Origin of the sequence: Micromonospora sp. NPDC004551, from assembly GCF_040609975.1 — a bacterium.
Lineage (GTDB): Bacteria > Actinomycetota > Actinomycetes > Mycobacteriales > Micromonosporaceae > Micromonospora.
In genome coordinates this window covers 1-115,343 of sequence record NZ_JBEXLM010000021.1, presented here as the reverse complement: position 1 = coordinate 115,343, position 115,343 = coordinate 1, and the positions used below count along the sequence as shown (strand labels likewise).

85 protein-coding genes (1 of these 85 running past the window's edge) are annotated in these 115,343 nt (G+C 74.3%); 59 read left to right on the top strand and 26 right to left on the bottom strand.

The window, feature by feature from the left end:
* From ABZW14_RS23390 to ABZW14_RS23375, 4 genes are all read left to right on the top strand, one after another.
* A protein-coding gene (locus tag ABZW14_RS23390) for a hypothetical protein (protein ID WP_355350213.1) crosses the window boundary here: on the top strand, nucleotides 1–1,039 show its 3' portion. Its footprint begins 65 nt before the window's first position; the window shows 1,039 of its 1,104 coding nt (coding positions 66–1,104); its start codon lies beyond the left edge, outside the window; the stop codon is at nucleotides 1,037–1,039.
* A gap of 103 nt (nucleotides 1,040–1,142) precedes the next feature.
* Nucleotides 1,143–1,970, top strand: coding sequence for an MEDS domain-containing protein (locus tag ABZW14_RS23385; protein WP_355350210.1), 828 nt, complete (start codon nucleotides 1,143–1,145; stop codon nucleotides 1,968–1,970).
* Entirely contained in the window at nucleotides 1,967–2,929 is a 963-nt protein-coding gene (locus tag ABZW14_RS23380) for a sensor histidine kinase (protein WP_355350207.1), read from the top strand. Before ABZW14_RS23385 ends, ABZW14_RS23380 begins: the two co-directional genes overlap by 4 nt.
* A 156-nt stretch (nucleotides 2,930–3,085) precedes the next feature.
* On the top strand, nucleotides 3,086–4,612 hold the full coding sequence (locus ABZW14_RS23375) for a hypothetical protein (protein ID WP_355350204.1): 1,527 nt from the start codon (nucleotides 3,086–3,088) through the stop codon (nucleotides 4,610–4,612).
* Between the two features lie 165 nt (nucleotides 4,613–4,777).
* Here ABZW14_RS23375 and ABZW14_RS23370 read toward each other — a convergent pair whose 3' ends face one another.
* The gene (locus tag ABZW14_RS23370; protein ID WP_355350201.1) at nucleotides 4,778–8,092 is read right to left on the bottom strand and encodes a BTAD domain-containing putative transcriptional regulator; all 3,315 of its coding nucleotides are present in this window, start codon (nucleotides 8,090–8,092) and stop codon (nucleotides 4,778–4,780) included.
* Between the two features lie 133 nt (nucleotides 8,093–8,225).
* Between ABZW14_RS23370 and ABZW14_RS23365 the strand changes: the two genes are divergently transcribed.
* From ABZW14_RS23365 to pip, 3 genes are all read left to right on the top strand, one after another.
* Nucleotides 8,226–9,095 (top strand): alpha/beta hydrolase, encoded by an 870-nt coding sequence (locus tag ABZW14_RS23365; RefSeq protein ID WP_355350198.1) that lies wholly within the window; start codon nucleotides 8,226–8,228, stop codon nucleotides 9,093–9,095.
* Between the two features lie 96 nt (nucleotides 9,096–9,191).
* Complete coding sequence (locus tag ABZW14_RS23360) at nucleotides 9,192–9,566, top strand: hypothetical protein (RefSeq protein ID WP_355350195.1); 375 nt, start codon at nucleotides 9,192–9,194, stop codon at nucleotides 9,564–9,566.
* Between the two features lie 43 nt (nucleotides 9,567–9,609).
* A complete protein-coding gene (gene pip / locus ABZW14_RS23355) occupies nucleotides 9,610–10,566 on the top strand; it encodes a prolyl aminopeptidase (protein ID WP_355350192.1) in 957 nt (318 codons plus the stop codon).
* Here pip and ABZW14_RS23350 read toward each other — a convergent pair.
* Nucleotides 10,559–11,332 carry a hypothetical protein gene (locus tag ABZW14_RS23350; protein ID WP_355350189.1) on the bottom strand — a complete coding sequence of 258 codons (774 nt, stop codon included), beginning with the start codon at nucleotides 11,330–11,332 and terminating at the stop codon, nucleotides 10,559–10,561. The genes pip and ABZW14_RS23350 overlap by 8 nt on opposite strands.
* Before the next feature lie 157 nt (nucleotides 11,333–11,489).
* Here ABZW14_RS23350 and ABZW14_RS23345 point away from each other — a divergent pair, with 157 nt between their 5' ends.
* The 6 genes from ABZW14_RS23345 to ABZW14_RS23320 all read left to right on the top strand — a co-directional run bounded on the left by ABZW14_RS23345 (nucleotide 11,490) and on the right by ABZW14_RS23320 (nucleotide 20,534).
* Nucleotides 11,490–12,323 carry a metallophosphoesterase gene (locus tag ABZW14_RS23345; protein WP_355350186.1) on the top strand — a complete coding sequence of 278 codons (834 nt, stop codon included), beginning with the start codon at nucleotides 11,490–11,492 and terminating at the stop codon, nucleotides 12,321–12,323.
* Nucleotides 12,320–12,979: a 4'-phosphopantetheinyl transferase superfamily protein gene (locus tag ABZW14_RS23340; protein ID WP_355350183.1), complete on the top strand. Its 660-nt coding sequence runs from the start codon at nucleotides 12,320–12,322 to the stop codon at nucleotides 12,977–12,979. The genes ABZW14_RS23345 and ABZW14_RS23340 overlap by 4 nt, the downstream gene beginning before the upstream one ends.
* Before the next feature lie 75 nt (nucleotides 12,980–13,054).
* Nucleotides 13,055–15,316, top strand: a complete 2,262-nt coding sequence (locus tag ABZW14_RS23335; RefSeq protein WP_355350180.1) for a catalase — start codon at nucleotides 13,055–13,057, stop codon at nucleotides 15,314–15,316.
* Nucleotides 15,317–15,424: 108 nt separating this feature from the next.
* Nucleotides 15,425–16,525 (top strand): L-dopachrome tautomerase-related protein, encoded by a 1,101-nt coding sequence (locus ABZW14_RS23330; protein WP_355350177.1) that lies wholly within the window; start codon nucleotides 15,425–15,427, stop codon nucleotides 16,523–16,525.
* 91 nt (nucleotides 16,526–16,616) lie between these two features.
* Nucleotides 16,617–18,995, top strand: a complete 2,379-nt coding sequence (locus tag ABZW14_RS23325; RefSeq protein ID WP_355350174.1) for a discoidin domain-containing protein — start codon at nucleotides 16,617–16,619, stop codon at nucleotides 18,993–18,995.
* 159 nt (nucleotides 18,996–19,154) lie between these two features.
* On the top strand, nucleotides 19,155–20,534 hold the full coding sequence (locus ABZW14_RS23320; protein ID WP_355350171.1) for a glycosyl hydrolase family 18 protein: 1,380 nt from the start codon (nucleotides 19,155–19,157) through the stop codon (nucleotides 20,532–20,534).
* Nucleotides 20,535–20,586: 52 nt separating this feature from the next.
* On the opposite strand, the gene ABZW14_RS23315 is transcribed toward ABZW14_RS23320, so the two are convergent.
* Together ABZW14_RS23315 and ABZW14_RS23310 are read right to left on the bottom strand one after the other, a co-directional pair.
* Nucleotides 20,587–21,564 carry a DUF2804 domain-containing protein gene (locus tag ABZW14_RS23315; RefSeq protein WP_355350168.1) on the bottom strand — a complete coding sequence of 326 codons (978 nt, stop codon included), beginning with the start codon at nucleotides 21,562–21,564 and terminating at the stop codon, nucleotides 20,587–20,589.
* A 53-nt stretch (nucleotides 21,565–21,617) separates the two neighbouring features.
* A complete protein-coding gene (locus tag ABZW14_RS23310) occupies nucleotides 21,618–22,031 on the bottom strand; it encodes a hypothetical protein (RefSeq protein WP_355350165.1) in 414 nt (137 codons plus the stop codon).
* Between the two features lie 109 nt (nucleotides 22,032–22,140).
* Here ABZW14_RS23310 and ABZW14_RS23305 point away from each other — a divergent pair, with 109 nt between their 5' ends.
* The 5 genes from ABZW14_RS23305 to ABZW14_RS23285 all read left to right on the top strand — a co-directional run bounded on the left by ABZW14_RS23305 (nucleotide 22,141) and on the right by ABZW14_RS23285 (nucleotide 25,138).
* A complete protein-coding gene (locus tag ABZW14_RS23305; protein ID WP_355350162.1) occupies nucleotides 22,141–22,590 on the top strand; it encodes a hypothetical protein in 450 nt (149 codons plus the stop codon).
* Nucleotides 22,587–23,819: a divalent metal cation transporter gene (locus ABZW14_RS23300; protein ID WP_355350159.1), complete on the top strand. Its 1,233-nt coding sequence runs from the start codon at nucleotides 22,587–22,589 to the stop codon at nucleotides 23,817–23,819. Before ABZW14_RS23305 ends, ABZW14_RS23300 begins: the two co-directional genes overlap by 4 nt.
* Before the next feature lies 1 nt (nucleotide 23,820).
* Nucleotides 23,821–24,192: a hypothetical protein gene (locus tag ABZW14_RS23295; RefSeq protein ID WP_355350156.1), complete on the top strand. Its 372-nt coding sequence runs from the start codon at nucleotides 23,821–23,823 to the stop codon at nucleotides 24,190–24,192.
* Entirely contained in the window at nucleotides 24,182–24,463 is a 282-nt protein-coding gene (locus ABZW14_RS23290) for a PRC-barrel domain-containing protein (RefSeq protein ID WP_355350153.1), read from the top strand. Before ABZW14_RS23295 ends, ABZW14_RS23290 begins: the two co-directional genes overlap by 11 nt.
* Nucleotides 24,464–24,571: 108 nt before the next feature.
* Nucleotides 24,572–25,138 (top strand): snapalysin family zinc-dependent metalloprotease, encoded by a 567-nt coding sequence (locus ABZW14_RS23285; RefSeq protein ID WP_355350150.1) that lies wholly within the window; start codon nucleotides 24,572–24,574, stop codon nucleotides 25,136–25,138.
* A 63-nt stretch (nucleotides 25,139–25,201) separates the two neighbouring features.
* On the opposite strand, the gene ABZW14_RS23280 is transcribed toward ABZW14_RS23285, so the two are convergent.
* Both ABZW14_RS23280 and ABZW14_RS23275 read right to left on the bottom strand, forming a co-directional pair.
* Nucleotides 25,202–26,047, bottom strand: a complete 846-nt coding sequence (locus ABZW14_RS23280) for a hypothetical protein (RefSeq protein ID WP_355350147.1) — start codon at nucleotides 26,045–26,047, stop codon at nucleotides 25,202–25,204.
* Nucleotides 26,048–26,396: 349 nt separating this feature from the next.
* A complete protein-coding gene (locus ABZW14_RS23275; protein WP_355350144.1) occupies nucleotides 26,397–27,152 on the bottom strand; it encodes a peptidylprolyl isomerase in 756 nt (251 codons plus the stop codon).
* A 122-nt stretch (nucleotides 27,153–27,274) separates the two neighbouring features.
* Between ABZW14_RS23275 and ABZW14_RS23270 the strand changes: the two genes are divergently transcribed.
* Nucleotides 27,275–27,643, top strand: a complete 369-nt coding sequence (locus ABZW14_RS23270) for an STAS domain-containing protein (protein WP_355350141.1) — start codon at nucleotides 27,275–27,277, stop codon at nucleotides 27,641–27,643.
* A gap of 21 nt (nucleotides 27,644–27,664) precedes the next feature.
* On the opposite strand, the gene ABZW14_RS23265 is transcribed toward ABZW14_RS23270, so the two are convergent.
* Complete coding sequence (locus tag ABZW14_RS23265) at nucleotides 27,665–29,248, bottom strand: SpoIIE family protein phosphatase (RefSeq protein WP_355350138.1); 1,584 nt, start codon at nucleotides 29,246–29,248, stop codon at nucleotides 27,665–27,667.
* 50 nt (nucleotides 29,249–29,298) lie between these two features.
* Nucleotides 29,299–30,510 (bottom strand): low temperature requirement protein A, encoded by a 1,212-nt coding sequence (locus ABZW14_RS23260; protein WP_355350135.1) that lies wholly within the window; start codon nucleotides 30,508–30,510, stop codon nucleotides 29,299–29,301.
* A 226-nt stretch (nucleotides 30,511–30,736) separates the two neighbouring features.
* Here ABZW14_RS23260 and ABZW14_RS23255 point away from each other — a divergent pair, with 226 nt between their 5' ends.
* Nucleotides 30,737–31,921 (top strand): erythromycin esterase family protein, encoded by a 1,185-nt coding sequence (locus tag ABZW14_RS23255; protein ID WP_355350270.1) that lies wholly within the window; start codon nucleotides 30,737–30,739, stop codon nucleotides 31,919–31,921.
* A 26-nt stretch (nucleotides 31,922–31,947) separates the two neighbouring features.
* Here the strand turns inward: ABZW14_RS23255 and ABZW14_RS23250 are convergent, their stop codons facing one another.
* Nucleotides 31,948–32,964 carry a DMT family transporter gene (locus ABZW14_RS23250; RefSeq protein WP_355350132.1) on the bottom strand — a complete coding sequence of 339 codons (1,017 nt, stop codon included), beginning with the start codon at nucleotides 32,962–32,964 and terminating at the stop codon, nucleotides 31,948–31,950.
* Nucleotides 32,965–33,036: 72 nt separating this feature from the next.
* Between ABZW14_RS23250 and ABZW14_RS23245 the strand changes: the two genes are divergently transcribed.
* Together ABZW14_RS23245 and ABZW14_RS23240 are read left to right on the top strand one after the other, a co-directional pair.
* Nucleotides 33,037–33,999, top strand: coding sequence for a LysR family transcriptional regulator (locus ABZW14_RS23245; RefSeq protein WP_355350129.1), 963 nt, complete (start codon nucleotides 33,037–33,039; stop codon nucleotides 33,997–33,999).
* Between the two features lie 186 nt (nucleotides 34,000–34,185).
* Entirely contained in the window at nucleotides 34,186–35,178 is a 993-nt protein-coding gene (locus tag ABZW14_RS23240; RefSeq protein WP_355350126.1) for a GGDEF domain-containing protein, read from the top strand.
* 29 nt (nucleotides 35,179–35,207) lie between these two features.
* On the opposite strand, the gene ABZW14_RS23235 is transcribed toward ABZW14_RS23240, so the two are convergent.
* Nucleotides 35,208–35,645: a VOC family protein gene (locus ABZW14_RS23235; protein WP_355350123.1), complete on the bottom strand. Its 438-nt coding sequence runs from the start codon at nucleotides 35,643–35,645 to the stop codon at nucleotides 35,208–35,210.
* 143 nt (nucleotides 35,646–35,788) lie between these two features.
* Here ABZW14_RS23235 and ABZW14_RS23230 point away from each other — a divergent pair, with 143 nt between their 5' ends.
* Entirely contained in the window at nucleotides 35,789–36,616 is an 828-nt protein-coding gene (locus tag ABZW14_RS23230) for a DUF72 domain-containing protein (protein ID WP_355350267.1), read from the top strand.
* Nucleotides 36,617–36,625: 9 nt separating this feature from the next.
* Here the strand turns inward: ABZW14_RS23230 and ABZW14_RS23225 are convergent, their stop codons facing one another.
* Genes ABZW14_RS23225 through ABZW14_RS23215 form a run of 3 tightly spaced genes read right to left on the bottom strand, consistent with a single transcriptional unit; the run spans nucleotide 36,626 to nucleotide 40,599 of the window.
* Nucleotides 36,626–38,050 (bottom strand): ATP-binding protein, encoded by a 1,425-nt coding sequence (locus ABZW14_RS23225; RefSeq protein ID WP_355350120.1) that lies wholly within the window; start codon nucleotides 38,048–38,050, stop codon nucleotides 36,626–36,628.
* 55 nt (nucleotides 38,051–38,105) lie between these two features.
* On the bottom strand, nucleotides 38,106–39,764 hold the full coding sequence (locus tag ABZW14_RS23220; RefSeq protein ID WP_355350117.1) for an FAD-dependent oxidoreductase: 1,659 nt from the start codon (nucleotides 39,762–39,764) through the stop codon (nucleotides 38,106–38,108).
* A 58-nt stretch (nucleotides 39,765–39,822) separates the two neighbouring features.
* Entirely contained in the window at nucleotides 39,823–40,599 is a 777-nt protein-coding gene (locus ABZW14_RS23215; protein ID WP_355350114.1) for a DUF3152 domain-containing protein, read from the bottom strand.
* Between the two features lie 139 nt (nucleotides 40,600–40,738).
* Between ABZW14_RS23215 and ABZW14_RS23210 the strand changes: the two genes are divergently transcribed.
* The 3 genes from ABZW14_RS23210 (at nucleotide 40,739) to ABZW14_RS23200 (ending at nucleotide 42,526) form a co-directional block, all read left to right on the top strand.
* Nucleotides 40,739–41,242: a SigE family RNA polymerase sigma factor gene (locus ABZW14_RS23210; protein ID WP_355350111.1), complete on the top strand. Its 504-nt coding sequence runs from the start codon at nucleotides 40,739–40,741 to the stop codon at nucleotides 41,240–41,242.
* Nucleotides 41,239–41,979: a hypothetical protein gene (locus ABZW14_RS23205; RefSeq protein ID WP_355350108.1), complete on the top strand. Its 741-nt coding sequence runs from the start codon at nucleotides 41,239–41,241 to the stop codon at nucleotides 41,977–41,979. The genes ABZW14_RS23210 and ABZW14_RS23205 overlap by 4 nt, the downstream gene beginning before the upstream one ends.
* 85 nt (nucleotides 41,980–42,064) lie before the next feature.
* Complete coding sequence (locus ABZW14_RS23200; RefSeq protein WP_355350105.1) at nucleotides 42,065–42,526, top strand: DUF5709 domain-containing protein; 462 nt, start codon at nucleotides 42,065–42,067, stop codon at nucleotides 42,524–42,526.
* A gap of 39 nt (nucleotides 42,527–42,565) precedes the next feature.
* Here the strand turns inward: ABZW14_RS23200 and ABZW14_RS23195 are convergent, their stop codons facing one another.
* Complete coding sequence (locus tag ABZW14_RS23195; RefSeq protein ID WP_355350102.1) at nucleotides 42,566–43,273, bottom strand: hypothetical protein; 708 nt, start codon at nucleotides 43,271–43,273, stop codon at nucleotides 42,566–42,568.
* A gap of 182 nt (nucleotides 43,274–43,455) precedes the next feature.
* Between ABZW14_RS23195 and ABZW14_RS23190 the strand changes: the two genes are divergently transcribed.
* Nucleotides 43,456–45,528 (top strand): phosphocholine-specific phospholipase C, encoded by a 2,073-nt coding sequence (locus tag ABZW14_RS23190; protein ID WP_355350099.1) that lies wholly within the window; start codon nucleotides 43,456–43,458, stop codon nucleotides 45,526–45,528.
* Nucleotides 45,529–45,680: 152 nt separating this feature from the next.
* Entirely contained in the window at nucleotides 45,681–46,436 is a 756-nt protein-coding gene (locus tag ABZW14_RS23185) for an alpha/beta hydrolase (RefSeq protein WP_355350096.1), read from the top strand.
* Here the strand turns inward: ABZW14_RS23185 and ABZW14_RS23180 are convergent.
* Nucleotides 46,405–47,367, bottom strand: a complete 963-nt coding sequence (locus tag ABZW14_RS23180) for an arginase family protein (RefSeq protein WP_355350093.1) — start codon at nucleotides 47,365–47,367, stop codon at nucleotides 46,405–46,407. The genes ABZW14_RS23185 and ABZW14_RS23180 overlap by 32 nt on opposite strands.
* 91 nt (nucleotides 47,368–47,458) lie before the next feature.
* Here ABZW14_RS23180 and ABZW14_RS23175 point away from each other — a divergent pair, with 91 nt between their 5' ends.
* The gene (locus tag ABZW14_RS23175) at nucleotides 47,459–48,508 is read left to right on the top strand and encodes a zinc-dependent alcohol dehydrogenase family protein (protein ID WP_355350090.1); all 1,050 of its coding nucleotides are present in this window, start codon (nucleotides 47,459–47,461) and stop codon (nucleotides 48,506–48,508) included.
* Between the two features lie 52 nt (nucleotides 48,509–48,560).
* Here ABZW14_RS23175 and ABZW14_RS23170 read toward each other — a convergent pair whose 3' ends face one another.
* Entirely contained in the window at nucleotides 48,561–51,800 is a 3,240-nt protein-coding gene (locus ABZW14_RS23170) for a hypothetical protein (RefSeq protein WP_355350087.1), read from the bottom strand.
* 555 nt (nucleotides 51,801–52,355) lie between these two features.
* Between ABZW14_RS23170 and ABZW14_RS23165 the strand changes: the two genes are divergently transcribed.
* The 14 genes from ABZW14_RS23165 to ABZW14_RS23100 all read left to right on the top strand — a co-directional run bounded on the left by ABZW14_RS23165 (nucleotide 52,356) and on the right by ABZW14_RS23100 (nucleotide 85,129).
* Entirely contained in the window at nucleotides 52,356–64,385 is a 12,030-nt protein-coding gene (locus tag ABZW14_RS23165; RefSeq protein ID WP_355350084.1) for an amino acid adenylation domain-containing protein, read from the top strand.
* Nucleotides 64,382–67,567 carry an amino acid adenylation domain-containing protein gene (locus ABZW14_RS23160; RefSeq protein ID WP_355350081.1) on the top strand — a complete coding sequence of 1,062 codons (3,186 nt, stop codon included), beginning with the start codon at nucleotides 64,382–64,384 and terminating at the stop codon, nucleotides 67,565–67,567. Before ABZW14_RS23165 ends, ABZW14_RS23160 begins: the two co-directional genes overlap by 4 nt.
* A 3-nt stretch (nucleotides 67,568–67,570) precedes the next feature.
* A complete protein-coding gene (locus ABZW14_RS23155) occupies nucleotides 67,571–68,638 on the top strand; it encodes a TauD/TfdA family dioxygenase (RefSeq protein WP_355350078.1) in 1,068 nt (355 codons plus the stop codon).
* Nucleotides 68,635–69,651 (top strand): TauD/TfdA family dioxygenase, encoded by a 1,017-nt coding sequence (locus ABZW14_RS23150; RefSeq protein WP_355350075.1) that lies wholly within the window; start codon nucleotides 68,635–68,637, stop codon nucleotides 69,649–69,651. Before ABZW14_RS23155 ends, ABZW14_RS23150 begins: the two co-directional genes overlap by 4 nt.
* Complete coding sequence (locus ABZW14_RS23145) at nucleotides 69,648–74,933, top strand: amino acid adenylation domain-containing protein (RefSeq protein WP_355350072.1); 5,286 nt, start codon at nucleotides 69,648–69,650, stop codon at nucleotides 74,931–74,933. Before ABZW14_RS23150 ends, ABZW14_RS23145 begins: the two co-directional genes overlap by 4 nt.
* The gene (locus ABZW14_RS23140; RefSeq protein ID WP_355350069.1) at nucleotides 74,930–76,102 is read left to right on the top strand and encodes an aminotransferase class I/II-fold pyridoxal phosphate-dependent enzyme; all 1,173 of its coding nucleotides are present in this window, start codon (nucleotides 74,930–74,932) and stop codon (nucleotides 76,100–76,102) included. The genes ABZW14_RS23145 and ABZW14_RS23140 overlap by 4 nt, the downstream gene beginning before the upstream one ends.
* A gap of 86 nt (nucleotides 76,103–76,188) precedes the next feature.
* Complete coding sequence (locus tag ABZW14_RS23135) at nucleotides 76,189–76,905, top strand: DUF1223 domain-containing protein (RefSeq protein ID WP_355350066.1); 717 nt, start codon at nucleotides 76,189–76,191, stop codon at nucleotides 76,903–76,905.
* A gap of 35 nt (nucleotides 76,906–76,940) precedes the next feature.
* Complete coding sequence (locus tag ABZW14_RS23130) at nucleotides 76,941–78,140, top strand: MFS transporter (RefSeq protein WP_355350063.1); 1,200 nt, start codon at nucleotides 76,941–76,943, stop codon at nucleotides 78,138–78,140.
* Nucleotides 78,141–78,150: 10 nt separating this feature from the next.
* Nucleotides 78,151–79,092, top strand: a complete 942-nt coding sequence (locus ABZW14_RS23125; protein WP_355350061.1) for a DUF817 domain-containing protein — start codon at nucleotides 78,151–78,153, stop codon at nucleotides 79,090–79,092.
* Nucleotides 79,093–79,131: 39 nt separating this feature from the next.
* Entirely contained in the window at nucleotides 79,132–80,469 is a 1,338-nt protein-coding gene (locus ABZW14_RS23120; RefSeq protein ID WP_355350058.1) for a toll/interleukin-1 receptor domain-containing protein, read from the top strand.
* Nucleotides 80,459–81,496 (top strand): AAA family ATPase, encoded by a 1,038-nt coding sequence (locus ABZW14_RS23115; protein WP_355350056.1) that lies wholly within the window; start codon nucleotides 80,459–80,461, stop codon nucleotides 81,494–81,496. Before ABZW14_RS23120 ends, ABZW14_RS23115 begins: the two co-directional genes overlap by 11 nt.
* Nucleotides 81,493–82,488: a hypothetical protein gene (locus tag ABZW14_RS23110; RefSeq protein WP_355350053.1), complete on the top strand. Its 996-nt coding sequence runs from the start codon at nucleotides 81,493–81,495 to the stop codon at nucleotides 82,486–82,488. Before ABZW14_RS23115 ends, ABZW14_RS23110 begins: the two co-directional genes overlap by 4 nt.
* 83 nt (nucleotides 82,489–82,571) lie before the next feature.
* Nucleotides 82,572–84,506 carry a S1 RNA-binding domain-containing protein gene (locus ABZW14_RS23105; RefSeq protein WP_355350050.1) on the top strand — a complete coding sequence of 645 codons (1,935 nt, stop codon included), beginning with the start codon at nucleotides 82,572–82,574 and terminating at the stop codon, nucleotides 84,504–84,506.
* A 68-nt stretch (nucleotides 84,507–84,574) separates the two neighbouring features.
* A complete protein-coding gene (locus tag ABZW14_RS23100) occupies nucleotides 84,575–85,129 on the top strand; it encodes a hypothetical protein (RefSeq protein WP_355350047.1) in 555 nt (184 codons plus the stop codon).
* A 4-nt stretch (nucleotides 85,130–85,133) separates the two neighbouring features.
* On the opposite strand, the gene ABZW14_RS23095 is transcribed toward ABZW14_RS23100, so the two are convergent.
* A complete protein-coding gene (locus ABZW14_RS23095) occupies nucleotides 85,134–86,789 on the bottom strand; it encodes a family 10 glycosylhydrolase (protein WP_355350044.1) in 1,656 nt (551 codons plus the stop codon).
* Between the two features lie 337 nt (nucleotides 86,790–87,126).
* Here ABZW14_RS23095 and ABZW14_RS23090 point away from each other — a divergent pair, with 337 nt between their 5' ends.
* Both ABZW14_RS23090 and ABZW14_RS23085 read left to right on the top strand, forming a co-directional pair.
* Entirely contained in the window at nucleotides 87,127–88,809 is a 1,683-nt protein-coding gene (locus tag ABZW14_RS23090) for a PP2C family protein-serine/threonine phosphatase (protein ID WP_355350041.1), read from the top strand.
* A gap of 9 nt (nucleotides 88,810–88,818) precedes the next feature.
* A complete protein-coding gene (locus tag ABZW14_RS23085; protein ID WP_355350038.1) occupies nucleotides 88,819–89,259 on the top strand; it encodes an ATP-binding protein in 441 nt (146 codons plus the stop codon).
* Nucleotides 89,260–89,287: 28 nt separating this feature from the next.
* On the opposite strand, the gene glpK is transcribed toward ABZW14_RS23085, so the two are convergent.
* The 8 genes from glpK to iolC form a co-directional block, all read right to left on the bottom strand.
* Nucleotides 89,288–90,805, bottom strand: coding sequence for a glycerol kinase GlpK (gene glpK, locus ABZW14_RS23080; RefSeq protein WP_355350035.1), 1,518 nt, complete (start codon nucleotides 90,803–90,805; stop codon nucleotides 89,288–89,290).
* 157 nt (nucleotides 90,806–90,962) lie between these two features.
* Nucleotides 90,963–92,042: a hypothetical protein gene (locus tag ABZW14_RS23075; protein WP_355350032.1), complete on the bottom strand. Its 1,080-nt coding sequence runs from the start codon at nucleotides 92,040–92,042 to the stop codon at nucleotides 90,963–90,965.
* Complete coding sequence (locus ABZW14_RS23070) at nucleotides 92,039–92,605, bottom strand: RNA polymerase sigma factor (RefSeq protein WP_355350029.1); 567 nt, start codon at nucleotides 92,603–92,605, stop codon at nucleotides 92,039–92,041. The genes ABZW14_RS23075 and ABZW14_RS23070 overlap by 4 nt, the downstream gene beginning before the upstream one ends.
* 57 nt (nucleotides 92,606–92,662) lie before the next feature.
* Nucleotides 92,663–92,962 (bottom strand): hypothetical protein, encoded by a 300-nt coding sequence (locus ABZW14_RS23065; RefSeq protein ID WP_355350026.1) that lies wholly within the window; start codon nucleotides 92,960–92,962, stop codon nucleotides 92,663–92,665.
* Nucleotides 92,963–92,994: 32 nt separating this feature from the next.
* Nucleotides 92,995–94,839 carry a 3D-(3,5/4)-trihydroxycyclohexane-1,2-dione acylhydrolase (decyclizing) gene (iolD, locus tag ABZW14_RS23060; RefSeq protein WP_355350023.1) on the bottom strand — a complete coding sequence of 615 codons (1,845 nt, stop codon included), beginning with the start codon at nucleotides 94,837–94,839 and terminating at the stop codon, nucleotides 92,995–92,997.
* A complete protein-coding gene (gene iolB, locus ABZW14_RS23055) occupies nucleotides 94,839–95,735 on the bottom strand; it encodes a 5-deoxy-glucuronate isomerase (protein WP_355350020.1) in 897 nt (298 codons plus the stop codon). Before iolB ends, iolD begins: the two co-directional genes overlap by 1 nt.
* Entirely contained in the window at nucleotides 95,732–96,619 is an 888-nt protein-coding gene (locus ABZW14_RS23050; protein WP_355350017.1) for an aldolase, read from the bottom strand. The genes iolB and ABZW14_RS23050 overlap by 4 nt, the downstream gene beginning before the upstream one ends.
* A complete protein-coding gene (gene iolC, locus ABZW14_RS23045) occupies nucleotides 96,616–97,599 on the bottom strand; it encodes a 5-dehydro-2-deoxygluconokinase (RefSeq protein ID WP_355350014.1) in 984 nt (327 codons plus the stop codon). Before iolC ends, ABZW14_RS23050 begins: the two co-directional genes overlap by 4 nt.
* Nucleotides 97,600–97,788: 189 nt before the next feature.
* Between iolC and ABZW14_RS23040 the strand changes: the two genes are divergently transcribed.
* From ABZW14_RS23040 to ABZW14_RS22990, 11 genes are all read left to right on the top strand, one after another.
* The gene (locus ABZW14_RS23040; RefSeq protein ID WP_355350011.1) at nucleotides 97,789–98,526 is read left to right on the top strand and encodes a GntR family transcriptional regulator; all 738 of its coding nucleotides are present in this window, start codon (nucleotides 97,789–97,791) and stop codon (nucleotides 98,524–98,526) included.
* Nucleotides 98,527–98,678: 152 nt separating this feature from the next.
* Nucleotides 98,679–100,076 (top strand): extracellular solute-binding protein, encoded by a 1,398-nt coding sequence (locus ABZW14_RS23035; RefSeq protein ID WP_355350008.1) that lies wholly within the window; start codon nucleotides 98,679–98,681, stop codon nucleotides 100,074–100,076.
* A 4-nt stretch (nucleotides 100,077–100,080) separates the two neighbouring features.
* Complete coding sequence (locus tag ABZW14_RS23030; protein WP_355350005.1) at nucleotides 100,081–100,998, top strand: sugar ABC transporter permease; 918 nt, start codon at nucleotides 100,081–100,083, stop codon at nucleotides 100,996–100,998.
* On the top strand, nucleotides 100,995–101,867 hold the full coding sequence (locus ABZW14_RS23025) for a carbohydrate ABC transporter permease (protein ID WP_355350002.1): 873 nt from the start codon (nucleotides 100,995–100,997) through the stop codon (nucleotides 101,865–101,867). The genes ABZW14_RS23030 and ABZW14_RS23025 overlap by 4 nt, the downstream gene beginning before the upstream one ends.
* A complete protein-coding gene (locus tag ABZW14_RS23020; RefSeq protein ID WP_355349999.1) occupies nucleotides 101,867–103,021 on the top strand; it encodes an ABC transporter ATP-binding protein in 1,155 nt (384 codons plus the stop codon). Before ABZW14_RS23025 ends, ABZW14_RS23020 begins: the two co-directional genes overlap by 1 nt.
* Before the next feature lie 2 nt (nucleotides 103,022–103,023).
* Complete coding sequence (locus ABZW14_RS23015) at nucleotides 103,024–104,232, top strand: CehA/McbA family metallohydrolase (RefSeq protein WP_355349996.1); 1,209 nt, start codon at nucleotides 103,024–103,026, stop codon at nucleotides 104,230–104,232.
* A complete protein-coding gene (locus ABZW14_RS23010; protein WP_355349994.1) occupies nucleotides 104,223–105,134 on the top strand; it encodes a sugar phosphate isomerase/epimerase in 912 nt (303 codons plus the stop codon). The genes ABZW14_RS23015 and ABZW14_RS23010 overlap by 10 nt, the downstream gene beginning before the upstream one ends.
* Nucleotides 105,131–106,276 (top strand): Gfo/Idh/MocA family oxidoreductase, encoded by a 1,146-nt coding sequence (locus ABZW14_RS23005; protein WP_355349991.1) that lies wholly within the window; start codon nucleotides 105,131–105,133, stop codon nucleotides 106,274–106,276. Before ABZW14_RS23010 ends, ABZW14_RS23005 begins: the two co-directional genes overlap by 4 nt.
* The gene (locus ABZW14_RS23000) at nucleotides 106,276–109,023 is read left to right on the top strand and encodes a hypothetical protein (RefSeq protein ID WP_355349988.1); all 2,748 of its coding nucleotides are present in this window, start codon (nucleotides 106,276–106,278) and stop codon (nucleotides 109,021–109,023) included. The genes ABZW14_RS23005 and ABZW14_RS23000 overlap by 1 nt, the downstream gene beginning before the upstream one ends.
* Before the next feature lie 144 nt (nucleotides 109,024–109,167).
* Nucleotides 109,168–110,130, top strand: a complete 963-nt coding sequence (locus tag ABZW14_RS22995) for a zinc metalloprotease (protein ID WP_355349986.1) — start codon at nucleotides 109,168–109,170, stop codon at nucleotides 110,128–110,130.
* A 384-nt stretch (nucleotides 110,131–110,514) separates the two neighbouring features.
* Nucleotides 110,515–110,715, top strand: coding sequence for a hypothetical protein (locus tag ABZW14_RS22990; RefSeq protein WP_355349983.1), 201 nt, complete (start codon nucleotides 110,515–110,517; stop codon nucleotides 110,713–110,715).
* A gap of 5 nt (nucleotides 110,716–110,720) precedes the next feature.
* On the opposite strand, the gene ABZW14_RS22985 is transcribed toward ABZW14_RS22990, so the two are convergent.
* On the bottom strand, nucleotides 110,721–111,023 hold the full coding sequence (locus tag ABZW14_RS22985; RefSeq protein ID WP_355349980.1) for a GNAT family N-acetyltransferase: 303 nt from the start codon (nucleotides 111,021–111,023) through the stop codon (nucleotides 110,721–110,723).
* 144 nt (nucleotides 111,024–111,167) lie between these two features.
* On the opposite strand from ABZW14_RS22985, the gene ABZW14_RS22980 reads away from it, so the two are divergent.
* From ABZW14_RS22980 to ABZW14_RS22970, 3 genes are all read left to right on the top strand, one after another.
* Entirely contained in the window at nucleotides 111,168–112,715 is a 1,548-nt protein-coding gene (locus ABZW14_RS22980; protein WP_355349978.1) for a cellulose binding domain-containing protein, read from the top strand.
* Nucleotides 112,716–112,960: 245 nt separating this feature from the next.
* The gene (helR, locus tag ABZW14_RS22975) at nucleotides 112,961–115,102 is read left to right on the top strand and encodes an RNA polymerase recycling motor ATPase HelR (protein WP_355349976.1); all 2,142 of its coding nucleotides are present in this window, start codon (nucleotides 112,961–112,963) and stop codon (nucleotides 115,100–115,102) included.
* A gap of 93 nt (nucleotides 115,103–115,195) precedes the next feature.
* Nucleotides 115,196–115,343, top strand: a 148-nt coding sequence (locus ABZW14_RS22970; RefSeq protein WP_355350264.1) for a glutamine synthetase, incomplete at its 3' end; no start/stop codon positions are given.

Sequence of the window (115,343 nt, the reverse complement as noted above, 5' to 3'; positions counted from 1 at the left end):
GACCGTCCGGGTGGACGCCTACCATCCCGACTCGCGGCTGCTGACCCTCTCCGGCCGGGTCAGCGACCCCACCGGCGCGGCCTGGGACGGCCCCGTCCGGGTGGATCTCAGCGTGCCGATGACCGTGCAGCTCGGCAGCGCCTCGCCCGGCGTGACCGTCACGCCGTACCCCGGCGATCCGGCCCGCTTCACGGTGACCGTGCTGGCCGGCCGGGGCACGGTCACGCTGACCGCCACGGCCGGGGACGCCGCGGGCCGGACCGGCACCGCCGCCACCACCCTGACCGTGCCGCTGCTGCTCGGGATGAGCACCGAGAAGGGTGCGCGGACGCAGCGGGTGGTGGCCGAGTACCCGGGCATCCGCTACATGCGCGACTTCGGCACGGACGGCGGCGACGCGGACGCCCTGCCGGAGCTGCCCCCGCTGAACGCCGGCAAGTTCGTCGACGCCCCGTCGGCCGTCATGCACGTGTCCTGGAAGGACGACGTCGAGCAGCTGACCGGCTGGCTGGACGGCCTGAACCGGCCGGTCTACCTCACCTGGTACCACGAGCCGATGGGCGACGTGACGCCGACGACGTACCGGACCACCGCGACGCGGGTGGCGCAGATCGTCGCCGCCCACCGGAACCGGCGCTGGGTCCTCGGGCACGGCCCGATCGTCACCCGCTACTGGCTCGACGAGGGGCGGGGCGACCCGGCCGACTGGGGCTACCCGGGCATGACCCACTACGGCGTGGACTGCTACTCGCGGGACACCGCGACGTACTGGCCGGCGTCGCGGATGTTCGGGGTGGCGTTCGGCAAGGTGCGGGCCGCGTACCCGGGGATCCGGCTGCTGGTGCCCGAGTACGGCCTGGTCCGCACCACGGCCGACGCCACCGGGGCGGGCCGGGCGCAGGCCATGCGGGACCACGTGACCTGGCTGCGGCAGCAGAACGACGTGGACGCGGTCGCCTACTGGAACAACTGGGCCGAGTACGAGCTGGGCGATCCGCCGCTGGAGTCGACCGCCTGGCGGAACCTCCAGTTCGCCTGACGCCCGCCCCGGCCCGGTGCCGGCCCACGGGGCCGGGGCGCCAGGCGGCCGGAAGGCCCCCGGCGCCGGGTGGGCCTAGACTGACGCCCGTGAGGCAGCCGGAGTGACCAGCGCGAGCGCGCCGTCGACGACGTATGGTCACGTCTGCCTGGCCTACGGCGACCCGGCGGCGCTGAACGCCCGGGCGGTCGCCCACCTGGCCGCGGGCCTCGCGGCCGGCGAGCAGGTCTGGCTGGTCGGTCCCGGCGACCCCGACTCCCTGGCCGACCGGCTGGCGCGCCTCCCCGGTCTCGACGACGCGCTGAGCCGGCGCGCGCTCCGGCTGGTCCCGGTCGAGCAGGCCTACCGCCACGATGAGATCGTCGACCCGGAGAAGCAGGTCCGGGCCTACGCGGCGGCCACCCGCGAGGCGCTGGCCGCCGGCTACACCGGCCTGCGGGTGGTGGCCGAGGCGACCACCCTGGTGCGCTCCGCCGCGCAGCGGGCGGCGTTCGCCCGCTACGAGCACCTCATCGACCGCTGGATGCGCCGGCAGCCGATGTCGGCCGTCTGCGCCTACGACCGCCGGGAGCTGACCGACGCGGCGATCGCCGAGCTGGCCTGCATGCACCCCGAGACCAACGCCGGGGTGCTGTTCCGGCTGCACGCCGGTGGCGGGGACGCGGTCGTCGAGCTCGGCGGCGAGCTGGACCCGTCCAACCACCTGCTCTTCGCCGCCGCGCTGGACCGGGCCGACCCGCGACCGGTCGGCGGCCGGCTCGTGCTCGAGGCGACCGGGCTGCGCTTCGTCGACCACCGCTGCCTGCTGCACCTGCGCGACCACGCGCGCCGGCACGACGCCACCGCCGTGGTGCGCACCTCGCGCTCGGCCGCGGCGCGACTCGTCGAGCTGCTCGACCTGGCCGAGGTGCGGGTGGAGGTGGTCCGATGAGGACGGGAGCCGGCGCCGGTCACGTGGGCTACTACCACGAGGCGGTCCTCTACGACTCCGACGAGCACCTCCTGGCCGTCGTGCTGCCCTTCCTGCTCGGCGGGATCGAGGCCGGGGAGCCGACGGTCGTGGGCGTCGGCGGGCGCAACGCCGAACTGGTCCGCCGGGCCCTGCCCACCGGCGCCGCGGTCACCTTCCTGCCCGGCGGCGACCTCTACGCCCGCCCGACCGCCGCCATCCGCGCCTACCGGAAGCTGCTGGGCTCGTACGTCGCCGACGGCGCCCGGCAGATCCGGATAATCGGCGAGCTGCCACCGGCCGTGCTCGGCGCCACCTGGGACTGGTGGGCGCGCTACGAGTCGGCCATCAACCACGCCTACGACGACTTCCCGCTCTGGAGCATGTGCGCGTACGACACCCGGACCGCCGCGCCCAGGGTGCTGGCGGACGTGTTGCGGACCCATCCCCGGGTGGCGATGCCGGACGGCAGCCACGTGCCGACCGACGGCTACACCGAGCCGGCGACCTACCTGGCCGAGCAGCGCCTGATCCTGCCCGACCCGGTGCAGCGGACGGCACCGGCGGTCGAGCTGGTCGACCCGAGCCCGGCCGGGGCACGCGACGCGGTACGCGCCGCACACCGGGGCCAGCTCCCGGCCGACCATCTCGACGACCTGGTCGTGTCGGTCAGCGAGGTGGTGAGCAACGCGCTGCGGCACGGCGTGCCGCCGGTGCGGATGCGGCTGTGGTGCGCGCCGGACCGGATGGTGGTGACCGTGCACGACGGGGGCAGCGGCCCCACCGACCCCTACGCCGGGCTGCTGCCCGCGGGCAACGGCGCCGCCGGCGGCCTCGGCCTGTGGATCAGCCACCAGTCGTGCAACCACGTGACGCTGCACCGGGACGCCGACGGCTTCACCGTCCGCCTGACCGCCGGAAACCCGTACTTCCCGGTCTGAGTCGGACCGTCCACCGGCCCGGGTGGACCCGCGGCCGCGCTCGGGGGCGGGGCGGGGCGGAACCCGCGCGCCGACGGCGGTACCGTTGCGCCTCATCATGCCCTGCGGGGCGGTCATCCGCCGGCCTGGCGCTGGCGAACCGACGGAGGATGGCGCATGTCCAACGGCGAGGAACCGTTCGCACCCCACGACGACGTGTCCGCGCGGCCGAGGTTCGACCCGGCGCTGCGCGGCTACGACAAACGCCAGGTGGACCGGTACGTCGAGCAGATGGACGGCGAGCTGACCGCCGTGACGGCCGACCGGGACCGCGCGTACGCCCAGGTGCGGGAGCTGACCGCGCAGGCGCAGCGGGCGCAGGCCGAGGCCGCCGAGCTGCGGCAGCGCCCGACGCAGGTGGACCGGGCGTCCTTCCGGGACCTCGGCCCGATGGTCGACCAGATCCTCGACCTGGCCGAGAAGCAGTCCGGGCAGATCACCGAGACGGCCACCAAGCGCGCCGCCGAGCTCCAGGCGCAGGCGGAGAAGGTGCTGGCCGCCGCGCGCGACGAGGCGGACCGGGAGCGGCGCGAGCTGGCCGAGGAGCTGTCCAACCGCCGGGCCGAGCAGGAGAAGGCGGACGAGGAGCGGCACACCGCCGCGCAGGCGGAGCTGACCGCGATCCGGGAGCTGACGGAGAAGCTGCGCGTCGAGGGCCAGGCCGCCCACGACCGGGCCCAGCAGGAGGCGAAGCGGATCGCCGAGCAGAGCGCCCAGCAGGTCGAGCAGGCACGCTCCGCGTCCGAGGCGCTGGTGAAGGCGGCGCGCACCCAGATCCAGCAGGAGGTGCAGGCCAACCGGAGCAAGGCCCAGCAGGAACTGGCCCAGTGGCAGGCCACGATGGCCCGCGAGCTGGACGAGCAGCGGGCCGCGGCCGAGCAGGAGCTGGCCGACCGGGCCGCCGCCGCCGAACGCGACATCGCCGCCCTGGTCGCCGAGGCCCAGCAGTACGCCACCGAGGTGCGGGAGCGGGCCGACGACGAGACCGCGGCGCACCAGGAGCAGCTCGCCACGGTGCAGCAGGAGATCCAGCAGCGGCAGGAGGCGCTCACGCAGCTCCAGGCCGAGTTGGCGACGGTCGGTCAGCAGCTGGAGCAGACCCGCCGGGACATCGCCACGGTCGAGCAGGAGGGCGCGGCGCTGGAGGAGCGGCTGATCGGCGTACGCCGGGACCTGACCGCGGAGACCAAGCGGCTGGAGGACGCGCGCCGGGCGGCGGATCTCGCCGAGCAGCACGCGAAGGAGACCCGGGCCCGGGTGCAGCGGGAGGCCAAGCGGGTCGCCGACCTGGCCGCGGCGGCGGTGATGGCGGCCGCCGCCGGCGGTGTGGAGACGGCCGAGTACCCCATGGTGGCGCCGCGTCCCGCCGGAACGCCCGCGGAGCCCACCCCCGTGGTGGTGCCCGCCCCGGCCGCGGTGCCGGCCGCGGTGGCCGCCCCGGCCGTGCCGGTGGACGCGGAGCCCGACGAGCGGGCCGACGGCGAGCGGCCCACCGCCGAGCCGTTCCTGGAGCGGGCCTCCCTGGACCGGCCGAGCTTCGACGCGTTCGCGGTGCGCACCCCGGCGCAGCGGCCCGCCCCCGAGGCGGAGGTCACCGGCGAGCCGGCGCCCGGCCCCGACGGCGATGTCCCCGCCAACGCCTGACCCGTCCTCGCCGCCGGCCCCGCCTCCGCGGCGGCCGGCGGCGGGCATCAGCCGGTCACCTCCCCGCCGTCCACCCCTGGTGGACGGTGAGATACCGCCTGGGCGCGCGGCGCCGGCGGCGCATGAGCGGGTCGCCGGGGGCGCGGCCCGAGCCGGCGGGTCCGGTCAGTCGGCCGCGAGGGCGGCGGCGAGGTCGGCGAGGTAGCGGGCCACCGGACCCGCGGTGAGCACGCCGCTGCCGGCACCGGCCAGCTCCTCGGCGGCGGGGCGCAGGGCGGCGTGCAGCCGGGCCATGGCCGGGCGGTCGTCGAGGTCGAGGGCGGCCCGGGCGGCGACGCAGAGCCGGGCCTCCCGCAGCAGGTCGTGCGGCGACTCGGGCAGCGCACGCAGCGCGGCGGCGGCCTCGTCCCGGCTCCCGGCGGCGAGCAGGGCCAGCGGCCGGACCCACGGGGCGTACGGGCCGGTGGAGTCAGCCTCGGTCAGCGCCGGGCCGGGATCGTCGCCCGTGGACAGCCGCAGGCAGAGCAGGGCGAACGGCAGCAGCCCGGCGGCCATGCCCGGCATCTGCCCGGCGTCGAGCCGCACGGCCGCCGCCCGGTACGCCGCCTCGGCCTCGGCACGGCGTCCCGCGACGGCCAGCCGGAGAGCGGCGTACCAGGCGGTGAAGACGCCGACGAGGGGCAGTTCGTAGCGGGCGGCGAGGCGGTCGGCGGCGGCCGCGTGGGCGTCGGCGGCGGCCAGGTCGGCGCGAGCGCAGTGCGCCTGGAGCGCGATGAGATGCCCCAGCACCTCGAAGGTGACGAGCCCGTGCCGGTCGGCCAGGTCGACCAGTTCGGCGCCGATGCGGGCGCGTTCCGGGGCCCGGCCGGCCCGGTCGAAGGCGTGCATGAAGCGGGCGTTGAGCGCGAAGGCCAGCAGGGCCGGGTCGCCGAGGCCGCGCGCGATCTCCTCGGCCTCACCCGCCGCCCGCCGGCCCCGGTCGCCGGTGTCGCCGCGCAGCTCCAGGGCGAGGGTGCAGAGCAGCCGGCCCCGCCGGGCCCCCCGGTCGGCGGGGAGCGCGGCGAGGGCGGCCTCGGCGGCGGCGACGATCCGCCGGGACAGCGCCTCGTCGTCATTGCGGGGCCAGACGGCCGGCACGTCGAACGCGGCCAGCACGTCGGCGGTAAGGCCGGGGTCGGCGAGCCGTTCGACGGCGGCGACCGCCTCGGCCCGCAGCCGGCGGGTCCGGTCGAGGTGCCCGGTGACGGCGAGGGCGCGCCCCCAGCCGATGAGCGCGGCCAGCCGCCCGCGTACGTCGGCACCGCCGGCCCGGTCGTGGGCGGCGACGGCCTGCTGCCACAGCCGGGCCGCCTCGTGCGGGTGGCAGCGCCGCTCGGCGCGAACGGCTCCGGCCGCGGCGTACCGGGCGGCCCGGGTCGCGGCGTCCGGACCGGAGGCCTGTCCGAAGTGGTGGGCGAGGGCGGTGACGTCGCCGGGCCGGAGCCGTTCGAGCGTGGCGCCGGCGGCGGCGTGCCAGCGGGCCCGGCGCGGCGCCGACAGGTCGGTGTAGAGGGTGTCGCGGACGAGGATGTGGGCGAAGCGGGCGCCGTCGGGGGTGAGGAACCCCGCCTGCGCGGCCCGGTCCACGGCGTCCAGCATGGCCTCCTCGCCGACCAGCGCGGCCAGCACCTCCGGGTCGAGGTCCCGGCCGAGCACCGCGGCCTGCCGCAGCACCGCCCCGGTCTCCTCGGGCAGCTGCGCGAGGCGGTGCCGGATGACGTCCCGTACCCCGGCCGGTACGCGCTCCAGCGCGGTGGCGCCCTCGGCGGCGAGCAGCCGGGCCAGCTCCCGGACGAAGAACGGGTTGCCGCCGCTGCGCCGGTGCAACGCTCGCACGGTGTCCGGGTCGGCCGCACCGGCCACCGTCCGGACCAGCTCGGCGGTCTCCGCCTCGGCGAGCCCGCCCAGGTAGACCCGGACCGGTTCGGTGCGCGCCAGCCGGGCCAGGGCCCCGGTCAGCGCCGGGGTGATCCCGGTGGCCCGGTATGTGCCGACCGCCAGCACCGGCCCGGTCACCGGCTCCGGGCCGGTGAACAGCGCGGTCAGCAGGTCGAGGGTGTCCTCGTCGGCCCGGTGCAGGTCGTCGAGGACGAGCAGCACGGGCCGGCGCCGCGCCGCCGCGCCCACCCGGGCGACCGCCGTCCGGTGCAGCCGGTAGCGGGCCACGGCCGGTTCCGCGGCGCCCGTGACGTCCGCGGTGGTGTCGCCGGACACGCCACCGGGAACCGGCGCGCCGGACAGCCCACCGCCCACCGGCCCACCGGTCGTCGTTCCGCCGGTGGTCGCCCCGCCGGTCGTCGCCCCGCCGCCGGGCCCGCCGGTGGCCACGGGCGGCGGTTCCCCGGGCGGCTCGGGCAGGGCGGCGGCGAGCTGGGTCCACGGCCAGGCGGCCGGTGCGCCCTCGTACTCCGGGACCCGGCCGACGGCGCAGGTCCAGCCGGCGGCGGCGAGCCGGTCGGCCAGCGCCTCGACGAACGCGGTCTTGCCCGCGCCCGCGTCGCCGGAGACCAGGGCGAGGGCGGGCCGGCCGCGCCGGGCCACCTGGTCGGCCAGTCCCGTGAGGCTGGCCAGCTCGGCGTCGCGCCCCACGAACGGGCGCCGTTCCTCCCTCGCTCCCCCGGCCGGTGGCGCGGCCGGGACGGCGACCGGCGCCTGGTCGAGGTGCGGGGCCTGGGCGAGGATGTCGGCCTCCAGCCGGCGCAGCCGGGGCCCGGGATCCACCCCCAGCTCCCCGACCAGCACGGCGCGGGCCTCCCGGAGCGCGGCGAGCGCGTCGCCCTGCCGGCCCGCCCGGTAGAGGGCGGCCGCGAGCAGCCGCCAGGTCTCCTCCCGGAGCGGCTGGGCGGCGGCCTGGGCGCGCAGGTCGCCGACGGCTTCGGCGGCCCGGCCCAGGGCCAGCAGCGCCTCGGCGCGCCGCTCCACGGCGAGCATCCGCAGCTCGTCCAGCCGGTCGATCTCCGCCCGCGCCCACGGCTCGGCGGCGAACTCGGCGTATGCGGGGCCACGCCAGAGGGCCAGCGCGTCGTCCAGGGCCGCCAGCGCCGGTCCGGCGCGTCCGGCCCCCAGCGACTCTCCCGCCGCCCCGACGGCCGCCTCGAACCGGCCCGCGTCGACCGCCTCCGGGGCGGCCGGCAGCGCGTACCCGGGCGGGGCGGTGACCAGCAGCCGGGCCGGCCGGCGCGGCGGCCGGTCGGGCTCCAGCGCCCGGCGCAGGTCGGCCACGAAGGTGCGCACCGCGCCGACCGCGCCCTCCGGCGGCTCCGCCCAGAGGTCGCCCACGAGCCGGTCGACCGGCACCACGCGCCCCCAGGCGACCAGCAGGCGGGCCAGCACCGCACGCTGCCGGGCGCCCTTCAGCGCCACCGGGCCCCGCTCGCCGGCCGCCACGAGCGGCCCGAGCACCCCGAAGGTCACCGGGGGCACGGGCGGCGGGCTGGTCACCCCGCCCACTCTAGGCAGCCCGGTACCCGCGCACCGGCGGCCCGGCCGGGGCACTCATCCGATACTGATCGGCCGCTGATCGGCACCGGGGAGGCTCGACGCGGACCCGAACACACCCCGGAGAGGACACCTCATGATCAACGGATTCGAGTCGCGCCGCGTCACCGTCGCCGACGGCGTCGCCCTGCACGCCGCGGTGGGCGGCACCGGCCGCCCGGTCGTGCTGCTGCACGGCTTCCCGCAGACCCACCTCATGTGGCGGCACGTCGCGGCGGACCTGGCCGCCGACCACACGGTCATCTGCCCCGACCTGCGCGGCTACGGCGAGAGCGACAAGCCCGCGGACACCGACGGCACCGCGTACGCCAAGCGGACCATGGCCGCCGACGTGGTGGCGCTGGCCCGGGCGCTGGGGCACGACCGGTTCGCCCTGGCCGGGCACGACCGGGGCGCCCTGGTGGCGATCCGCGCCGGCCTGGACCACCCGGAGACGGTCACCCATCTGGCCGCGCTGGACGTGCTGCCCACCCTCGACACCTGGGAGGTGATGCACGGCGTCACCGCCGCGGTCGGTTTCCACCTCTACCTGATGGCCCAGCCGCCGGGGCTGCCCGAGCGGCTGATCGGCGCCGCGCCGGACGAGTTCTTCGGGCACTTCCTCGACCTCTGGTCCGGCGACCCGGACGCGATCCCCGCCGACGTGCGGGCCGCGTACCTGCGGGCCTGCCGGGCGGCGGTCCCCTCGATCGTGGCGGACTACCGGGCGTCGGCCGGCGTCGACCTCGCGCACGACGAGGCGGACCGCGGGGCGGGCCGGGTGCTCCGGATGCCGGTGACCGTGCTCCAGCAGGACTGGGGGGCCGCGCTCGGCTTCGACGCGGCGGCGCGCTGGCGGGCCTGGGCGCCGGACCTGCGGCACGTGCCGGTGTCGTACGGGCACTTCATGGCCGAGGAGGCCCCGGCCGAGGTGGTGAAGGAGCTGCGCGCGCTGCTGGCCCGATGAGGTGAGCGCGTGCGCACTCTTGCCCGAGACCGTGGAAGATGCAAATATTCTGATCACTTTACGTGTGGGAGTTCTCACGTTCGGGGGTTGATCGGCATGCGGAAGTTCTCCTCGGTCGCGGCGGCGGTCACACTGACGGTCGGCTGCACCGGTGTCGCGGTGGTGACCGCCGCCGTTCCGGCGAGCGCGACGTGCAGCCACGCGCACTCCAACATCGACACCAAGCTCGGCACGCTCTTCAACGCCAGCAACGTCAACATCCGCACCGGCCCGCACACCACCTGCGGTTCCCTCGGCTACGGCCAGCTCAGCCACAGCGTCGACTTCCACTGCTACACCAACGGCGACCGGGTCAGCGCGAACGGGCACACCACCTACACCTGGACCTATCTGCGGGACAGCACGACCGGGGTGTCCGGCTGGGTCGCCGACGCCCTGCTCGACAACCTCGGCAGCAGCGTCGCCTGCTGACCGTCCCCGCACGACCGGCCGGGAGCGGGCAGGATGGTGCGGCATGACCGAGCCACGCCTGTACCCGCCCGTCGAGCCGTACGCCACCCACCGCATCGCCGTCGGCGACGGCCACGAGCTTTACGTGGAGGAGGTGGGGCGGCCGGACGGCGTACCCGTGGTCTTCCTGCACGGCGGGCCGGGCGGCGGCCTCGTGCCGGCGGCGCGACGGTTCTTCGACCCGCTGCGCTACCGCGCCGTGCTGTTCGACCAGCGCGGCGCGGGGCGCAGCACCCCGTTCGGTGAGCTGCGGGGCAACACCACCTGGGACCTCGTGGCCGACCTGGAGACGATCCGCGAGCGGCTCGGCGTCGACCGGTGGCTGGTGTTCGGCGGGTCGTGGGGGGTCACCCTCGGTCTGGCGTACGCCCAGACCCACCCGGACCGGGTCACCGGGCTGATCCTGCGCGGTGTGCTGCTGCTGCGGCGCAGCGAGCGGGACTGGTTCTACCAGGGCGGCCTGCGCCACCTCCAGCCCGACGAGTGGGAGCGGTTCCTCGCGCCGATCCCCGCCGCCGAGCGCGGCGACGTGCTGGCGGCGTACCACCGGCGGCTGCACGGGCCGGACGAGGCGCAGGCCCAGGCGTGCGCGGTCGCCTGGGGGCGCTGGGAGGCGGTCAACTCCTCGCTGCGCCCCGACCCGGGGGTGCTCGCCCACTTCACCGCCGAGGAGCAGGCGCTGCCGATCGCCCGGATCCTCTCCCACTACGCCGTGCACGGCGGCTTCCTCACCGAGACGCAACTGCTCGACGGCGTGGACCGGATCCGGCACCTGCCCGCCGTGATCATCAACGGCCGCTACGACCTGTGCTGCCCGCCGGTGTCCGCGTACGACCTGGCCCGCCGCTGGCCGGAGGCCGAGCTGCGGATCGTGCCCGACGCCGGCCACTCGGCCGCGGAGCCGGGCATCGCCCGGGAACTGCTCCGCGCCACCGACCGGTTCGCCGACCTGCTCAGCTGACCCGCCCCGCCTCCGCGAGCAGCGCCCGGACCGGCTCGCCGACGGCCGGATCGACCGGGAACCGGGCCGCCAGCCAGTCGAGCGTGGCCCGGGCGGCCGCCGCGTTGTGCCGGTAGCCGGGGACCATGGCGGCCAGGGGCAGCACCTCCGGTGGGTACGCCTGCTCGACCCGGCGGCTCGGGTCGAACGGGTCCCGCCGGTGTGCCGCCGACGGCTCGGTGAGCCGCAGCAGGGCGAGCACCCGGTCCACCGCGTACGACTGGATGAACCGCGCCGCGGTGAGCCGTTCCCCGCGCAGCTCCCGGTGCAGGCCGACGTAGAGGTTGGTGAGCGCCTCGTTGAGGTGGAACTCGACCGTGTCGTACGGCGTGGCGGGGCGCGGCGCCGCACCGCTGTCGGCCAGCCCGGCGGGGGCGTCGGGGCGCTGCCAGACCACCCGGGCGCCGGTGAACGGCAACCGGGCCAGTTCGGCCACCGTGAAGACGGCGTACTCGACGAAGATCCCGTCGGCGTAGCGCGCCTTGCGGCCGTTGCGCTCGTTGGCGAAGCTGTACGCCACCGGGCAGGGCGCCGCCAGCCAGTCGGTCGAGTCGACGTAGCGGCTCACCGCGCCGTCCGCGACGACGAGGAAGAAGTCCAGGTCGGAGTGATCGTCGAGCCGGTCCCGGTCGGCGCCGGCCGAGCCGAGGCCGAGCAGCGCCACGGTGTCCGGCCGGGTGGCGAGATGAGCGGCGAGGTCGTCGAGCCGACGCAGCATCGGGTGCATCCGTCGCCCCTTCCGTGAAGAGTCGACGTTTCAGCCCGTGCGGCCCTGCGTCGCCGCCGGGGTCGCGACACCGATGCCCGCCATTGTGCGTCGGACCCCCGACACCGCTCAAGCCCGCGCCTACCGATCCGGCGGCGGCGCTGGCAAGATCGATCGGGTGACGGGTGCGCTGTTCGCGGTCAGTGACCTCCATGTGTCGTACGCCGAGAACCGCACGGTCGTGGACGGCCTGCGGCCGGAGTCGCCGGACGACTGGCTGATCGTGGCGGGCGACGTCGGCGAGGTGTTCGCGGACGTCGAGCGGACGTTGCGGCAGCTCCGCGACCGGTTCGCCCGGGTCGTCTGGGTGCCCGGCAACCACGAGCTGTGGACCCACCCGGCGGACCCGGTGACCCTGCGCGGCCGGGCCCGTTACGACGCGCTGGTGGGGATGTGCCGCGACCTGGACGTGCTCACCCCGGAGGACGACTATCCGGTGTGGCGCGGCGAGGGCGGGCCGGTCACCGTGGCGCCGCTGTTCCTCCTCTACGACTACTCGTTCCGCGCCCCGGGCACGACCTCGAAGGAGGAGTCGCTGCGGGCGGCGTACGCGGCGGGGGTGGTGTGCACCGACGAGATGCTGCTGCACCCCGACCCCCACCCGGATCGGGAGTCCTGGTGCTGGGAGCGGGTCGCCGAGACCGAGCGGCGGCTGGCCGCCGCCGACCCGGCGCTGCCGACCGTGCTGGTCAACCACTGGCCGCTGGTCCGCCAGCCCACCGACGTGCTCTGGTACCCGGAGTTCGCCCAGTGGTGCGGCACCGATCGCACGGCCGACTGGCACCTGCGGCACCGCGCGGCCGTGGCGGTGTACGGGCACCTGCACATCCCCCGCACCACCCACTACGACGGGGTGCGCTTCGAGGAGGTGTCGCTGGGCTACCCGCGCGAGTGGGGCCGGCGGGGCGGCGAGCCGCGGCCGATGCGGCGCATCCTCGGCGGCGCGGCGTGATCGAGACCCTGCTCCCGGCGGGGGCGGTCGCCGTCGAGGCGTTCTCCGACATCCCCGGCGAGGCGCCGTGGCCCGGCGAGGAGGACCTGCTCGCCCGGGCCGTGGAAGCCCGCCGCCGCGAGTTCGTCACCGCCCGCCGCTGCGCCCGGGAGGCGCTGGCCCGCCTCGGGTACGCCCCGGCGCCGATCCGCCCCGGCCCGAAGCGGGAGCCGCGGTGGCCGGCGGGCGTGGTCGGCAGCATCACCCACTGCGCCGGCTACCGGGCCGCGGCGGTCGCCCGGGACACCGCGCTGGCCGGGCTCGGCATCGACGCCGAGCCGCACGAACCGATGCCCGGCGGCGTGGCCGAGGTGGTCACCACGGCCGGCGAGCCGGCGGCGCTGGCCCGGCTGCGCGCCGCCCACCCGGCCGTGCACTGGGACCGGCTGCTGTTCAGCGCCAAGGAGTCGGTCTACAAGGCGTGGTACCCGCTGACCGGGCGCTGGCTCGGTTTCGAGGACGCCGAACTGTCCGTCGACCCGGCCGCCGGGAGCTTCACGGCCCGGGTGCTGGTCGACGCCACCCGCGCCGACGGCGGCCCGCCGCTGGCCGCGCTGGACGGCCGGTGGCTGGTCGCCGACGGACTGGTTCTCACGGCGGTGGCCGTGCCCCGTTGATCCGGGTTTGCCCCCTACGGCTGAGGGTAGGGCCCTGAGGACCTGGTCATTTCGCCGCTTGGAGGACAGGTCCTGATGGATTCCAGCAAGCCCGCCAAGGTCGTCAAGGATGTCGTGGAGGCCGCCGCGGGAAAGGTCACCGACGTCCTCACCCCGGACGTGCCGGGCGCGCCGGGCAGCGCCCCGCCCCCGTTCGACGAGCCGACCACGCCGCACGGCCCGCTGCCGCCGAAGGAGGAGCAGGGCGCCCCGGACACGCGCACCCCGACCGGCGCGGAGACCGGCGTGCCGAAGACCGCGAAGGGGCAGCAGGGCGCCTTCCTCACCACCGCCAACGGGGCCCGGCTGCGCGACACGGACCACTCGCTGAAGGCCGGCCCGCGGGGCCCGGTGCTGCTCCAGGACCACCACCTGCGTGAAAAGATCACCCACTTCGACCACGAGCGCATCCCGGAGCGGGTCGTGCACGCGCGCGGCGCCGGCGCGCACGGCGTCTTCGTCGCCTACGGCACCGCCGAGGAGGTCACCCGGGCGGGCTTCCTGAAGAAGGGCCGGGAGACGCCGGTCTTCGTCCGGTTCTCCACGGTGCTCGGCTCGCGCGGGTCGGCGGACACGGTCCGCGACACCCGTGGCTTCGCGACCAAGTTCTACACCGACGAGGGCACCTTCGACCTGGTCGGCAACAACATGCCGGTGTTCTTCATCCAGGACGCGATCAAGTTCCCGGACATCATCCACGCCGGCAAGCCCCACCCGGACCGGGAGATCCCGCAGGCGCAGAGCGCCCACGACACCTTCTGGGACTTCGTCTCCCTGCACACCGAGGCGCAGCACCACACCATGTGGAACATGTCCGACCGCGGGATCCCCCGCTCCTACCGGACCATGGAGGGCTTCGGCGTCCACACGTTCCGGCTGGTCGACGAGGCCGGGGCGACGGTGCTGGCCAAGTTCCACTGGAAGCCGAAGCTGGGTGTGCACTCCCTGACCTGGGAGGAGGCGCAACTGATCAGCGGCGTCGACCCGGACTTCCACCGCCGCGACCTCTACGACGCCATCGAGTCCGGCGCGTACCCGGAGTGGGAGCTGGGCATCCAGGTCTTCCCGGACACGCCCGAGGAGACCTTCGCCGGGATCGACCTGCTCGACCCCACGAAGATCGTGCCGGAGGAGCTGGCACCGGTGCAGCCGGTCGGCCGGCTCACCCTCAACCGGACGCCGCGGAACTTCTTCGCCGAGACCGAGCAGGTCGCCTTCCATCTCGGACACCTGCCGCCGGGCATCGACGTCACCAACGACCCGCTGTTGCAGGGCCGGCTCTTCTCGTACGTCGACACGCAGCTCACCCGGCTCGGCGGGCCGAACTTCACCCAGATCCCGATCAACCGGCCGCACGCCGAGGTCAACGACATGCTCCGGGACGGTTTCCACCAGCACGCGGTGCACGCGGGCGTGGCGCCCTACCGGCCGAACTCGCTCGACGGCGGCAACCCCTTCCCGGCCGGCGACCGCGAGAACGCGTTCGTCGACACGCCGGTAACGGTCGCGGAGGCACCGAAGGTACGGGCGGCCCCGGCCTCGTTCGACGACCACTACAGCCAGGCACGGCTGTTCTGGCTGAGCATGTCGCCGGTGGAGAAGGAGCACATCATCCGGACGTACACGTTCGAGCTCGGCAAGTGCTACCACCAGGCGATCAAGGAACGCCAGCTCCAGTGCCTGGCCAACATCGACCCGGTGCTGTGCGAGCAGGTCGCCACCGGCCTGGGCCTGCCCGCGCCGAAGCCGACCGTGCCGCTGGCCGAGGTGCAGCCGAGCCCGGCGCTGTCGCAGGTCGGCCGGGAGTGGCCGGCCGACGGCCGGACGGTGGGCATCGTCGTGGACCCGGGCAACGACCTCGACGGGGTGAGCGAGGTCCGGCGGGCGGTGTTCGCCGCCGGCATGGTGCCGCTGCTGGTCGCCGCGCACGGCGGCACGGTCGGCGACCTGCCGGTTCAGCGCACCTTCGCCACCGGCCGGTCGGTGGAGTTCGACGCGGTCCTGCTGGCCGGGGCGCCGGCGCCGGCGCCCGACGCGCTTCCCGCCCGAGACGCCAAGGCGGGCGCGGCCGGCTCCGCCACCGTCGACCCCCGGGTGCTGCTGCTGGTCGAGGAGGCCTGGCGGCACGCCAAGGCGATCGGCGCCTGGGGCGCCGGGGCCGAGGTGCTGCGGCAGGCCGGGGTGTCCGGCACGCCCGGCGTCGCCACCGGCGACTCCGGCGCCGAGGTCTTCGGCGCGGTGCAACAGCTCATGGGGGCACACCGGGTCTGGGAGCGGTTCCCCGCCCCGGTCTCCTGAGCCGGCGCCGGAGGGGCGGCCCCGTCCGGGGCCGCCCCTCCGGCGTGCCGCCACGTTTGTGCCCGGTTCCGGCGGGAAGGACGGGGGCCTCACAGTCAGGAGCGGCGGATGAACGGGCCCATGGGCGGCGAGCCGGTCGGCGACCTCGAACTCGTGCACACCTTCACCGGGCCGATGCCGACCGGCGTGAGCGTGTCGCACACCGGCCGGATCTTCGTGAACTTCCCGCACTGGGGGGACGAGGTGCCGGCCACCGTGGTGGAACTGCGCGACGGCCGGGAGGTGCCCTACCCGGACCAGGCCCGGAACAGCCCGTCCGGGGACGACGACGCGAACGCCTTCGTCTCGGTGCAGAGCATCGTGGTGGACCCGGCCGACCGGTTGTGGGTGGTCGACACCGGCAGCCCGATGTTCCGGCCGACGAAGCCGGGCGGACCGAAGCTCGTCCGGGTCGACCTGGACACCGACGCCGTCGGGCAGGTGATCACCTTTCCGGCCGACGTGGCGCTGCCCACCACGTACCTCAACGACGTGCGTTTCGACCTGCGCCGGGGCGACGCGGGCCTCGCCTACCTCACCGACTCCTCCGACTCGGGGCCGAACGGCATCGTCGTGGTGGACCTGGCCACCGGGGCGTCGTGGCGGCGGCTGCACGACCACCCGTCCACCAAGGCCGAGCCGCCGGCCTCCTTCCGGCCGGTCGTGGAGGGGCGGCCGCTCCTGGAACGCCCGGCCGACGGGCCGACGAAGCCGGTCGGGATGGGCTCGGACGGCATCGCCATCTCGGCCGACGGCTCCCGGCTGCACTACTGCCCGCTGGCCTCGCGCCGCTGGTACAGCGTGTCGACCGACGCCCTCGCCGACCGGACGCTGAGCGAGGAGCAGGTGGCGGCCACGGTGGTGGACGAGGGTGACAAGGGCGGTGGCTCCGACGGCCTGGAGACCGACGACTCCGGCGCGTTCTACCTCACCTCCTACGAGCACAACGCGGTGCTGCGCCGCCGGCCGGACGGCGAGTTCGAGACCGTGGTGCACGACCCGCGGCTGCTCTGGCCCGACACGATGTCCGTGGCCGCCGACGGCCACCTCTACGTCACGGCCAACCAGTTGCACCGGCAGGCGAAGTACCAGGGCGGCAGGGACCTGCGGCGCCGGCCGTACGCCCTGTTCCGGGTCCGCATCGATGCCGGGCCGGTCCGGCTGCGCTGATTTTTCATCGACGAGTCTGAGTATTGCAATCCCATGTCCAACACTGCCATGATGACCGTCAATTTCTTCCTTCCCCGAAGGAGCGGTCGTCATGGCGCTCACCCGCCGTACCCTGATCCGGTCCGTGGCGGCCGGGTCCGCGCTCGCCGCACTCCCCGACCTGGTGCCCACCCTCACCCGGCCCGCCGCCGCGGCCAGTCCCCCCGGGGACGTGGTCGGCAAGGTCTCCGTCGGCTACCAGGGCTGGTTCAGCTGCCCGGGTGACGGCGCGCCGATCGGCGGCTGGTGGCACTGGAGCCGGGACCGGTTCCAGTCCCCCTCACCCACCAACACCACGATCGTGTCCTGGCCGGACATGCGGGAGTACGCCCGCGGCTACGCCACCGCCTACCCGAACCTGGGCGGCGGCCAGCCCGCCACCCTCTTCTCCTCCTACGACCAGCAGACCGTGGACACCCACTTCCGCTGGATGCAGGAGCACGGCTGCGACACCGCCGCGCTGCAACGGTTCAACCCGTTCGGCGACGAGGGGCCGACCCGCGACGCGATGGCGGCGAAGGTCCGCTCCGCCGCCGAGCGCTTCGGCCGCAAGTTCTACGTCATGTACGACGTCACCGGCTGGGCGGCCATGCAGTCGCAGCTCAAGGAGGACTGGACCACCCGGATGTCGGCGCACACGGCCTCACCGGCGTACGCGCGGCAGAACGGGAAGCCGGTGGTCTGCGTCTGGGGTTTCGGGTTCAACGACGACGGCCGCCCGTTCACCCCGGCCGCCTGCCTGGACGTCGTGCAGTGGCTCAGGGCGCAGGGCTGCTACGTCATCGGCGGGGTGCCCACCTACTGGCGGCAGGGCATCAACGACTCCCGGCCCGGCTTCGCCGACGTCTATCACGCCTTCCACATGCTCTCGCCGTGGATGGTCGGGCGCGCCGGCACCCTCGACGGGCTGGACTGGTTCCACACCAACGTCAACGTCCCCGACCTGGCCGACTGCCAGGCGCACGGCATCGACTACCAGCCCTGCGTGATGCCCGGCGACCTGTCCGCCGGCCACCGCCGGCACGGCGACTTCTACTGGCGGCACCTCTACAACATGGTGCGGCTCGGCGCGCAGGGCCTCTACGTCTCGATGTTCGACGAGTTCAACGAGGGCAACCAGATCGCCAAGACCAGCGAGACGGCGGCGACCACCCCGGCCGGCGCCGGCATCCGGGCGCTCGACGAGGACGGCACCTTCTGCTCGGCCGACTACTACCTGCGGATCACCGCCGACGGCGGCCGGATGCTCAAGGGCCAGCTCGCGCTGACCGCGGTGCGCCCGACCCCGCCGGTCGCCGGCGGCGGGCAGCCGCCGGCCGGCAACCTGGCCGCCGGCCGGCCGGCGTCGGCGAGCAGCCAGAACGGGCCGTTCGCCGCCGGCAACGCCGTCGACGCCGACCGCGGCAGCTACTGGGAGGCCACCAACAACGCCTTCCCGCAGTGGTGGCAGGTCGACCTCGGCGCCGCGTACCCGGTGGCCCGGCTGGTCCTCGCCGTGCCACCCGGCTGGGAGGCGCGGACCCAGACGCTGTCGGTGCAGGGCAGCACCGACGGCGGCACCTTCACCACCCTGGCCGCCCCGGCCGGCGTCCGGTTCGACCCCGGCTCCGGCAACACCGCCACCGTCGCCGTGGCGACCACCACGGCCCGGCACGTCCGGGTCACCGTCACCGGCAACACGGCCTGGCCCGCGGCCCAACTCGCGCAGGTCGAGGTGTACGCGGCCACCGGCACCGCCACCCCGCCGACCGCCCCGGGCGGCCTGACGACGACCGGGCGGACCGCCACCAGCGTGTCACTTGCCTGGACCGCGGCCACCGACGCCGACGGGGTGGCCGGCTACGAGGTGCGCCAGGGCGGCACCACGGTCGCCTCGGTCACCGGCACCTCGGCCACCGTCGGCGGCCTCAGCCCCGCCACCGCGTACACCTTCACGGTCGTCGCCCGGGACACCACCGGCGCCGTCTCGGCGCCCTCGAACGCCGTCACGGTGACCACCGACCCGGCGGCGCAGACCGACCTGGCCCGGGGCCGGCCGACGACCGAGAGCAGCCACACCCAGAGCTACGGCAGCGGGAACGTGGTCGACGGCAACCCCGACACCTACTGGGAGAGCGTCAACAACGCCTTCCCGCAGTGGGTCCAGGTGGACCTCGGCGCGGCCGGGCCGGTCGGGCGGGTCGTGCTCCGGGTGCCGCCGTCGCCGGCCTGGTCGGCGCGGACCCAGACCCTCTCGGTGCTGGGCAGCACCGACGGCGGAAGCTGGCGCACCCTGGTCGCCTCCGCCGGCCGGGTGTTCGATCCGGCGACGGGCAACCAGGTGACGCTGACCTTCGCGGCCACCCCGGCCCGGTACGTGCGGGTCCAGGTCACCGGCAACACCGGCTGGCCGGCGGGCCAGCTCGCCCAGTTGGAGGTCCACGCCGGGTGATCCATCGAAAGGCATCATTGACGGCTTAGTTAATACTCTTTAATATTTGGCCTACCTCGAGGAAGACCGTCCCCCTGTCCGACCCGTACGCCCCGCCCGGCCCGGCCCGACCGGCGCCGGGTGGGGGGCACGGCGCCCCCTGCACCGGGAAGGCCCTCGATGTCCGCACCGCGCCCCCGCCGCCGCTCCCCCGTGGCCGCCGGCCTGCTCGCGCTCGCCACCACCGCCGCGACGCTCGCGCTGGCCCCGGCCGCCGCCGAGGCCGTCGTCCTGCCGAACAACTTCAAGAGCGTCGGCTACATGCCGTCGTGGAGCGGCAGCGTCAACAGCATCCAGTACGGCAAGCTCACCCACATCAACTACGCGTTCGCGCTGCCCAACAACGACGGCAGCCTGCGCCCGGTGGAGAACCCCAGCAAGCTCTCCTCGCTGGTGTCGCTCGGGCACGCCAACAACGTCAAGGTGTCCATCGCGATCGGCGGCTGGAACGACGGAAACGACTCCGCGTTCGAGGCGCTCGCCGCGAACTCCGGCGCCCGCGGCGCGTTCGTCACCAGCGTGGTCAACTTCGTCAACCAGTACAACCTCGACGGCGTCGACATCGACTGGGAATACCCCGATCCGGGCGCCTCGGCCAGCAACTACACGCTGCTCATGCAGCAGCTCGGCAGCGCGCTGCACAGCCGTGGCAAGCTGCTCACCGCGGCGGTGGTCTCCGAGGGCTACTACGTCGACGGCGTGCCACCGGCGGTCTTCGGCTCCGTGGACTGGCTGAACATCATGGCGTACGACGGCGGCAGCCCGCACGCCAACTACGACTGGTCGATCAACAGCGTCAACGTGTGGAAGTCACGCGGCCTGCCGGCCGCCAAGGCGGTGCTCGGCGTGCCCTTCTACAGCCGGCCCGGCTACTACACCTACTCGGCGCTGGTCGGCATGGACCCGGCCAACGCCAACCGCGACTGCACGACGGTGAGCGGGACGCAGCAGTGCTACAACGGCGTGCCGACCGTGAAGCGCAAGACCCAGTGGGCGCTGGCCAACGCCGGCGGGATGATGAACTGGGAGCTGTCCCAGGACACCACGGGCTCGACCTCGCTGGTCAGCGCGATCTACGACACCGTCATGGGTGGCGGCACCCCGCCGCCGAGCGGGCGTACCGGCCCGATCACCGGCATCGGCGGCAAGTGCGTCGACGTCGCCGCGGCCGGCACCGCCAACGGCACCGCGATCCAGCTCTACACCTGCAACGGGACCGCCGCACAGAGCTGGACGGTGGCCGGCGACGGCACGCTGCGGGCGCTGGGCAAGTGCGCCGACGTGGCCAGCGGCTCCACCGCCAACGGGGCCAAGGTGCAGCTCTGGGACTGCAACGGCACCGGCGCCCAGGTCTGGCAGGCCCAGTCCAACGGCACGCTGCGCAACCCGCAGTCCAACAAGTGCCTGGACGCCACCGACAACAGCTCCGCCAACGGCACCCGGCTCCAGATCTGGGACTGCTTCGGCGGCGCCAACCAGGTCTGGCGGCTGCCGGCCTGAGCACAGCCGGGGATCCCCGCCGCGCCGGCTCGGGCGCGGCGGGGATCCGCCGTCACCAGCGGTTGCGGGCCTCCTCCGCCCAGCCGACCAGGCCGTCGAGGTCCACCCGCTCGCCGTCGTCCGTGGCGGCCCACCCGGAGAAGTGCCCGAAGCACTGGTGGGTCTCCCCGGCCAGCACACCGAGGTTGGTGCGCGCCACGCGCTCGTGGAACGGGTGGAACGTGACATCCACCCGATCGCCGGTGATGCGCCACGGTCGCAGCCAGTCGGTGCGGTCGTAGCTCCAGGTCAGGTCGGCGCCGATCTTGTGCAGGCGACCGTCGAGGAAGACCGCGTTCTCGGTCGCGCCCGTCCCGTCGGTCCACTTGCCACCGAGCTGGATCGCCCGTCCCGGCCCGCTGCCGGCGGCCCAGTTCCAGCTCACCGCGTACCGCCACTTGCCGCGCCCGTGGTCGAGCGCCGCGAACGACCCCGCACCGACCGGGTACGCCGTGCCGTCCACCCGGAGCGTGCCGCGCACCGGCCGGCCGATGTCCTTGTGGGTGTACTGGAACCGGCGGGTGCTCCACGGCACCACCACGCCCAGCGACTCGTGCCCTGGCGGCAGGGGCGCCACCAGGTCCACCTCGACGCCGGGCGCGCCGGCCCGGATGGCGGTGCCGTCGGGGCGCTGGTCGATCTCGACGACCAGGTCGCCGGCGCGGGCCCGCACCGCGCCCGCCCCGCTGACCGGCGGGAGCACCGCGCCACGGGCGAACGGGACGACGGCCTCGGTGGCCCGGTCGATCCCGGTGCTGCGGTCGAGCAGGTAGAGGCTGTGCACGCCGGCGTAGTCCAGCGACGACGCGACCAGGCCGACGATGTGCGTCGGTGTGACGATGCCCCAGTGCTCCCAGCGCTTGGCCCGGCCCCAGCCGCGCAGGTTCGCCCGGTGCAGCGGCCGGCGGCTCCAGCCCACCGCCGCCGGGTTCAACCGGCCGTCCGGCCGGCACAGGTCGACCGGCTCGGTGATCTCCCGCTCGTGCGTCATCGACGCAGGCTACCGGCTCGCGCCGGGCCCGCCACCACGCCGCCGGACGCGGTTCAGCCGACCCGGTTCAGGTTCGGCCGCCCGGGGCGGGCCCGCTGCCGGTCGGCGGCCACCCGTGGGCCGTCCGCCGCCAGCATCCGGTCGGCCGCCGCCAGTCCGGTCAGCGCGGCGCCGTAGGCGGCCAGCTCGCGCTGGAAGTGCTCCACCTTCGCGTACCAGAACTTCAGCTCCGGGTTCAGGGCCTTGGCGTTGAGGTAGCCGACGATGTCGGTGTCGGGGGTGATGCCCCGGCGCGCGTACCGGCGGTCGAAACCGGCCTTGGTGCGCTCGTACCGCTGGCTCATCGCCGTGAGGCCGGCTTCGGCCTCCAGCAGCCGGTCGCGCAGGTACCGCACGTACATGGGCGGGACGCCGGCCGGGGGCGGGGTCGCCCTCCGGTGTCCGTCAGATCCATCGGGGAACGGCATGACCGCACTCCTTCCCGCGGTCGGGATACAGAGACGTAGCTCTACCCGTGAATCGAGCGGATCATGCCGGGAGGTTGACCGGAGCAACGGTCTGGGTAGAGACCCACACGTGAAGCTCGTGCACCGGCTGGTGCTCTCGGCGGCGGCGCTGCTCGCGCTCTGGGCCGCGGTGGCGTACCACCTCTCCCGGCCCCCGGACGCCGGCGACTACCTGCGCACCGTGACCCAGGTGGCCACGTCGGCGCACGACGCGGCGGCCACCGGCGTCCTGGTCGGCCGGCAACAGCTCCGGGACCGGGTCACCGACACCTACGCCGCCACGTCCTACGACGACGGGCTCCGCGCGGTGGCGGGCGCACATCGGAAACTGGCCGCCGCGGTCCCACCCGACGACGATTCCGCCGCGCTGCGGGACCGCCTGCTGCCGCTGGTGCAGGCGACCGCCCGGGACCTGACCGACGCCGCCCGGGCCACCGACGATCCCGCGCTGCGGGCGGCGGTCGAGGCCCTCGACGAGAACTCGGGGCGGCTGGCGGAGCTCATCGAGGAGCAGCGGTGAAGCGCCTCCTGGCGGTCGCCCTCGGGATCCTCACCGCGATCGGCGGCTTCGTGGACATCGGCGACATCGTCGCCAACGCCGAGGCGGGCGCCCGGTTCGGCCTGGCCCACGCCTGGGTGCTCGTCGTGGGCGTGGTGGGCATCTGCGCGTACGCCGAGATGAGCGGCCGGGTGACCGCGGTGAGCGGCCGGCCGGTCTTCGACCTGGTCCGGGAACGGCTCGGCCCCCGCATGGCGCTGGCCAACCTGGCCGGGTCGCTGCTCGTCACGGTGCTGACCCTCGGCGCCGAACTGGGCGGCGTGGGCCTGGCGCTGCAACTCGCGACCAGCGTCGACTACCTGCTCTGGGTGCCGGTGGTGGGCGTGGTGTTGTGGGTCGCGCTGTGGCGGGCGAAGTTCTCGGCGCTGGAGAACCTGTTCGGCATCACCGGCCTGGTCCTGGTGGTGTTCGTGATCGCGTTCTTCCGCCTCCACCCGGACGGCGGCGAGCTGTGGCGGCAGGCCAGCCGGCCGGGACCTCCGGCCGGCGAGGACTGGGGCACCTACTGGTTCATGGCGGTCGCGCTGTTCGCCTCCGCCATGACCCCGTACGAGGTGTTCTTCTTCTCCTCCGGCGGTGTGGAGGAGCGATGGAGCACCCGGGACCTGCTCACCTCGCGGGTCAACGTCTTCATCGGCTTCCCGCTCGGCGGCCTGTTCGCCTTCGCGCTGATGGCGACCGCCGCGACGGTCTTCCATCCGATCGACACCGGGGTCGACTCGCTGTCCCAGGTGGCGCTGCCCGCCGCCATCGCCCTGGGCAAGCTGGGCCTGGCGGCGGCTATCCTCGGCTTCTTCGCGGCCACCTTCGGCGCGGCCATGGAGACGGCCCTGTCCAGCGGCTACACCGTGGCGCAGTACTTCGGCTGGGCCTGGGGCAAGCTGCGCCGCCCGCGGGACGACGCGCGGTTCCACACCGTCCTCATGGTCTCGATCCTGGTCGGTGTGCTGGTGCTGATGACCACCATCGACCCCGTCCAGCTCACCGAGTACACGCTGGTGTTCAGCGCCGTGGCGCTGCCGCTGACGTACCTGCCGATCCTGGTGGTCGCCAACGACCGGGGCTACCTGGGCCGGCGGGTGAACGGGCGGCTGGCCAACACGTTCGGCGTGCTCTACCTGGTGATCGTGCTGGCCGCGGCGGTCGCCGCGATCCCCCTGATGATCGTCACCCGGATGGGAGGAGGCTGAGGTGTTGATCGGCTTCGACCTGCTCGACCGGCAGATCCTCGACCGCGACGGTGAACCCGTCGGCAAGGTCGACGACGTCGAGCTGGCGCTCGGCGAGGACGGCGCGCCGTACGTGGCGGCGCTGCTGGTCGGGCAGCAGGCCCTCGGGGACCGGATCGGCGGCGGCTTCGGCCGCTGGCTGGCCGGCACCGCGCGGCGGCTCGCCCCCGACCCGTCCCGGGGGCCGATCCGGATCCCCTACGACCTGGTGGCCGAGCTGAACAGCGCGGTCAACCTGTCGGTCAGCCGGGATCTGCTGCCGGATCCCCCGCTGGAGACCTGGCTGCGCGACCACCTGATCGCCCGGATCCCGGGAGCCCGCGATGCCGGCTGACCGGCCGCCGATGCGCGCCGGCGGCATCCTGGGCCGGCCGGTCCGCGACCACGACGGCCGGGTGCTCGGTCGGGTGGCCGACATCGAGACCCGCCGCGACGACACCGGTCGCGAGCGGGTCACGGCGCTGGTCGTCACGGCCGGCCGGTGGGGCCGCCTGCTCGGCTACGAGCGCCACGAGGCCGGCGGCCCGTGGCTGCTCGAAAAGCTCGCCCGGCTCGTGCTGCGCCGGCACCTGACCCGGGTGCCCTGGCCCGACGTGCGGCTGTAGGGCCCGCAGCCGGCACCGGTGGCGGCGGTCCGGGCTTGATATCGATGTATGCAAATACATAAGCTAGGCCGGTCCCCGCTCGACCCCGTCCCACAAGGAGAGTGAGCGATGCGTCTGCCCAAGGTCACCCGGTTCCTCGCCACCGTCGCCACCGCGGCACTGGCGGCACTGGGCGCCGTCACCGTCGACGCGGCGCCGGCCGCCGCCGCCGTCCGCAACGTCTGCTACAACACCAGTCAGGCCGGGCCGTTCGCCAGCTACGCCGTGCAGGCCGCCTCGATCTGGAACAACGCCACGAACAACATCAACATGGCGCAGTGCGGCTCGAACCTGATGATCTACTACACCTACGGCGGCGGCTCCTACGCCCAGCGCACGAGCCTCGGCAACGGCCGCGTCGTCATCGACTACTACCAGGCGCAGCAGTACTCGCCGCTGCGCATCATGACCCACGAGATCGGGCACATCCTCGGCCTGCCCGACAACTACAACGGCAACTGCGCCATCCTGATGTCCGGCGGCAGCGCCGGCACCAGCTGCACCAACCCGTACCCCAGCTCCACCGAGGCCGCCCGGGTCGACTCGCTGTTCGGCTTCGCCGCCCGCAGCGCGACGACGCCGCAGGTCTTCAGCGGCAGCTGGCCGGCTCCCGTCGCGGCGGGCGCCCAGCGCTGACCCGCTCCACGCACGGACGCCCGGCCGGGCGGCGGGAACGCCGACCGGCCGGGCGCTCCCGGTTCAGGACAGGAACTTGTCCAGCGCTGCCTCGATCGTGCCGCTGTCCGGGGCGGCGTACGACTTCATGGTGAGCTTGTTGTACGAGATGAAGCTCGGGCAACGGTTCGCCGGCGCGCTCACCGTGCCGCCGTCACCGATCTTCTCGCCGGTCTTCGCCGCGTAGAAGGTCAGCTCGTAGCGCGAGGAGATGTAGGAGACCGTGACGACCTTCCCGTCGTTGTTCTTGTAGTCGCACTTCTTGGGCGTGCCCTCGCTGCCCTCCACGACCTTCAGGCAGCCGACCACCGCAACCGATTCGAAGTCGGCGCTCTTGCTGTAGTACGGCTTGGCGGAGCTGATCGACTTGTACGACCAGTACGACGGCCGGTCCGGCGAGTTCGCGAACGTGTAGGCCTTGGCCCGGGAGCCGGCGGTGTACGGCGCGGCGTTGAGGATCGCGCTGCCGTCGCAGACCGATGACATGTCGCTGAAGTAGCGGGCCGTCACCGCGTTGTTGTCCGCCGGCTCCGGCGTCTCCGACTCCGGCCCGCCGGCGGACGGATCCGCGGTCGGGCCGACCGGGTTGCTGCTGGTCGACGCGACCGGATCGGGCTTGTCGTCGCCGGCGGCGAGGAAGAGACCGACGCCGCCGCCGCAGAGCGCCAGCAGGACCACAGCGGCGCCGGCGGAGAGCCCGATGATCAGGCCCTTGTTCGACTTCGACGGCGGCACGGGAGCACCGAACTGCGGGGGCTGACCAGGCTGGCCGTAGCCGGGGTACGCCGCGGGCTGGGCCGGCTGCCCCCACTGGGGGTTGACGTTCGGGTCCGGCTGCTGCCCCCCGTACGGGGGGTAACTGTTGGTCATCTGACGCCCTTATCGCTGTCGACGGGTACCCGGCAATGGATCACGGACAGGGTAGTGAGAGGCGCAAATTCCACCGCCGGTCGACGAGCGGCACGGGAGCGACGGGCGACACGGTACGTGGCGGCGGCCCGTCCGTCCGTGATGGACCACGACAACCGCCGACGGCCGCCGCGATCCGGTCGACGGACCCGATCACCGTGCTGGCGCGGGATTCGGCCGCCCGGCCGGCCGGTGCGGCACGCCGGGCCCCACCCGGCCGCACGACGTGACGGACATCACCTTCGGTCGATGGGGCGCGTCCCGCCGCGGACACCCGGCGGGGCGGCGTACCGCCCCGCCGGGACACGGGTCAGCGGCCCCGGGTGGCCTTGCAGATCTCCACGGGCAGGGCCGGCGCGCCGTCGACCGGCGCGGGGTCCTCGGGCGTGGCGGCGATCCCGCCGGCCGCGATCCGGTCCAGGGTGGCCAAGCCGGCCTCGTCGATCGTGCCGAAGACGGTGTAGTTCGGGCGCAGCGCCGAGTCGGACTGGACCAGGAAGAACTGGCTGCCGTTGGTGTCCGGGCCGGCGTTGGCCATGGCCAGGGTGCCCCGGGCGTAGAGGCGGCGGACGCCCGTCGGGTCGGTCGGCGCCGGCGGCAGGTCGGTGGGCAGCTCGTCGGCGTACCGGTAGCCCGGGCCGCCCTCGCCGGTGCCGGACGGGTCACCGCACTGGAGCACCTTCAGCGTCGGGTACGCGGTGAGCCGGTGGCAGTTCGTCCGGTCGTAGAACTTGTGCCGGGCCAGGTGGAGGAAGCTCTGCACGGTGCAGGGGGCCTGCTCCCGGTCGAGGGTCAGCCCGATCGGCCCCTGGTTGGTCCGCAGCGTGATCCGGACCGTGCCTCGGTCCGGGGTGCGGCGGGGGTCCGGCGGCAGCGGCACCGGCCGGGCCGCCGGCTCGTCCGGCGTGGGCGTGTACGCGCACGGGCCCTTGGTGGGCGCCGGGTCGGCGGGCGCCGCGGACGCCGCGGCGCCACCGGTGGCGACCAGCGCGGCGGAGACCACCGCCACCCCGGCGAGTCGGGCCAGCAGCGGCGGTGCGGCGTGCGGTCGGTTTTCGCTCGACACGTGGGTCCTCCCTGGACTCGTGGTACCAGAAAGACCGGAGTCTATGGAGATGGCGACCGGATGTCGATGACCGTCGACGCGCCCGGCACGGATCGGCGGCCGGTGCCGTGGAAGGTGACATGATGGCGCCGATCAGGCCGGTGCTCCAGGCGAGAAAGCGTGGGCTGTCCATGGCGTCGTTCCAGGCGAGGACCTTCCGCGAGCCGGGCCGGACGGTGATCCGGCTCGCCGGCGAGTGCGACATGGCCGCCCGCGAGCCCCTGACCGGCGCGCTGCTGGCCGCCGTGGACGCCGCTCCGGTCGTGGTGGTCGACCTGTCCGCGGTCGAGTTCCTCGACTCCACCGGCATCCATGCCCTGGTGACCGCGCACCACCGGGCGCGGGCGGTCGGCGGCCGGCTCCATCTCGTCAACGCCGCCGGTGCGGTGGCCGCCCTGCTGGAGCTGACCGGCGTCGGTGAGCTGCTGCGGCACCCGGAGGCGGCCGGCTGACAACGGGGCGCCCCAGGGCGCTCAGGGCAGGACGCGGACGGCCAGGGTGCAGGTGTCGTCGTCCGGGCTCGGCCGGTGCAGCGCGTCGCGCAGCCGGGCCAGGTGTCGTGGGCCCGGCCGCCCGGAGAACCCCGACAGGGCCGACCGCACCGCCGCCAGCCGGTCCTCCGGGTTACCGGCGCGGCGTTCCACCAGCCCGTCGGTGTAGAGCAGCAGCACGTCGTCACCGCGCAGCTCGGCGGTGACGACCGGGTAGCGGGCGGCGGGGTCGGCGCCCAGCAGCATCCCGGCGGGCCGGCCGAGGTCGCCGGTCGCGCCCGACCGGGACAGCATCGGCAGCGGGTGCCCGGCCCGGGCCCAGGTCAGCTGCCGGGTGGCCGGGTCGAAGACCGCGATCACCGCGGTGCCGGTGACGGCCAGCTGGCCGCAGAGCCGGTTCATGTGCCCGAGCAGCGCCGCCGGATCGTGGATGCCGATCGAGAGCCAGGCGACCAGCGCGAAGCGCAGGTGGGCCATGCCGCTGGCCGCCTCCAGCCCGTGCCCGGCCACGTCGCCGACCGCCAGCACGACCGACCCGTCCGCCAGCGTCTCGGCGTGGTACCAGTCGCCGCCGACCCGCAGCGCGCTCTCCGCCGGCAGGTATCCGACCAGCACCTCCAGGCCGGCCAGGGTGACCGGCTCGCGGGGCACCGGTTGGATGAGGTTCTGGAGCTGGCCGGCGAGGCGGTGTTCGGCCAGCGCGGTCGTCTCCCGGGTCCGCAGCTGGTCGCGCAGCTGCCCGATGGCGCTCCGCGAGTCCTCCCGCGCGGTCACGTCCTGGACCACCGCATAGATCTTGACGGGCGCGCCGCCCTCGTCGCGGGCCACGTCCGACAGGATCCGCAGGTGCTTCACGGTGCCGGCCGCGCGGAACCGCACCGTGACGTCCGACGCCGCGCCGCTGTCCAGCGTCTGCCAGGCGGTCTCGCGCAGGCCCTGGTCGTCGGGCAGGAGCGCGGCGGCCTGGTCGGCCCGGGACATCGGCCCCAGCGCCGGATCCCGCTCGAAGATGCGGTACATCCCCGGGGACCAGTCGCTGCGGCCCGTGACCAGGTCGTACTCCGCCCAGCCCAGGCTGCCCAGCAGCTCGGTGCGGGCCAACCGGAGCCGGTGCTCGTCCAGCCGCTGCCACCAGACCAGCAGGCCGCCCAGCACCCGGTGCACGCTCACGTCGAAGACCGAGTCGGTGACGACACCCGCGCCGTGGCCGGCGTACCGGAAGTCGGGCAGGTGCGCGGGCTCGCCGGTGGCCAGCACCTCGTGGTACGCCTGCCACAGCGGGCCGGCGACCATGCGGGGATACAGCGCGCTGAGTGGATGGCCGACCCGCCCGGTGCCCCGGCCGTGGACGTCGCGACCCTGCGCGCTGGTGGCGGCGACCAGGAAGTCGACGACCGTGCCGTCCGGCCCCCGCACCGGCAGCAGCCAGGTGCAGCCCGCCGGGATCCCCGCCAGCACCTGCCGGACCGCCGCCACCACCGGCTCGGCGATCGCCGGGGACGGCAGGGCGGCGATCGGCGGTTCGGCCGGCTCGGCGGGCGCGCGCGGCACGGCCTCGTCTGCCATGCGGGCAGCCTAGCCAGCCACGCCGGGCGCGGGAACGGCCCATCGGCGCGTCAGTGGGCCGGGGACGGCCGCTCCAGCGGTCGGCCGGCGGCGTGCCGGGCGTCGGCGACGGCGACACCCAGCAGGACCAGCAGGGCCACGACCGCGGCGACCAGCGGCGCGGCGAAGGAGAGGGGTGCCGCGGCGACCACCAGGCCGGCAATGGCGACGACCCGCCGGATCGAGAGCCGGTCGAACACCACCCGCTCCAGTCGGATGCGGCCGTACAGGAAGATCGCCGGGCCGCCGAGGATCGCGGCCAGCCAGGCCGGCTCGTTCCGCCCGGCGGGATGCGTCATGACGACCTCGAAGCCGACGGCGGTGGCCACGATCCCGATCACCATGACGATGTGCGCGACACCGGTGGCGCGCCCGGCGGCGAGCCGGTCCCCGGCCGCGGCCACGGCCTCGGCGAGAACCTGCCCGGACCGGTAGAAGTAGATGCGCCACATGAGCACGGTCGAGAGGTACGCGATCACCAGCGTGGCACCGGTCTCCAGGCCGATCCGCTGGTCGCTGAAGGTGACGCCGACCGCGAGGACGGACTCGCCGAGGGCGATCAGCAGCAGCTGCTGGTAGCGCTCCGGCAGGTGGTGCCCGCTGTCCATGGCCCACGCGCTGATCGGCGGGCGGTCCATTCCCGGCACCGGCCACCGGAGCTGCGCGGTGACGATGTCCACGGTCACGGCGATCCCCCACAGCGCGGCCCGCGCGCCGCCGCTGACCGCCGCTCCACCGAACCAGAGCACCGCCGTGCCGCCGCACCAGAGCATCGAGCGCACGTAGAGCCGGCCGAGGGGGTGGCCGCGCAGGCCCGGCAGGAGGACCAGCGGTCGGCCGCACTGCAGGATCACGTACGGCAGCACGAAGGCCAGGCCGCGGCCGACGAAGGCGGCCGGCAGGGACGCCGCCATGAGCAGCAGGCCGAAGGCGCTGGCCAGCACCAGCCACTGGATCTTTCGGCGGCGGGGGTCGAACCAGCTGGTGATGTGTGCGGTGGTGATCCACAACCAGATCAGCGGCATGGCCAGCACCAGCAGGTAGGTCAACGATCGCCAGCGGACGACCGGGTCGTCGGCGGTGATGTCGCGGACCACGCGGCTCACCACGCCGGACAGGGCGAACACCAGCACCAGGTCGACGAACAGTTCCAGGAAGTTGGCCTGCCGCACGTCCTCGCGCCGCTGCAGCAGGTCCTGACCGCCGCCCGCCCGAAGCCCCATGCGGCCCATCGTCACCCGGAAAGGGGCCGGCCCACGGCGGGATCGGCGTCCCGCCACCCGCAGGGACGCCGACGCGTGACCCGGGCGGCGGCATGTCGCCGGCGGCAGCGGGTACCGCGCCGGGGTGGGACGTTACGACGACGAGGTGGCCGCGCTGGCGGCGCCGCTGACCGACCCGGGCAGCCTGGACGCGCTGCTGGACCGGGTCGGCGACGCCCGGGTCGTGATGCTCGGCGAGGCCACCCACGGCACGCACGAGTTCTACACCTGGCGGGCGGCGGTCACCCGCCGGCTCGTACAGGAGCGGGGCTTCTCGTTCGTCGCCGTGGAGGGCGACTGGCCCGACTGCGACCGGGTGGACCGCAGCGTCCGCTGCCGCCCCGAGGCCCCGGCCGACCCGCGTGCGGCCCTCGCCGCGTTCGAACGGTGGCCGACCTGGATGTGGGCCAACGAGGAGGTCGTGGACTTCACCCGCTGGCTGCGGGACCGCAACGCGCGGGTGGACGAGGCCGACCGGGTCGGCTTCCACGGCCTGGACGTCTACTCGCTGTGGGAGTCGCTGCGGGAGATCCTCACCTGGCTGCGGGAGCACGATCCCGGGCAGGTGCCGGCCGCGCTGGCCGCGTACCGCTGCTTCGAGCCCTACGACGAGGACCCGCAGCGGTACGCGCTCGCCACCCGCCTGGTCCCGCACCGGTGTGCGGAGGAGGTGGTCGCGCTGCTGGCCGGGCTCCGTGAGCGGGCGGCGGTGGCCGACCGGCTGGAGCGCTTCGGCGCCTGGCAGAACGCCGAGGTGGTGGCCGGCGCCGAGCGCTACTACCGGGCGATGATCCGGGGCGGACGGGAGTCGTGGAACGTCCGCGACCGGCACATGGACGACACCCTGGCCCGGCTCCTCAACCACTACGGCCCGGGGTCCCGGGCGGTGGTCTGGGCGCACAACACCCACGTCGGGGACGCCCGGGCCACCGACATGGTTGACGCGGGCGAAGTCAACATCGGGCAGCTCGCACGGGAGCGGTACGGCCCGGAGCGGGTGGTGCTGGTGGGGTTCGGCACCCACTCCGGCACGGTGACGGCCGGCGCGGCCTGGGGCGCGCCCATGGAGACGATGACCGTTCCGCCGGCGCGCCGGTACTCGCTGGAGGAGGCCCTGCACGCCGCCGCGCCGGACCAGGCCCTGCTGGTCTTCCCCCGCGACGGCCGGCCCGACCTGCTGACCCACGAGATCGACCACCGGGCCATCGGCGTGGTCTACCGCCCGCAGCGGGAGAGTCCGGGCAACTACGTGCCCACGGTGCTCGGCGACCGCTACGACGCCTTCTGCTGGTTCGACACCTCCCGGGCGGTCCGGCCCCTGCCCGTCCGGCCGGCGACCGCCGAGCCCGAGACCTGGCCGTCCGGCGTCTGACCCGAACGACGGTGAGCGCCGTCGGCCTAGTGCGCGACCGCCGTCGGTTCGCTGCGGGCGTCCCGCGCCGGCTGCGGCACCGGATGCCTCCCGGCGTCGGCCCGGTCGGACACCCCGAGGGGCGGGGTCCCGGTTCGTGTCCGGCCGGGCCGGAGCTGAAGGACGGCGACGGACGCCAGCACCAGTGCGCCGCCGGCCAACTGCATCGGGGTCAGGGTCTCGCCGAGGGTGAGCGTGGCCAGGGCGGCGGTGACGACGGGCTCGAAGGTGGAGAGGATGGCGGCGGTCGACGGGCCGGTCCGCTTCAGGCCGGCGAAGAAGGCGAGCATCGCCACGACGGTGGAGACCACGGCGATGCAGGCCAGCCAGAACCATCCCCACGCCCCGAAGCCGAGGTCGACCCCGCCGGTGAGCAGGGCACGGCCGCCGAGGCTGCCGGCGGCACCGGCCATCACCAGCGCGGACAGCGCCACCGGTGCCAGCCGGTGCACGACGGTGTCGGCGACCAGGATGTAGATCGTGTAGGTGATCGCGGAGCCGAAGGCCAGCAGCGCCCCGAGCGGGTGGAAGCTCACGCCACCGGCGCCGAGCAGGACCAGCAGCGTGCCGCCCGACGCGGCCACCAGCGCGGCGGCGCGCCGCGGGGTGAGCCGGTCCCGGCCCAGCAGGACCGCGCCGACGGTGACCAGGACCGGGTAGGTGTAGAGGATCAAGGCCAGCAGCGAGGCGTCCATCAGCTCCAGCGAGGAGAAGAACAGGCTCGCCTGCGTGGCGTAGCCGATGGCGCCCAGCCCGAGGGCGGTGGCCAGAACACGGCCGCGCGTCCTCGCCGGCCGCCCGGCCGGGGCGTTACCGCGCTGATCCGTCGCCGCGCGACGCAGGCCCGGCCGCACCAGCAGGACCACCCCCAGCAGCACGGCGGCCAGGGTGAAGCGGACCAGCAGCAGCGCACCGGGCGAGACCCCGGTGTCGTACGCGAGCTTGCCGAAGATCGCCATGGCACCGAAGGCCGCGGCGGACAGAAGGCACAGTGCTGGACCCATGACACCAGGATCAGCGACCGAACCCTTCGGATCCAGCGATGATTCTTGGAGCTGACTCGTTAGGATTCCCGCATGACCGGGTTGGACCTTCGGCGGCTGCGGTTCCTGCGGGAGTTCGAGGAGCGCGGCACCCTGGCCGCGGTCGCCGCGGCGCTGGACTACAGCCCCTCCACGGTGTCCCAGCAGCTCGCCATCCTCGAGAAGGAGGTCGGTGCCCGGCTGTTCGAGAAGGCCGGGCGGGGTGTGCGGCTCACCGACGCCGGGCACCTGCTGGCTCAGCACGCGCGCGTACTGCTGTCGGCGGCCGAGGCGGCCGAAGCCGACCTGGCCGCGTTGACCGGTGACATCCGTGGCACCGTGCGCGCCGGAGGTCTGCAGTCGGCGGCCCGTCGCCTGCTGGTCCCGGCGCTGGCCCGCCTGAGAGCCGATCACCCACGGGTCCGCGTGGAGATCTTCGAACTCGAACTCGAACAGTCCCTGCCGGGTCTGCGGCTGGGCGCGGTCGACCTGGTCATCGGTGACGAGTACGACGGTCATCCCCGGCCCCGCCCGGCCGGGCTGCGCTTCACGCTCCTGCTCGAAGAGCCGCTGAAGATCGTGGTGCCGGCGGCGCATCCGCTGGCCCGGTCGGGCGGACCCGTCGCGGTCGCCGAGCTCCGGTCCGAGGTCTGGGCCGCTTCCGCCGAGGGCACCGGACACCACGCCATGATCGTCGGGACCTGCCGGTCCCTCGGCGGATACGAGCCCGACGTGCGGCATCGTTGCAGCGACGCCGACGTCCAACTCGAACTCGTCCGCGCCGGGGCCGCGGTCGCCCTGATGCCGGCACTGACCCTGCCCGCCGGCGACCCCGCCCTGGCCGTCCGCGACGTCGCCGAAGTCGCGATCAGGCGCCGCCTGGTCGCCGTCACCCGGGACACGCCGCCCGGTCCCGCACTGATCGCCCTCCTGACGGCCGTGACGGATCAGGCGGACGCGGTCAGCCCGGCCGGGACCGCGAGCACAGTAGAGTCACCCGGCCGCTCCGGTGCGTAATATGAACAGCTCGTTAACGACTCGTCTCTTGACTGTCGGTTGACGCAGGTCATTGAATTTGCCCGTGGTGAGCTGCCTCATCCGAGTGGCGTCCACACCGGCGGTCGGCGCGATCGCACCGGCGCGACGACGTCGTGCCCGCACCGGCGCGCGCGGCCCGGGGTCGGGGGCACGGTGGACGGTGGGATGAGGGAGCGCCGCCGCCGCACGCTGCTCAGCGCGGCGCTGCACGCGGTCTCCCACGCGGTCGCCGTCGTCTACTGCCTCCTGACCCTCACCGCGCCGAACCGGGAACTGATGTTCACCGTGTACGGCTGCGGCCTGGCCGCCGGCGTCGTCGGCACGTGGGCCGCCACCCGGGTGACCACCAAGGCCTCCGGCTACCGGGTCTCGTTCACCCTCCTGATGATCACGCTGGTCATGGCGGCGCTCGGCGCGTACTGGGACGGGGGCGTGACCTCGCCGGCCGCGCTGGGGTTCGTGACCACGGCCGTGTTCGTCGCCGGCTACACCCCGCACCTGCGGCTCATGGTGGGGCTGGAGGTGCTGACCGTCGGGTCGTACCTCGTGGTCGCCGTGGCGGGGCCGCCGCCGCCCGCCGGTCACGTGTTCGTCTACCTGGCCGGCATGCTGGTCCTGGCCTCGGTCTGCGCCACGCAGACCCGGGCCCTCGCCCGGCAGCGCTCCCAGCTGCGGGCGCTGGCGTCGCTGGACCCGCTCACCGGCGCGCTGAACCGGCGCGGCCTGGCCGAGCTGGCGACGTTCCTGTTCCACGCCGGCTGCCGGCCCGGCCCGTCGCTGCTCTGCCTCGACCTGGACGACTTCAAGCTGGTCAACGACCGCCTCGGGCACGCCGCGGGCGACGACCTGCTCCGCCGGGTGGTGGCGGCCACCCGGAACGCGCTGCGGGCCGAGGACGCCCTCGCCCGGATCGGCGGCGACGAGTTCGTGGTGGTGCTGTCCGACGCCGACCGGGAAGCGGCGCGGGCCGCGGCGGCCCGGATCGAGGCGGCGGTACGCGGGCTGGCCGGCGTCAGCATCGGCTCGGCCACCGCACCCCACGACGGTGACACCCTCGACAAGCTGCTGCACGTCGCCGACCAGCGGCTCTACCTCGTGAAGCAGCAACGCCGCCGGACCGCCGGGCGGCTGCTCGCCGACGGCGGCGGCCGCGGCTGAGGGCGCCGGGACCGGGCGGGCCATCCGGCTCAGGAGACGAAGACGCAGAAGGGGTGGCCGGCCGGGTCGGCGTACACCCGCAGCGGCTCGTCGGGGTCGTCGCTGCGGTCCCGCAGCAGGCGACCGCCGAGCCGCAGGACGCGCTCGTGCTGCACGGCCAGCTCCTCGACCGACGGCACGGTCAGGTCGAGGTGCAGCTGCTGCGGCACCTCCCCCGCCGGCCAGGTCGCGGCGGGCAGCCGATCGACCTGCTGGAAGGCCATCTGCGGGGTGCCCTCCGGAGTCCTCAGCACGAGCCAGTCGCGACCCCGCTCGTCCACCCGGCCCGGCTCCGGCAGCTCGTCACCGGGCCGGTAGACCAGGCCCAGCAGCGACCGGTAAAACTCCGCCAGCGCCCGCGCGTCGGTGCAGTCCAGCACCACCTGGCACAACCTCGGCACGCCTTCCCCGTCGACCACGTCGATCACCTCCGTGCTCCCTCCTGCCCGCTCCCGGCCCGGCCGAACCCGGCGGGCGCCCGCGGGCCGGATACCGTGTGCCGCGGCGCGGGTGCCGCGCCGGGCCGTCGAGGGGTGGGAGGAACCGGATGCGGCTGCACGTGGGCTGCGCCATGTGGACACACCGGGCCTGGCAGGGGCGGTTCCTGGCGCACCCGCTGCCGGCGCACGAGCGGCTGCGCGCCTACGCCGAGTGGTGCACGGCGGTCGAGGGGAACACCACCTTCTACGCCACCCCGAGCCCGGAGACGGTGGCGTCCTGGGCCCGACAGACCGCACCCGACTTCCGCTTCGTGCCCAAGCTGCCGAAGGTCGTGACGCACGAGCGCCGGCTCACCGGCGCCGACGCGGAGCTGCGGGCCTACCTGGCGGCCGTCGAGCCCCTCGGTCCGCGGGCGCACGCCCTCTGGGTGCAGCTGCCCGCCTCGTTCGGCCCCGGCGACGTGCCCGCGCTGGACCGCTTCCTGCGCGACCTGCCCGCCACCCACCGGTACGCCGTCGAGGTCCGCCACCCCGCCTTCTTCACCGACCCCGGCGCGGTGCACGCTCTGGAGCAGGCGCTCGCCCGGTCCGGCGCCGAGTGGATCCCCTTCGACACCACCGCGTTCTTCCGCACCCCGCCGACCAGCGACGCGGAGCGGGACGCCTGGCTGAAGAAGCCGCGCACCCCGCTGCGGACGCACGCGCTGACCGACCGGCCGATCGTCCGCTACCTCGGCCGGGACGACCCGGCGCGGACGGTCGAGGGCTGGCAGCCGTGGCTCGACGTGGTGACCGGCTGGCTGCGGGAGGGCCGCTCGCCGACGGTCTTCGTGCACACGCCGGACAACGCCGACGCGCCCGACCTCGCCCGCCGCTTCCACGACCAGGTCCGGGCGCGCCTGCCCGAGGTCGCGCCCCTGCCCGAGCCGGCGCCGGTCGCCCCGTCGACGTTGTTCTGACGCGACCGGTCAGGCCGGCGCCAGCGGCAGCAGGACGACGAACCGGGTGTCGCCCGGCTCCGACCGCACCCGGATGTCCCCGTGGTGCTTGTTGACGACGATCCGGTAGGAGATGTCCAGCCCGAGGCCGGTGCCCTCGCCGACGGGCTTCGTGGTGAAGAACGGCTCGAAGATACGCGGCCGGATCTCGGGCGGGATCCCGCCGCCGGTGTCGCCGACCTCCACGACGAGCCGGTCCTCCTTGCGGCCGGTCCGGATGGTCAGCGTGCCGTCGCCGGCCATCGCGCCGAGCGCGTTGTCGATGAGGTTGGTCCAGACCTGGTTCAGCTCGGCCGCGTACGCGGGGACGGCCGGCACGCTCCGGTCGTACTCCTTCACCACCCGCACCCCGGGCGGGATCTTGGCCTGGAGCATGACCAGGGTGGCGTCGAGCAGGTCGTGCACGTCCACCGTCTGGTAGGGCGCCCGGTCCAGCTGGGAGTACTGCTTCGCGGCGCCGACCAGCCCGGAGACCCGGGTGACCGCGTCGTCGATCTCGCCCATCAGCAGCTCGGTGTCGATGGTGTAGGTGATCCAGTGGATCGCCGACTCCAGGTCCTCGGCGCCCACCGCGGCGTCGACCTGGTCCAGCCAGCCGCTGTCGATGCCCCCCGCGACCAGTGCCGGGGCCAGCTCCCAGGCGCCCCGGACGCCGTGCTCGTCGAGCCAGTCGGCCAGCTCGTCCTCGGCGTCGCTGGCCGCCAGCGGGGACAGTGCCGGCGCGGCGGCGGCCCGCTTCACGGCCTCCTCTTGCAGGGACACGAGGTCGTGCAGGCGCCGGCCGTCGAGCCGGCCGTCGGCGATCATGGCGAGCTTGTGCCGCATCTTGGCGACCCGGCCGCGCAACGCCGAGGTGGCCCGTACGGCGGCTGCCGCCGGGTTGTTCAGCTCGTGGGTGAGCCCCGCCGAGAGGGCGCCCAGGGCCAGCAGCCGTTCCCGCTCACCGACGATGGTCTGCGTGTTGCGCATCCCCACGAACAGGCCCTCCAGCAGGTGGGTGGCCATCGGGAACCAGGTGCGCATCGCGTCGGCGATGATCTGGGCGGGGAGCGCGAAGACCTTGCTGTCGGTCACCGCGAAGAGGCTGTTGAGGTAGCGCTGCTCGGCCAGGTCGCCCACGTACGCCTGCATGGCGCCGCCGTAGACGCCCGGCTGGCTGGTGCGGCTCACCTCCACGTCGTCGCCCTGGACCCGGCGGTGCAGGGTCACGGTGCCGTCGAGCAGCACGTAGAAGCAGCTCGCCTGCTCACCCTCGACGTAGACCGCCTCGCCGGCCCGCCGCCGCTCCACCCGGCCGTGCTCGGCCAGGTGCGCGAGCTGCTCGGGGGTGAGCGACTCGAAGAGGAAGAGGCGCCGCAGCTCGTCCGGGGTGAGCCGGTCGGATTCGGTGGTCACTGTGCCTCCTCGGTTCGCGACTGCGGGGCTCGCAAACCCGGCTCACTCCTCGCGCTCACTGTGCCTCCAGGTAACGGTGCACGAGCGAGACCGCCATGGCGCCCTCGCCCACGGCCGAGGCCACCCGCTTCACCGACTCGGCCCGCACGTCACCGGCCGCGAAGACGCCGGGCATGCTGGACTCCAGGTGGTACGGGTCGCGCGGCAGGGCCCAGCCGGCCGGCCGGCGGCCGCCCCGGGTCAGGTCCGGCCCGGTGAGGACGAAGCCGCGGCTGTCCCGGGCGACCGCGCCGTCGAGCCAGTCGGTGTGCGGCTCCGCACCGATGAACACGAACAGCCACGAGGTGTCGGCCCGCCGCGTCTCGCCGGTGCGGGTGTCACGCAGGGTCACCTCCTCCAGGTGCTCCTGACCGGCGCCGCCGACCACCTCGGTGTGCGGGTGGACCTCGATGGTGTCGATCCGGGCGATCTGCTCGATCAGGTAGCTGGACATCGACCGGGTCAGGTCGTCGCCGCGGATCAGCAGGTGCACCCGGCGGGCGTACCGGGAAAAGTGCACGGCGGCCTGCCCGGCGGAGTTCGCCCCGCCCACGATGTAGACGTCCTGCCCCGAGCAGCTCGGCGCCTCGCTGGCCACCGAGCCGTAGAAGCAGCCCCGCCCGGTCAGCTCGGCCAGCCCCGGCGCGGGCAGCATCCGGTAGGAGACGCCCGTGGCCAGCACCACCGTGTGCGCCGCGACGCTGCTGCCGTCGGCGAACCGCAGCACCCGCGCCGCGCCGGCGTCCTCCAGCGACACCACCTCGCGGGCGCTGAGCAGCTCGGCGCCGAACCGCAGCGCCTGCCGGCGGGCCCGGTCGGTCAGCTGCGCGCCGGAGACCCCGTCCGGGAAGCCGAGGTAGTTCTCGATCCGGCTGCTCTGCCCGGCCTGGCCACCGGTGGCCCGCCGCTCGATCAGCACCGTCCGCAGCCCCTCCGAGGCGCCGTAGACGGCGGCGCCGAGCCCGGCCGGGCCCGCGCCGACCACCACCAGGTCGTAGAAGTCCGCGGCCGGCGTCGTGGCCAGCCCCACCTGCGCGGCCAGGTCGGCCGTCGTCGGCTGCACCAGCGACTTGCCGTCGGCCGTCACCACCAGGGGTACGTCGTTCGCCGTCACCCCGGCCGCCGCCAGCAGCTCGGCGCCCTCCGGCTCGTCGGCGAGCACCCAGCGGAACGGCACCAGGTTGCGGGCCAGGAAGTCGCGGGCCTTGAACGAGGGGGCCGACCAGCGGTGCCCGACCACCCGCAGGTCGGCGGTGGCCGTGGCCGCACTGGCCGTCCACGCCGCCAGCAGCTGGTCCAGCACCGGGTAGAGCTTCTCCTCCGGCGGGTGCCAGGGCTTGAGCAGGTAGTGGTCGAGGTCGACCACGTTGATCGCGTTGATCGCGGCGTCGGTGTCGGCGTACGCGGTGAGCAGCACCCGGCGGGCGGCCGGGAAGAGGTCCATGGCGGCCTCGAGGAACTCGATGCCGTTCATCTGCGGCATCCGGTAGTCGGCGATCAGCACCGCCACCTGCTCGCCGCGCAGCTTCAGCTCGCGCAGCGCGTCCAGCGCCGCCTCGGCCGAGTCGGCCCGCACCACCCGGTAGCGGTCGCCGTAGCGGCGGCGGAGGTCGCGGGCGACCGCCCGGGAGACGGCCGGGTCGTCGTCGACGGTGAGGATCGCGGGGTTGGGCATGGCGTCTACTAAAGCACCCCCGCCGGCCGATCCCCACCACGCGCCGTCCCGGCCCCGCTCACCCGGGCCGGCCGCGCTCGGCGGGTGGCACCTGGTCGGCGTACGCACCCAGCGGACCCGCGTAGCGCCGGCCGTGCGGGTAGGGCAGCGCGTTCGGCGTGCAGCCGTGCAGGCCCAGGGTCTGCTGCTGCATCACCGGCGCCGGCCGGCCCCGCCCCGGGCAGCGTTCGTGCCCGTGGCCGAGCCGGTGGCCGACCTCGTGGTTGACCATGTACCGGCGGTAGGTGGCCAGGCTCGCCCCGAAGCCCGGCGCGCCGGTGGCCCAGCGGGCGACGTTGAGCACCACCCGGTCACCGCGCCGGCAGGAGGTGTAGCCGTCCGGCCCGTCCTGGCACAGCTCGTCCCGGGTGCCCGGGGTGACGAGGTAGATCGTGAAGTCGGCGGCCTGGTCCCGCCCGACCCGGCGCAGGGCCAGCCTGCCGTCCGCGGTCCAGCCCCGCGGGTCGGCCAGGGTACGGGTGACCTCCGCGGCGAAGTCGGCGGGCGGCACCCCGCCGATGTCGCCCTCCACCGCGACGCGGTAGCGCAGCAGCGTGCGCGTACCCCCCGGGATAACGGGCTCGGCGGCGGCGAACCGCCACCGGCCGTGGCCGTGGCCGGGATAGGTGATCCGGACCGGGCGCTGCCGGACGGGTGCCGCCGCCGGCACGGTGGCCGGGCCACCGGGTGGCGGGGCGGCGGTCTCTCCGGCGGCGGACGGCGCGCAGCCGGACAGCAGCGCGGCCAGCAGTAGCATCGTCCCGCCACCGCGGGCCCGGCCCACGCTCGTCCCCATCCTCTTCTCTCCCCTCGCCGTCGCCGGTGGTGCGCAGGGAGGAGGACGGGCGGCCCGATGACAAAGTTGATCCGGGCGGGACTCAACCTTTCCCCCGCCTCACCCGTCCTGTCCCAGGTGAGATGTCGAGAGGGCGGGCATGGCCCGGGGTGACGCGGAGTTCGTCGAGTTCGCCACGGCGGCGTCCGCGCGGCTGGTGCACGCCGCCTTCCTGATGACCGGCAACCATCACCAGGCCGAGGACGCGGCCCAGACCGCGCTGGTCCGCACCTACGCCTCGTGGTCCCGGATCCGCGGCGGCGACCCCTACGGCTACGCGCGGTCGGTGCTGGTCAACCACCTCGTCGACACCTGGCGGCGGCCGATCCGGGAGTACCCCACCGAGGACCTGCCGGAGGCGCACGGCGGCGACGTGGCAGAAGACGTGGCCACCCGGCGCTGGCTGCTCGCCATCCTCGGCACGCTCACCGCGCGCGAACGCGCCGTCGTCGTCCTGCGCCACTACTTCGACCTGCCGGAGGCCCAGGTGGCCCGCGAACTCGACGTCTCGGTGGGGACCGTCAAGAGCACCTCCTCCCGAGCGCTGGAGAAGCTGCGCACCGCGGGCCTCGCCGCGCGAGAGCCGCAGGAGGCGCGGCGATGACCGAGGTGGACGAGCTGCGGCGCGTCATGCGCGCGACCGAGCGGGCCGACCGGAGCGGTCTCGACCTCGCCGGCATCATGCGGGAGGGCCGGCGGGTCCGCCGCCGCCGGCAGGTCGCCGGAACCGGTGCGGTGGCCGTGGCGGTGGCGGCGCTGGTCATCGGCATCGGCGCCGTGGCGCGGACACGCCCGCCGGAGCCGGCCCGGCCCGGCCCGGTCGCCAGCGCGCCCGTCGTCGCCGCCACGGCGGCCGCCGGACCCAGCCCGACCACGACCCCCGGACAGGCGGAGCCCCGGCCGGTCGGGGCCGTGGTGGGCACCGGCATCCGGTACGGCGACGACGAGCGGGTCTTCTACGTCGTTCCGGTCGACGTGCCCGAGCTGCCCGGGGTGACGATCGGCCTGGTCGCCGGCCGGCGCTCCCCCACCGGCGAGCTGACCACCGACTACCTGGTCAACGACGTGGCGGGCAGCGACCGCCGGCCGGGCTTCCACCAGATCGGCTACGACCCGCAGGGGCGGGTGCCCTCCGTCACCCCGGTACCCACCTTCGGCTACTTCGTCGGGCCGGCCGCACGGATCGTCGGCACCGTCGACGGCCGCCAGGTCGAGGCCCGGCTGGCCCGATGGAGCGAGGACCCGCAACTGGTGATCTTCTGGTTCGACCCGGGGGTGCTGGCCCCCGCCAGGCCCCTGGACGGGATCGTCGCCCGCGACGCCCGGGGCCGGCGGTTGTGACCGGGTCCCCCGCGGTCGTCGCCGCTGGTGGCGAGGGTTCTAGGCTGGGCTGGCAGGGCCGGGCGTCGACCAAGGGAGGATTGCCGTGAGCCAGACCGAGCGGACGGACATCGCCGACGAGTGGAACGTGGCGGAGGACGACGGGGTCCTGGACGCCTCGGACACCCTCGACGACGACCGGGTCGGTGATCCCCTCGACACCGGCATCGTCGCCACCGACCACTGGACGGCGGCGAACCGGTTCGGCACCACGCCTGCCGAGGAGCGGGCCGGCGAGTCCCTTGCGCAACTGCTCGCCCAGGAGGAACCGGACATCGACCCGTACGCCGAGGTGGGCGACGACGAGGACGAGCTGACCCGCCGGGGCTACGAGCGGGAGGCCCGGACGGGACGCCTGGTGGCCGAGGACGCGGGCTTCGGCGAGGACGAGCAGGCGGACGCGGTCGCCTGGGACGCCGGCATCGACGGGGGCGCGGCCAGCGCCGAGGAGGCCGCCATGCACCTGGTCGACGACCCGAACGGCCCGGGAGACGGCCCGCTGCGGTGATGTGGGCGGCGAGCCCGCCCTTCCGCTCCGCCGGACCGGTCAGCAGTTCTCGCCGGTCTCCCAGTTCAGCTTGCCGCCGCCGAACGGCACCCCGCCCGGCTTCAACGTCTGGGGAATGCTCCAGGACCCGGACGCCACGTACCAGGGCCCGCAGGTGCCGGGCAGGGCAAGGTGCATGGTCCAGGTCGGCGACGACCGGTCGAGGTAGCGCACCTGGGACCGGTACAGCGTCGCGCCGCCGTCCGCGGTGCGGCGGTAGGTGGCCCAGAAGACCCGGATGCGCTCGCCCGGGCAGAGCTGATCGGACGATTCGCCGTCGGTCCGGGCCGCGACCTTCACCTCGCCGTAGGTGAAGACCTGCACCACGTCCACCACGCCGGCCGGGGTGCAGCCGGCCCTGGGGCTGCTGCTCGTGGCGCGAGGTCGCGGGGCGGTACCCGCGCTCGACCGGGCCGGCGCCGGCCGCCGCGTCGGGGGTGCCGCGCGGGTGGGCGTCGCCGTCGGGGTCGGGACGACCGTCGGGACCGGAGCGGCGCTCGCGGTGGGGGCCGTGGTGGTCGGCGGCAGTGAGGTCGGCGCCGCGACGGTCCGGGTGGCCGGCCGCTCCGGTTCGGGCCCGGTCCCGACGACCATGGCGAACGCCACCGCGAGGGCCGCGGCGAGCCCGGCCGCCGGCAGCAGCCAGCGCCGCCGGAGCCGGGTGACCTCGGGTACGTCGGGAACGGTGGTGTCCTGCGGCTCGGACATGCGGGCTCCGGAAGGGGCGGAGGCGAGGGCTCGCCAGGGTGTGTGGATCTTACTGACCACCCGCACCGGCCGGCGGCTCGACCGGCGTTGGCACAACGCTCGCGTTCCCGACACGTCAGGTCCATCTGGCGCCAATAGCGTGCACCCGCCAATCGTTCGGCGTCAGTCAGGTGGGTTCAGTCATGGCACATGTCGACCGTCGGAAATTCCTGAAGATGATGAGCGCTCCGGTGGCGGCGGCCGCCCTGCCGGTGGACTTCAGCAAGGCCCTCGCCATCCCGGCGAACAACCGGACCGGTTCGATCGAGGACGTCGAGCACGTCATCTTCCTCATGCAGGAGAACCGCTCCTTCGACCACTTCTTCGGCACCCTGCGCGGCGTCCGCGGCTTCGGGGACCCGCACCCGGTGACGCTGCCGTCCGGCCGGAGCGTCTGGCACCAGCCGAACGGCCCCGCCGACCTGCTCCCCTTCCGGCCCGAGGTGCCGGACCTCGGGCAGACCTTCCTGCCCGACCCGCCGCACGGGTGGACCGACACGCACGGCGCCTGGAACGGTGGCCGCTACGACCGGTGGGTGCCCAACAAGGGCGTGGTCACCATGACCCACCACACCCGCGGCGACCTGCCCTACCACTTCGCCCTCGCGGACGCCTTCACCGTCTGCGACAACTACCACTGCTCGGTGCTGGCCTCGACCGACCCCAACCGCTACCACATGTGGACCGGCTGGGTCGGCAACGACGGCAAGGGCGGCGGCCCGGTCATCGACAACGCCGAGGCGGGCTACGACTGGTCGACCTACCCGGAGCGGCTGGAGCGCGCCGGCGTGTCCTGGAAGGTCTACCAGGACACCGGCCTGGGGCTGACCGCCGAGGGCTACTGGGGCTGGACCGGGGACCCGTTCATCGGCAACTACGGCGACAACTCGCTGCTCTACTTCCACCAGTACCAGAACGCGCGGCCCGGCACGCCGCTCGCGGACCGGGCGAAGACCGGCACCGAGATCCTGGGGCAGGACCGCTCCCCCGAGGCGCTGCTGGCCGACTTCCGCCGGGACGTCGAGAACGGAACGCTGCCCCAGGTGTCCTGGATCGTCGCGCCGGAGGCCTACAGCGAGCACCCGAACTGGGGCCCCGACTACGGCGCCTGGTACATGTCGCAGGTCGTCGACATCCTGGCTAGCCACCCTGAGGTGTGGAGCCGGATGGCGCTGTTCATCACGTATGACGAGGAGGGCGGCTTCTTCGACCACGTGGTGCCGCCGACGCCGCCGCAGAGCCGTGCCGAGGGCCTGTCCACGGTGCCCACCACGAACGAGATCTTCCCCGGCGACGGGCGGCGCGCCGCCGGCCCGTACGGCCTCGGCATCCGGGTGCCGATGATCGTCGTGTCGCCGTGGACCCGGGGCGGGTGGGTCAACTCCCAGGTGTTCGACCACACCTCGCTCATCCGCTTCCTGGAGGCCCGGTTCGCCAAGGGCAACCCCGACCTGGTCGAGTCCAACATCACCCCGTGGCGCCGGGCGGTGGTCGGCGACCTGACCAGCGCGTTCGACTTCCGGACCCCGAACGCCTCGCCACGGGTCGAACTGCCGGACACCGCCGACCTCAAGCCGGTCGACCTCACCCGCCAGCCCGACGAGGTGCCGGTGCCGCCGGCCGACCCGAGCCTGCCCCGCCAGGAACGCGGCGTACGGCCGGCGCGGGCCATCCCGTACACCCTGCACGTGGACGGGCGGGCGGACGGCACGTCGTTCCACCTCGACTTCCGCAACTCGGGCGGCGCCACCGGCGTGTTCGGAGCCCGCTCGGCCGACCCGGCGCAGCCGCCGCGCACCTACACGGTGGAGCCGGGCCGGGAGGTGAGCGACACCTGGGACGCCACCGCCGGGTACGACCTCGAGGTCCACGGCCCCAACGGCTTCTTCCGCCGGTTCAGCGGCGGCGCCGGTGCCGGTGTCGACGTCCGGGCGCGGTACGACGAGCGTGACCACCACGTCGGCCTGACCCTGGTGAACCGGGGCACGAAGCGGGTCGAGGTGTCCGTCGCCGACCGCTACTCGTCCCGGCGGACGAGGCTGTCGCTCAAGCCGGGCGAGACGGCGTCGCCGTCCTGGTCGGTGTCGCGCGCCCACGGCTGGTACGACCTGACCGTCACCCTCTCCGCCGACCCGGCCTTCACGGTCCGGTACGCCGGTCACGTCGAGAACGGCAAGCCCAGCATCAGCGACCCGGCCATGGGCGGCCTGGTCTGATCCGGGCCCGGGTGACCGTCCCGCCTCCGGCCGGAGGCGGGACGGCACCTCGGGCAGGCGCGCGGCGTCGCCTATCCGACGCCGGTGTTCCCCCGCGCGGCCGTCAGGTCGTTCACTGTCGCCACTGCACAGCCGCGGAAGGGGACACCGACATGACGATCAGCCACCGCACCATCGGTCACGGGCCGCACCGGGTGCTGGCCCTGCACGGGTGGTTCGGCTCGGCGCAGGGCTGGGGCTCGCTGCCGGAGCTGGTCGACGTCGACCGCTTCACCTGGGCGTTCCCCGACTACCGGGGCTACGGCGCGCGCACCGGCGTGGCCGGCGAGCACACCATCGCCGAGATCTCCCGCGACGCCCTCGAACTCGCCGACCTCCTCGGCTGGGACACCTTCTCGGTCGTCGGGCACTCCATGGGCGGCAGCGCGGCCCAGCGGGTCCTCGCCGACGCCCCCGGGCGGGTGACCCACCTCGTCGGTATCAGCCCGGTCCCGGCCGGTGGCGTGCCGTTCGACCTCCAGGGCTGGACGCTGTTCGACGGCGCGGCCGGTAACCCGGCCAACCGCCGCGCGATCATCGACCTCACCACCGGCAACCGGCTGTCCGGCCGCTGGCTGGACGAGATGGTCCGGTTCTCCCTCGACCACTCCACGCCGGAGGCGTTCGGCGCGTACCTCACGGCGTGGGCGCGGACCGACTTCACCGACGAGGTGAAGGGCAACCCGGTGCCCGCGCTCGCCGTGGTCGGTGAGCACGACCCCGCGCTGGGCGCGGACACGATGCGCGAGACCTGGCTGCGCCACTATCCCAACGCCCGGCTCGAGGTCCTCGCCAACGCGGGCCACTACGCCATGTACGAGACCCCGGTGCGGCTGGTCACGGTGATCGAGGAGTTCCTGGGGGAGTAAGGCGGGCACCGACGTCCTGGGAGAGGTGCGGTGGTGACCCGCCGGACAGGAGTCCGCGCAGCAGGGCGACCAGCGCTGCCGCGTAAGCAGCGTCCGGGTCCAGATCGGGCCGGAAATCGGCGATGCTCACGCCGAGCAGACGGGGCGCGGCGAAGAGTGGCGCCAACAGGTCAGCCAACTGCCCGAGGGTCGGCCCGCCGGGTTCCGGGTAGCTGACGGCCGGCATGGCCGCCGGGTCGAGCACGTCGCAGTCGACGTGCAGCCAGACACCCCCGTCGACGCCGGCGAGCAGGGCCGCGGCGCGCTCCCCGCACCGGCGCGGCGCATCGACGACCGCGGGGGCGTCGATGCGCCGGATGCTGGCGGGCAGGCGAGCCACCTCCGCCGCGGCCTCCGGGTCGAGGTCACGGGTGCGGTGGCCGACCAGCACCACGTCGGCGGGCGCGACGAGCGGGGCGGTCGACCCGGCCGGCGCCGTGAGCCGCTCGGGCCCGGAGCCGGTGAGGAGGGCCAGGTCCATGTCGGCGGTCTCCCCCGTCGGCGAGGAGGGGCCGTCGAGGTGGTCGGGGTGCCCGTCGACGAACCAGAGCCCCACCCGGTCCCGGCCCCGCCGCAGCCAGGGCAGGACACCGAGCAGCAGGCTGCAGTCACCGCCGACCACCAGCGGCCGGTGGCCGGGCCGGCGCCCGGCGGCGTCGTCGAGCCAGTCGGCGAGCACGGTCGCCGCCCGGATGGTCTGTTCCAGGGCGCGTACGCCGGTGGCGTCGTCGCGCCGGTCGTCGTCGATGACGATCGGGGCGTCCCCGGCGTCGTCGGGGACGAGCGCCGACAGCCCCGCCGCCCGCAGCGCGGCCGGCGCGAGCCGCTCACCCCGGCCGAGCCCCGAGCAGTCCCACGGCGCCCCCGCCAGATACCAGCCGCGCGCGGTCACGCCCCCATGGTGGCATCCGGGGCCGTGGGGCAGCGGCGGTATCGGGCGGCCACCCGCACCGCCCGCGCGGGTGACGTGTGAGGATGCCGGCATGCGTGCCGTGATCTTCGACGAGTTCGGTGCCCGGCCCGAGGTCCGCGAGGTCCCGGACCCGGTGGCGCCGCCGGACGGCGTGGTGGTCCGGGTCGAGGCGACCGGGTTGTGCCGCAGCGACTGGCACGGCTGGCAGGGGCACGACCCGGACATCCGCCCGCCGCACGTCCCCGGGCACGAGTTCGCGGGCGTGGTGGCGGCGGTCGGCGCGGACGTCCGCGGCCGTCGGCCCGGTGACCGGGTCACCGCGCCCTTCGTCTGCGCCTGCGGGCAGTGTCCCGCCTGCCTGGCCGGCGACCAGCAGGTCTGCGAGCGGCAGACGCAGCCCGGCTTCACCCACTGGGGTTCCTTCGCCGAGTACGTGGTGGTGCGGCACGCCGACGTCAACCTGGTCGGGCTCCCCGACGAGCTGGACCACCCGACCGCCGCGGCGCTCGGCTGCCGCTTCGCCACGGCGTTCCGGGCCGTGGTCGACCAGGGCCGGGTGGCGGCGGGCGAGTGGGTGGCGGTGCACGGCTGCGGCGGGGTGGGCCTGTCGGCCGTGATGATCGCGGCGGCCTGCGGGGCGCGGGTGGTGGCGGTCGACATCGCCCCGGGCGCGCTGGACCTCGCCCGGCGCTTCGGGGCGACGGTCTGCCTCGACGCCGGCGCGCTCACCGGGCCGGGCGCGGTGGCGGCGGCCGTCCGGGAGGCGACCGGCGGCGGAGCCCACCTCTCCCTCGACGCGCTGGGCAGTCACGCCACCTGCGTGGCGTCCGTCGAGAGCCTGCGCCGGCGCGGCCGGCACGTGCAGGTGGGCCTGCTCCCCGTCGCGCAGGGCCGCCCGGCGCTGCCGATGGAGCTGGTCATCGCGTACGAGCTGGAGCTGCGGGGCAGCCACGGCATGGCAGCGCACGCCTATCCGGGGCTGCTCCGGCTGGTCACGGCCGGGGTGCTGCGCCCCGGCGAGCTGATCACCCGCACCATCGGCCTCGACGCGGTGCCCGACGCGCTGACCACGATGGACGGACCCGCGGCCGGCGGGATGTGCCTCGTCGTGCCCCGCTGAACGCGCCGCGGACCGGTCCGGCCCCGAGGGGCGGACCGGTCCGCGGCCGGGCTCAGCCGACGGTCACCGAGACGGTCCGCACCGGCTGCTGGAGCTGGCCGTAGTTGTCGACGCCGCGGATGGACACCGTGTAGGTGCCCGCCGGGATCACCGGCGAGGTGTACGCGAAGTTCGACCCCGGAGAACCCGGGCTGGTGAGGAAGGACGCGATCCACGGGAAGTTGCCCGGGGTGCCCGGCGTGCTGAACGTGCCGGCCGCGCTCATCCCCTGTCCCGCGCTGTTGGAGATCTGGATGTCCACCCGCAGCATCCCGACGTCGTCGACAGCCCGGCCGGAGACCACGATCCGGCCGCCGGTGTAGACCTCGCCCTCCACCGGGGTGATGCTCGGCTCCAGCCGCGGGTCGAGGTCACCCGGGTAGACCAGGTACCGCGCGGTGGCGCCCGAGGTCGAGCCGTCCTGCTGGCCCGCCGTGTCGACGGCCCACGCCTCGACGCTGTACTCACCCTTGGTGGGCAGGTCGATCGACAGGGTGAACGCGGTGCTCGTCGCGCCCGGCGCGGCCAGCGTGGCGTTCACCGTGGCGAAGGCGGCGGCCATGGTGCCGTTCGGCTGGACGTACCGGCCGGTGTCCAGGTCGCGCAGCGCCACCCGGACGCTCTGCACGCCCTTGTCGTCGGTCGCCGTGCCGGACAGGTTCAGGTGCAACTGGTCGACGTTCTGGTCGACGCCGGTGAAGCTCAGCCGGCCGTCGGGGAACGCGTCACCGGGCACCTGGGCGGTGACGGTGAGCCGGCCCATGCTCGTGCCCGACGTGGTCAGGCCCAGGCTGTCGGTGGCCCGTACCCGGAAGTCGTAGACGCCCGGGGTGAGCGGCACGGTGGTGTAGGACCAGTTGTACGACGCGGCGTTGAGGTTGGTCGGGGAGATCCGGTAGTAGGCCGCCACCGAGTCGGCGCCCCACGTGCCGTCGGCGGCAAGCGCCTCCCGCGTGGTGTTGTTGCGCAGGTAGATCTCCACCGACCGGACGGCGTCGTCGTCCTGCGCGGTGCCGGCGAAGGTGATGGTGCCACCCGGCCCGACGGTGACCGGCGCGGCCGCGGTCGGCGGGGTCATCGCCACGGGCGCGGTGATGGCCACCGTCGGCGGGACACCGGTCGCCGAGACGGTCCAGTCCCGGGTGTCGCCGCGCAGGTCGCTCTGGCCGGCGGTGTCGATGGCGGTGGCGGTCATCTTCCACTGGCCCTCGATGGGCAGGGCCACCTCGAACTGCCAGGTGGTCGACAAGGCGCCGATCACGTCCGGCTCACCGCGGAAGGTGTTGTAGACCGGCGCCACCGTCCCGTCGTCCTGCAGATACCGGTTGTCGGGGGTGCGGAACGAGTAGGTCAGCGCGCTGACGCCCTTGTCGTCGGTGGCGGTGCCGGTGGCGACGAAGGTCTTCGTGGCGAGCAGCCCGCCGGGCGGGGAGTCGATCCGCGTCGACGGCGGCAGGTCGTCGAACCGGAACGTCTCGATCTTCTTGACCGCCTTCGTGGGGTCGCTGGTGCTGTTGCGGCCGAACGTCTTCGCCTGGATCTGGTAGACGCCGGAGGGCAGCGACACCGGGAGCGTCCACGTCGTCGAGGTGGCGTTCACCGCGGCCACCGTGGCGTTGATGCTGTTGGACGCGCCCCACGTCTTCAGGTCGTCCTGGAGGTACTGGCTGGTGTTCTTGTTCTGGATCTCGATCTGGACCCGGGTGACGCCGGCCGGTGCGAGCGCCTGGCCGCCGAGCGTGAACGACTCGTTGGCAGGCTTCACCGCGCCCTCGATGGGCGTGACGATCGTGGTGTCGACCGCCGACGGCGCCGGCACCGTGTTCAGGTCGAAGAAGCCGACCCGGCCGACGGTCTTGCCGCCCTTGACGTTGCCGTCGCCGCCGACGAGGAGACCGCGGGCGGTGGCCAGCATGGCCTTCTCGCCCTCGTACGAGTTGGAGCCGGGGTTCCACTCCAGCGCGGTGCCGGTCTTCGGGTCGAGCGCGCCGAGGTGGTCGCGGCGGACCACCTGGTCGCCGAGGCCGTAGCCGCTCAGGCCCTGGCCGGTGCCGTAGCCGACGTTGTCCAGACCGGGCCAGGGGACGTTCGACGTCGGCGACTCCTGCCAGCTGAAGTGGCCGCCGACGTACACGGCGGTGGCGGTGATGGCGACCGAGTAGACGCTGTCGAAGTGCCGCGACACCCAGAGCGGCTGGACGTTGTCGGCGCCGGTGAGCGGGTACGCGATGGCGGTGTCGTTGATCGGCGGGCGGTCGCCGCCCGAACCGCTGGTGACGACGAAGTAGGAGTCGTCCGGCGCGATGTCGCCGGCGAACACCCGCTGGATGCCCCCGACGAAGGAGAGGTTGTCCTCCCACAGCCGGGTACGCCACGGCAGCAGGGCCTTGGTGGCGGTGTTGATCAGGGCGACGCCGTAGCGGTCCTGGCCGGCGATCTGCCGGCCGGTGTGGACGACCAGCAGCTTGCTCCGGTCGTGGGTCAGCTTGAGCTGCTGCACGGTGAGCATGCCGCCGACGCCGATGCCGCCGGTGAGCGGCAGGTTGAAGCCGGTGTCCACGGCGCCGGTGGTCGGGTTGAGCGCGACCAGGCCGGGGCGGCTCACCCCGTTGACCGTGCTGAACTGGCCGCCCACGTAGACCGCGGTGCCGCTCACGGCCAGCGCGGTCGCGCGGGCGTTCGCGGTCGCGGTGAACGCCGCGATCGGCGCGCCGGTGGTCGGGTTGAGCTTCACGATCTTCCGCTTCGTGACGCCGCCGACCGTGTTGAAGGAGCCCGCGACGTAGAGCGCCGACCCGTCGGGCGACGCCTCGACGGCCTCGACGGATCCGTCGAACGTCGGCTTGAAGCCGGTGTCGACCTTCCCGGTGTCCAGGTTGTACGAGGCCAGCGACTTCTGGGCGATGGTCGCCCCGCCGACGTTGGCGATCGAGGTGAAGGTGCCGGCGATGAAGACCCGGTTGCCGATCACCTCCAGGTCCTTGATCTCGCCGTTGGTGATCCGCGGCGTGTCGGTACGCGGCGCCGTCGGCACCAGCCGGGTGTCCCCCGGCACCACCTGCGCGGCGGTGGCGACCGTGCGTGCCGCGCCGAGAGCGGCGCCGCCGCTCAGCGCCGCCACGCCGGTGCGCACGGTGCTGCCGGCGCCCGTGGCGCTAAGCTTCGTCGCCACGGTGCCCGCGACCGCCGGTACGCCCATCACCACGACGGCCCCGGCGACCAGACCCGCGACGGTGCGACTCCAGACCTGCATCCAGTCAACTCCCTGTGAACGCCCGAGACGGCACCACCGGGTCGGCCCCCGGCAACATCCACCCGCCCGCGTGCCGGACGTCACCGTAGAAGCCACGGTCTTCCCGCGGTACCGCGCCGCACCCGGATTCCTCCACACGGCCTCAATTCCGGCCGCACCGGCGGGCGCCACCACCGTGGGATCCAGCACCACTCCCCCGATCGGTTGGCGTGGCCCTGCTCACCGGGGTCCGGCTCGTCCGATCGGCGGATCGGTCCGGCGGGTGCGCCACGCACAATTCCCCTCCGAACTGCCGGAATTGCTCATTGGGAGCCGGTTATCCGAAACACCGCCAGTCGCCGCACTCACCACTTCGGGCACTGTCGCAAGAGGACACAGGAGTGGCACAGCCACATAGAGAGGTCATCGCCTCGTGCATCCGACCAAAATGCGCCGACGGGACATCCACGGCCCGGAGTCGGATTACCAACAGTGGCGCCCGCGGGCCGCGACAGGGCGGGTGACAGCACCGCCCGCGCCCGCCCGCGAAGGGCAGAACCGCTGGTGCAGAGCGGTATGGAGCCGCTGGAAGGGCGAGGCTTGGCCGGCGTCCGCAGTCGCCTAGGTTACCGCCGCCGAAAATATGGACGAACGTGCGAGGCCGTCGGCCGAACGCATCGACGGCCGTCCGATCCGGGGATCCCGCTGAAGATCACCGATGCCATGATGTGGACAGGAAATTCCTATCGAGGGATCTGCACCTGTCTTATGAAAACACTGATCACAAGGGTCGGCGCCGGCAATTTTCTGGCGGACGAGGCCCCTGCTCCGGCGTCCGCCGCCCAACGTCAGATGTGGCAGCTGAGCCGCCTCGACCCGGGAACGACCACCTACCTGGTGCCGCTGGCGTACCGGCTGCACGGCCCGCTGGACGTGGCGGCCCTCTCGGCGACCCTCGACGAACTGGTCGCCCGGCACGCCGCCCTGCGCACCACCCTCGCCGCGGACGGCCCGGCCGGAGCGCCGGGAGACGACGCGGCGGTGCGCCTGGTCCAGGTGGTCCACGAGGCGCGCCCGGGGCTCCTGCGGGTGCACGACCTGAGCGGGCTGCCCACCTGGCAGCGTGACCAGGAGTTGCAGGCCCGGATGCACGCCGAGGCGCACACCCCGATGGACCTGGAACGCGGCCCCGTGGTGCGCGCCCTGCTGCTGCGCTCCGCGCCGGAGGAGCACGTCCTCCTGCTGACCTTCCACCACGTCGCGGTCGACGAGTGGTCGCTCGGGCTCCTCCACGACGAGTGGGAACGGCTCTACGCCGCGCACCGGGCGGGGCGGCCCGCGCACCTCGACCCCGTCGACGCCGACCTCCGCGATCACGCGGTCCGGCAGCGGGACTGGCTCGCCGGCCCGGAGGCGGCCGCCCAGCTCGACCACTGGCGCACGGAGTTCACGGACGCGCCGGCCGTGCTGGAGCTGCCCACCCGTGGGCCGCGCCCCGCCGTGCCGTCCAGCGCGGGGGCCACCCTGTCGGAGCCGCTGGACGTCGACGCCGACGCGCTCGCGGCGCTGTGCCGGCGGATGGGCGCCTCCCCGTACATGGTCCTGCTGGCCGCACTGCACGTGCTGCTGGCGCGGTGGACCGGGCAGCGCGACATCGTGGTGGGCACGCCCGTCGCCAACCGGCGGCGGCCCGACACGCAGCGGCTCGTCGGGCTGCTGCTGAACACCGTCGCCGTCCGGGCGCGCCTCGATGACAACCCGTCGTTCGAGACGCTGCTCGGCCGGGTGCGCACCGCCGCTCTGGAGGGCCTGAGCCGGGAGGAGCTTCCCTTCGGGGCGGTGCTGGAGGCGCTGCGTCCGCCCCGCCGGCCCGGCTTCACCCCGCTGTTCCAGGTGATGTTCGTCTACGGCCGCGAGGCGACGCCCCCGCGCCTGGACGAGCTGGAGGTCACCCCGGTCGAGGTGCCGATCGACACCGCCAAGTTCGATCTCACCGTCTCGGTCCGGGAGAACGCCGACGGCCTGCGCACGGCACTGGAGTACCGCACCGACCTGTTCGACGCCGACGCCATGGCCCGCCTCGCCGGGCACTTCCAGACGCTGCTGCGGTCCCTGCTCGCCGACCCGGGCGCGCCGGTCGGCTCGGCCGCGCTGCTCACCCCCGACGAACACCGGCAGCTCGTCGGCGAGTGGAACCGCACCGCCACCCCCGCCGAGCCCGACGACCTGGTCCACCTGCTGATCGAGCGGCAGGCCCGGGAGACCCCGGCCGCCGTGGCGGTCACCGACGGCGACGCCGCGCTGAGCTACCAGGAACTTCACCACCGTGCCGAGGCGCTGGCGGAGACGCTGCGCGGGCGGGGCGTCGGCATCGGCAGCCTGGTGGGGGTGCTCCTGCCCCGCGCGGTCCCGTTCGCGGTGGCGGTCCTCGCCGTGCTGCGGACCGGCGCGGCCTACGTACCCATGGATCCGGCCAACCCGCCGGCCCGGCTGCGCTACCTGATCGCGGACGCCGCCGCCCCGGTCGTGCTCACCTGCGCCGAGCTGGCCCACCTGGCGCCCGACGGCACGGCGCTGCTGGTGCCGGGCCCCGACACGCCGGTCCCGGCCACCGAACCGGCTCCCGGTCGCGGGCCGCGGCGGCGCGCCCGCCGCCCCCGGCAGCCGTCGGCGGACGACCTGGCCTACGTCATCCACACCTCCGGCTCCACCGGGCGCCCCAAGGGCGTCATGGTCACCCACCGCGGCGCGTGCAACTACGTGCGCTGGGCGGCCCAGGCCTACCGGCTGCGTCCCGGCGACGTCGTTCCGCTGCACTCGTCGATCGGGTTCGACCTGACCGTGACGAGCCTGCTGGTCCCGCTGGTCAGCGGGGCCACCGTGCGGATGATCGGCGAGCACCTCGGCCCCGAGGCGCTGGGCGAGGCGCTACGCGAGCAGCGGACCCCGTTCGGGCTCGTCAAGATCACCCCGGCCCAGCTCGACCTGGTCCGCCACCAGCTGCGTCCCGCCGAGCTGGCCGGCCGCACCCGGTGTTTCGTGATCGGCGGTGAGAACCTGCGCGCCGACCAGGTGGCACCGTGGCGGGCCCACGCGCCCGGCACCGCGCTGGTCAACGAGTACGGGCCGACCGAGACCGTGGTGGGCTGCGCCGCGTACGAGGTCGACCCCGCCTCACCCGAGGACGGCTCCGTCCCGATCGGCCGGCCGATCGCCAACACCCAACTTTACGTGCTGGACCCGTGGCGGAACCCGGTCCCGGCGGGCGTGGTCGGCGAGCTGTACGTCGGCGGGGCCGGCGTGGCGCGCGGCTACCTGAACCAGCCGCGGTTGACGGCCGAGCGGTTCGTCCCGGACCCGTTCTCCGCCGTTCCCGGCGCGCGGCTCTACCGCACCGGCGACCTCGTCCGCCTGCGTCCCGACGGGCACCTCGAGTACCTCGGCCGCACCGACCGCCAGGTCAAGCTGCGCGGCTACCGGGTGGAGTGCGGCGAGATCGAGGCGGCCGTCCGCCGCTGCCGGCCGGAGCTGGACGTGACGGTGCAACTGCGGCGGGACGATCCCGACGACCCGCGGCTCGTCGCGTACGTCGCGGGCGGTGCGGAGATCGACGTCGCGGACCTGCGCGCCGCGCTCGCCGCCGACCTGCCGTCCTATCTGGTGCCCGCGGCCTTCGTCCGGCTCGACGCCTTGCCGCTGACCGGAAACGGCAAGGTGGACACCGCCGCGCTGCCCGCGCCCGGCCGCACGGCGGACCTGCCCCGGCAGCGGTCCGCACCCGCGCCCGAGCCGGCGGCCCCCGCACCGCCGGTGTTGCCCGCGCCCGGCCCGGTCGGGTGGGACGCGGCCCGGGTCCGCCTGGAGCGGCTGGTCGTCGAGGTGTGGCGCGACGTGCTCGGCGTCGACCAGGTCGGCGTGCGCGACACCTTCTTCGACCTCGGCGGCCACTCGATGCGGCTGCTGGCCGTCCTCGAACGGCTGCGCGACCGGCTCGGCGACGTCGTCACGGTCACCGACCTGTTCCGGCACCCCACGGTCGAGTCCCTGGCCACGTTCCTCACCACCGCCACCACCGGTGCGCCCGCGCCGGCCGCCGCGCCGGCCCCGATCGCCCGGCCCCGCGCCGGCACGCACACCGACACCGGTCAGCCGGGCGGCCTGATCGCCGTCGTCGGCATGGCCTGCCGCTTCCCCGGCGCGCGCACCGTCGACGAGTACTGGCACAACATCCGTACCGGGGTCGAGTCGGTCGAGGAGTTCAGTGTCGAGGAGATGCTCGCCGCCGGGGCGGACCCCGACCGGCTCGCCGACCCGGCGTACGTCCGGGCCGGCACCTGGCTGCCGGGGATCGACGAGTTCGACGCGGCCTTCTTCGGGATCACGCCCCGCGAGGCGCAGACCCTGGACCCGCAGCACCGGCTGCTGCTGGAGTGCGCCTGGCACGCGCTGGAGCACGCCGGCCACGACCCGGCCCGCCGGCCCGGCCGGGTCGGCCTCTTCGCCGGGTCGGGCCGCAGCTCCTACCTGCTCGACCACCTGAGCGGCCACCCGGAGCTGGCCGGCACCATCGGCGAGCACCAGCTCTCGATCAGCAACGACAAGGACTTCCTGCTCAGCCGGGTCGCCTACAAGCTCGACCTCACCGGCCCGGCGGTCACCGTGGCCACCGCCTGCTCGACCTCGCTGGTGGCCGTGCACCTCGGCCGGCAGAGCCTGCTGACCGGCGAGTCCGACCTGGTCCTGGCCGGCGGGGTCAGCATCTTCCCGGCGCAGCGCCGCGGCTACCTCTACCACGACGGCGGGATCTACTCCCCCGACGGGCACTGCCGCCCGTTCAGCGCGGACGCGCGCGGCAGCATCGAGTCCAGCGGGGTCGGCATCGTCGCGCTGAAGCGGCTGGAGGACGCGGTCGCGCACGGCGACACCGTCTACGCGGTGATCCGCGGTTCCGCGATCAACAACGACGGGGCACGCCGCACCGGCTACACGGCGCCGGGCGTCGCGGGCCAGGTCGAGGTGATCAGCAGCGCGCTGGCCACGGCCGGCGTGGATCCCCGCTCGGTGAGCTACGTCGAGGCCCACGGGACGGGCACCAGCCTCGGCGACCCGATCGAGGTGGCCGCGCTGACCGAGGCGTTCCGGCGTGGCACGGAAGACCGCGGCTTCTGCGCCCTCGGCTCGGTCAAGGCCAACATCGGGCACACCGACGCCGCCGCCGGGGTGGCCGGTCTCATCAAGACGGTCCTGGCGCTGCACAGCCGTACGCTGCCGCCGGCGATCAACGTGAGCGAGCCCAACCCGGCGATCGACTTCGCGGGCAGCCCGTTCTACCTCAACGACAGCGCCCGCCCGTGGACCGCCGACGGCCCGCTGCGGGCCGGGGTCAGCTCGTTCGGCATGGGCGGCACCAACGCCCACGTGGTGCTGGAGGAGCCGCCGGCCACACCGGTGCGACCGCCGGCCGAGCCGGCCGCGGGGCCGCACCTGCTGGTCGTGTCGGCCCGTACGCCGGAGTCGCTGGAGCGGCAGACCCACCAGCTCCGCGAATGGCTCGACGGGCGGCCCGAGGTGGACCTCGCCGACGTCGCGGCCGGCCTGGGCCGCCGCCAGTCGATGCCCCACCGGCGCTTCCTCGTCGCGGCGGACCGGGCCGACGCGCTCGCCGCCCTCGACGCGCCGCTGCGTCAGTTCACCGGCGTGCACCCCGGCGGCCGGCGGCCGCTCGTGTTCGCCTTTCCCGGCCACGGCGCGCAGCACGTGGCGATGGGCGCCGGCCTGTACCGGGCCGAGCCGACCTACCGGTCCGTGGTGGACGAGTGCGCCGAGCTGGTCCGCGACGACCTGGGACTGGACCTGCGCGCGGTGCTCTGCCCGGCGCCGGACGGTCACGCCGGGGCCGAGCGGCTGCTCGCGCAGCCCCGGCTGGTCCAGCCCGCGCTCTTCGTCACCGGGTACGCGCTCGCCCGGTCGCTGCTCGAGCGCAGCGTGACCCCGGACCTCATGGTGGGGCACAGCCTCGGCGAGTACGTCGCCGCCGCCCTGGCCGGCGTCTTCTCCCTGGCCGACGCGCTGCGCCTGGTCTGCGCCCGCGGGGCGCTGGTCGAGCGGACGCCCGCCGGGGCGATGCTCGCCGTCGGCCTGCCCGAGACCGCGGTGGCCGCGCTGCTGGACGACCGGGTGTCGCTGGCCGCCGTCAACGCCCCGGCGCTGTGCGTGCTCTCCGGCGACCCCGAGGCGATCGGGGCGCTGCGGGAGCGGATGACCGGCGACGGCGTCGACTGCCGGCCGCTGCGGGTCGCCCGCGGCTACCACTCCGCCCTGCTCGACCCGGTCCTCGACGAGTTCGCGGAGCACGCCGGCCGGGTCACCTTCCACGAGCCCGAGCGCCCCTACCTCAGCAACCTGACCGGTAGCCCGGTCACCCCTGGGCAGGTCACCGACCCGGCGTACTGGGTGCGGCACATGCGCGAGCCGGTGCGGTTCGCCGAGTCGGCGGCGCTCCTGGCCGAACAGGATGTGGTCCTCGCCGAGCTGGGCCCCGGGCACGCCCTCGGCGGCCTGGCCCGGCTGGCCGGCCTGCGCCCGGCCCAGGCCGTCGCGGCCATGCGGCATCCACGTGGCGACGCCGACGACCTCGCCACGCTGCTCGACGCGGTCGGCCGGCTGTGGCTGGCCGGCGCACCGGTCGACTGGACCCGGTTCCACGGCGGCGGGCGCCGCCGGCCGGCCCTGCCGGGCTACCCGTTCGAGCGGCACCGGTACTGGGTGGACGCCGCTCCGCGCTCCGGCGCGGCGACCGTCCCCGCGCCCGCCGCACCGGACGCGCCGGCCGCCCCCGAGCCGGTCGACGCCGGCAACCGGCCGGCCCTGAGCACCGCGTACGTCGCCCCGAGCACCCCCGCGCAGGAGAGCGTGGCGGAGATCTGGGCCGAACTGCTCGGCATCCGGCCGATCGGCGCGCACGACAACTTCTTCGAACTCGGCGGGCACTCGCTGCTCGCCACCCAGGTCGTGGTGCGGCTGCGGGCCCGGCTCGGCGTGGCGCTGCCGCTGGAGACGGTCTTCGCGCAGCCGACGGTCGCCGGGATCGCGGCGGCGCTGCCGGCGACCGTCGCCGCACCCGCCGCACCCGCCGTGGTCGAGCCGGCCCCCGCCGCGCCCGTGGAGCCGACCATCCCCCGCGCCGATCCCGGCGACGGACCGGCGCCGCTCTCCTCCGGCCAGCACCGGCTCTGGTTCCTCGACCAGGCGTACGCGCAGAACGCGTACGCGGTCAGCACCGCGCTGCTGCTGGACGGCGACCTCGACGTCGAGGCGCTGCGCGGCGCGCTGGCCGAGCTGGTCCGGCGGCACGAGTCGCTGCGTACCGTGTTCCCGCTCGGCCCCGACGGCGACCCGGTCCAGGAGGTCCGCCCGGCCGGCCCGGTCGACCTGCCGGTGCTGACCGCGCCGGACGACGCGGACGAGGCGGCGGCAGCGCGGAGCATCGTGGAGCCGGCGGTCGCCGACGCGCTGCCCGGGTGGGTCCACGCGGCGCTGGCCGCCGACGTCCGGCACCCGTTCGACCTGGCCTGCGGGCCGCTGTTCCGGGCCGTGCTGCTCCGGGTCGACGAGGACCGGCACGTGCTCTCGCTGACCATGCACCACAACGTCTCCGACGGGTGGTCGCTCGGCATCATCGCCGGCGAACTCGCCACGCTCTACGACGCCGCCCGCGCGGGCCGTCCCGCGCCGCTGCCCGACCTGACCGTCCAGTACGGCGACTACGCGCGCTGGCAGCGCGGCCGGCTGGCCGACCCGGACAACGACGACCTGCGCTGGTGGCGCCGGCAGCTCGACGGGGTGGCGAGCGTGCTGGAGGTGCCCACCGACCGGCCCCGGCCGCCGGTGCAGACCTTCGACGGCGCGGTCAGCACCCGGCTCCTGCCCCCGCAGACCGCCGACGAGCTGCGCCGGTTCAGCCAGGCCCGGGGCGCCACCCTGGCCATGACCGTGCTGGCGGCGCTGAAGGCCCTGCTCTGGCGCTACACCGGCCAGCGCGACATCTGCGTCGGCACGCCGGTCGCCGGGCGGGTCCGCGCCGAACTCGAACCGATGGTCGGCTTCTTCGTCAACATGCTGCCGCTGCGCACCGTGCTCGACGGCGACTGGACCTTCGCGGAGTTGCTCGGCGAGGTGCGGCGCACGGCGCTGGGGGCGTACGACCACCAGGAGGTGCCGTTCGAGCGGCTCGTGGACCTGGTCGACGCGCCCCGCGACCTCAGCCGGAACCCGCTGTTCCAGGTGATGTTCAACCTGCTCAACGTGCCCGAGCAGCGGGAGCTGGGCACGGCCGGGCTGCGGATGGTCCCGTTCGCCGTCGAGCCGGGCATCGCCCAGCAGGACCTGGCGCTGTACGCGTACGAGGTGGACGAGGGGCTGCGGTTCCGGCTGGAGTACAACACCGCGCTGTTCGACGCCGGGACCGCCGAGCGGATGATGGGGCACCTGGAGACGCTGCTGGCCGCGGCTGTCGCCGACCCCGGCGTCCGGCTGGCGGACCTGGCCGTGCTCACCGCCGCCGAGCGGGACCGGTTCTCCGGCTGGAACGACACCGCCACCGAGCCGGGCTGGCCGGTGCCGGGCCGGCCGACCCTGGTCGACCTCATCGCCCACCAGGTCGCGACGCGGCCCGACCGGCCCGCCGTGACCTTCGGGGCGACCACGCTCAGCTACGCCGAGCTGAACGCCCGGGCCAACCGGCTCGCGCACCGGCTCCGCCGGTCCGGCGTCGGCCCGGACGTCACGGTGGCCGTCTGCCTGCACCGCTCGGAGGAGCTTCCGGTCACCCTGCTCGGCGTGCTCAAGGCCGGCGGCGCGTACGTGCCGGTGGATCCCGACTACCCGGCCGAGCGGCAGCGGTACGTGCTGGCGCACAGCGACGCCCGGGTGCTGGTCACCGAGGAGGGCCTGGCCGACCGGTTCGCCGGTTTCGCGGGCGAGGTGGTGTGCGGCGGTGCGGCGGTGGACGCCGAGCCGGCGACCGACCCCGTGGTGTCGGCCGGCCCGGACGACCTCGCGTACGTCATCTACACGTCCGGCTCGACGGGCCGCCCCAAGGGGGTTCGGGTGAGCCACGGCGCGGTGGTGAACACCCTCGCCACCATGCGCGAGCGGCCGGGCCTGACCGGCGACGGCACCATGCTCGCGATGGCGAGCTTCGCCTTCGACATGTCGGTGCCGGAGCTGTTCCTGCCCCTGGTGGTCGGTGCCCGGATGCTGCTGGTGGGCCGCGACGTCGCCTACGACGCGCCCCGGCTGGCCGAGCTGCTGGCCGCGGAGGGGGTCACCCTGGCCCAGGGCACCCCGGCGACCTGGCGGCTGCTCATCGAGGCCGGCTGGACCGGCGCGCCCGGCCTGACCGCCGTGTGCGGCGGCGAGGCGGTGTCCGCGCCGCTGGCCCGGCAACTGGCCGAGCGGGTGGACGCGCTGTGGAACCTCTACGGCCCGACCGAGGCGGCCGTCTGGTGCAGCATGGACCGGATCGAGCCGGGCTTCACCCGGCTCACCATCGGCCGCCCGATCGGCAACATGCGGGTGCACGTGCTCGACGCGCGGCTCTCCCCCACTCCGGTGGGTGTGCTGGGTGAGCTGTACCTGGGCGGCGCCGGGCTGGCCCGCGACTACCACGGCGACGCGGCGCTGACCGCGCAGCGGTTCGTGCCGGACCCGGACGGCGGCGGCCGGCTCTACCGCACCGGCGACCTCGGCCGGCGCCTGGCCGACGGCCGCATCGAGTTCGTCGGCCGCGGCGACTCGCAGGTCAAGGTGCGCGGTTTCCGCATCGAACTCGGTGAGATCGAGGCGGTGCTACGCCGCCACGAGTCGATCCGTGATGCCGCCGTCGTGGTCCGCGAGGACGGCGGCGAGAAGTCGATCGTGGCCTACCTGACGCTGACCGGGCCTGGCGGCGACGCCGACCCGGACGGGGCGGAGGTCACCGCGGACTTCGACGCCGACCCGGCGCCGTGGCGGGCCTTCGCCCGCACCTTCCTGCCGGACTACATGGTGCCGTCGGCGTTCGTGGTGCTCGACCGGATGCCGCTCAACGCCAACCGCAAGGTCGACCGGTCGGCCCTGCCCGCGCCCCGCCGTGGCGGCGCCGCCGTCGGCGCCACCCCGCCGGACACCCCGCTGCGCAGGGCTCTCGCCGAGCGGTGGGCGACGGTGCTCGGGTACGACAGCGTCGGCATCGACGACGACTTCTTCGACCTCGGCGGCGACTCCTTCAAGGCCATCAAGGCCCTGGCCGGCAGCGAGCCGGCGATCAGCGTCCTCGACCTGTTCCGCCACCCGACGATCCGGGGGCTGACCGAGCACCTGGCCGCGACCGGGGGTTCCGTCGGGCGCCTGCTGCACGAGCTGACCCCGGCCCGGCCAGGCACTCCGACGACGCTCACGCTGGTCTGCGTACCGTTCGGCGGCGGCAGCGCCATCACGTTCCAGCCCCTCGCCGACGCCCTCCCGCCCGGTGTCTCGCTGTACGCCCTGGAGCGCCCCGGCCACGACGTGAACCGCCCGGACGAGCCCCTGCTCGACCTGGACGAGCTGGTCGACGGCTGCGTCGCCGAGGTGGTCGAGAAGATCACCGGCCCGGTGGCGGTGTACGGGCACTGCGTGGGCGGCGCGGAGGCGGTCGAGCTGGCCCGCCGGCTGGAGGCGGCCGGCGTCGACGTGACCGGCGTGGTCATCGGCGCCCACTTCCCCGCCCCGCGGCTGCCCGGCCGGGTGTTCGGCTGGCTGCGACGGTGGTTCCCGGTGGAGCGCTGGACGTCGAAACGGCGCACGCTGGAGTCGCTGCGCGCCATGGGCTTCTTCACCGAGGTCTTCGACGAGAACGAGAAGGACTTCGTGATGCGCGTGGTCCTGTCCGACTCGGCGAAGGGCGAGGACTACTACACCGCCGTCTACGCCGAGGGCCTGCCCCGGAAGCTGTCGGCGCCGCTGGTCAGCGTCGTGGGCAGCGGCGACCGCGCCACGGAGCTGTACCAGGAGCGGTACCTGGAGTGGGAGTTCTTCGCCGACCGGGTGTCGCTGGAGGTCATCGAGGGCGCCGGCCACTACTTCGCCAAGCACCAGCCCGCCGAACTGGCGGACATCATCCTGGCGCACTGCGCCGCGCCCCCCGCGGAGCGGGCGGCCGAGCCCGAGCCCACGCCCGCGTCCGAGCCCGTGCCGCCGCGCGAGCAGCCGGCGGCCCCGCGGCGCGCCATGCCGAGCCTCGCGGTGTTCTACCTCATCGCGATCGGGCAGCTCGTCTCGCTCATCGGCAGCGGGCTCACCGGTTTCGGCATGAGCCTCTGGGTCTACCAGCGGACCGGATCGGTGTCGCTGTTCGCCACGGCCACCGTGCTGGCGCTGCTGCCCGCCGTGGTCCTCTCCCCCGTCGCCGGCGCGCTCGCCGACCGGTGGGACCGAAGACGCATCATGATCCTCGCGGACAGCCTGGCCGCCACCGGCACGGTGAGCCTCGCACTGCTGCTGTGGCTCGGTCAGCTCCAGCTCTGGCAGGTGTTCACGGCGATCACCGTCACGGCGGTGGCCACCGCCTTCCAGCAACCCGCCTACCTGGCGGCCGTCACGCAACTGGTGCCGAAGCGGTACTACGGGCGGGCCAACGGCATCGTCTCTCTCGGCACGGCCACCAGCACCGTACTGGCGCCGCTGGTCGGCGGCGCGCTGGTGATCGCGGTCGGGCTGCGCGGGATCGTCGTCATCGACCTGCTCACCTTCGCCGTCGCGGTGCTCGTCACCCTGTCGGTCCGCTTCCCGGACACCCTCTTCGTCAAGCGGGAGGAACCGTTCCGGCGGGAGGTCCTCGGCGGCTGGCGGTTCATCGTCCGCCGGCACGGCCTGGTCGCGCTGGTGGTACTGGTCGCGTCGCTGAACTACTTCTTCGCCATGGTCGAGGTGCTGGTCACCCCGCTGACCCTGTCCTTCGGCGATCCGGCGGTGCTCGGCCGGGTGCTCGCCGCCAGCGGCGTGGGCATGCTCGTCGGCTCGGTGCTCATGGGCGTGTGGGGCGGCACGGCCCGGCGTACCACGGGCATCCTGGCCAGCGTCCTGCTGCTGGGCGTCTCGCTGCTCACCGTCGGCCTGCACCCCAGCCCGCTGTTTCCCGCGCTCGGCCTGTTCGGCATGGGCCTGGCCACCGCGCTCGTGAACACCCACTGGCTCGCCATCGTGCAGGCCAAGGTCGGGCTCGAACTCCAGGGCCGGGTGCTGTCCATGGGGCAGATGCTGTCCTGGCTCATGGTGCCGGCCGGTTTCCTCAGCGCCGGCCCGCTCGCCGAGCACGTCTTCGCCCCGCTGGCCGCCCCCGGCGGGGTGCTGGCCGGCGTCGTCGGCACCGGACCGGGACGCGGCATGGCCCTCGCGGCGATCGTGGCCGGCCTGTGCGCGCTGGCCCTGGCCGCCGCGGGCATCGCCTACCGGCCGATCCGGGACGTGGAGGACGAACTGCCCGACAACGACCCCGGCACGATCATCCTGGCCGACAAGGACCGGCTCCAGGAGGAGGCCGACCGGCGGCTCGCGCTGCTCCGGAGTGGAGGGTCTTCCCGGTGAGCGCCCCCACCCGACCCACCGGCCCGACGCGCCGGAGCACCGGCCGGCGCGCGAACGACGGCCCGGCCCCCGTGGACTGCCTGCATCGGATGGTGGCCGCGCAGGCCGCCCGCACCCCGGACGCCGAGGCGGTCCGGCACGGCGACCGGGCGCTGACCTACCGGGAGCTGGACGAGGCGGCGAACCGGCTGGCCCGGCTGCTGCTGCGGCGCGGGGTGACCCGGGCGGACCGGGTGGGCGTCTGCCTGCCGCGGACTCCCGAGCTGGTGGTCGCCCTGCTCGCCGTGCTCCGGGCCGGCGCCGCCTACGTCCCGCTGGACCCGGCGTACCCGCCGGCCCGGGTGGCCTTCATGACCGCCGACTCCGGGGTCCGGCTGGTGCTGACCCGCGCCGACCTGGCCGGCCGGTTCCCCGGCACGGCGGTCGCGGTCGACCGGCTCGACCCGGCCGGGGACGCGACCGATCCGGCCGTGCCGGCCACGCCGACGGATCTGGCGTACGTCATCTACACCTCGGGCTCCACCGGGCGGCCCAAGGGCGTGGCCATCGAGCACCGGTCGGCGTCGGTGCTCATGCACTGGGTGCGGCAGACCTTCGACGACACCGAACTGGGCGGCCTGCTCGCCGCCACCTCGGTCTGCTTTGACCTGTCGGTCTTCGAGATCTTCGGCCCGCTGTGCTGGGGCGGCCGGGTGCTGCTGGTCGACGACGTGCTGGCGCTCGCCGCCCCCGGCGCGGAGGCGCTGCCGGTCACCCTGGTCAACACCGTGCCGTCGGCCATGGGAGAACTGCTCACCGCGTCGGCCCTGCCGGCGAGCGTGCGTACCGTCTGCCTGGCCGGCGAGCCGCTGACCGCCGCGCTGGCCGCCCGGGTCTGGTCCCGCCCGCACGTCCGCCGGCTGCTCAACCTCTACGGCCCGTCGGAGGACACCACCTACTCCACCTGGGCGGAGGTGCCACCGGACAGCGGGGACCCGCCGATCGGCCGGCCCCTGCCGCAGACCCGCGCCTACGTCCTCGACCCGGCCGGGCAGCCGGTCCCGCCCGGCGAGCCGGGCGAGCTGCACCTGGCCGGGGCGGGGCTGGCCCGGGGGTATCTCGACCGGCCGGAGGAGACCCGTGCCCGGTTCCTGCCCGACCCGTTCCGGCCCGGCGAGCGGATGTACCGCACTGGCGACCGGGTCCGGCTGCGGCCGGACGGGCAGCTCGCGTACCTGGGCCGGCTCGACGACCAGGTGAAGCTGCGGGGCTACCGGATCGAGCTGGGCGAGGTGGCGGCGCGCCTCGCCGCGCTGCCCGGCGTACGCGAGGCGACCGCCGCCGTGCGGCCCGGGCCGAGCGGGGACCCCTTGCTGGTCGGCTACCTGGTGGGCGAGCGGCGCGACGACGTCCGCGCCCGGCTGGCCGAGGCGCTGCCCGCCCCGCTGGTCCCCGCGGCCGTGGTCTGGCTGGACCGGCTGCCGACCCTGCCCAACGGCAAGGTGGACCGCTCGGCCCTGCCCGCGCCCACCCTCGGCGACGACGGCCGCGCACCCGCCGACCTCGACGGCACGGCCGGCACGGTGGCCGCGGTGTGGCGTGAGCTGCTCGGGGTGCCGGTGACCGGCGCCGACGGCGACTTCCTCGCCCTCGGCGGGGACTCGCTGCTCGCGGTCCGCTGCGCCACCCGGCTGGCCGCCGCCACCGGCCGGCCGGTGCGACCGGGCGACCTCTTCGCCCACCCGACCGTGGCCGCGCTGGCCACCCACCTCGACGGGCTGGCCGCCGTCCCGGAGCCGGTCGCCGAGCCGGTCGGCCCGGCGCCGGCCGGTCCCGCGCCGCTCGCCGCCGCGCAGACCCGGCTGTGGTTCCTGCACCGCCTCGACCCGGCCGACACCTCCTACCTGCTGGCCTTCGCGGTCCGGTTCGACACGCCGCTGGACCCGGACCGGCTGGCCCGGGCGCTGGGCCGGGTGGTGGACCGGCATCCGGCGCTGCGCACGGTCTTCCCCTCCGGCCCGGACGGGCCGGTGCAGCACGTCCGCCCCGCCGGCGACGCCGCGCCGACCGTGGCGCCGGCCGATCCGGGCACGCCGCTCGACGCCCGGCTCCACCGGCTCGCCGCCGAGGCCACCCGGACGCCCATGGACCTGGCCGCCGGTCCGCTGCTCCGGGCCCGGCTGGTGCCGGACGGCGCCGGCCGGGCGCTGGCGCTGCTGCTGGTCGTCCATCACATCGTCTGCGACGACTGGTCGTTCGGCGTGCTCGTGCGGGACCTGGCCCGGGCGTACGACGCCGAGGGCGAGCCGGGGGCGGCGCCCGAGCGGCCCGTGGTCGGCCCGGCGGCGTTCGCCCTGGCCCAGCGGGACTGGCTCGCCGGGCCGGCGGGGCGGCGGGCGGTGGCCGAGGTGCTGGACGAGCTGCGCGACGCCCCCGACCTGCTCGACCTGCCCGCCGCCCCACCCCGGCGCGGCTGGACCGCTCCGGCCACTCCGCACCCGCCGTCCCCCGCCGCCCGATCCGGCGACGGTCGGCCCGGCGGCGCCGCGCTGCGGACCACCGTGGACGCCGGCACCGCCCGGGCCGCCCGCGAGCTGGCCCGGGCGGGGCGGGCCAGCCTGCACATGGTCGGGCTGGCCGCGTTCGCCACGCTGCTCGGCGCCGCCACCGGCCGGCGCGAGCTGCTCGTCGGCGTCGCCTTCGCCGGCCGCACCAGCGTCGCCGCCGAGCAGAGCGTCGGCTGCCACGTCAACACGCTGCCGCTGCGGCTGCGGCCCACGCCCGACCGCGGCTTCGCCGACCTGCTGGCCGAGGCCCGCCGGGTCACCCTGTTCGCCGCCGCCCACCAGGACGTCCCCTTCGACCTGCTGGTGGAACGGCTGCGGCCCACCCGCCGGCCGCGGCGCAACCCGCTCGTCCAGGTCGCCTTCGGGGTGCAGAACGCCCCGCCGGCCCGGCACCACGGCGCCGCCGGGGTCGAGTTCACCGGTGTGGAACTCACCCCGGACACCGCCCGGCTCGACCTCACCCTGTGGCTCGACGAGCGGCGGGACGGGCTGGCGGCGCTCTGGACCTACCGCACCGACCTGTTCGACCACGACGGCGTGGTCGCGTGGCACCGCCGGTTCGGCGCGGTGCTGCGGACCGCCGCCGCCGACCCCCGGCGCAGTCTCGCCGACTGCGTCGACACCGCTGGAGAGTGAGAGATGACTGAGCAGAACCGGGTCGCGCGGACCATCCCCCGGCGCGGCCGCGAGCGGAACCTGGTGGACGTCCGCCCCGACTGGCCCGGCGGGCCGCTGCCGGCGCTGGTGCGGGCCAACGTGCCCGACGTCGACCTGCCCGGCTGGCTGGCCGGCCACCGCGACGAGGTCGACGAGCTGGCCCGGCGCGCCGGGGCGGTGCTGTTCCGCGGCTTCGCCGTGGCCGGCGCCGACGACTTCCGCACCGTGATGACCGCCCTCTCCGGCGACGTGCTCTCCTACGGCGAACGCTCCTCACCGCGCAGCCAGGTCACCGAGGGCGTGTACACCTCCACCGAGCACCCGGCCGACCAGCCGATCGTGCTGCACAACGAGCAGTCGTACACGGTGAACTGGCCGCTGCGCATCGTCTTCCACTGCGAGGTCGAGCCGGGCGCCGGCGGGCGCACCCCTCTCGCGGACAGCCGCCGCGTGCTGGCCCGGCTCCGCCCGGAGACGGTCGCCGCATTCGAGCGGCGCGGCGTGCTCTACCGGCGCAACTACCTGCCCGGCATCAGCCTGTCCTGGCAGACCGCGTTCCAGACCGAGCGGCGCGAGGACGTCGAGGCGTACTGCGCCCGGGCGCTGATCGACGTGGAGTGGGTCGGCGACCGGCAGCTGCGCACCCGGCAGGTCCGCCCGGCGGTACGCCGCCACCCGGTCACCGGGGAGCGGACCTGGTTCAACCACGCGCTGTTCTTCCACGTCACCTCGCTGCCCGACGACGTCAGCGCCGGCCTGCGCGCCGCCCTCAGCGAGGAGGACCTGCCCTACCAGACCGCGTACGGCGACGGCACGCCCATCCCCGACGACGTGCTGGCCGAGCTGCGGGCCGCGTACGCGGCGGAGACCCGCTCCTTCGCCTGGCAGCGCGGCGACGTGCTGCTGGTGGAGAACATGCTGGCCGCGCACGCGCGGGAGCCGTTCACCCCGCCCCGGCGGATCCTCACCGCGATGTCCGACCCGGTCGCCGCGCCCGAGCTGACCGAGGCGCTGCGTGCGGACACCGTCCCGGCGGGAGGCCAGGCATGAGCGGGCCGGGGCCGCGGCGGCGCTCCACCGGCACCGCCACCGCGCCGGTGACCCGGCGGGTGCTCGTCGACGAGGAGTTCGTGCTGCTCGTCGAGGCCGCCGTGCCCGACCTCGACCTGGCCGCCTGGCTCGCCGGTCGTCACGAGGAACTGCTGGCCGACCTGGACCGCCACGGCGCGGTGTTCTTCCGCGGCTTCGACGTGCGCACCGCCGACGACTTCAGCGTGGCCGCCCGGGCGGTCAGCCCGGACCTGCTCGGCTACCTGGAGCGGGCCGCCCCCCGGCGCGAGGTCGCCGACCGCGTCTTCACCTCCACCGAGTTCAACGCCGAGCAGTGGATCCCGCTGCACCACGAGATGTCGTACTCGCACAACTGGCCCACCCTCCTCTACTTCTGGTGCGCGCAGCCGGCCACCGGCAGCGGCGGGGCCACCCCGCTGGCCAGCGAACGGGTCATCACGCCGCTGATACCGGCCGACGTGCGGGAGCGGTTCCTCCGCGACGGTGTCAGCTACGTGCGCAACTACGGTCCGCACCTGGACCTGCCCTGGCAGGAGGCGTTCCAGACCACCGACCGGGCGGAGGTGGAGGCGTACTGCGCGGCCTCGGCGACCGAGTTCACCTGGCTGGGCGGGGACGGGCTGCGGACGCGGGCCCGGCGGCAGGCGGTCGCCACGCACCCGCGTACCGGGGAGACCGTCTGGTTCAACCACGCCCACCTGTTCCACGTCTCCAACATGCCGGCCGAGGTGTCCGCCGCGCTGCTGCGCGAGTACGGCCCGGACGGGCTGCCCCGCAACGCCTACTACGGCGACGGCGAGGCGATCCCCGACGAGGTGGTCACCGGCATCCGCGAGCTGTACCGGCAGCACGCCGTCTCCGTGCCCTGGCAGCGCGGCGACGTGCTGGTGGTGGACAACTTCCTGGCCACCCACGGCCGGGAACCCTTCAGCGGCGACCGGCAGATCCTGGTCGCCATGTCCGACCTCTACGTCAACCGGAGTGTGTTGTGAACGGATACCGTCTGTCGCCGATCCAGCGCCTGGCCTGGGCCGGGAAGCAGGACCTGGTCCGGGCGCGCGTCCGGCTCGACCGGCCGTTGGACCGGGCCCGGTTGCAGGCCGCCGTCGACACGGTGGTGGCCCGGCACGAGGCGCTGCGGCTGACCCTGGTGCACCACCCCGGGCTGCGAGTGCCGTTGCAGGACGTGGACGACGCCCGCGCCGTGACGGTCGGGGCGCAGGGCGACCTGTCGGTCACGCTGACCGACGACGCGCTGGAACTGGCCGCCACCCCGCTGATCGCTGACCCGGCCAGCCTGCGGCTGATCCTCGCCGACCTGGCCCGGGCCTACGCGGGCGAGACGCTGCCGGAGGACCCGGAGGCGTTGCAGTTCCTCGACGTCGCCGAGTGGCAGCTGGAGGAGCGCGAGCAGGCCCCGGCCGCGGGACCGGCCGCGCCGGCCGCCCGGCTGGTCACCCCGCACGGCGACGACCCGAGCGCGGTCGCCACCGCGACGGTGCCCGCCGCCGCGCTGGCCGACGTCGCCCGGGCCGCGGGCGTCGAGCCGGGCACCGTGCTGCTCGCCGCCTGGGTCCTCGCCGTGTCCCGCCGCGCCGAGGCGCCGGACGGGGCCGACGAGGCGGACCTGGTGCTGGCCCGGTGGAGCGACGGCCGGCAGGCCGACGGCACCGCCGAGGTGGTGGGCCCGCTGGGCGGCTACGGCCCACTCCGGCTGGCCCTGCCGCTGCCGGACGCCCCCGCCGACCTGCTGGCGGGCGTCCGCGCCGCCGAGGTCGCTGCCGACGAGAGGTTCCACCTGGTCGACCCGGTGGACGAGCAGTCCGGTGCCGTTGCCGGCTTCGCGCTGCTGCCCGCCGTGGACGCGTCCACCGTGGCCGGTCTCGGTGCCGCCACGGTGACGGTCGCCGACCCGGCGCCGGCCGGCGGCCCGCAGCTCACCGCGCTGGCCGACGGCGACCGGGTCACCCTGCGGGTGGTCGGCGGGCAGTGGCTGCTCGACTCGCTGCTGGCCGTGCTTCGCACCCTGCCCACCGCGCTCACCGACGCCACCCCGATCGCCGTGCTCGGCGACGGGGAGGCCCGCTGGCTGGCCGACGCCGCCGGGACACCGTCCGAGGCGTCCGGGCGTACCCTCGTGGACCTGCTCGACGCGGGCCTCGCCGGGATGGCCGCCGGTGCCCCGGCGGTGGTCGCCGCCGACGGCGCGTACACCGCTGGTGAGCTGCGCGAACGGGCCGCCCGGGTGGCCGGCGCCCTCGCGGCGCGCGGCCTGGCCGGCGCCCCGGTCGGGGTGCTGGCCACCCGGTCCCGGGAGACCGTCGTGGCGTTCCTCGGCGTGCTGCGGGCCGGGGCGGTGTTCGTGCCGCTGGACCCGGCCGCCCCGGCCCCGCGCCTCGCCGCCCAGCTCCGGGCGGTCGGCGCGGAGGTCGTGATCGGCGCCGGGAGCCCGGCGACCGTGACGGTCGCGGACCTGGTCGCGGCCGGCGACCCGCCGCCCGCCGCGGCGCCGGCGCCGGCCGACCCCGCCTACGTCATCTTCACCTCCGGCTCCACCGGCACGCCCCGCCCGGTGCGGGTGTCGCACGGCGCCGCCGCGCACCTGGCCGGCGCGCTGGAACAGACCGTGTACGCGGGCAGCCGCCCCGGCCTGCGGGTGGCCGTGAACGCGCCGCTCACCTTCGACGCCTCGATCAAGCAGCTCGTGCAGCTCGGCCAGGGGCGGGGCCTCTACCTGGTGCCCGAGGAGGTCCGCCGGGACGGGGCGGCCCTCGCCGCCGCGCTGGCCGACAACGGCGTCGACGTGCTCGACCTGACCCCCGCCCAGCTGCGCATCCTGCTCGCGGGCGCCGGGGACACCCGGCTGCCCGGCCTGCTGCTGCTCGGCGGCGAGGCCGTCGCGCCGGACCTGTGGGAGACGGTGGCCGCGCTGCCCGGCGTGCGCGCCGTCAACCTGTACGGACCCACCGAGTGCACGGTGGACACCAGCGCCGCGGAGATCCGCGCCGGGGACGCCCCGACCATCGGCCGGCCGCTGCCCGGCGTCGGGGTCTGGGTGCTCGACGAGCGGCTGCGGCCGGTGCCGCCGGGCGTGGCCGGGGAACTGTGCGTCAGCGGCCCGCAGCTCGCCGACGGCTACCTGGGCGACCCGGAGACCACGGCACGGCGCTTCGTCGAGGTGGCCCTGCCGTCCGGTGGCACCGCGCGGGTCTACCGGACCGGCGACCGGGTCCGCTTCGACACCGACCGGCGGCTGCGCTACCTGGGCCGACTCGACGACCAGGTGAAGATCCACGGGTTCCGGGTGGAGCCGGGCGAGGTGGCCGCCGTCCTGCGCGGGCACCCCGAGGTCGCCGACGCCGCCGTGCTCGCCCGCGACGACGACGGGTACGGCGACCGGCTCGTCGCCTACGTCCGGCCCGGCGAGCGGCCGGCCACGACCGTCGACGTCGACCGGATCGCGGGGGTCAACCCGCACGAGACCCGCTACCTGTACGACGAGATCTTCGTCCAGCAGGTCTACCTGCGCGACGGCATCGTGCTGCGGCCGGGGGCCACCGTGCTCGACGTGGGCGCGAACATCGGCATGTTCTCGCTCTTCGTCCACGCGGTCTGTCCGGACGCGACGATCCACGCGTTCGAGCCGGTGCCGTCCGTGGTCGACGTGCTGCGCCGCAACGTCGCCGAGTTCGGCGTGCCGGCCACCGTGCACGGGTTCGGGCTGTCCCGGGCCGCCGGGGAGGTGTCCTTCACCTACTACCCCGGCTACTCGATGATGTCCGGCCACGCCGCGTACGCCGACCCGGACGCCGAGGTCGCGGTGATCAAGCGGTTCCTGACCAACGAGCGGGACGCGGGCGCGGACGAGCGGGACGTCCTGCTCGGGCGGGTCGACGAGCTGCTCGCCGAGCGCTTCGCGGGCCAGCGGCTCACCGTGCCGGTGCGGCCGCTCTCGGCGGTCCTGGACGAGCTCGCCCCGGAGCGGGTCGACCTGCTGAAGATCGACGTGCAGCGGGCCGAGGCGGACGTGCTGGCCGGGCTGGAGGACCGGCACTGGCCGCTGATCGCGCAGGTCGCCATGGAGGTGCACGACGCGCCCGGCGCCGACACCGCGGGCCGGCTCGCCGAGCTGACCGCCCTCTTCGAGGCGCGCGGCTTCACCGTGGTCACCCGGCAGGACGACCTGCTGGCCGGCACCGACCGGCACACGCTGCACGCCGTGCGCCCCGGGTACGCGGCCGACCCGCGTCCGGCCGTGGTCACCGCGGCCGCACCGGCGGCCGGCCCGCTGCCCGAGCGGCTGTCCGGCTGGCTGGCCGACCGGCTCCCCGCCCACCTGCTCCCGGCCGCGGTGGTGCTGCTCGACGAGCTGCCGCTGACCCGCAACGGCAAGCTCGACCGGGCCGCGCTGCCCGCGCCGCGCCTGGGCCGGCCCGGCGCCGGTGCGGGTGTCTCCCCCGCCAACCGGGCCGAGGAGATCCTGGTCGAGGCGTGGCGCGAAGTGCTCGGCGTGGCGGACTTCGGGGTGACGGACAGCTTCTTCGCCCTGGGCGGCGACTCGATCCGCAGCATCCAGATGCAGGTGGCGGCGCAGAAGCGGGGACTGTCCTTCCAGCTCAACGACATCTTCACCCACCAGACGATCCGGGAGCTGGTCGAGCACGGGAAGCTCACCGTCGACGGTGTCGAGACCGGGCCCGGCGCGGCGGAGACCGGGCGGTTCGCCCTGGTGTCGGCCGCCGACCGGGAGCGGCTGCCCGACGGGCTCGCCGACGCGTACCCGATGACCGCGCTCCAGCAGGGCATGGTCTACCACGGCGAGCTGACCGGCGACCCGGCCATGTACCACAACGTCACCGCGCACCGGATCGCCGCGCCGCTGGACGCGGCGGCGCTGCGCCGCGCGCTGGCCGGGCTGGTGGCCGCCCATCCGGTGCTGCGCACCGGCTTCGCGCTGGGCACGTACTCCGAGCCGTTGCAGCTCGTGCACGCGGAGGTGCCGGTCGAGGTGCCGGTGACCGACCTGTCCGGCGCCGACCCGCAGGCCCGCCGCGCGCGGATCGACGACCTCGTCGCCGAGGAGCGGGTACGCCCCTTCGACTGGGACCGCCCGCCGCTGCTGCGGCTGCACGCCCTGCGGGAGGACGCCGACGCGTTCACGCTGCTCGTGGCCGAGTACCACGGCATCCTCGACGGCTGGAGCCTGCACCGGTTCCTCACCGACCTGCTCGCCGCGTACGACGGCGAACGAGCCGGCGAGGCCCGCCCGGCCGGGACGGGCCTGCCGTTCCGCGAGTACGTGGCGGCCGAACGGCGTGCCCTGGCCGACCCGGCCACCCGCCGGTTCTGGCTGGACGGGGCGGGCGCGGCCCGGCCGCTGCTGCTCGGCGGGGCGCAGCCGCGGACCACCACCACCCAGCGGGTGCCGCTGAAGGCGGGCACCACCGAGCTCGTCGGCGACGCGGCGCGGGCCGCCGGTGTCCCGGTGAAGTCCTGGCTGCTCGCCGCCCACCTGCGGCTCATCGGCGAGCTGGCCGGCCGGGACGACGTGGTCAGCGGCCTGGTCGTCGGCGGCCGGCCGGAGGGCGAGGGCAGCGACGCCACCCTGGGGTTGTTCCTCAACACCCTGCCGGTGCGCGTGGCGCTGGGCACCCGGTCCCCGGCCGAGCTGGCCGCCGAGGTGTGGCGGGCCGAGCGGGAGCTGATGGGGCACCACCGCTTCCCGCTCGCCGAGATCGTCCGCGCCGGCGGGGCCGGCCCCCTCTTCGACCACTTCTTCAACTGGACCCACTTCCCGCACGGCCCCGCCGACGGCGGCAGCCGCATCGTGGACAGCCGCGGCGTCACCGTCGACGTGGCGTTCAGCCTCGCCGTGGACGCCGAACTGGACGCCGGAACCGGGCGGCTGGCTCTCACCGTCCAGTACGACCACCGGCACGTCCCGGCGGAGCGGGTGGACGCCCTGGCCGACGGCTTCCGGCGGCTGCTGGCCGCCGACCCGGCCGCGCCCCTGCCGCCCGTCGCCCCCGCCGGGCCGGCGGCCGGCGACGAACGCGACGAGTGGGCCGCCCGGGTGGCGGGGGCCTGGCAGGAGGTGCTCGGTGCCGCGCCGCGCGACCCGGCCACCGACTTCCTGGCCGCGGGCGGGGACTCGCTGCGCGCCCTGCGGCTGGTCACCGTGCTGCGGCAGCGGCACGGCAGCGACCTCACGCTGCCCGAGTTCACGGCGCTGGGCAGCTATGGCGCGCTGGTGGACCGGGTGGCGCGCTCGTGACCGGTTTCAGCACGGCCGCCGTGCACGGCGACGACGGCCTGGTCCCCGGCGGGGCGGTAGCGCCGCCGATCGTGCAGAGCGCCACCTTCAGCGCCGAGTCCGACGAGCGGTTCACCGAGATCGCCACCGAGGCCCGGGGCAGCGCCTTCTACACCCGCTACGGCAATCCCAACCATGCCCAGGTGGCCGCCGTGGTCGCCGAGCTGGAGGGGGCGGAGACCGGCCTGGTCACCGCCTCCGGCATGGGCGCGATCAGCACGATCGCCCTGGCCCTGCTCTCCGCCGGCGACCACGTGGTGGTGCAGCGCAGCACGTACGGCGGCACCACCTCGCTGGCCACCGGCCTGCTGCCCCGCTTCGGGGTGTCCTGCACCCAGGTCGACCAGGCCGACAGCGGGGCGTTCGAGCGGGCGCTGCGCCCGGAGACCCGCCTGGTGCTGGTGGAGACGCCGAGCAACCCGCTGCTGGAGCTGACCGACCTGGCGGCCGTGGTCGCGTCGGCCCACGCGGCGGGCGCGCTGGTCGTGGTCGACAACACCTTCGCCACGCCGGTCAACCAGCGGCCGATCGGCGCCGGGGCGGACCTGGTCTGGCACAGCGGCACCAAGTTCCTCGGCGGTCACTCCGACGTGTCGGCCGGCGTCGTCGTCGGCGCCGCCGGGCTGGTCGAGCGGGTGTGGCGGACGGCGATCGTCACCGGCAGCACGCTGGGCCCGGTGGACGCCTGGCTGCTGCTGCGCGGCATCCGGACCCTGCCACTGCGGGTGCAGCGGCACAACGCCAACGCCCTCGCCCTGGCCCGGGCCCTGGAGGGGCACCCGGCGGTCGCCCGGGTCCGCTACCCGGGGCTGCCGTCGCATCCCCAGCACGATCTGGCGTGCCGGCAGATGACCGGTTTCGGCGGGGTGCTCGGCGTCGACCTGGCGGCGGGCCGGGCGGGGGCCGCCGCCCTTCTGGCCGGGCTGGGGCTGGCGAAACGCGCGGCCAGCCTCGGCAGCGTCAGCACGCTGGTGGTGCATCCCCGGTCGATGTGGGCGGGGATCGTGGACGCCGGCCGGCTGGCCGCCACCGGGATCGGAGAGGGGCTGGTCCGGGTGTCCACCGGCATCGAGGACACCGCCGACCTGGTGGACGACTTCCTGGCCGCGCTGGGCACGGTGCCGACCTGACGCCGGGCGTACGTCGGTGCATGGTCCGGGCGGCAACGGGAATCGGAGTGCCGCCAGCAGCACCGACGGACGCCAGGAGCCACGTCATGACGGACCTCTCGCCCACCGGGTCGCCGCCGCAGGGGGGCGACGGCGGCTTCGCCGTCGTCGAGATGTTCACCTCGCAGGGCTGCGAGAGCTGCCCGCCCGCCGAGGAGGTGCTGACCGAGATCGAGCGGGACGCCCGCAGGCGGGGCGAGCCCGTCTTCGCCCTGGGCTTCCACGTGGACTACTGGGACCACCTGGGCTGGCCCGACCCCTACGCCGCCGCGGCGTACACGGCGCGGCAGGAGGCGTACGCGCGGTCCTTCGGCACCGGGCACCTCTACACGCCGCAGATGGTGGTCAACGGCAGCGCCGAGTTCGTCGGCTCCGACCGGCGGCGGGCAGCCGAGGCCATCGCCTCCGCGCTGTCGTCGGCGGCCACCACGCCGCTCGCCCTGTCGGTCGGTGACGCGGGCGGCGGGCACGTGGCCGTGGACTACCGGGTCGACCGGCCGCCCGCGCGGGGCATGCTGCACGTGGCGGTCGTGGAGCGCGGCCTGGAGAACGACGTGCCCCGGGGCGAGAACGCCGGCCGCCGGCTGCGGCAGGACAACGTCGTACGGGCCTTCACCTCGGTCGGCGTGGCCGCCGGGGAGGGCCGGGTGGACCTGGCCGTGCCGCCGGATCTCGATCCCGCGCAGTCGTCGGTGATCGGCTACGTCCAGCAGGAGGGGGAACGGGCCGTCGTGGGCGCCGCAGCCGTCGGCGTGTCCGCCTGAGCCCGCGCGCGCCGCTCACCCGAGGAGCACGGCTGATGAGCATCGCCGAATCGGCGCGACCCGCGCCGAGGATCATCCTGTTCCTGCTCGCCTCGATCATCGTGTCCTTCGTGGCGGCGTCGGCGGCGCCGACCCCCCTGTACGCGATCTACCAGTCCCGCTGGCATTTCTCGCCGGTCACCACCACCGCGGTGTTCGCCGTGTACGCCGTCGCGGTGCTGGCCTCCCTGCTCACCGTCGGCAAGCTCTCCGACCACGTCGGGCGGCGCCCGGTCCTGCTGGCCGCGATCGCGGTCCAGATCCTCTCGCTGGTCATCTTCGTCCTCGCCGGCGGCGTACCCACGCTGGTGGCCGCCCGGATCGTGCAGGGCCTGGCGGCCGGCACCGCCACGGGCGCGGCGGCCGCCGCCATGCTCGACGTCGACCGGGCCCGCGGCACGCTCGCCAACTCGATCGCCCCGGGCATCGGCACCGGGGTCGGCGCGCTGCTCTCCGCGCTGCTCGTCCAGTTCCTGCCCGCGCCGACCCGACTGGTGTACGTCGTCCTGCTCGTGGTCCTGGTCGTACAGGGCGTCGGGGTCCTGCTCCTGCCGGAGACGGTCACGCCCATGGCGGGGGCGCTGCGGAGCCTGCGACCGGAGATCAAACTTCCCCGCGCGGTACGCGGGCCGCTGCTGGTCGTCGCCCCGGTCGCCTTCGCCGTCTGGGCCCTCGCGGGGTTCTTCGGCGCGCTCGGCCCGGCGCTCGTCCGCGCCCTCATGAACTCCTCGATCGTCGCCGGAGGGCTGAGCATCTTCGTCTTCGCCGTCTTCGGGTCCGCCGCCATCCTCGTGCTGCGCGACACCTCCGCCCGGCGGGTCATGCTCGTCGGGATCGCCGCGCTCGTCGTCGGCATGCTCATCACGCTGGTGTCGATCCGGGCGGAGTCCGTCGCCGGCTTCTTCGTGGGCCTGGCGTTCGGCGGCGTGGGCTTCGGGGGCGGCTTCCAGGGCAGCCTCAAGACCGTGACGCCGCTGGTCGAGGCGCACGAACGCGCCAGCGTGCTCTCCCTGCTCTACATCGTCTGCTACGTCGGCTTCGGCCTGCCCACCGTCGTCGCCGGGTTCCTCGTGGTCCACGGCGGCGGCCTGCGCCGGACCGCCGAGGAGTACGCCGTCGCCGTCATCGTGCTCGCCGTGGTCGCGCTGCTCGGGCTGCGCGGCACGGGCCGGGCGACCCGGGTGGGCGCGCGCTAGCGTCGGGGTGGTGCACAGCCCGTCCGGATCGGCCGCCCTGACCACGGCCGAACGCGCGATCGACGCCCGCTTCCGCACGGCCCTCGCCCGGCTCCCCCGGCACGGGCCGGCGGGCTGGCTGACCGAGTTCGCGGTCTTCGGGCTCAAGCAGGCGTGGGCCTGCGTCTTCGGTGGGGCGATGCTGGCGGTCATCTTCGCGGCGCAGCTCTGGTATCCGAGGGACGCGGCGTTCGCCCGCAACGACTTCCTGACGCTCGCGGCGGTCGCCATCCAGATCGCGATGGTGGCCGGACGCCTGGAGACCCTGCGCGAACTGCGGGTGGTGGTGCTGTTCCACCTCGTCGGCACGGCCATGGAATTGTTCAAGACCCAGGTGGGCTCCTGGTCCTATGCGCCCGACGGCCTGCTCAGGATCGGTGCCGTGCCCCTGTTCAGCGGCTTCATGTACGCCGCGGTCGGCTCCTACCTGGTCCGGGTGAACCGGCTGTTCGACCTGCGCTTCACCCGCTATCCGAGGCGCTGGGTGACGGCCCTGCTGGCCGTCGCCGTCTACGCGAACTTCTTCACCAACCACTACCTCGTCGACGTGCGGTGGCTGCTCATCGCCGCCGTCGCGCTCGTGTTCGGGCGCTGCGTCATGCAGTTCCGCATCTTCCGGTTCCGGTGGCGGATGCCGCTGCTGCTGGCCTTCCTCCTGGTCGCCTTCTTCATCTGGCTCGCCGAGAACATCGCCACCTGGTCGAACGCCTGGCTCTACCCGAGCCAGCTGGGCGGCTGGCACCCGGTCTCACCGGCGAAGCTCGCGTCGTGGTTCCTTCTCATGATCATTTCGGTGGTGCTGGTCACCTGGACCTCCCGGCCGCAGCCGCCGGAGGAAGGGGAACCTGGCCCTCGTCGCCCGGCTCGGCGGCCCGCGGCCATCGGGCGGTCGGGCAGGACTGGTGAACCATAGCCGGATTCGTCTCTTCCGATACCTTCCTATACTTCCACTGTGGGCACAGCATCCTTACTGGGCACCAGGTTCTCGTCCGGCGTGTTCGTCAGCCACACGAGCCGGGAGCGGAGTAAGAGTGAGCTGAGGCCCGACGACACCTTGAACCGGCACCGATATCGCAAGCGCTACCTGGGACACCTCCTGGACCAGTTGCCGGAGAGATTCGCGGCCCGGCAACTCGACGTGTGGATCGACCGTCGGGAGGTGGCGGCCGGCGACCAGTTCGAGCAGGCCGTCTGCCTGTCGCTCATCCGCTGCTCCGTGGCGGTCGTGCTGGTGGACGAGGATGCGCTGACCTCCGCGTACATGCAGGAGGAGGCGCGCCTGCTCGGCTGGCGCAAGATGCTCGAGCCGGACCTTCCGATCATCCCGGTGCTCCTGGGCAACGTCTCCGCCCTCGACTTCGCCAACAGCCCGCTCGGCAGTGCCGGGGGTCTCGCCGGCCTGTCGGTCCTGACCCCCACGAATCGCAAGATGAACCAGGCGGCTGCCCACCAGACCGCGACGGAGATCTGCGACCAGGTCGGTCTGGTTCCGCTTCCGGCCGGGGCGGTCCGCTGGGTGAACGACGTCGCCCACTTCATCTCGGCGGCGCCGGGACACGCTCTCGAAGAGGCGGCACGGACACTGGGGATCCGTCTCGACACGCTGCAGGGCCACCGGGAGAAGCACGCGCTGGTCGCCGCGGCACTGCTCAACAGCAGTCTGCCGGTCGCCTACCAGGTGATCAGGACCATCGCCGAGTACCTGCCGAGCGAGAGTCTGACGTCGGCCAAACGACGGCTCGTCCCGCTCTGGGTCGACCTCGACGACGCTCGGGCCCTGATGGGCGTCAGCGAGGCGCCGTCCCCACGCCGAATCGTGCATCTGATCGCCGGACGGCTGCTACCCGCCCAACACGCCGTCCTCCGCGCCAGCGCCTCACCGGACAGCGTCCAGATGGCACAGCTCAGCGGGGTGGCCGGCGAGGACATGGCCGGCGAACTCGTCGCGCGCTACGACGACCGGCTGCGGACGTCCATGCACTTCCATCCTGACGACGGCCCGGAGGATGTGGAGCGGTACCTCCGGGCGGAGAACACCGTCGCATTCGCGCTCATCAGGTGCGACCAGATCCCGGCGCGGGTCGTCAAGGAGGTCGTCCTCGAACTCATGCGACGTTTCCCCGGCATCGTCTTCGCTCTGGTGTCCGCGCAGCCGGCCGCGGAGCCGGGCGTCATTCGCGGACGCCGCATCCACCTGGCCGGAGACGACCAGAGCGACCGGCAGAACTGGCGCCTGATCCAACGTATCCGGGCCCTGAGCACCGAACTGGCGGACGCCGATGTCGACTGAGCCCACCACGTCCCACACCGACGCCGACCTGGCCGAGGCCCTCGACATCCTGGACAACCTCAGCGACAGCACGACCCCCGGCCCCGCTCGGCTCGGCGACTCGCGGTCCGGTGACGTCTACCTCGTCACCGACGAGATCGTGACGGCCCTGAAGGTGGCCCTGCTGACCGGTCGTCCGCTCCTCCTGGGCGGCCCGCCCGGCTGCGGGAAGTCCAGCCTGGCGAGTTACGTCGCCCGCAACCTCGGCGTCGTCTACCACGAGTTCGTCACCACGGACGACTCCCGGCCGGCCGACCTCACCTCCCGGCTGGACAGCGTGCGCCGGCTCGGCGACGCGCAGGCGCAGCGGCTCGCCCAGGGCTCCGGCCCGGCCTCGATCGCCCCGTACCTGGAACCGGGACCACTGTGGTGGGCCCTGAACCCGGAGTCGGCGGCCGCGCGCGGCCTGCAGGACATGCCGGAGCACGACATCGAACCGGCACGCCCTCCCGCGGGGCTGGTCGACCACAAGCCCGTACGACCGGGCGCCGTCCTGCTGATCGACGAGATCGACAAGGCGGACAGCGCCTTCTGCAACGGACTGCTCGTTCCCCTCGGCAGCCGGCAGACGTCCATTCCCGGCATCGACGTCACGGTCCTTCCCGCGCCCGACGCGCCAGGCTGGAGCCCGTTGACGATCATCACGACCAACAACGAGCGGGACCTTCCGGAGGCCTTCCTGCGGCGGTGTATCGTCCTCCGGCTTCCCGCGCCCGGGCCGGAGCGGCTGGTCGAGATCGCTGACCGCTACTTCCCCGACCTGTCGGCAGACCTGCGCTCGCTGGTCAGCGACCTCGCGCACCAGGTCGCGGGCACCTCCACCGACGATCGTCCGGTCAGCACGGCCGAGTTCCTGGATCTGGTGAAGGTCGTCCGGCACCTGACCGAGGCGGGGCGGCTGGACGAGAAGGTCCTCGCAACGATCAAGCGGATCACGTTGCACAAGCACGATCTGTACGGGCGCCGTGATCGTATGTGGTCCACATGACCCTGCGCGACGCCCTGCTCATCATCGCCCACCGGGACCGTCTGGCCGATCTCGACGGTGCCCTCGCGCTCGTCGGCGTCCGGATCGACGACGAGGCCGTGCCGCCGGCCGCTCTGACACCGGCGGCCGCCGATCCGGCCGACTTCCTCGGCGACGACGTCGACGACCTCGTCCACACCGTGGCCGCCGCCGACGGCTGGTCGGTCGACGAGGTCGGCACGGCGGAGAACTCCTTCGCGGCGGATCCGGGCCCGGCCGCCCCGTCCGGTCAGAAGGGCGCGCGACCCGGGCCGCATCGCACGAACGGTCCCGGCCGCAGCGCCCCCGCGAAACCGCTCGGAACGATCGCCGCCGTGCTCGACGCGCAGGTGGCGCCCGTCGACGACCAGAACCTCGCCCAACTTCCGCAGACCGCGCACCGGCCGGTGCCCCGCTCCGCCGTCGCGCGCCGGCGGACCGACTCGGCGTTCACGGTCCGCACCCTGTCCTCGACGCTGCACAGCCTGGTGCGGGTGTGGCGGCAGGGCACGGATCCGGACATGGAGGCGATCGTCACCGCGATCGCCACGATGGAACCGCTCGCCCAGGTCCCGACGGTGCAGCGGCTCGCCCCACCGGAGCGGATCTGCGTGCTCTGCGATCTCCAACTGCGGTCCGGGCCGTACCGGGACGACGTCCGCTTTCTGTTACGCGCCGTCCGCCGGCTGTTCAGCGACGGGAGACTGGAGTTCATGTCCTTCCGAGGATCGCCCGCACGCGGCTGCGGGACCGGGCCGGTGTGGACCTGGAAGCCGTACGAGGCACGCTCGAAGTTCGACATGACGATGGTCGTCGGCATCGGTGTGGCGACGCGGGAGGGCGATCCGGAGGATCTGCACCGGTTCGCCATGTCCCTTATGAGCAGCGGCCAGCAGGTCTGCACGGTGCTGATCGGCGCCACGCCGCTGACACCCACGGCCCGGCCGTACCCGCAGCTTCTCGTCCGGGACTGAGCGGCGTGCCGGCGGCTTGGGTCGAGTCCCTGTCCGGCGGGCTCGAATGGGACCCCTCACCGGCGACGACGCTCGGCATCCTGGTGAGCGGTCCACCGCTCGCACCGTTCCCCCTGATCCGGCAGGCCCGCCGCGCCCTCCTGGGCCCGGGCACCCTGCACATCGAGGCCGAACTCTGCGAGAGCGACATCGTCGAGGCGGTCTCCAAGGACGGTGTCGAACTCAACGCCGAGTTCCGGGCGACGGCGCGCGAGGCGCTCAGACGGGAGGTCCTTTCCGGTGCAGCGCCCGTGGCGGACCTGCGCGCCGCCATTCGGTGCGACGACCTGGGCATGAGCCCGTTGCTGCTGCTCGAGGAACAGTTGGTCTGGGCCTACATCAGCCAGGCCGACCCGAGGCAGGACTGCGACCGGCTGCTCACCGACTGCCTGCTCACCATCGCCCGTGAGGACCGCCGGCGCATCCTCGACTGGGCCGCCGGTGCGCTGTGCCGGTTGCCGGACGGCGCCCTGGAAACCCCCTCCGCGTGGCTGCTCAGCGAGGTGTGCCTGGCCCTGCACCGCGAGACGCGGCGCCTGCCACCACCGCCGATGGAGAGCATGCCGTCCGGACCGGTGCAGGAGATCCTCCGGCTCGTGCCCTCGGCCCTGGTGGGCTTCTACCGCAACGGGACCACGATCCAGCTCGGCGCCATCGGCCGGCAGAAGCGGATCGCGTTCCCCGTACCGGCGATCGCGCTGCGCCCGGTCACGGTGACCTGGACGGAGGCCACACCGCCCGGCGAGGCCGAGCAGCGCCCGTCGGGCGCCCCGCAGCGGGACCGTGCGGTGACCGTCGACATCGCGGACGGCACCGTGGAGATCCCGGTCGGCTCGGGGCCGGTGCGGCTGCGCAACGCCGCCGGCGCGACGGTCGACCTGGAGGCGTTCGACCCGGGCGATCAGCCACCGGAGCTGGTCAAGGTCGACGGCATGCTCGATCTCCTGGAGGAGGCCTGGCGGGGCTCTCGTCCGCTCAGCGCCCAGATCGTCCGGGCGATGTCGCCGACGGGGGTCATCGTCCGGTTCCACGAGGCGTGGCCGATCAGCGGCTACCTGCGGTTCGAGCTCGGCTGGGTCGAGGACGAGGGGCTGCGGACCCGCCAGCTGGTCGGCGAGGACGTCGAGGTCCGGATCAGCAACTTCGACCGTCGGCTCCAGCGCATCATGTGCCGGCCGGCATCCATTTCGACGGGGATCCTGGCGCCGGGACTGGAGCTGGTCGGCCGCTTCGTGAAAGCGGTCGACTTCGGCATCTTCGTGAAGGTTCCCACCACGAGCGTCGGCTTCGGAGGGCCGACGGCCACCGGCCTCGTCCACGAGTCCGTGTTCCCGCAGGGGTGGCGGCGCAACGGACCACCGGCGTTCGAGCCAGGAGATTCGCTGGAGGTGCGGGTCCTGGCGGTGGATCCGGAGACCCACCGGATCACCTTGGACCTCCGCGTTGACGCGCTGCTGTCGGAGCATCCGGTGGGCGCGGTCGTGCCGGGTCGGGTGACCAACATCGCGAACTTCGGCGCCTTCGTGCACCTGCCGTCCGGCATGGACGGGCTGCTCCATGTGAGTCAGATCGCCGCCGGCCGGGTGCTGCGGGTCGGCGACACGGTCACCGTGCGGGTGGCGGAGATCGACTACGCCAGACGGCGCATCTCGCTGTCCACCGAGCCCCCACTCCCGCCGGGCGCACCGGCCCGCACCGCCATGCTGACGCCCGGTGACGTGACGGCCATCGCGCCGCAGGCAGCGTCGAGCGCCGACGTCGAGCGGTACGAGGCGGTCGCCGAGTTCATCCGCCGGACACTGCGGGAGTTCGACGGCCCGATGCGGCTCACCGAACTCGCCAAGGCGGTGCGGGACGAGTTCGGCCCCGGGATCGGCAGCACGTGGCTGGGCTACGAGAAGTTCGGGACCATGCTGCTCGGGCTGGTCCCGGAGGTGCTGCTCGACGCGCAGGGCCCGGGCCACGCCCGGCTGACGTGAGCGTGGTGTCGTCGGCGGCTCCGGCCACGGGTCTGGCGACCGGTACCGCCGTTCGGCACACTGTGCCGATGGACGTCAGGACGATCTTCACGAGATACCTCGGCGCCGCCACGACGTCGATCGACACGGTTCGTCCGACGTTGTGGAGCCCGACCGTCGACGCCGCGAGTTACGCCGGCGGCAAGGACTACCAGCAGGCGGTCCTGGAGCAGTACAAGCTGTACGCGGAGATGGCGGACCGCATCAGCGCGCGGCGCAGCCTGACCAACACCTTCTTCCTCACCTTGAACACCGCTGCGTTCGCCCTCGTCGGCACGTTCTGGAAGGACCGGCCGGTGGCCTCGCCCTGGCTGCTGGTGTTTCCCGTGCTCGCCCTGGTCGTGCAGTGCGTCGCCTGGTTCTTCATCGTCCGCTCATACCGCCAGCTCAACTCGGCGAAGTACGTCGTGATCGGCCTGCTGGAGGAGCGGCTCCCCGCCTCGCCGTACTGGCGGGCGGAGTGGAAGGCCCTGGGCGAGGGGAAGGACAAGGCGAAGTACTGGCCGCTGACCCATCTGGAGCAGTGGGTGCCGGCCGTCTTCGCGGCCACGTACGTCGCCGCCTTCGTCGTGGCCGTCGCCTGACCCGCTACCCGGCGGTGACGGACGCGGGCGCACTGAAGCGGCCCTCGTTGCCGCTGCGGTCCAGCCCGGAGACGCAGTAGGTGAGCGGCTGCCCGGCCGGCGCGGCGGCGTCCACCCAGTCACCACCGCGGGTGGTGCCGACAAGCCGGGCCGTGCCGCCCTCGACCCGGTAGACGGCGAAGCCCACGGCGTCGTCGCCGCGCCAGCTCAGCGTCACTCCGCCGGTGTCCTGCCGCCGGATGCCCGTGATCGCGGGTGCGGGCGGCGGTGCAGCCGGGAGCTGGGCCATCGTGGGCGGCAGCGCGGGGGCGGCGTAGTGCGCGCGGCGGTACCGGCTGACCGCCCCGAGCTTGTCGGCGCGCACCTGCCGGGCACTGAAGTGCACGCTCCCGCTCACCCCGTACCGCCGGTTCAGGGCGAGCTGGCGGTCCAGCTCGGCCGGATCCCGCCAGGCCCCGCGCTCGCCGACCCGGTAGTCGGCCTGGCCGATGTAGAGCTGCACACGGGTGCCCCGCACGGTGGCCGCCCACCAGGGCAGCAGCTTGGCGTAGTCGGCCTTGCCGAACCCGATGTGCCAGTAGAGCTGCGGCACGACGTAGTCCAGCCACTGCCGGCGTACCCAGAGCCGGGTGTCGGCGTAGATGTCGTCGTAGCTCTGCAGGCCGGCGGTGGGCGAACCGGCCGGATCGGTGCGCTTGTTGCGCCAGATGCCGAACGGGCTGATGCCGAACTTCACCCACGGCTTCATGGCCTTGATCCGCTCGCTCATCTCACGGACCAGCGTGTTCACGTTGTCCCGGCGCCAGGCGTGCTTGTCGGCGAACCCCCGGCCGTAGCGGGCGTACGCGGCGTCGTCCGGGAAGTCCTGTCCGGCCTCGGGATAGGGGTAGAAGAAGTCGTCGAAGTGCACCCCGTCGACGTCGTACCGCTGGACCGCCTCCAGCATCGCGTCCTCGACGAACCGGCGCGCCTCGGGGATGCCGGGATTGAAGTAGAGGCGACTGCCGGGCCGGTCGGCGCTGGGATAGGTCACCACCCAGTCGCGGTGCCGCCGCAGCGGGTGGGTCGGCGCGAGCTGGTCGAGGCGGGGGCCCGGCCCGCCCACGGTGGCCGGCTGGCCGCCCCGGTACGGGTTGAACCAGGCGTGGAACTCCAGGTTGCGGGCATGGGCCTCGGCGACCATGAACTCCATCGGGTCCCAGCCCGGGTCGCGGCCGTCGCGGCGGCCGGTCAGCCACTCCGACCAGGGTGCGCGGTCCGACGGCCAGAGCGCGTCCCCGCTCGGTCGCACGTGCACGAAGACCGCGTTGTGGTTCTGCCGCACCGCCAGGTCCAGCCAGCCGCGGAACTCGGCTCGCGCCGCCTCGGCCGGCAACCCGCGCCGGCTCGGCCAGTCGATGTTGTTCACCGTCGTGATCCACATGCCGCGCAGTTCGCGGGTCGCCCGGGCCGGCCGGCCCGCGCAGTCCGCGCCACCGCCGGCCGGGCCGGCGACCGCGGCCACGCCACCCGGGCCCGACGGGCCACCATCGCCGGAGACCCGGTCGCGCAGCGACCAGGCGCCGACCGCGGCCACCACGGCCAGCGCTACGGCCACCGCGACGAGCGCCCGGGTGCGACGGCGGGGAACGGGCGGAGCGGGCGTGTCGGCGGAGGGCATCGCCCCAGTCTGCCAGCGCCACCCACGGATGATCCGGCCGGAACCGCTTCTTAACGGCCACCTAAGGCGGGCGTAGGCGGGTCCCCTGTGGACCGGCCCACGCTGTTCGGGTCCGCGGCGCGCCGTCGCGGCGGCCCGGCCTCAGCCCTGGATGAGCGAGGCACCGTAGCAGGTCAGCGGGCCGATCTGCGCGTCACCGACCGGCCGATCGGCGCCGCCTTAGCGCAGGAACATTGAAGGGCCGACGCCCCCGGCCACCCGGACTCCGGCCGTCCGGGCCGGAGCGGGGTCGGGGCAGCGCCCCGGCCGGGTGCGGTGGTGGGGCTATGGTCGGGCGGTGGATGAGCTGTTCGAGGCGGCAGGGACGCTGCGCTCGGCGTACCGGGGGGTCGACTGGGCGTCGACGCCACTGGGCGCGGTGTCCGGCTGGAGTCCGACGCTGCGCGCCGCCGTCGACCTCACCCTGCACTCCCGGTTCCCGGTGACGCTGTTCTGGGGCCCGGAGTTCGTCATGGTCTACAACCAGGCCTACGTCGAGATGATCGGGCACAAGCACCCAGCCGCGCTCGGCGCACCGGCGGCCCGGGTGTTCGCGGAGATCTGGGACGTCATCGGGCCGATGCTCCGCTCGGTGCGGGCGACCCGGCGCGCGACCTGGACCCAGGACATGCGGCTGCTGATGGACCGGCGCGGCTACCCCGAGGAGTGCTTCTTCACGTTCTCCTATTCCGCGGTGCGCAACCCGGCGGGCGAGGTCGAGGGCGTCATCGACATCGCGGCGGAGACGACCGCGCAGGTGCTGTCCGAGCGACGGCTGATCATGCTGGTCGGGCTCAGCGACACCCTCAGCGGCCTCGACGACCCGGCGGAGATCGTCGACCGGGCGGTGCGGGTGCTGCGCACCGACCCGGAGGACCTGCCGGACGTCGACATCCTCGTCGCGGACGCCACCGCCGACACGGGTCGTCCGCCGTCCGCCGTGCCGTCGACGATCCTCCGGGACGGGGATCTCGTGCTGGAGACGACGGCGGACGTCCCGGTGATGCGGGTGCGGCTGCCGGGCCCGCCACCGTACGCGGAGACGGTCCTGGTGGCGCGGCTCAGCCAGCACCTGCCCCTCGACGACGGCTATGTCGGGTTCGTGCGGCTGGTGGGGGCGACGGTGGCGCAGGCGCTGCAGCGGGCCCAGACGCGCCAGGCCGAGCGCCGGGTCGCGACCCTGGAACAGGAGCTGTCGGAGCGACTGCAACGCAGCCTGCTGACCCCGCCCGCCCAGCCGCCGCGGATGGAGGTGGCGGTCCGCTACCAGCCGGCGACCGAACGGGCGCGGATCGGCGGCGACTGGTACGACTCGTTCCGGGAGCCTGACGGCTCGCTCATCCTGGTGATCGGCGACGTGGCGGGCCACGACCAGCAGGCGGCCGCGACCATGGCGCAGATCCGCAACCTGCTCCGCGGGGTCGCGTACGCGGCACGGAAGCCGCCGGGCGGTGTGCTGGAGGGCCTGGAGGCGGCGATGCGGGGCCTGGGCGTGGACGCCCTGGCGACCGCGGTCCTGGCCCGCGTGGAACAGGACGAGGAGCAGGCGCGGGTCGGCGCCGCCACGCTGCGCTGGTCCAACGCCGGGCACCCGCCACCGGTTCTCATCACCCCCGACGGGTCCGCGACCCTGCTGCGCACGCCGCCGGAGATGCTGCTGGGCGTCCGGGCCGGCCTCGCGCGCAGCGACCACCAGGTCACCCTCACGCCCGGCAGCGCCGTGGTCCTGTACACCGACGGCCTGATTGACCGGCGTGACGCGGTCATCGACGACGGGCTGGCGGATCTGGTGGGCACCCTCACCGGCCGGCACGGGTCGACCGCCGAGCAGCTCTGCGATGAGTTGCTGGGCCGCTTCGCCGCCGGCAGCGACGACGACATCGCCCTGGTCGTGCTGCGGATTCCGCCGGAGCCCGCCGGCCGGCCCGGACGGGGCGAGGCCGACCGGGGTGCCGCCGGCCGATATTCGGAATTCAGGTAGCCTCTTTTCATGGGCGGTTTCGGGCCGCCGGCCGAGATCGACTTCACGAGGGCCGGGCAGACGCGAGGCGAGGTGCCGTCGCTGCTCTCCCGGGACTTCACCGCCGCCACCATCACCGGCCTGCGGCACGCCGTCGCCGCGGGCGTCGCGACGGCCGGACTGACCGGCGAGCGGGCCGAGGACTTCGTGCTGGCCGTCCACGAGCTGGTCACCAACGCGGTACGCCACGGCGGCGGCTCGGGTCACCTGCACCTCCGTCGAGAGGGCGACCTCCTGGTGTGCGACGTCGTCGATCATGGTGCGGGTGTCGACGCGCCGCCGATCCGGCAGGTCTCCGGAGACATGGCCGGCGGCCGGGGGCTCTGGCTGGCGGACCAGCTGGCCGACTCACTGAGCCTCCGCCGTCGCGCCGACGGCACGACCGCCACCGTCAGCATCGCGCTGGGCTGACCGGATCCCGAGCGGGACCGGCATCGCCTCAGTCGACGTCGACCCAGTCGAGGGTGCGCCCCACCGCCCTCTTCCACCGGGCGTAGCCGGTCTCGCGCTGCTCCGGCGACCAGGTCGGCTGCCAGCGCCGGCTCTCGTTCCAGTTCTCGCGCAGCTCGTCGGTGCTCTTCCAGAACCCGACGGCGAGCCCGGCCGCGTACGCCGCGCCCAGGGCGGTCGTCTCGGCGACCACCGGCCGGCTGACCGGCACGCCGAGGATGTCCGCCTGGAGCTGCATGCAGAGGTCGTTGACGGTGACGCCGCCGTCGACCTTCAGGCACCCCAGGGGCACCCCGCAGTCCTGCTCCATGGCCTCGGCCACGTCCCGGCTCTGGTAGCAGATCGCCTCCAGGGTGGCCCGGGCGATGTGCGCGTCGGTGTTGAAGCGGGACAGGCCGACGATCGCGCCGCGGGCGTCGGAACGCCAGTACGGGGCGAACAGGCCGGAGAACGCCGGCACGAAGTACACCCCGCCGCTGTCCTCGACCTGGCGGGCCAGGATCTCGCTCTGCGCCGCGCTACTGATGATCTTGAGCTGGTCGCGCAGCCACTGCACCGCCGATCCGGTGACCGCGATCGAGCCCTCCAGCGCGTAGACCGGTGCCGCGTCGCCGAACTGGTAGCAGACCGTGGTGAGCAGACCGGCCTTCGACCGCACGATGTCGGCGCCCGTGTTGACGAGCATGAAGTTTCCGGTGCCGTAGGTGTTCTTCGCCTCGCCCGGCGCGAAGCAGACCTGCCCGACCGTGGCGGCCTGCTGATCGCCCAGGTCACCCGTGATTCGCACGGGACCGGTGAACGGTCCGTGCGGCACCGTGCTGCCGTACGAGCGCGGATCGGAGGACGGCCGGATCTCGGGGAGCATGGCACGGGGGACGCCGAAGAACGAGAGCAGCTCGTCGTCCCAGTCCAGCGTCTCCAGGTTCATGAGCATCGTGCGGCTCGCGTTGGTCGGGTCCGTGACGTGCACGCCGCCCTCGGTGCCGCCGGTCAGGTTCCAGAGCAGCCAGGTGTCGGTGTTGCCGAAGACGGCCTCACCACGCTCGGCGGCCTCGCGGACCCCGTCGACGTTCTCCAGGATCCACTGGATCTTCCCGGCGGAGAAGTAGGTCGCCGGCGGCAGTCCCGCCTTGCGCCGGATGACGTCGCCCTTGCCCTCCCGTTCCAGGGCCGAGGCGATCCGGTCGGTGCGGGTGTCCTGCCACACGATCGCGTTGTGGTAGGGCCGGCCGGTCCGGCGGTTCCACACCACCGTGGTCTCGCGCTGGTTGGTGATGCCGAGCGCGGCCAGGTCGGAGCCGGTCAGGCCGCGCTCGTTCATCGCGGTCTGGATCACCGTCTGGGTCCGTTCCCAGATCTCCAGCGGATTGTGCTCGACCCAGCCCGCCCGCGGCAGGATCTGCTGGTGTTCGAGCTGGTGGCGGCCGACCTCGTTGCCACCGTGGTCGAAGATCATGAACCGGGTGCTGGTCGTGCCCTGGTCCACGGCGCCGACGAAGTCAGCCATGCGGGGTCTCCTCACTGCGGGCGGCGGCGGGCGTCATCGTGAGGTGAACCGTAGGAAACGTCGCGAGGCCGGGTCAACGAGCCCATCGGCATCGGCGCTACGAGCCGTACCGGCGCTCCCGTCGCGGGAGCGCCGGCACGGCCGGGACGCGAGACGGTCAGTCGCAGCCCAACGCCTGGTCGTAGCCTCGCGGCACGTCGCCGGCGGCGACCTTGTCCGCGGTTTCCCAGAAGACCTCGGGCCAGTCCCCCTCGTCGTTCATCCGGTGCAGCACCTGCCACCGGTGGCTGCTGCGCAGCGCGTCGGCGGCCCGCCGGAGCGCGGCGTCGTCGCCGGCCCGCTTCGCGCGCAGCCATTCGGCGATCCAGGCGCAGCCGACGCGGGACGTCACCTGGGCGCCGAACTGGTACGGGTCGTTGGTGCCGAGGCCGGCCAGCGCGGCCCGGTCGAAGTTCGGCGGCAGCGGAATGTCGGCGAGCACCTTGGCGGCCTGCTCGTCCACCCGGGCCGGCGTCACGATCTCCGGCGGCAGCGCGGCCAGCCAGGTACGCACGTCGACGCGGACGACGTGGGTGAGGATCCGGTCGAACTCGGTCCGGTCCGCCCCGCTGGCGCGGAGTTCGACGAAGACACCGTCGCGGGGGCGGAGCATGACCGCGAAGTCCTCGGCGTTGTAGCGGACCAGGTCACCCGGCCAGCCGTCGACCTTCACCGCCTCAGGGGCGCTGACGTGGAGCCGGTCGGCGTGGTAACCGTCGTACTCCTTCGCCGGGTACCAGTTCATGTCCATCTGCCGTCCGCCGTTGCGGAACGCGATGGTGCCCTGCTGCTCGGCGAACCCGTAGACGGTGGTCACCTGCCAGCCGGGCTCGTCGATCAGCAGCCGCGGGTTCTGCTCGGCGGCCTTCAACGCCACCGGCGAGTAGGCGACGGGCAGGCCCGTACCGGCGGTGCCGGGCGGGGCGGCCGGGCGGTCGTCCGGATGCGCGCGGAGCACGGTGGACACGGCCAGCACGCCGATGAGCGCGGCGGCCGCGGTCAGCGGGCCGGCGAATCGGCGGAGCAGGCCGCGGCGCGCCCGGTAAGGCGGCTGCGGTGTTTCGGCGACGCGGTCGAGCGTCGGCTCGGACATGAGCTCCTCCAGCAGAGCCTGCTTGGCCCCGTCGAGGTCTCCGATGACACCGGGTCGGCAGGGGTCGGCGTCGCGGACCATCCGGTCGAGGTGCTCCTCGGTCATCTGCCCTCCTTCGGGGCGGGTGCGGTCAGGACGTCGAGTACATGTCCGGGCGGGCCGAGGTCGTCACCGACGAGTTCGCGCAGCCGGCCGCGGGCCCGCGACAGGCGGGTCCGGACCGCGGCCGGGCTCACCCCGAGGACCTCGGCCGCCTCGCGTGGTGCCAGTCCCTCCCAGACGGTGAGCAGCAGCACCTCCCGGTCCAGCTCCCCGAGCCGGGCCAGCGCGGCCCGGACGGCGAGCCGTTCGGGCACCTCGCTGCCCGGGTCGCCGCCGATCACCGCGGTGATCCGCTGGCGGAGCCGCTCCCCCAGCCGCTGCCGGCGTACGCCGCCGCGGTGGTGGTTGGCGAGCACGCGGCGGGCTACGCCGTAGAGCCAGAGCCGGGCATCGTCGCCGGCCGGCAGCTCGCGTCTTCGGCGCCACGCCACGAGGAAGGTCTCGGCGACGACGTCGGCCGCGTCCTCGGGGTGCGCGACCCGGCGCAGGGCGTACGCCAGCAGCGGCTCGAAGTCGGCTGCGTAGACACGTCGGAAGTGGTCCTCGTGCTCGGTCCCGGAGCTCACGTCCCTCCATGTCCGGTCAGGCGCCGAACGTGACAGGCCCGCTGCGGAGACATCGGACTACCTCGGGGACGCATCCCGCCGCCGGACGCTCTGGCCGGTCTCGTGGATCTTCGCCAGCTGAGCGGCGAACTCGGCGTCGGTGACTGCACCACGCTGGTGTTGCCGGGTGAGCGCGTGGATGTCGCGCCGCTGCTCGGCGGTCAGGGCATCGCGGGCCGTGCGTGCCTGGCCGGCTCCGGTGGGCGGGTTCGTCAGCCGGTCGGCGGCGGGCGGCGGCGCCGGCAGGGCGGTGGATGCCTTCGGTCGGCGCTGCGCATCGTGGTGGTGCACCCGCAGCGCCGTGAGGCATGTCGTCATGGTGGCAATCGCGTCAACCCTCGGGAGCCGGTTCAGGCGGGACGCAGGTGGGTGCGGCGGTTCTTCCGTCCCGCCTCGTACGCGGCCCGGGCGGCCCGCCCCTCGTCCGTGGTGGAGACCTCGGCGACCGGCACGTCCCACCAGGCGCCAGCGTCCGGACCCGCCTCGAAGCGATCGGTCCGCACGTGCACCACAGTCGTGCGGGTGGCCGCCGCCGCGGTCGCCAGCGCCGCCCGCAACTGCTCCATGGTGGACACGCGGATCAGGTCGGCGCCGAGGCTGGCCGCGTTGGCGCCGAGGTCGATCGGCAGCGGTTCCCCGGCCCGGTCGACGTACGCGGTGCCGAGCCGGTGGGCGCCGACGCTCTCCGACAGCCGGCCGATCGAGGCGAAGCCCGCGTTGTCGACCAGCACCACGACCAGCTTGACGCCCTCGGCGACCGCGGTGGCCAGCTCGCTCGGCAGCATCAGGTAGGACCCGTCGCCGACCAGCACGAACACCTCGCGCTCCGGCGCGGCCAGCTTCACCCCGATCCCGCCGGCGATCTCGTAGCCCATGCAGGAGTAGCCGTACTCGACGTGGTAGCTCTTGGGATCGCGGCTGCGCCACAGCCGGTGCAGGTCACCGGGCATCGACCCGGCGGCGCACACCACCACGCCGCGGGGGCCGGCGGCGTCGTTGACCGCGCCGATCACCGCGGTCTGGGTGGGCCGAGCGTCCGGCTCGGCGTGCCGGGCGCGGTCCGCCACGGCCGTCCACCGCTCACGCAGCCGGGTCACCGACTCCCGGTACGCCGGCTCGGTCGCCCAGCCGGCGCACGCCGCGTCGAGGGCGTGGAGGCTCTCGCGCGCGTCGCCGACGACCTGCGTGCCGGACAGTTTCGCCGCGTCGAAGCGCGTGACGTTGAGGTTGACGAAGCGCGCACCCTCCCCGAAGAGGGTGCCCGAGGCGGTGGTGAAGTCGCTGTAGCGGGTGCCCACCCCGATCACCACGTCCGCGCCGGCCGCGATCCCGTTGGCCGCGGTGGTGCCGGTGACGCCGACCGCGCCGAGCGCGAGCGGGTGGTCGTGCGGCAGCGCGCCGGTGCCGGCCTGGGACTCGGCCACCGGCACCCCGTGCGCCTCGGCGAACCGGCGCAGCGCCCCGGTGGCCCCGCTGTAGATCACCCCACCGCCGGCCACCAGCAGCGGGCGGCGGGCCGCCCGCACGATCCCGGCCGCCCGGTCCAGCGCCGCCTCGTCGGCGCGGGGGCGCGGCACGTGCCAGACCCGCTCGGCGAACAGCTCGTCGGGCCAGTCGTACGCCTCAACCTGCACGTCCTGCGGCAGCGCCAGGGTGACCGCACCGGTCTCCGCCGGGTCGGTGAGCACCCGCATGGCGGCCAGCAGCGCCGCCGGCAGCTGTTCGGGGCGGTTGATCCGGTCCCAGTAGCGGGAGACCGGCCGCAGTGCGTCGGTGACGCTGACGTCGTGGGAGCGGGAATCCTCCAGCTCCTGCAGCACCGGGTTGGCGGCCCGGGTGGCGAAGAGGTCGCCGGGCAGCAGCAGCACCGGCAGCCGGTTGATGGTGGCGCCGGCGGCGCCGGTGACCAGGTTCGTGGCGCCGGGGCCGATGGAGGTGGTGCAGGCCAGGGTGCTGAGCCGGTCGGTCATCCGGGCGTACGCCGCCGCCGTGTGCACCATGCCCTGCTCGGTGCGGCACAGGTGGTACGGCAGGTCGGCGCCCGACGTGGCCAGGGCCTCGCCGAGCCCGGCCACGTTGCCGTGGCCGAAGATGCCGAAGCAGGCCGGAACGAGCCGCTGCCGCCGCCCGTCGCGTTCGGAGAACTGCCGGGCCAGGAACGTCACCACCGCCTGCGCCACCGTCAACCTGGGCATCACGCCTCTTTCGTTCCGGGCCGGGTCAGCGGCAGCCGCGGGTCCACCGGCTGGCCGGCCCAGCTGCCCCGGATCCAGCCGTGCCGGGGATCGTCCACACAGGCCATCGTCCGGGCCGCGCCGGGTCCGGCCAGCACGTTCAGGTAGTAGAGGTCGTAGCCGGGGGCGGCCATCGACGGCCCGTGGTAGCCGTACGGGACGAGCACCACGTCACCGGTGTGCACCTCGGCGAGCACGTCGATCGGCCGGTCGGCGGTGCCGTAGACCCGCTGGAAGCCCACCGGACCCGCGCCGGGCTCGCCGCCGGCCACCTCGAAGTAGTAGATCTCCTCCAGCGCGGCCTCGACCCGCCCGTCGTCGTACGCCCGGTCCTCCTCGTGCTTGTGCGGCGGGTACGACGACCAGTTGCCGCCGGGCGTGAGCACCTCCACGGCGACCAGCCGGTCGCAGTCGAAGGTGTCCGGCGCGCAGAAGTTGTTGACCTGCCGGCTGGCCGCCCCGGCGCCGCGCAGTTCCACCGGCACGTCCCGGGCCGCACCGTAGCGGGGCGAGAGGCGGCGGGTGGCCCGCGTCGACGGCAGCGCGAAGCGCCCCGTGCCACGGATCGTCACGTCGGCGTCGCGGGGCAGGTAGGCGAAGTCGGTGACCGCGGCGAACACCGACCTCCGCCCGGTCAGGGCGAGCCGCAGCCCGTCGCAGTGCACGGTGGCGGCACCGGCAAGCGGCAGCACCAGCATCTCCTCGTCGCCGGTGGCGAAGCTGACCTCGCCGTCGGCCGGCAGGGTGAGCACCCGCAGCCCGGCCCAGGTCCAGCCGGCCCGCTCGGGGGTGACCTCCAGCGCCCACGGCCCGCGGGCCGTGCCGCCCCAGGACAGGTGCGCGTCGGCGGTCCTCATGCGTCCTGCCCCGTGGGCAGCAGGGAGCCGGCCAGGTCCACGGCGGCGGCCACGTCGTCGTCCGGTGGATAGAGCAGCGCCCGGCCGACCACCAGGCCACGCACGCCGGGCAGCCCCAACGCCCGCGCCCACCGCCCGTACACCACGTCGGGCGCCTCCACCGGGTCGCCGCCGAGGAGCAGGACCGGCAGCGTGGTCGCCGCCATCACCCGCTCCATCTCGTCGACCGCCGGCAGCTTCAACCAGGTGTACGCGCTGGTCGCGCCCAGCGCCTGCCCGACGCTGACGCCCTTGATGACCGCCTCCGGGCGCAGGTCGGCGCTGACCCGTCCGCCGTCGCGGGCGACCCAGAGCGGTTCGACCAGGGCCACGGTGCGGTGCGCGGCCAGGGCGGTGACCGCCTGGGCGCAGGCCTGGAGGGTCGAGGCGGTGGCCGGGTCGCCCGGGTCGATCCGGCAGAGCATCTTGCCGCCGTCGTAGCGCATGGCGGCGATGCTGTCGGCGTCGTAGGCGGTGAACCGGTCGTCGAGTTCGAAGGCCGCGCCGGACAGGCCGCCGCGGTTCATCGAACCGATGGCCAGGCGGTTCTCCAGCGCACCGAGCAGCAGCAGGTCCTCCAGGATGTCGGGGGTGCCGAGCACGCCGTCGACGCCCGGCCGGGACAGCGCCACGCGCAGCCGGTCGAGCAGGTCGGCCCGCCCGGCCATGGCCATCGGCCGGTCGCGTACCCCGAGGGCGCCGCGGGCGGGGTGGTCGGCGGCGATGACGAACAGCGGCCGGCCGGGCTCGGGCCAGGGCCGGCGGGTACGGCGGGCGGCGGCTTCGGCGATCGCCTGCGGCCGGTGCGCGCGGGTGCGGGTCAGCGCGTCGTACTCGGTGCTCACCGGTCTTCTCCTGTCAGGACGGCGGTCGACGGCGCGGGAGGCGACGCGGCGTCCCCGGCCAGCGCCGCGGTCTCGGCGTAGTCGGGCATGGCGGCGGAGCAGGCCAGGCGGGAGGCGACGATCGCGCCGGCCGCGTTGGCGAAGCGCACGGTCCGCTCCAGCGGCCAGCCGCGCAGCAGCCCCAGGCAGAGCGCCCCGCCGAACGCGTCGCCGGCGCCCAGCCCGTTGACGACGTCCACCGGCACCGGCGGCACCCGTACGCTCTGCTCCGCCGTGCGGGCCAGCACGCCCGCCGGGCCGAGCTTGACCACGACCAGCCGGGGCCCGCGTTGGAGCAGCAGGTCGGCGGCCCGGTCCGGGTCGCGGGTGCCGACCGCGATCTCCACCTCGTCGAGGTTGCCGACGGCGACGGTGACCCCGCGCAATGCCTCGGCCACGGCCGCGGTCGCGGCGGCCGGGTCGGGCCAGAACATCGGCCGGTAGTCCAGGTCCAGCACCGTGTGCGGGCGGCCGGCCCGGGCGGCGAGCGCGGCGGTGTGCGCGTCCCGGCTGGGCCGCTGGCAGAGGCCGGTACCGGTGAGCCAGAAGACCCGGGCCGAGGTGATCGCGTCGAGGTCCAGTTCCTCGGGGCGGATCTGGAGGTCCGGTGCGGTGGGGGTGCGGTAGAACCACAGCGGGAAGTGGTCCGGCGGGAAGATCTCGCAGAAGGTGATCGGGGTGGGCAGCCCCTCGACCGGGCGGACCTGGCTGTCGTCCACACCGAACTCGCACAGTGCCCGGTGCACGTAGCCGGCGAAGGCGTCGGCGCCGGTGCGGGTGATCACGCCGGCACGCAGGCCCTGCCGGCTGGCCGCCACCGCCACGTTGGTGGGGCTGCCGCCGAGGAACCGGCCGAACGTCTCGACCTCGGCCAGCGGCGTGGCGATCTGCAACGGATAGATGTCCACCCCGACCCGGCCGATGGTGAGCACATCGAGCATGCGGCGCCCTCCGTCCCGGCCGGCGTCGGCGTGTCCGCCAGCTCGATTCCGTCCCTGATTGGTAACAGTGCTCTACGAGTTGTGTCAATGTGTTGTCATGACATCCGTGCTCTGCGCTCCGTGATCGCACCGGTACAGTGGCGCGCATCAGCACGCCCGATCCCGCTCCGCCGCAGCGAGGAGGTTTCCGTGACCGGCCCCGAGATCGCGGTCGACCGCAGCAGCCCGGTCCCGCTCTACTTCCAGGTCGCCGAGCAGTTCGCCGCGGCGATCCAGCGCGGTGAGCTGGCCCCGGGTGACCGCCTGGACAGCGAGTTGCAGCTGGCCGACCGGCTGGGGCTGTCGCGGCCCACCGTGCGGCAGGCCATCCAGCACCTGGTCGACAAGGGACTGATCGTCCGACGGCGGGGCGTGGGCACCCAGGTGGTCCGGGGCGAGGTGCGCCGGGCCGTCGAGCTGACCAGCCTGCACGACGACCTGGTCCGGGCCGGGCAGCGACCGTCCACCTCCGTGCTGGAACTGGCCACCGTGGCGTGTCCTCCGGCGGTCGCCGCGGCGCTCGGCGTACCACCCGGGGACGAGGTGCAGCACCTGCGCCGGCTGCGGTTCTCCGACGGGGAACCCCTCGCCCTCATGGAGAACTGGCTCCCGGTCGACCTGCCGCGGCTCACGATGGCGGCCCTCCAGGCCGACGGTCTCTACGCGATCCTGCGTGCCGGGGGCCGCCGCATCCGGGGCGCCAACCAGCGGATCGGGGCGCGGGCCGCCACCGCCGACGAGGCGCAGATGCTCGGCGAGCGGCGCGGCGCACCGCTGCTCACCATGACCCGCACCGCGTACGACGACCAGGGCCGCTACGTCGAGCACGGCGCGCACATCTACCGGGCCAGCCGCTACTCCCTCGAGGTGACCGTCGCCGAGCGGTGACGGTGGATGTTTCGCGCTCATTTCAGTGACAGGTATTTACGTCGTCAGGCTGTCATGACATTGTGGCCGCAAGCACCGCCGGCGGCGGACGTGCGGCCGGCGGGCGACCCGCGAGTCTCTTCGAAGTTCCTCCTTGCGAAGGGAAACAGCCCATGTCAGCCAAGCCGAGACGCGCCGCCGGCGCGCTCGCCGCGTTCACCGCCGTCGCCCTCGCCGCCACGGGGTGCGGCGGCTCGGACGAGCCCGCCGGTAAGGACGCCAAGAACATCACCCTCACCATCTCCGCCAACTCGATCGTCGGCGGCAAGAACTCCGCGGGCGCGGAGTGGATCGAGAAGTGGGTCATCCCCAAGTTCGTCGAGGCGCAGAAGGCCAAGGGCGTCACCGCCAAGGTGACGTTCGTGCCCAGCGGCGTCGACGACGAGCAGTACAAGACCAAGCTGGCCCTGGACCTGCGCTCCAAGGGTGGCGCCGACGTGATCGCCGTGGACGGCATCTGGGTCGGCGAGTTCGTCCAGGCCGGCTACCTGAAGCCGCTGTCCGAGGTCGCCGGTGACCAGGTCGACTCCTGGGAGGGCTGGTCCCAGATCCCGGAGACCGTGCAGGGTCTCGGCTCGTTCGAGAACAAGCGCTACGGCATCCCGCTCGGCACCGACGGCCGGGTCCTCTACTACAACAAGAAGCTCTTCGCCCGGGCCGGCCTGCCCGCCGACTGGCAGCCGAAGAGCTGGCAGGAGATCCTCGACGCGGGCGCCAAGCTCAAGGCGCTGCCCGGGGTGACGCCGATCCAGATCAACGCCGGCACCGCCATGGGCGAGGCCACGTCCATGCAGGGCGCACTGCCGCTGCTGGTCGGCGCGGGCGGCGAGATCTACAAGGACGGCAAGTGGTCCGGCGCCACCCAGCCGGTCAAGGACATGCTCGACTTCTACGGCAAGGTCTACGGCGGCGGCCTGGGCGACCCGAAGCTCCAGCAGGAGGCCAAGGGGCGCGACAAGTCGTTCGCCGAGTTCGCCGCCGGCAAGATCGGCATCCTCGCCGAGGGTGACTACTTCTGGCGCAGCGTCGTGAACCCGACGTCCGGCATCGCCAAGATGGCCGACCGGGACACCACCGTCGGCTACGCGATGATCCCCGCCAAGCAGCCCGGCGCGGGCATCCGCGGCCAGGACTTCGTCAGCATGTCCGGTGGGGGCGTCCGGGTGCTCAACCCCAACTCCAAGTTCCCCTCCCAGGCCTGGGAACTGCTGTCGTTCATGCACTCGGCCGAGGCGGTCAAGGCCGAACTGGCCGGCGAGGCACGCATCACCGCGCGGCAGGACGTCAACAAGGAGGTCCTGGCGGGCGACCCGATGCTGAGCTTCATCACCGAGAAGGTGCTGCCGCTCACCGCGTACCGGCCGCCGCTGGCGGTGTACCCGCAGGTGTCGGTGGCGCTCCAGGAGGCGACCGCCGCCGCCACGGCGGGCAAGAGCGCCGACGAGGCGGCCGCCGAGTACCAGAAGAAGGTCGAAGGGTTCGTCGGTGGTCCAGGTAACGTCACCTCCTGACGAGATGGTCGAGGGAGCGCGCCCGGTCACGGGCGCCTCCCCGGCCCCTGACGCCGCCGGGCTCGGCCGGGCCCGGGCCACCGGGTTCCTCGTCCCGGCCATGGTGCTCATCCTGGTCTTCCTCGTGGTGCCGGCCGCCTGGACGATCTACCTGGGCGTGACCAACTACCGGCTGACCGGCCTGGCCGCCGCCCATCCCGAGGTCGTCGGCCTGGACAACTACACCCGGGCCCTCGGTGACGAGCGGTTCCGCACCTCCCTGCTGCTGACCCTCCAGTTCGTCCTCGGCTCGGCGGTGATCGGCCAGGCCGGGCTCGGCTTCGCCATCGCGTTCGCGCTGCGGGACCGGCGTGGCCCGCTGCGCCGGGTGGTCGAGGGGTTCGTGCTGCTCTCCTGGATCCTGCCCAGCTCGGTGGTCGCCTTCCTGTGGATCGCCCTGCTCGACCGGGACGCCGGCACGCTCAACGCGCTGCTCGGCATCCCCGGGACGGCGTGGCTGCTGGACCACCCGATGCTTTCGATCATCGTTTTCAACACCTGGCGCGGCACGGCGTTCTCGATGATGCTCTACGCCGCGGCGCTGGAGAACGTCCCCCGCTCGCACCTGGAGACCGCCCGGCTGGCCGGGGCCTCGACCTGGCAGCAGTTGCGGGACGTGGTCTTCCCCCGCATCCGCGGGCACGTGCTGACCAACCTGCTGCTGATCAGCCTCTGGACGTTCAACGACTTCGCGCCGTTCCTCATCACGGCGGGCGGGCCCGAGCAACGCTCGGAGATCCTGCCGGTCTACGTCTACAAGGTGGCGCTCTCCGGCGGCGAACTCGGCTTCGGCGCCGCCATCTCGTTCATCATGCTGCTGATCAACCTGGTCATCGCGCTGGTCTACCTGCGCATGCTGGGCCGGCGGAAGGAGTCGGCGTGACCACCGACACGGCGCCCGCGCCCACCACCGAGGCGGCCCGGCCCACCGTCGCGGTCCGCCACGTGCTCGCCCAGGTCGGCCGCTACACGTTCCTCTGCGCCGTACTGGCCTTCTTCGCGCTGCCGCTGCTGTGGCTGGCCACCGCCCCGTTCGACGACACCCCGACGGTCACCGCCTCGCTGCCGCGGTTCACGCTGGACAACTTCCGCGCGCTGCTGGACAACCCGTACGCGCTGAGCTCGCTGCTCAACTCGGTCTACCTGGCGGCCGGCACCGCGGCGCTGGTGGTGACCTTCGCGGCGCTCGCCGCGTACGCGCTCAGCCGGGTCCGGGTGCCCGGCCGCGACGCGCTGCTCTACGGGCTGCTGCTGCTGTCCTCGATCGTCACCGGCACGGCGACCATGGTGCCGCTGTTCGAGCTGGCCTTCCGGCTCAACCTCATCGACTCCCGGCTCGGGGTCATCCTGATCCTCAGCGGCGGGCTGCTGCCGGCGGCCATCTTCATCCTCAAGGACTTCATGGACTCCACCCCGACGTCCTACGAGGAGTCCGCCCGGGTCTTCGGCGCCAGCCCGTTGCAGATCATGCGGCACATCGTGGTGCCGCTGGTCCGTCCCGGCCTGGCCACCGTCGGGGTGTGGGCGGTGGCCAACGTCTGGGGCAACTTCCTGGTGCCGTTCCTGCTGCTGCGCGGGCCCGACAAGGCCCCCGCCGCGGTGATCATGTACACGCTCTACACCGAGGGCGGGCAGGCCGACCTGCGGCTGCTCTCCACCTTCTCCCTGCTCTACTCGCTGCCGGTGGCGCTCATGTTCGTCTTCGTCAGCAGCCGGTACGGGTTCCGCTTCCACGGAGGGATCAAGCGCTGATGTCCGCCATCACGATGCGGGAGCTGACCAAGGTCTACCCCGGCGGGGTACGCGCCCTGGACGCCCTCGACCTGGAGATCGCCGACGGCGAGTTCTTCGCCCTGCTCGGCCCGTCCGGCTGCGGCAAGACCACCCTGCTACGCACGATCGCCGGGCTGGAGGTCGCCTCCGGCGGCAGCGTCCGGATCGGCGACCGCGACGTCACGAACCTGCCGCCGGGCAAGCGCGACGTGGCCATGGTCTTTCAGGACTACGCGCTGTTCCCGCACATGACCGTGCGGGACAACATCGCCTACCCCCTGCGGATCAAGAAGGTCGACCGGCGCAGCCGGGGCAGCAAGGCCGCCGACACCGCCGACGAGCTCGGCCTGTCCGGGCTGCTGGAGCGCCGCCCGGGGCAGCTCTCCGGCGGCCAGCAGCAGCGCGTCGCCCTGGCCCGGGCGATGGCCTGCCACCCGCAGGTGTTCCTGCTCGACGAGCCGCTGTCCAACCTCGACGCCCGGCTGCGGCTGGAGGCCCGGACCTTCCTCAAGCGCCTCCAGCGGGAACTGGGGGTCACGACCGTCTTCGTCACCCACGACCAGGCCGAGGCGCTCGCCCTGGCCGACCGGATCGCGGTGATGGAGGGCGGCCGGATCCGCCAGGTCGGCACCCCCACCGAGGTGTTCCGGCGCCCCGCCAACACCTTCGTCGCCGGCTTCATCGGCTCGACGCCGATGAACCTGATCGACGCGCGGGTGCACGGCGACGAGCTGGCCGTGGCCGGGGCCCGGCTGCCGCTGCCCGACGGCGCGTCCGGCCAGGTCACCGAGGGCGAGCCGCTGGTCTACGGCATCCGCCCCGAATACCTCGACTACTCCCCCACGGCGGTGCCCGGTGCGCTGACCGGCGAGGTCGTCGTCGTGGAGAACCTGGGCAGCGTCTCCCTGGTCTCATTGGACGTGCCCGCCGACGACGCCGAGGCGGGCGACGGCACCGGCGGGGGCCGGGCCAGCGTGCAGGTCGTCGTGCCCGAGGGCGGGGAACCCGAACCGGGTGACACCGGCTGGGCGGTACCCCGCCCCGGCCGGTCGCTGCTCTACCGGGACGGGAACCTGGTCGCCGCCACGGCCGGCGTGCCGGCCCCCCGCGCCGACGCCGCCGTGCGGAGCTGACCGTGGTCGTGCACCGTGGCAGGTGGACCCTCCAGGACCGGGCCGACGACATCCTGCGCGCCCTGCCCGTCACGGTCGCGCCCGGCACCGCCGCGCTCACCGTCCGGCTGGACTATCCCCGCGAGGCCGGGGTGCTCGACCTCGGGTGCGTCGGCCCGGCCGGCTTCCGTGGCTGGTCGGGCGGCGCCCGCGACGGCTACACCGTGGCCGCCGGCTGGGCCACCCCCGGCTACCTGCCCGGGGAGCTGGAACCCGGCGAGTGGCAGGTGCTGCTGCGGTTGCACCGCATCCCGCCCGACGGGCTGGCGTACGAGGTCACCGCCACCACCAGCACCACACCGCCACCCGCGCCACCCGCGCCGGCGGCCCCGCCCCGCCCCGACCGCCCGCCCCGGCGCGACCCGCCGGCCGTCGACGGCCGGCGCTGGCTCGCCGGTGACCTGCACGCGCACACCGTGCACAGCGACGGCGCGCAGACCATCGACGAGCTGGCCGCGCTCGCCGCCGGCCGGGGCCTGGACTTCCTCGCCGTCACCGACCACAACACGGTCAGCCACCACCCGTGGCTGCCGGCCGCCTCCGACCACTACGGCATCACCCTGCTGCCCGGCCAGGAGGTGACCACCGACCGGGGGCACGCCAACGTGTTCGGCCCGGTGGGCTGGGTCGACTTCCGCCGCCCGCCGGACGAGTGGCTCGTCGCGGCCCGGCGCGACGGCGGGCTCATGTCGGTCAACCACCCCCTCGGCGGCGACTGCGCCTGGCGCCAGCCGCTCGCCGACCGCACGCCACTGGTCGAGGTGTGGCACTCCGGCTGGTGGGACCGCACCTGGGGTGCCCCGCTCGCCTGGGCGCGGGCCTGGCGGCCGGACGTCGTGGCGATCGGCGGCAGCGACTTCCACCGCCCCGGCGACGACGCGCCGCCCGGCTCCCCCACCACCTGGGTGCTCGCCGACCGCGACGGCGCACCCGGCGACGCCGTGCTGGACGCGCTGCGCGGTGGCCGTACCGCGATCTCCGCCGACCCCGGCGGGCCGCTGCTGCTGCGCCTCGGTGACGAACTGCTGGCGCTCGACGCCGACGGCGCGCTGCTGGCCTACCCGGACGGCCGGCACCGGCTGGTCCGCGGCGACCGGTGCCTGCTGCCGGCCGGCGACGGGCTGCACGTCCTGGAGTCCCACCGCATGGAGGTGATCGCACTGTGCAGCTGACCGCACGCACACGGGTGGCCGGCGCCCCCGTCAACTACGGCATCTACCAGCCCACCGGCGCACCCGTCGGCCCCGACGAGCTGCTCGCGGCGCTGGCCCGCGACGGCTACACCGGGGTGGACTCCGGCCCGATCGGCTACCTCGGCACCGGCGAGACCCTCGCGCGCCGGCTGGCCACGGCCGGCATCGGGCTGGCCGGCGGCTGGGTCGACCTGCGGTTCGCCGACCCGGCCGGCTTCGCCGAGGACCTGGTCCAGCTCGACGCCGCGCTCGACGTGTTCACCGCCGTGCCGGTCGACGACGCCCGGTTCGCGCCCCGGCCGACGCTGGCCTGCCCCGGCAACCCGGGGCGGATGGCCCGCCCGGGCACCCCGACCGACCTGGCGTCGGCGCTGCCCGCCGCGGCCTGGCCGGACTTCGCCGCCCGCGTGCAGCAGGCCGCCGACCGGTGCCGCGAGCGCGGCCTGGAGCCGGTGTTCCACTACCACCTCGGCACCGACGTGGAGACCGAGGCGGAGGCCGACCGGCTGCTCGAACTCACCGACATCGCCGTCTGCCTGGACACCGGGCACCTGGCGCTGGCCGGTGGCGATCCGGTGGCCGCCGTACGCCGCTGGGCCGGCCGGATCGGGCAGGTCCACCTGAAGGACGCCGACCTCGCCGCCCACGCCCGGGTCCGGGCGGCCGGCGGGGGCCTGATGGACATGGTCGCGGCCGGCGGCTTCTGCGCGCTGGGCCGCGGGGACGTCGACCTCGCCGGGGTGTTCGCCGCCCTCGACGACATCGGCTACAGCGGCTGGCTGGTCATCGAGCAGGACGCCCCCGAGGACGGCCGGGACCTCGACCGGATCCGCGCCGACCAGCACGACAACCGGCGGTGGCTCGAGGAGGCGCTGCGATGACCGAACCGGGGAAGCGGATCCGGATCGCGGTGGCCGGGCTGGGCATCATCGCCCGGACCGTACACCTGCCACTGCTGCAACGCCGGAGCGACCTGTTCGAGATCGTCGCGCTGGCCGACCTGTCACCGTCCCGGCTGACCGAGCTGGGCGAGCGGTACGGGGTCGAGCCCGCCCGCCGCCACGCCGACGCGGCCCGGATGGTGACCGAGGGCGGCTGCGACGCCGTGCTGCTGGCCACCTCCGGCTCGCACGGAGACCTGGCCGCGCTGGCCCTGCGCGCCGGCCTGCCCGTGCTGTGCGAGAAGCCGCTGGCCTACACGTGCGCAGAGACGGCCCGGCTGGCCGAACTGGGCACCGGCAGCCCGGCGCTGATGGTCGGCTACATGAAGCAGTACGACCCGGCGGTGGCCGAGGCCGCGCGGCTGCTGGCGGAACTCGGCGGCCCGGAGCGGGTGCACGCCGTGGAGGTGACCGTGCTGCACGCCGGCGGCGACCGGCAGCTGCGCTTCGCCAACCTGCCGCCGGCCGCCGGCGACCTGCCGGCCGAGGAGGCGGCCCGGTTCGCCGCTGAGGACCGGGCGCTGCTCGACGCGGCCGTCGGCGCCGACCCGGGCGCCCGCACCCTCTACCAGATCCTGATCAACAGCATCTCGCACGACCTGTCCCTGCTGCGGCTGTTCACCGGGGCACCGGCCACCGTGGAGCAGGTCGCCACCTGGCCGCTCACCCCCGACGGCCCGGCCGAGCCGTCGGTGGAGATCAGCGGGCGGTTGCCGGCCGGGGCCCGCTACGGCATCCGGTGGCTCAACCTGCCCGACTACCCGGCCTACCGGGAGACGGTCACCCTGCACCACGCGCGCGGTTCGCTGGAGCTGGTGTTCCCCAGTCCCTACCTGCTGAACGCGCCGACCACGCTGACCGTGGTGGACGAGCACGGCGGCGGCGAGCGCCGGGCCGCGTACCGGTCGGTGACCGAGGCGTTCGAGCAGGAACTGGTCGCGTTCCACGCGATGGTCACGGCGGGCGCCGCGCCGCTGACCGGCATCGCCGAGGGCGCGGCCGACATACGGACCAGCCAGCAGGTGGTACGCCGCTACGGTGAGCTGACCGGCGCGGCGATCGGCGGAGAGGCAGCGAGCTGATGACGCGACCGACCGAGATCATCGTGGTGCCGCACACTCACTGGGACCGGGAGTGGTACGAGCCGTTCCAGCGGTTCCGGCTGCGGCTGGTGGCGCTGCTGGACGACGTGTTCGACCGGATGGAGCGCGACCCGCGGCAGCGGTTCACCCTGGACGGGCAGCTCGCCGCGGTCGACGACTACCTGGAGGTCCGCCCGGAGCGGCGGGAGCAGGTGATCGACCTGGTCCGGGCCGGCCGGCTGTCGGTGGGCCCCTGGCAGATCCTGCTCGACGAGTTCCTCTGCTCCGGCGAGAACATCGTCCGCAACCTGGAACGCGGGCTGGCCCGCAGCGCTGACCTGGGCGGCGCCATGCCGGTCGGCTACCTGCCCGACATGTTCGGTCACATCGCCCAGATGCCCCAGATCCTCGCCGGCGCCGGGCTGGCCCACGCCTGCGTGTTCCGCGGCGTGCCCGAGCGGGTCCACACCCATGCCTTCGCCTGGCAGGCGCCGGACGGCACCACGATCCGCACGCAGTACCTCCCCGGCGGCTACGGCAACGCCGCCGGCCTCATGGACGACGCCGCCCAGGTGACCCGCCGGGCCGGTGACCTCGCCGACCGGCTCGCCGCGTGGCGCCCGAGCGGCGACGACACCCCGGTCCTGGCCATGTACGGCACCGACCACGCCGCGCCGGCGCCGGACGCCCCCGACCTGCTGGCCACCGCCGACGTCGCCGGCACCCGGCTGCGGCTGGGCACCCTCGCCGAGTACTTCGCCACCCAGCCGGCCGCGATCGACGGCCTGCCCGTGGTGCGCGGCGAGCTGCGCTCGCACGCCCGGGCCAACATCCTGCCCGGCGTGATCTCCGTCCGCGCCCACCTCAAGCGGGCCATGAACCGCGCCGAACGGCGCGTCGAGCGGTACGCCGAACCGCTCGCCGCGCTCACCCACGACGGGTCCGTGCAGCGGTTCCTCGACATGGCCTGGACCCGGCTGATCGACGCGAGCTGCCACGACTCGGTGACCGGCTGCGGCTGCGACGAGACCGCCGAGCAGGTCGCCGCCCGGCTCGCCGAGGCCGACCAGCTCGGCCGGGCGGTCTGCGACCTCGTCGGCGCGCGGCTCTCGGCGGCCGTGCCCCGGGACGGCTACCTGCTGTTCAACCCCACCCCGGCAGCGCGGACCGCCCTGGTCCGCCTGGACGTGGCGCTGCCGGACGACGGCGGCGTGGCGCTCACCGACGCCGCCGGCCGCAGCGTGGCCACCCAGGTCCTCGATCGGAGCCGCACGCTGCTCGCCGACGACGTGGTGCCGGCCGCCGACCTGCCGGCCGTGCTCACCCGGGTGCACGGCCGGGAGCTCTACGGCCAGGAGGTCACGGCCTGGTCGGTGTCGCCGGAGGAGGCCACCCTCACCTTCGAGGTGGCCCGGCACGGCGATCCGGCCTTCGACGTCGAGGACGTGCGGCTGGCGCTCGCGGCCGCCGGGCAGCCGGACCGGTGGCGGGTACGCATCCTCGCCGCTCCCCGGGCCACCGTGGCCGCCCTGGTCGACGTGCCCCCACTGGGACAGGCCGCGGTCCGCCCGGCGCCGCTCCCGGCGACCGCGACGCCCGCGTCCGACCCGGTGACGGTGGCCGGCCGCAGCCTCGACAACGGCCTGCTCCGGGTCGACGTCGCCGAGGACGGCACCCTGACCCTGTCCACTCCGGACGGGGTGACCGTGGACGGCGTGGGCCGGATCGTCGACGGCGGCGACGTGGGCGACAGCTACAACTACGCCCCGCCGGCCGCCGACGAACTGGTCGACAAGCCGCGGGCGGTGCGGACCGTGGTGCGCCACGACGGGCCGCTGGTGGCCGTCCTGGACGTGGTGCGCGAGTACCGCTGGCCGGTGGCCGCGGACGTCGACGCCGGCTCCCGCGCCGTGGACCGGGAGCCGGTCACCGTGACCACCCGGGTCGAGCTGCGCCGCGGTGAAGGGTTCGTCCGCCTGCGCGTCGAGTTCGACAACCGCTGCGACGATCACCGGGTCCGGCTGCACCTGCCGCTGCCGTCACCGGCCGACACCTCGTACGCCGAGGGCCAGTTCGCCGTGGTGGCACGCGGCCTGACGGCCGAGGGCGGTGGCGGTGAGGTGCCGCTGCCCACCTTCCCGGCGAACGGGTTCGTCGCCGCCGGCGGGCCGGACGGCGCGCTCGCCGTGCTGCTGACCCAGCCCACCGAGTACGAGCTGACCGACGCGGGCCGGGAGTTGGCGGTCACCGTGCTGCGGTCGATCGGGATGCTGTCGCGCAACCGGCACGCGCTGCGCGACGAGCCCGCCGGTCCGCAGCTGCCCACGCCCGAGGCGCAGTGCCGCGGCGCCCGCACCGTCGAGCTGGCGGTGCTGCCGTACCGGGGCGCCTGGCACGAGGCCGGGGTGCTGGCGGCGGCCGAGGCGTACCGGCACGAGCTGCTGTCCTTCCCCGGCACGGCCGACCCGGCCACGGCGCTGGCCGCGCCGGTGGCCGGGCTGTCCGTCGACGGTCCCGGGGTCGCGCTGACCAGCGTGCGGGACCGGGCCGGCCGCACCGAGGTGCGCCTGGTGGCGCAGACGCCGGTGGACACCACCGCCGTGCTCGGCGGCGCGAGGATCCGCGGGGCGTGGCGGGCCGACCTGCTCGGCCGGGCCGGCGAGCCGCTCACGGTCGACGGTGGCGGGCTGGTCCGGCTTCCCCTGCGGGCCTGGGAGATCGCGACGGTGCAGCTCGACCTGTCCTGACCCGCCGGGTGCGAACGCTGCCTGATGGGTTCTTTTGCTCAGGTCAATGACGTGTTCTCATACCGGGACGACGACGTCACCGACCGGCCGAGGGGGCAGACCCCGCCCCTCCGGTCGGTGGCCCCACCGGCGAAAGGTGCAAGGATGCACAGAAGATCCACCTTCCAACTGGCGGTCCTGACCGCCACCGCGGCGACGTTCCTGGCGTCCGGCGGCGCGTCCGCGGCGGCGGGCACGGCTGCACTCGCGACCGCCTCCCCCGCGGTGGCGGCGTGTACGCCGGGCGCCGAGGGGCAGAGCGCGGCACGCGTGGCCGAGGGCGCCACCGCCCAGGAGCCCGAGCTGTACTCCAAGAACGAGGCGAACGCCTACGGCGTGATCAAGGACTCGCCGCGCCTGCCCAACGGCAGCGTCACCGTGCCCACGGTCTTCCACATGATCTCCGACCACGCCCTCAGCGCGGCCGAGACCACGCGGTGGAACACCCTCATCGCGGCGCAGATGAAGGTGCTCAACGACTCGTACGCCGGCCGCACGTCCGCGGACGCCTCCGACACGCCGTTCCGGTTCTCGCTCGTCGACACGACGTGGACGGTGAACAGAGACTGGTACACGGTCGTGCCCGGCAAGAACGAGCGCGACATGAAGAAGGCGCTGTACACCGGCGACGCCCGCACCCTGAACGTGTACGCGGCCAACATCGGCGGCGGCCTCCTGGGCTGGGCGTACTTCCCGAAGGGTTACAACAACGGCCGGGACTACATCGACGGCGTCGTGATGCTCGACGAGTCGATGCCGGGCGGGACCGCGGGCAAGTACGCCCTCGGTGACACGCTGACGCACGAGGTCGGGCACTGGCTGATGCTGGAGCACACCTTCGCGCACGGGTGCTCCGCCTCCGGCGACTACGTGGCGGACACCCCGCGCGAGGCGGCGCCGCAGTTCAACTGCCCGGTGGGCGCGGACACCTGCACCGCACCCGGGCTGGACCCGATCCACAACTTCATGGACTACACGCAGGACTCCTGCATGGACATGTTCACCGCCGGGCAGGCGGACCGGATGAGCGACGCCTGGGTGGCGTTCCGGTCCGGCGGCGGCAAGTAGGCAGCACGTCACAAGGGGTTGACGGGCCGCTGGTCGGCGGCCCGTCAACCCCTTCCGTGTACGGCGCCGCGAACTGCCGCCCGGCGTCCGCTGCGTGCCGTGGCCGGTGCCTGATGCGGGGACGGTGACAGCACCCGCCCGGAGGCCAGGAAGGTCGTCACCGTTCGGCCGCGACTCCGCCGGGGCCGGGCCGACCCGGTGTGACCCGCCCCGATCAGCGCTCACCGGGTGGGCAGACCTCACCCGCGCGGGGGCGAAGTTCCGAAACGCCCCGGGTGGCCCGTGTGACGCGCTCATCATGACAACGAGATTGGGACGCGACAGCCGGGAGGCAACGACATGAGGCGTCGACGGAGCAGGCGGAAGTCACTGCTGCAGGCAGCGATGATCTCCCTGACGGCAGTGGTGGCGGCGGCAGCGGTGGTCCGCGCCGGGCGCCGGCGGGCCCCGGGAGACAGCACGGCGGACAGCTTTCCGGTTCGCGGGGCCGGCGCCCTGGACACCGGTCTCTCCTCGCCGCTCGGCGGGACGTCCACGGGTCGCCGCGACGGCGAGGCGCCGGTGCTGACCCGTTCGGCGGACTGAGGCCGCTATTTGACCTTGCGGGTCGAGCGGGCCACGATGCCGTCGTACTCGGGATGCTTCTCCAGCCAGCTACTCAGGAACGGGCAGATCGGCACCACGGTCCGCCCGTTCGCCCGCGCGTCGTCCATGACCGCGCGAGCGAGGAGCGAGCCCACGCCCTGCCCCTCGAACTCCGGGGCGACCTCGGTGTGGGTGTAGGCGATGATGTTGCCGGTCAGCTGATAGGTGACCAGACCGGCCGTCGTGCCCGTCTCGTCCCGCGCCTCGAACCGTTCCCGCTCGGGCACGTCCGTCACCGTGAAACCCATCCCGCCATCCAACCACGCCCCGACGGGATCCACCGCCGATCGTGACCACGGCGACAGGCAGCCCTGGACAGTTACAGTTAACAAACCTAATAATTGTGCATCCGTCGATACGTCCGACGGCCCACCCCGTACCGGGAGGACCGGATGCACCGCATCGCCCGTACCCCCTTCCTGGCCGCTCTGGCGGCGCTCGCCGCCGCCGTCGCGGCGACCGTGGCGTTCGCCGCCCCCGCGCTGGCCGCCGGCCCCACCGCCACCTTCGTGAAGACCTCCGACTGGGGCAGCGGTTGGGAGGGCAAATACACGATCACCAACGGCGGCGCCGGCACCATCACCGGCTGGCAGGTCGCCTTCACCCTGCCGGCCGGCACCACCCTCGGCTCCTACTGGGACGCCACGGTCAGCAGCGCCGGCCAGCGGCACACCTTCACGAACCGGTCCTGGAACGGCACGATCGCCCCCGGCGCCTCGGTGTCGTTCGGCTTCCTGGCCACCGGGTCCGGCTCGCCCACCGACTGCACGCTCAACGGCGCCCCGTGCGGCGGCGGCACCCCGACCACCCCGCCCACGACCAGCGCACCGCCCACCACCGCACCGCCCACCACGCCACCGCCCACCACGCCACCGCCGACCAGCCCACCGCCGACGAACCCGCCCGCCGGTGGGCTGCCCAAGCACGCCCTGATCGGCTATCTCCACGCCAGCTTCGCCAACGGCTCCGGCTACGTGCGGATGGCCGACGTGCCCGCGGACTGGGACGTGGTCAACCTCGCCTTCGGCGAGCCCACCTCGGTCACCTCCGGCGACATCCGCTTCCAGCTCTGCCCGGTCACCGAGTGCCCCAACGTCGAGAGCGAGGCGGAGTTCACCGCCGCCATCCGGGCCAAGCAGCAGCAGGGCAAGAAGGTGCTGCTGTCCATCGGCGGCCAGAACGGGCAGGTGCAGCTCACCACGACCGCCGCCCGGGACACCTTCGTCCGCTCGGTCTCGGCGATCATCGACCGGTACCACCTCGACGGGCTGGACATCGACTTCGAGGGCCACTCCCTCTACCTGAACCCGGGCGACACCGACTTCCGCAACCCGACGACCCCCGTGATCGTCAACCTGATCGCGGCGATCCGGACCCTCAAGCAGCGCTACGGCGCCGGCTTCGTCCTCACGATGGCCCCGGAGACGTTCTTCGTGCAGCTCGGCTACCAGTTCTACGGGTCCGGCCCGTGGGGCGGGCAGGATCCCCGCGCCGGGTCGTACCTGCCCGTGATCCACGCCCTGCGCGACATCCTCACCGTGCTGCACGTGCAGGACTACAACTCCGGCCCGATCGTCGGGCTGGACAGCCAGTACCACACGATGGGCGGCGCGGACTTCCACATCGCGATGACCGACATGCTGCTCGCCGGTTTCCCGGTCGCCGGGAACGCCGACGCCGTGTTCCCGGCACTGCGGGAGGACCAGGTCGCCTTCGGCGCGCCGTCGTCGACCAGCGCCGGCAACGGCTACGTCGCCCCGGCGGGCGTGCAGCAGGCGGTCACCTGCCTGGTCAAGGGCCAGAGCTGTGGCGGCTACACGCCGCGCAGCGGCACGAACCCGGGCTTCCGCGGCCTGATGACGTGGTCGATCAACTGGGACCGGTACTACGGCTGGGAGTTCCGGCTCCAGCACGGCCCGTTCCTGAAGGCCCTGCCCTGACCCCGCGCCGGTCGCCCCGGGCCGCACCGGCCGGGCCGGGGCCTCCGGTGCCCACGAAAAAAGGGAGCATCTGCTCCCTTCCACCTCCAACGTATATCGCACCTGGGGGCTTGCGGCAAGACCCCGGTCGTGCCGCAGAATCACCGGCCTAAGCCAGCTACCTGCGAAAACGGGGAGACGGAACGGCGCCGGTGACCCCGGCGGTCCCGCCGCGGCCCCAGATCGGAAATGGTGCGTTGAGTCCTGTGACCAGCAGCGTGTTCGACCTTCCCGAGCGTCTCTCCGCCAAGGCTGACCCGGCGCTGATCGCCCGCGACGAGGAGCACTTCGCGGCCCTGGCGGAGAGCCTGGAACTGTTGTCCGCCGACCTGTCCGGCCGCCTCGGCGCCGCGCGCCGGGCACCCGGCGGCAAGGGCCGGCAGGCGTCGGACCGGGACATGGAGGTCCGCCGGCTGACCGCCCGGCTGCGCACCCTGGGCCGCTACGGCGTGGACCTGTGCCTCGGACGCATGGTCGGTGCGGACGGCGGCGACCCCGTGTACATCGGACGACGTGGCCTCACCGACGGCGAGGGCCGCCGGCTGCTGCTCGACTGGCGCTCCCCCGCCGCCGAGCCGTTCTTCGGCGCGACCCACGCCAACCCGATGGGTCTGGCGAGCCGCCGCCGCTACCGCTGGACCCGCGGCCGGATCACCGACTACTGGGACGAGGTGTTCACCGCCGACGGGTGGGAAGGGCACGCCGCGCTCGACGACCAGTCCGCCTTCATCGCCAGCCTGGGCGGCAGCCGGTCGAACCGGATGCGGGACGTGCTCGGCACCATCCAGGCCGACCAGGACGCCATCATCCGCGCGGGCTCCCGCGGCGCGCTCGTCGTGGACGGCGGTCCGGGCACGGGGAAGACCGTGGTCGCCCTGCACCGCACCGCGTACCTCCTCTACGCCGACCCCCGCCTCCAGCACCGCCACGGCGGGGTGCTGTTCGTCGGTCCGCACCAGCCCTACCTCGCCTACGTGGGCGACGTCCTGCCCAGCCTGGGCGAGGAGGACGTCCAGATCTGCACCCTGCGCGACCTCGTCCCCGAGGGCGCCACGGCGACCGTCGAGACCGACCCGGACGTGGCGCGCCTGAAGTCGTCCGCGGACCTGGTGACGGCCGTCGAGGCCGCCGTCCGGTTCTACGAGGAGCCGCCGGCCGAGGGGATGACGGTCACGACCGACGACTCGGACGTCTGGCTGAGCGCGGCGGACTGGGCCGAGGCGTTCGACGCGCCGGATCCCGGCACCCCGCACAACGAGGCGCGCGACCGGATCTGGGAGGAGTTGCTCACGATCCTGACGGACAAGCACGACGGCGACGAACCGGCGGACCGGGTCCGCGGTGCGCTGCTGCGGAACCGGGACCTGCGTACCGCCTTCAACCGCGCGTGGCCGGTGCTGAAGGCGACCGACCTCGTGGGGGACCTCTGGTCGGTCCCCGCCTACCTGCGCAAGTGCGCGCCCCGGCTCAGCCCGGACGAGGTCCGGAGGCTGCAGCGTGCCGACGCCCAGACCTGGACGGTGTCCGACCTGCCGCTCCTGGACGCGGCACGGCAGCGGCTCGGCGACCCGGAGGCGTCCGGGCGGGAGCGCCGGCAGGAGGCCATCCTCGCCGTCGAACGGGCGCGCATGGCCACGGTCGTGGACGAGCTGATCGAGGCCCACGCGTATGACGACGGTGAAGGGGTGCTGTCGAGCCTGCGTCAACTGGATCTCCAGGATGCCCTGGTCGACTCGGCCGCACTGCCCAGCGCCGATCCGGACCTGCTCGCCGGCCCGTTCGCGCACATCGTCGTGGACGAGGCCCAGGAACTGACGGACGCGGAGTGGCAGATGCTGTTGCTGCGGTGCCCGTCCCGGAGCTTCACCATCGTCGGGGACCGCGCCCAGGCCCGGCACGGGTTCACGGAGTCGTGGCGGGAACGCCTCGAAAGGATCGGGCTCGACCGGGTCGACCTGGCCACGCTCAGCATCAACTACCGGACGCCGAAAGAGGTCATGGCGGAGGCCGAGCCGGTCATCCGGGCCGTGCTGCCGGACGCCAACGTGCCGACCTCCATCCGCGGCGGCGTCCCCGTCGTACGCGGGTCCGTCTCCGACCTGGGCCCGATCCTCGACGGCTGGCTGGCCGCGCACGCCGAGGGGGTCGCCTGCGTCATCGGCGACCCCACGTTCCAGGCGACCTCCCGCGTCCAGTCGCTGACCCCTGAGCTGTCGAAGGGGCTCGAGTTCGACCTGGTCGTCCTCGTCGACCCGGAGGACTTCGGCGACGGCATTGAGGGCGCCGTGGACCGCTACGTCGCGATGACCCGGGCCACCCAGCAACTCGTCGTCCTCACCAGTTCCTGACCGGTCACCACCGCCCGGGAGCACTCGCCGCGTGTAGGTCCGCGCAAAGCGGGTACTCCCGGGCGCTCAGCCGCCGACGTGTCAGGGGGATGCGTGTTCGCCAGTCGAGAGGAACTGCTGCGTTACCTCAAGAACGAGGACGTGAGGTTCGTCGACGTTCGTTTCTGTGACCTGCCCGGCGTGATGCAGCACTTCAACCTGCCGGTCGAGTCGGTCGACGACAGCCTGTTCACCGACGGCC

What these genes read in the sequence shown, in the direction of transcription:
- ABZW14_RS23230 (WP_355350267.1), top strand. Translation starts at nt 35,789, where the DNA reads ATGTGGACACACCGGGCCTGGCAGGGGCGGTTCCTGGCGCACCCGCTG.
- ABZW14_RS23165 (WP_355350084.1), top strand. Translation starts at nt 52,356, where the DNA reads ATGGAGCCGCTGGAAGGGCGAGGCTTGGCCGGCGTCCGCAGTCGCCTA.
- ABZW14_RS23285 (WP_355350150.1), top strand. Translation starts at nt 24,572, where the DNA reads ATGCGTCTGCCCAAGGTCACCCGGTTCCTCGCCACCGTCGCCACCGCG.
- ABZW14_RS23150 (WP_355350075.1), top strand. Translation starts at nt 68,635, where the DNA reads ATGAGCGGGCCGGGGCCGCGGCGGCGCTCCACCGGCACCGCCACCGCG.
- ABZW14_RS23190 (WP_355350099.1), top strand. Translation starts at nt 43,456, where the DNA reads ATGGCACATGTCGACCGTCGGAAATTCCTGAAGATGATGAGCGCTCCG.
- ABZW14_RS23325 (WP_355350174.1), top strand. Translation starts at nt 16,617, where the DNA reads ATGGCGCTCACCCGCCGTACCCTGATCCGGTCCGTGGCGGCCGGGTCC.
- ABZW14_RS23130 (WP_355350063.1), top strand. Translation starts at nt 76,941, where the DNA reads ATGAGCATCGCCGAATCGGCGCGACCCGCGCCGAGGATCATCCTGTTC.
- ABZW14_RS23100 (WP_355350047.1), top strand. Translation starts at nt 84,575, where the DNA reads ATGGACGTCAGGACGATCTTCACGAGATACCTCGGCGCCGCCACGACG.
- iolB (WP_355350020.1), bottom strand. Translation starts at nt 95,735, where the DNA reads ATGAGGACCGCCGACGCGCACCTGTCCTGGGGCGGCACGGCCCGCGGG.
- ABZW14_RS23375 (WP_355350204.1), top strand. Translation starts at nt 3,086, where the DNA reads ATGTCCAACGGCGAGGAACCGTTCGCACCCCACGACGACGTGTCCGCG.
- ABZW14_RS23360 (WP_355350195.1), top strand. Translation starts at nt 9,192, where the DNA reads ATGCGGAAGTTCTCCTCGGTCGCGGCGGCGGTCACACTGACGGTCGGC.
- ABZW14_RS23250 (WP_355350132.1), bottom strand. Translation starts at nt 32,964, where the DNA reads ATGGGTCCAGCACTGTGCCTTCTGTCCGCCGCGGCCTTCGGTGCCATG.
- ABZW14_RS23185 (WP_355350096.1), top strand. Translation starts at nt 45,681, where the DNA reads ATGACGATCAGCCACCGCACCATCGGTCACGGGCCGCACCGGGTGCTG.
- ABZW14_RS23265 (WP_355350138.1), bottom strand. Translation starts at nt 29,248, where the DNA reads ATGGCAGACGAGGCCGTGCCGCGCGCGCCCGCCGAGCCGGCCGAACCG.
- ABZW14_RS23350 (WP_355350189.1), bottom strand. Translation starts at nt 11,332, where the DNA reads ATGCACCCGATGCTGCGTCGGCTCGACGACCTCGCCGCTCATCTCGCC.
- ABZW14_RS23280 (WP_355350147.1), bottom strand. Translation starts at nt 26,047, where the DNA reads ATGACCAACAGTTACCCCCCGTACGGGGGGCAGCAGCCGGACCCGAAC.
- ABZW14_RS23110 (WP_355350053.1), top strand. Translation starts at nt 81,493, where the DNA reads ATGACCCTGCGCGACGCCCTGCTCATCATCGCCCACCGGGACCGTCTG.
- ABZW14_RS23215 (WP_355350114.1), bottom strand. Translation starts at nt 40,599, where the DNA reads ATGGGGACGAGCGTGGGCCGGGCCCGCGGTGGCGGGACGATGCTACTG.
- ABZW14_RS23085 (WP_355350038.1), top strand. Translation starts at nt 88,819, where the DNA reads ATGGGCGGTTTCGGGCCGCCGGCCGAGATCGACTTCACGAGGGCCGGG.
- ABZW14_RS23220 (WP_355350117.1), bottom strand. Translation starts at nt 39,764, where the DNA reads ATGCCCAACCCCGCGATCCTCACCGTCGACGACGACCCGGCCGTCTCC.
- ABZW14_RS22985 (WP_355349980.1), bottom strand. Translation starts at nt 111,023, where the DNA reads ATGGGTTTCACGGTGACGGACGTGCCCGAGCGGGAACGGTTCGAGGCG.
- ABZW14_RS22990 (WP_355349983.1), top strand. Translation starts at nt 110,515, where the DNA reads ATGATCTCCCTGACGGCAGTGGTGGCGGCGGCAGCGGTGGTCCGCGCC.
- ABZW14_RS23330 (WP_355350177.1), top strand. Translation starts at nt 15,425, where the DNA reads ATGAACGGGCCCATGGGCGGCGAGCCGGTCGGCGACCTCGAACTCGTG.
- ABZW14_RS23255 (WP_355350270.1), top strand. Translation starts at nt 30,737, where the DNA reads ATGCTCGGCGAGGCCACCCACGGCACGCACGAGTTCTACACCTGGCGG.
- ABZW14_RS23095 (WP_355350044.1), bottom strand. Translation starts at nt 86,789, where the DNA reads ATGCCCTCCGCCGACACGCCCGCTCCGCCCGTTCCCCGCCGTCGCACC.
- ABZW14_RS23135 (WP_355350066.1), top strand. Translation starts at nt 76,189, where the DNA reads ATGACGGACCTCTCGCCCACCGGGTCGCCGCCGCAGGGGGGCGACGGC.
- ABZW14_RS23170 (WP_355350087.1), bottom strand. Translation starts at nt 51,800, where the DNA reads ATGCAGGTCTGGAGTCGCACCGTCGCGGGTCTGGTCGCCGGGGCCGTC.
- iolC (WP_355350014.1), bottom strand. Translation starts at nt 97,599, where the DNA reads ATGCTCGATGTGCTCACCATCGGCCGGGTCGGGGTGGACATCTATCCG.
- ABZW14_RS23065 (WP_355350026.1), bottom strand. Translation starts at nt 92,962, where the DNA reads ATGACGACATGCCTCACGGCGCTGCGGGTGCACCACCACGATGCGCAG.
- ABZW14_RS23115 (WP_355350056.1), top strand. Translation starts at nt 80,459, where the DNA reads ATGTCGACTGAGCCCACCACGTCCCACACCGACGCCGACCTGGCCGAG.
- ABZW14_RS23320 (WP_355350171.1), top strand. Translation starts at nt 19,155, where the DNA reads ATGTCCGCACCGCGCCCCCGCCGCCGCTCCCCCGTGGCCGCCGGCCTG.
- ABZW14_RS23310 (WP_355350165.1), bottom strand. Translation starts at nt 22,031, where the DNA reads ATGCCGTTCCCCGATGGATCTGACGGACACCGGAGGGCGACCCCGCCC.
- ABZW14_RS23290 (WP_355350153.1), top strand. Translation starts at nt 24,182, where the DNA reads ATGCCGGCTGACCGGCCGCCGATGCGCGCCGGCGGCATCCTGGGCCGG.
- ABZW14_RS23030 (WP_355350005.1), top strand. Translation starts at nt 100,081, where the DNA reads ATGGTCGAGGGAGCGCGCCCGGTCACGGGCGCCTCCCCGGCCCCTGAC.
- ABZW14_RS23205 (WP_355350108.1), top strand. Translation starts at nt 41,239, where the DNA reads ATGACCGAGGTGGACGAGCTGCGGCGCGTCATGCGCGCGACCGAGCGG.
- ABZW14_RS23240 (WP_355350126.1), top strand. Translation starts at nt 34,186, where the DNA reads ATGAGGGAGCGCCGCCGCCGCACGCTGCTCAGCGCGGCGCTGCACGCG.
- ABZW14_RS23195 (WP_355350102.1), bottom strand. Translation starts at nt 43,273, where the DNA reads ATGTCCGAGCCGCAGGACACCACCGTTCCCGACGTACCCGAGGTCACC.
- ABZW14_RS23005 (WP_355349991.1), top strand. Translation starts at nt 105,131, where the DNA reads ATGACCGAACCGGGGAAGCGGATCCGGATCGCGGTGGCCGGGCTGGGC.
- ABZW14_RS23075 (WP_355350032.1), bottom strand. Translation starts at nt 92,042, where the DNA reads ATGACCGAGGAGCACCTCGACCGGATGGTCCGCGACGCCGACCCCTGC.
- glpK (WP_355350035.1), bottom strand. Translation starts at nt 90,805, where the DNA reads ATGGCTGACTTCGTCGGCGCCGTGGACCAGGGCACGACCAGCACCCGG.
- ABZW14_RS23000 (WP_355349988.1), top strand. Translation starts at nt 106,276, where the DNA reads ATGACGCGACCGACCGAGATCATCGTGGTGCCGCACACTCACTGGGAC.
- ABZW14_RS23245 (WP_355350129.1), top strand. Translation starts at nt 33,037, where the DNA reads ATGACCGGGTTGGACCTTCGGCGGCTGCGGTTCCTGCGGGAGTTCGAG.
- ABZW14_RS23155 (WP_355350078.1), top strand. Translation starts at nt 67,571, where the DNA reads ATGACTGAGCAGAACCGGGTCGCGCGGACCATCCCCCGGCGCGGCCGC.
- iolD (WP_355350023.1), bottom strand. Translation starts at nt 94,839, where the DNA reads ATGCCCAGGTTGACGGTGGCGCAGGCGGTGGTGACGTTCCTGGCCCGG.
- ABZW14_RS23315 (WP_355350168.1), bottom strand. Translation starts at nt 21,564, where the DNA reads ATGACGCACGAGCGGGAGATCACCGAGCCGGTCGACCTGTGCCGGCCG.
- ABZW14_RS23210 (WP_355350111.1), top strand. Translation starts at nt 40,739, where the DNA reads ATGGCCCGGGGTGACGCGGAGTTCGTCGAGTTCGCCACGGCGGCGTCC.
- ABZW14_RS23270 (WP_355350141.1), top strand. Translation starts at nt 27,275, where the DNA reads ATGGCGCCGATCAGGCCGGTGCTCCAGGCGAGAAAGCGTGGGCTGTCC.
- pip (WP_355350192.1), top strand. Translation starts at nt 9,610, where the DNA reads ATGACCGAGCCACGCCTGTACCCGCCCGTCGAGCCGTACGCCACCCAC.
- ABZW14_RS23365 (WP_355350198.1), top strand. Translation starts at nt 8,226, where the DNA reads ATGATCAACGGATTCGAGTCGCGCCGCGTCACCGTCGCCGACGGCGTC.
- ABZW14_RS23260 (WP_355350135.1), bottom strand. Translation starts at nt 30,510, where the DNA reads ATGGGGCTTCGGGCGGGCGGCGGTCAGGACCTGCTGCAGCGGCGCGAG.
- ABZW14_RS23380 (WP_355350207.1), top strand. Translation starts at nt 1,967, where the DNA reads ATGAGGACGGGAGCCGGCGCCGGTCACGTGGGCTACTACCACGAGGCG.
- ABZW14_RS23020 (WP_355349999.1), top strand. Translation starts at nt 101,867, where the DNA reads ATGTCCGCCATCACGATGCGGGAGCTGACCAAGGTCTACCCCGGCGGG.
- ABZW14_RS23335 (WP_355350180.1), top strand. Translation starts at nt 13,055, where the DNA reads ATGGATTCCAGCAAGCCCGCCAAGGTCGTCAAGGATGTCGTGGAGGCC.
- ABZW14_RS22995 (WP_355349986.1), top strand. Translation starts at nt 109,168, where the DNA reads ATGCACAGAAGATCCACCTTCCAACTGGCGGTCCTGACCGCCACCGCG.
- ABZW14_RS22980 (WP_355349978.1), top strand. Translation starts at nt 111,168, where the DNA reads ATGCACCGCATCGCCCGTACCCCCTTCCTGGCCGCTCTGGCGGCGCTC.
- ABZW14_RS23175 (WP_355350090.1), top strand. Translation starts at nt 47,459, where the DNA reads ATGCGTGCCGTGATCTTCGACGAGTTCGGTGCCCGGCCCGAGGTCCGC.
- ABZW14_RS23035 (WP_355350008.1), top strand. Translation starts at nt 98,679, where the DNA reads ATGTCAGCCAAGCCGAGACGCGCCGCCGGCGCGCTCGCCGCGTTCACC.